Below are 115343 nucleotides of genomic sequence, written 5' to 3'. Positions count from 1 at the left end.
CAGGCCCGCGTAGGCGGTGAGTCCGGTCATGCCCAGCACGCCGAGGTAGGCGGAGAGCGGGGCGAGGGAGGCGTCGACCTTCACCGCGTGCTTGGCGGGGACGTCGGCGTACTCGCGCCAGCCGAGGCCGTGCAGCACGTGGTCGCCGACCGCGAAGCCCTCGGCGCCGGACGCGACGACCTCGCCGACCGCGCCGCCCTCCATGGGGTGGTCCAGCTTGAACGGCGGGGTGTACGACTTCACGTCGTTCATGCGGCCGCGCATGTACGGGTCGACCGAGAAGTGCAGGTTGCGGACGAGGACCCGGCCCTCGGCGGGGGCGCTGACCGGAGCCTCACGCAGCGCGAAGTCCTCGGCCTTCGGCCAGCCGTGCGGACGGGCTACGAGGTGCCATTCACGGCTGGACGTGGGAAGGGCTGCAGACATGGGCTCGGATCTCCTCGATGCCTAGAGGGTGCGGGAAGGGTGGTGCGGAAGCCGTTCCACCGGTTCGTACTGAGCCGGTTCGTGCTGAGCGAAAAGCTTCATGATGTGAAACAACCATGCGCCTGGATATTTCATGTTGTCAAGTAACCGGCTATCCTGAGCCGCATGGCCACCACTCGTACGGACCCGCTGACCCTCGAAGTCGTCGAGCTGATCGGCGCGGTCGTGGCGCGCTATTACGAGGAGTACGAGCAGGCCGCGGCCGCCCACAGCCTCACCGGTGCCCAGGCGCGGGTCCTCGGCCTGCTCTCGCTGGACCCGCTGCCGATGCGCCGGATCGCGCAGAAGCTGAAGTGCGAGCCGTCCAACGTGACCGGCATAGTCGACCGGCTGGAGGCGCGGGGCCTGGTCGAGCGGCGGCCCGACCCGGCCGACCGCCGGGTGAAGCTGGCCGCCCCCACGGAGAAGGGGGCACGCACGGCCCGCGAGCTCCGCGCATCCCTCGACTTCGCCCGCGAGCCCCTGGCCGGGCTCTCCGACTCGGACCGCGCGGTGCTGCGGGACCTGCTGCGCCGGATGCTGGGCATGGACCCGGCCGGCCTGTCCTGAAGGTCCTGGCTCCTCAGCAGAACCAGGGGAACCAGCAGTCGTCGTCCGAAGGGGTCGGCGACGGTGTGGGTGTCGGCGTGGGGGTGGGCCGCGGCGGGCTCGCGGACGGCGACGGGGCGTCGCCCGTACCGCCCGGCTCCGACGGCCCGCCGGTGGTGGGCGACGCGGCCGGCGAAGGCGGTACGGAGGAGACCGGAGCCGGGGCCGCCGGCGCGGAGGTGGCTCCACCCGGACGCGCCTCGTCCGTGGCCCGGGAGGACCGGGTGGCGCCCGGGGAGCGCGTCACGGTGGCCGGGACGGCCGAGGGGGTGCCCGAGGGACTCCTCACCGGCCCGGGCGGCTCCGCCGTGTCGCTCACCGTCGGCTCCGGTGCGGGAGCGGTGGTGACGGACGTCGATTCGCGTACGTAGTCCGAGGCTCCGTCGCCACCGTCCGGTTCTGTCGCGAGCTCGGCCAGACTCAGCGCGCCGGCCGCCAGGACCACCCCGAGCAGCGCCAGCAACACCGTACGGCCCCGGCGGCTGCGGCCGCGGCGGCCCCGGCGCGGCCGCTCGGCGGGTGCCGTACGCCGGCGGCCCGGACCGCGTCCGCCGTGCGTCCCGCCCCGCGTCCGGGCAGCATCGCGCTCCCGGCGGCGATGCCCCCCGTACTGGGGCGGCGCGGCCTGTTCGTCCCCCGCTTCCGGCTCGTGGCCGAGGGGCGGGGACGCGGCGTAGGGGCTCAGCGCCTGAGCGGGGGTTCCGCATCCGGCACAGGCCAGGGCGCCGTTCAGATGCCGCTGACAGGGCTGGCAGTAATCCATGGCGCCCGCAGGTTAGACGCCCACCGGACAACGGAGAAAGCCGCTCAGGTGAGGATCCTGTGTGGAACCGTTGGTTCCATGACCACTGCCGCCCCCTTCGGCCCCCGTGAGTTCCAGCTCGTCCTGCTGCGCCGGATGGCAGACCACCAGCCCGGCCTCGTCGAGGACGCCCGGCACGAGCTGAGTGCCACCCTCGCCGAGATGCGTGAGGCCAACCGCCGCTGGCAGGCCATGTCGCGGGCGCCGCGCGGACGGGGGGCGCTGCGCCGCTACCGGTCCGTGCTCGGGGAGCCCGAGTCGTCCCTGCGCCGCGCGGTCGGCGATCTGGAGTGCGACGCGCTGTTCTGGCCGGTCCCGCTCTGGCCCGACCTGCGGTTCGAGGTGATGGTGGCGCCGGGCGGCGCGGTGTGGAACGAGTGGCTGGTCCGGGCGCCGGGAGCGACCGCCCCCGTGCTCGGGCCGGCCGGGGAACTGCGCCCCTGGTCGTGCACCGTGAACGAGGTGGCCCGGGCCTTCGCGCCGGCCCGCCCGATGGAGGGCAGCGCGCCGACCCGCTGGGCGCTCGCGATCACGGACGCGGCCACCGGCACCCCGTACGTCGCCGAGTTCACCTGGGGCCTGTTCCAGCGGCTGCTCCCCGGCGTGCCGGGCGCCTGAGAGCCGCGCCGACGAGCCGTCAGCTCCGTACCCCCTACGGCGTATCCCAGCGGGCGCCACGCCCCCGAACGGCGCACGATTCGAAGAGAACCGGCTGCCCGTCGGTCCCCGCCATCAGCGCTCTCGGGAGAACCTGCCGTGACCGTCAGCCTTGAGCAGTTGCGCCGTTGCCATGTCGCCGTCGACCTCGGGGCCGCCCGGACCCGGGTGTACATCAAGGGGCTCGGGCTCGTCGTGGACGAGCCGAGCGTCGCCGCCGTCAACACCCGTACGGGCTCGCTCATCGCCGTCGGCGCGCTCGCCGAACAGATGACGGGCCGCACCCCCGACTACATCCGGGTGGTCCGCCCCGTCTCCGGCGGAACCGTCGTCGACATCGAGATGGCCCAGCGCATGCTGCGCCATCTGCTCGGCGAGAAGCTCCGCCGCCAGCTGCGCCGCAAGCCGCGCCTGCGCGCCGCCGCCTGCATCCCGCACGAGAGCGATCCGCTCGCCCAGCGTGCCGCCGTGGAGACCCTGGTCGGACTCGGTGCGCGCCGCGTCGAGCTCGTCGACACCCTGATCGCGGCGGCCGTCGGCTGCGGGCTGCCGGTCGAACAGCCGACCGCCACCATGATCATGGTGTGCGGGGCCGCGACCACCCAGATCGCGGTCCTCTCGCTCGGCTCGATCGTGACCGCCGTACGCATCCCGATCGGCGGCGACGCCATCGACCACGCGGTGATCCAGCATCTGCGCCAGTACCACGAGCTGGTGCTGCCCAGCCAGTCCGTGCGCCCGCTCCAGCTGGCCCTCAGCGGCGCCGGACTGACCCCGCACGGGCCCTCCGTGACCGAGATCCACGGCCGGGACGTGGCGACCGGTCTCGCCCGCTCCGTCCAGGTCGACACCGCAGCCGTCCGGCAGGCGATCCACACCCCGCTGACCGCGGTCCTCGACGGGCTCGGCAAGATCCTGCGGGACTGCCCGCCCGACCTCGTCGCCGACCTCGCCGACTGCGGGATCATGATGGTCGGCGGCAGCGCCCTGCTGCCCGGGCTCGACCAGATGCTCCGCGACGCCACGGGCATGCCGGTGCACATCGCCGAGCGGCCCGACGTCTGCTCCGTCCTCGGGCTCGGCGCCATGCTGGACGGGAAGATCAGCCCCATGGTCCTCGACCCGCTCGCCGGCTGAGTCCCGCGGGCACGGCGGATGACCGACGAGCCGAGCGAACGGGCGCCCAGCCGCGGGGTCCCCCGGTCACCGCGGCTGCCGATGCTGCTGGAGGCGGTGCTGCGCGTCGGCACCGACCTCGAACTCCGGGCCACCCTGCAGCAGATCGTCGACACCGCGACCGCGCTCACCGGAGCCCGCTACGGCGCGCTCGGGGTCCTGGACGCCGGGACCGGCACGATCAGCGAGCTGTTCGTCACCGGGCTGAGCGAGAGCGAGCAGGCGGCCATCGGCGACTTCCCCGACGGGCACACGGGCCTGCTCGGCGCGCTCATCCAACAGGCGGAGCCGCTGCGCTCCGACGACCTGGCCGACGATCCGCGCTCCTGCGGTGTGCCGCCCGGCCACCCCGTGATGCACACGTTCCTCGGCGCCCCGATCCGCGTCCACCGCAAGGTGTTCGGGAACATCTACCTCGCGGAGAAGGAGACCGGGCACTTCACCGACACCGATACGACGCTGCTCCGCGTCCTCGCCGCGCAGGCCGGCATCGCGATCGGCAACGCCCGGCTGTACGAGAGCGCCCGGCAGCGCGAGCGCTGGATCGAGGGCGCGGCCGCGGTCACCAACACGCTGCTGACCGGCGAGAACGCCTCCGACGCCCTGATGACCGTGGCCGAACGGGCCAGGATGCTCAGCGACGCGGCGGCCGGGGTGATCCTCCAGCCCAACGAGGAGGGTGGGATGGAGATCGTCGTCGCCTCCACCCTGGAGGACCCGGCCGGTCTGGTGGGCACGGCGATCGCCCCCGGCTCCCCCGTCCTCGTCCAGCTGCTGGGCGGCGAGGCCGTCTTCATCGACGACTCGGCGACCGATCCGCGGATGACCACCCCGGTGCGCTCCCGCTTCGGCCCGAGCATGATGCTGCCCCTGCAGAGCGGCGGGCGGCTCATCGGCACCCTCGCCCTGCCCCGGCGGCGCGGCGCCCGCCCCTACACCGACGTGGACCGGCTGCTGGCCTCCCAGTTCGCCTCGCAGGCCGCGCTCGCCCTGGTCCTGGCGGACTCCCAGCACGACCGCGAGCAGCTCGCGGTGTACGAGGACCGTGACCGGATCGCCCGTGACCTGCACGATCTCGTCGTCCAGCGGCTGTTCGCCACCGAGATGATGCTGGAGTCGACCCGCCGCCGGGCCGGTGCCGAGGACACGGACGAGCTGCTCGGCCGCGCCGTGGACGAGCTGGACTCCACGATCCAGGAGGTGCGGACCGCCATCTTCGCCCTCCAGCAGCCGCCCGCCGAGGCGCCCACCACCTTCCGCGGCCGGGTGCTGCGGGAGATCAGTGGCGCGGCCGCGGTGCTCGGGTTCCAGCCCTCGGTGCACTTCACCGGTGCGGTGGACGCGCTGGTGCGGGACCCGGTGGACGGGCAACTGCTCGCCGCGCTGCGCGGTGCGCTGGCGGCCGCGCACCGGCGGGCCGGGGTCTCGGCGATCGAGGTGGAGGTGGACGCGACGGCCGTGCTGCCCGACGGCAGGTCCGGGGTCCGGCTGGCGGTCGCCGACGACGGGCGCGAACCGGACGGCTCGCGCGCGCCGACCGTCATCTGGCAGGAGCCGCTCTGAGCGCGATCCTGGTGCTGGAGTGGGCGACGCCCGCCTCGCGCTTGAGCCTGCGCAGCAGGCCGTCCAGCGCCGCGGTGTCGGCGGCCGTGGCCCGTACGAGGTAGTCGTGCGCGCCCGTCACATGCACCACTTCGGTGATTCCGGGCAGGGTCAACACTGCCCGCTCGAACACCTCGTTGGTGGTGTCCGAGCGCAGGGACACGTCGATGAAGACGACGAGCCCGGTCCGGGTGTCGGCGGCGGGGTCGATGATCACGGTGAAGCCGCGGATGACGCCGTCCCTGCGCAGCCGGCGCACCCGGTCGGCGGCCGCGTTGGCGCTGAGGCCGACCCGTGTCCCCAGATCCCGGTACGAGATCCGCGCATCCTCCTGGAGGACGCCGAGGATTTCTCTGTCCAGACGGTCCATGCAGCGATTGTCCCAGCTCCGGGCCGATCGCGACTGCGGAGACGGCGGACCCCCCGTGCGCGCCCGGGCGGACGGGGTCCCGTTCGGAGTAGTCCGACGGGCTCGCAGCCCACTCCCGCCCTTGACTGGCTGTGTGGATACCGCAGCGAAGCAGTCACCGGCCCCGGCCGCCGAGAAGCCCTCCGGCGCCGCCTACCGCAACCTCGTGATGGCCACGATCGGCTTCGCGCTCACCTTCTGGGCCTGGAACCTGATCGCGCCCATGTCCGCGGACTACAAGGACCGGCTCGGCCTGAGTTCGTTCCAGCAGTCCCTGCTGGTGGCCGTGCCGGTGCTCGTCGGCTCGCTGGGCCGCATCCCGGTGGGCGCGCTCACCGACAAGTACGGTGCGCGGCTGATGTTCCCGCTGATCTCGGCGCTCACCATCGTGCCGGTGCTGCTGCTGATCCCGGCGAAGGACTCCTACGGCGCGATGCTGGCCGTGGGCTTTCTGCTGGGGCTCGGCGGAACGACGTTCGCGATCGGTATCCCCCTGGTCAACTCGTGGTTCCCGCCCGCGGACCGCGGCCTCGCACTCGGTGTGTTCGGCATGGGCATGGGCGGCGTCGCCCTGTCCGGATACTTCACCCCGCGGATCGCCAAGCACGGCGACAACCTGCCGTTCCTCGTGGTCGCGGGCGCCCTCGTGGTGTACGCGGCGCTCGCGGCGGTGCTGGTCAACGACCGCCCGGGCCGCCAGGTGCCCACCGACACGCTGGCCCACCGGCTCGGCGCGGCGGGCAGGCTGCGGGTCACCTGGGAGCTGTCCGCGCTGTACGCGATCGGCTTCGGCGGCATCGTCGCGTTCGGCGTCTACCTGCCGACGTACCTGAAGACCTGGTACGAGCTCTCGCCGACCGACGCCGGCACGAAGGCGGCCGGATTCGCCCTGGTCACGGTCATCTTCCGGCCGATCGGCGGCTGGCTCTCGGACCGCATGCATCCGGCGGTCGTGACCTCCTTCGCACTCGGCGTCGCCGCCCTGATGGCCATCGTCCAGGCCTTCGACCCGAAGCTGGTGCCCGGCGGCACGATCGCCCTGCTCGTCATGGCGGCCGGGCTCGGCACCGCGAGCGGCAGCGTCTTCGCCCTGGTCTCACAGGTGACGCCGCAGGCGAAGGTGGGCAGTGTCACCGGCATCGTCGGCGCGATGGGCGGCCTCGGCGGCTTCGTGCCGCCGCTGGTGATGGGGGCGATCTACAGCGCGAAGGACTCGTACTCGATCGGCTTCATGCTGCTGTCCGACCTGGCGCTGGCGGGCTGTGTGTACGCGTACGGGCGGATGCGGACCATCCAGCGCGACACCTGAGAGACCCCTGCGCCACGAGAGGAACGGCAGCGTCCCCGCCGGGACGCTGCCGTTCGCCGTGGGCCGGGTCAGCGTCGGGCCGCAGCCTCCGCGCGCTGCTGCTCGAACCGGTTCACCCAGTACGCCGTCCGGTCGAGGTAGGCCGTCTCGGCGGCCGCCCCGGTCTTCCCGTAGGCCCCTTCGTAGGTCTGGTAACCGTGCCCTGCGGGCGGGGTGCTGGACGCGGGTTCGATCGGGCTGCCCTCGTGCCATTCGTTGAAGGAGGTGACGGAGACCCAGCTGGGTGATCCGCCGATGGCCGGGTCGAGTGCGTTGCTCCACTCCAGGTCGTAGGAGGCGCCGTCGTCCCGGCCCAGGGTGGGCGTGGTGTTGCCGGGTACGGCACGGTCGTCGATGTATCCGGGGGCCACCGAGGGCGCCCAGACCAGGCCGTTGGCCTTCGCGTACGCCCCTGCCTGCTGCCAGCCGGGGGCGGTGGCGCCGGCGATGCCGTCGTAGGTGTAGATGCCGCCGAAGTGCGCGACCTTGGTGGTGTCGGTGGTCTGCGCGAGGACGATGGCGCTGTCCCGCACGGCGTCCAGGGCCGACCAGTCCTGAATCCTCAGGCTCTCGAAGACGTAGAACGCGGGGCGGTTTCCGTGCTCCGCGTCCCGGTAGTAGGCGGGGCTGTCGCCGTACGTGCTGTTCAGGTAGGCGATGTCGTCGACCACGGACGCCGCGGTCCTGCCGCTGTACGGCTCGATGTGCCAGGCGACCTTGATCCCGTGCCGGGCGGCGGCGTCCAGGACCTGGCCGGCGAGGGAGTCCTCGTAACCGCCCTGCCCCCACCAGCTGTAGACGATGACGCCCGCACCCGACCGCTCGATCCACTTCATGTGCTGCTCGACGGCCCCGGCGATGTCACCGGAGTCGTACGGGCCCAGCTTCGGGTAGAGGTCGGCGCCGATGTCGTCCGGCGGGGTGTGGCCGCCCTGTTCCCAGTGGCGCCAGCTGCCGTTCGTCTCCGGCGTTCCGTACCACGGGTAGTAGAAGAGGTGGACGTCGGAGGAACCCTCCGCCACGGCCGGCGACTCCCGGGACAGGGTGAAGCTGTCGATGTCGAAGAGGGAGCCCGCTCCCCCGGTGAACTTCAGGAACAGCGGGCCCGAACCGGCAGTGAGGGCTCCGGTCACCTCCGTGAAGGTCTCCCAGCCGCCGGTGGGTGCGACGTCCACCGATCCGAGCAGCGGTCCGGTGGCCGATCCCGCGTGCACCTCGACGGTGCCGCCCGCCCCGGCCGAGGAGACCCTGGCGGTGAAGGAGGTGGCCCCGGCCGTCTCGGCGGAGGCGTAGCCCGCCCAGTCACCGTTGTCGATGTAGCCGAGCGTGGCCCCGCCGCCCGCTCCCGCGTGTGCGGCGCTCTGCACGCCGGACGAGGAGGTGTACGACTCCGCCTCCACGGCCGTGTCACCGGGGTCCGGGTCTGTGGCGCCGCAGTCGGCCTGTACCGCTCCGGCGGCGTACTGGATGCCGCCGAGCAGGAGTTGGCGGAAGTCCGGATCGCCGTAGGACTCGATGGTGTGGCCGAGGCCGGTGTAGAACGACCGGCCCTGCTGCTGCGGATGGCACCAGGTGATGGGGTGGTCGCCGCCCATCTCCCCGCCCGTGTAGCTGCTTTCGTCGAGGCTCTGCAGCACATGGACGTCGTCGCGGGGATCGGTGCGGTAGTTGTACCACTCGTCGGTCCGGGTCCAGGCGTCGTCGAGGTGTACGGTCGCCGGATGGGCGTGGTCCTCGGTGACGACCTTCGCCTGCTGGATCGCCGGGTGGCTCTTGAACCAGGCGCCGACGAGGTGTTCGTACGCCGGCCAGTCGTACTCGGTGTCGGCGGCCGCGTGGACGCCGACGAATCCGCCGCCCCCGTCGACGTACGCCGACAGCGCGTCCTGCTGCGCGGTGTCCAGGACGTCGCCGGTGGTGCTGAGGAAGACCACGGCCTCGTATCCGGCGAGGTTCTGCGGGGTGAAGGCCCCCGCGTCCTCGGTGGCCGTGACGGTGAAGCCGTCCGACCCGCCGAGCTCCTGGATCGCGGTGATGCCGGCCGGGATGGAGTCGTGCCGGAATCCGGCGGTCCTGGAGAAGACCAGCACGTCGTACGGGTCGGCGGCAGCAGCGGCGGCTCCCGCGGGGGCGGGGGCCAGCAGGGCCGTGCCGAGGGTCAGCGCGGCGGCGCACGCGATATGGCGTGCGCGCCGGGCCAGTTGGCGTCTCATCCGTCGGTCACCCTTCCGTCTCGAAGGTGAAGGCGTCGATGTCGAACAGATTCCCCTGGCCCGTGGGGCCCTTGAAGACGAGGAAGAGTTCGGTGGAGCCCGCGGGTGCGTTGCTCACGTCGGCGGACACGTCCGTGAAGGTCTCCCAGCCGCCGGTGGGTGCGACGGTCAGGGTGGAGAGCAGCGTGCCCGTGGTGGAGCCGGCGCGGAGTTCGATCGTGCCGCCGGGGCCGGCGGAGGAGACCCGGGCCGAGACGTGGGAGGCGTTGCCGAGTGCGTACGGCTCGAAGGAGACCCAGTCACCGTCGTCGGTGAAGCCGACCGTGGCACCGCCCTCGGCGGTGCCGTGCTGGGCGGGTTCGATACCGGACTGGGCGGCGAAGTGCTCGGCCTGCCGGTGGCGGGGCTGCAGGACGCTGTCGCTGTGCGTGGTCAGTCCGCCCGCGTCGGTGTACTCGGCGTCGAAGACCCCGTAGATGTTGGCCGCGCTGTCGTGCTCACCGTCGACGGGGACGTCGAGGGTGCCGGAGCAGCCGTTCTTCGAGGTGATCTGGTGGCGGTGGCTGTCGTGACCGAGGAGATAGGTGACCTTCACCTTCGAGCAGTCGACCGTGCCGTCCTCCGGGTCGGTGACGGTGACGGTGAAGGGCATGGAGTCGCCGAAGGAGAAGAGCGCCCCGTCGACCGGGGTCGTCAGGGTGACGGTGGGGGCGGTGTTGCCCGCCGTCACGACGAGGCTGGCCGTGCCCGTGAGCCCGTCGGGGTCGGTGACCGTCAGGGTCGGGCGGAAGGTCCCGGCGGTGGTGTAGGTGTGGTGCGGGTCGGCCTCGGTGGAGGTGGCTCCGTCACCGAAGTCCCACGAGTAGCTCAGCGCCCCGCCCTCGGGGTCCGCGCTGCCGGCCGACGAGAAGGCCACGGCGAGCGGGGCGGGGCCCGAGACGCGGTCCGCGGCGGCCGCGGCGACCGGTGAGCGGTTGCTGCCCGCCAGGTACTCGACGCGGTAGAGCGCCTGGTTGCCGGAGCCCGTGCCGTAGTCCAGGACGTACAGCGCACCGTCCGGGCCGAACGCGGAGTCCATGACCTGGGTCCCGGTCCAGGGGAAGGTGTCGATCGTTCCGGGTGAGCCGTCGGCCTCCACCTCGACCGGCTTGATCCACTTGCGGCCGTACTCGGTGGCGAAGAAGCGGCCGTCGAGCGAGGCGGGGAACTTCACCGCCGATTCGAGGCCGGCGTCGTAGTGGTAGACGGGACCCGCCATCGGTGATTCGGAGCCGCCGCCGAACTCGGGCGGGGAGCCCGCGTCACCCGCGTACCTGATCCAGGCGGGCTGCACGGCGGGGAGCTTCGGCTGACCGGTGTTGCGGAAGGAGTTGTTGGCCGGGCCGCCCGCGCAGTCGTACTTCGCGCCGGACGGGCCGGCCGGGAAGGTGTACTCGTTGTACGTCTCCGAGGCGGTGTTCGTGCCCGTGCAGTACGGCCAGCCGAAGTTGCCGGGACCGGTCACGCGGTCGAACTCCACCTGGCCGCTGGGGCCGCGGCCGGCGTCGGTGGTGCCGGCGTCGGGGCCGTAGTCGCCGATGTAGACGGTGCCGGTCGGCTTGTCGACGGACATCCGGAACGGGTTGCGGAAGCCCATGGCGTAGATCTCCGGGCGGGTGCCGGAGGTGCCGGGGGCGAAGAGGTTGCCGGACGGGACGGTGTAGCCGCCGTCGGCCGTCGGCCTGATCCGCAGGAGCTTCCCGCGCAGGTCGTTGGTGTTCCCGGAGGAGCGCTGGGCGTCGAACTGCGGGTTGCGGTCGGTCCGTTCGTCGATCGGCGCGTAACCGCCCGACTCGAAGGGGTTGGTGTCGTCGCCGGTGGTCAGATAGAGGTTCCCGGCCGCGTCGAAGTCGATGTCACCGCCGACGTGGCAGCACTGGCCCCGGTCGTTGGCGACTTCGAGCAGCACCTTCTCACTCGCGGCGTCCAGGGTCCCATCGGCCTTCAGCGTGAACCTGGAGAGGTTGAGGTGCCCCTTCCATGCCTCGAAGTCGGCGGCGGAACCGGTGACGGGGGCGTCACCGGCCGGGGTGTTCAGTGCGGGCGAGTAATAGAGGTAAATATGGCGGTTGTTCGCGAAGTCCGGGTCTGCCGCGACCCCTTGGAGCCCTTCCTCGTCGTGCGTGTAGACATTGAGCTTGCCCGCCGTCTTCGTCGCCCCGGAGGCGTCGGTGAGCCGGACCGTGCCGTCGCGGGCGGTGTGGACGACCGAGCGGTCCGGGAGGACGGCGAGGGACATGGCCTCGCCCAGTTCGGCGGCGCCGAGGGCCAGTTGGACCTGCTGGTAGTCGGCTGCGGGAATGTCGGCCGGGGCGTGGACCGCGGTGGGGGCGGCGGGCGCGGCGGCCGCGGTGCCGGAGGCGAGGCCGCCGGTGGCCACCAGGGTGAGGGCGGTGACGGCTCTGGCCCACAGTGGGGGCGATAAGGACATGAACGCTTTCCTTCCTGACGGTGCGTGGGGTTGTCAGGACAAGGCGCTGTCGCGCTTTGCGACGTGCATGTGCGGCCGGACGAGAAGAGCGGCGTGACCAGGTTTTTTCTCTTCGATCACGTCAGAATGCTCGACCGGAGTGAACTTTTTGCATGCTGGCAACGCAAAATTAATTTGTCAAGGTCACAACCAAATCCCCTCGATTGCCCCGTACAGCCACCCGCACCGCGGCTCGGGTAAAGCTCTGAGGCCGGAAGCGCTTCACCGAATTAGGCTTCGGAGAGTGATGCCACTCTTGCCTGCACTCCAGGACACGGCCGGCCCGACAGCTTCCCGCGAAGCCGTCCGTTTCGGCGAACAAACCCTGAACTACGCGCAGTTGGGCGCAGCGGCGGATGCACTCGCTGCCCGCATCGCCGACGCCGGGCGGGTCGCGGTCTGGGCCGCCCCGGCCCCGGAGACCGTGGTCGCGGTGGTCGCCGCACTACGGGCGGGCGTGCCCGCCGTACCGCTGAACCCGAAGACGGGCGAACAGGAACTGGCGCACATCGTCGCCGACAGCGCGCCCTCGACCGTGCTGGCCGCGGCCGGTGACGTGCTGCCGCCCGCGCTGGCCGGGCTGCGACGGCTGGACGTGTCCGTGGCGGCCCCGGCCCGCACGGACGCGGAGTTCCCCGAGCCCTCCCCCGAGTCCCCCGCCCTGGTCGTGTACACCTCCGGCACCACCGGCCCGCCCAAGGGCGCCGTCCTGCCGCGCCGGGCGATCGCCGCCTCGCTGGACGCCCTGGAGGACGCCTGGCAGTGGACCGGGGACGACGTCCTCGTCCACGCCCTGCCCCTGTTCCATGTACACGGTCTGATCCTGGGCATCCTCGGCCCGCTGCGCCGGGGCGGTTCCGTACGCCACCTCGGCCGGTTCTCCACCGAGGGCGCGGCCCGGGAACTGAGCTCCGGCGGGACGATGCTGTTCGGCGTGCCGACGATGTACCACCGGCTCGCGGAAGCGCTTGCGGACCCCTCGGCGTCGGACGGCCTCGCGAAGGCCCTCGCGGGCGCACGGCTGCTGGTCTCCGGGTCGGCCGCGCTGCCGGTCCACGACCACGAGAGGATCGCGGCCGCGACCGGCCGCCGGGTCATCGAGCGGTACGGCATGACGGAGACGCTGATGAACACGGGCGTCCGGGCCGACGGCGAACCGCGTCCCGGCACGGTCGGCCCGCCCCTGCACGGCGTCGAGCTCCGCCTGGTGGAGGAGGACGGCACCCCGCTCGCCGACCCCGCGTCCATCGGCGAGATCCAGGTGCGCGGCCCGAACCTGTTCACCGAGTACCTGAACCGCCCCGATGCCACCGCCGCGGCCCTCACCGCCGACGGCTGGTTCCGCACCGGCGACATGGCCACGCTCGACCCCGACGGATACGTACGGATCGTGGGCCGCAAGGCCACCGACCTGATCAAGAGCGGCGGCTACAAGATCGGCGCCGGTGAGATCGAGAACGCGCTGCTGGACCACCCGGGCGTCCGGGAGGCCGCCGTCACCGGTGAGCCGGACCCGGACCTGGGCGAGCGCGTCGTCGCCTGGGTGGTGCCGGCCGACCCTGCCGCCCCGCCCTCGGCCGCCGAGCTGGCGGACCACGTCGCGGCCCGGCTGTCGCCGCACAAGCGCCCGCGCACGGTCCGCTACCTGGACGCGCTGCCGCGCAACGACCTGGGCAAGATCATGAAGCGGTCCCTCCATGGCTGACCGCCCGACGGCCCGCGAGGCGATCGCCGCCCTCACCGCCGACTTCACCGAGTCCGCCGTACCCGCCGGGGACAGCGCGGGCGACGGGCCGCTCGACTGGTCCGGGTACGCCGAGTCCCGGGCCCGGGCCACCGCCCGGACCGGCGAGCAGGAGTCCGTCGTCCACGGCACCGCCACGGTCGGCGGCCGGCCCTGCGTGCTGATCTCCTTCGAGTTCGGCTTCCTCGGCGGCTCGCTCGGACAGCGCACCGGCGACCGGCTGGAGGCGGCGTACGAGGAGGCCATGACCCGGCGGCTGCCCCTCGTCTCGCTCATCGCGACGGGTGGCAGCCGGATGCAGGAGGGCATGATCGCGCTCACCCAGCTGCACCGGGTGGCCCGCGCCTCGGCCCGGCTGCGCGCGGCCGGACCGGCGCAGCTCGCGGTCCTGCGCGACCCGACGACCGGCGGCGGCTGGGCGACCCTGGGGGCGGGCGCCGACGTGATCCTGGCACTCCCGGGCGCCCAGGTCGGGTTCGCCGGCTCCCGGGTGCGGCCGGCGGACGCGGACCCGGGCGCCTACACCGCCGAGGGCCAGCTGGCGGCCGGCCAGACCGACGCGGTCGTCCCGCCGGGCGAGCTGCCGGACACGGTGGGCCACTGGCTCCGGCTGCTCGCCCACCGCGACACCCCGCCCGCCCCCGCCCCGGTCCCGGCCGCGCTCTCCTCGGCCGGACTCCCCCGGACCGGCTGGGACGCGGTGGTCCGGGCCCGGTCCACGTCCCGGCCGCACGCCGAGGCGTATCTGGACGCGTACTTCACCGTGCGGCTGCCGCTGAGCGGCGACCGCTGCGGGGGCACGGATCCGGGGCTGCTGTGCGGGTTCGGGCTGCACGACGGTCAGCCCGTCGCCTACGTGGCGCAGTGCGGTACCGCGACCCGCCCGGCCGGCTACCGCACCGCGGCCCGGGTGATCCGGCTGGCCGACCGGCTCGGGGTCCCGGTCCTCACCCTGGTCGACACCCCGGGCGCGGCCAACGACGCGGCGGCGGAGCGCGCCGGTGCGGGCGCGGCCATCGCCGACGCCTTCGCGGCGGTAGCGGCCGCACGGGTCCCCGTCACGACGCTGGTGATCGGCGAGGGCGGCTCGGGCGGAGCGCTGGCCCTGACGGCGCCGGACAACACCCACGTCACCGCGGACAGCTACTTCTCCGTCATCGCTCCGGAGCTCGCCGCGGCGATCCTCAAGCGCTCCCCGGACCAGGTGCACGCCACGGCCGGCCAGCTGCGGCTGCGCCCGCAGGACCTGGTGGACCTCGGCGTCGCCCGCTCGGTCGTACGACGGGGCCCGCCGGGACGGTGACCCGTGTCCGGCGCGCAGGAGGGGCGAGGGATGGCTAGCGTGGCAAAGGGGCCCGTTCCCACGTGAGGAGATGACCGGCCATGGCCGCAGAACCACAGGGCACACCGTGCTGGGCCGACGCGACGTTCGGCGACCTGGAAGGCGCGAAGCGCTTCTACGGCGAGGTGCTGGGCTGGACGTACGGCGAGTCGCTGCCCGAGTACGGCAACTACACGCAGGCCTACGTGGACGGCAAGGCGGTCGCCGCCCTGTCCCCGCCCATGCCCGGCCAGGACGTACCCCCCGCCTGGTGTCTGTACCTCGCCTCGCCGGACGCGGCGGCCACCGCCGCCAAGATCCGCGAGAACGGCGGCACGGTCCTGGTGGAGCCGATGCAGGTCGGTGAGTTCGGGACGATGGTGCTGGCGAGCGACCCGGGCGGTGCGGCCTTCGGGGTGTGGCAGGCGGGCACCCACGAGGGCTTCGAGGCGCGGACGGTGCCCGGTGCGTACGCCTGGGCCGAGATCTTCACCCGGGAGCCGGACAAGGCGGACGCCTTCTTCCCGGCGGTCTTCGGGTACGGGGTGAAGCGCATGGTCGACGACGCGGTCGACTTCACGCTGTACGACCTGGGCTCGGACGCCGTCCTCGGCCGGATGAAGATGACCGAGGAGTTCCCGCCCGAGGTGCCGGCGCATCTGAACGTCTACTTCGGCGTCGCCGACTGCGACGCCGCGGTGGAGAAGGCGAAGGCACTCGGGGCGGAACTCCGGTTCGGCCCGATGACCATGCCGTTCGGCCGGTTCGCCGCGCTGACCGATCCGCAGGGCGCCGCGTTCTCGCTGATCGACGGGACGACGACCGGGGGCGACATGCCCGAGATCGAGGACGTCTCCTGACCGGTGGCACGGACCGGCCGCCGGATCAGAGCCTGTCGGGTGCGCGCGCGTCGTAGCGCGCGAACCGGGGACCGCAGCGCCAACAGCACCACCGCGACCACACACGCGATCCCGCCACAAGTCACGGCGACGCATCGGCCGTTTCCGGGAGTTCGGTCAGGGATTCGATCGCGGAGCATGGTAGCGACCGGCCGTGATGCACCGGCCGGAAGAAGCTCTGGACAACTGCGTCCGGACTCTGGAGATGCGTGGGGGTAAACCTCCTCGGGCGCTCGCAACCGGCCCACGGAGGTCGGCAACCCGCCGCCTTGTGCCCCACCCGGTCGTGGACGTTGCCGTCAACCACTGCCGTCAGACGCACCAGAGGCCCCACCGGGATCCGTTCCGGTGGGGCCTCTGTTTTCAGTCCGGACGCTCAGATCATCAGCGATCGCAGCAGCCAGGACCTCAGTGAAACACTAGCGACGACGGAAAGTGACTAGTACTCCCACCAGAAGTCCACTTCCTCATGCATCCGGGATCGGAAGCATTTCGAGTGCGCATAGAGAATCTGACGGACCTCCTCAGAAAGTGGGCCCACTTTGATTCGCATCGCAAATGGATCTTCGCTTTCTCGGATGACGAGATAGCAGAAGCAGCACATTGGATCCGCGCCCGTCTCAGCCATCTTGATCGAACCACCTTCCGCTGGCGATACGCCCTCTCAGGGACGACTCCGTCAGGTTTCTGAAGCTAGTAATCGCTCCCCCGCCGGGGAAGCTGCGGATGGCAACGTCATGTGTTCCACCGGCAGCCTGCCTCAGGTACACCCGAGCCAGATTGTCCCCACTCCCTTGCCAGAGAACCCGGTCTGCATTCGCGACAAGGTCTTGGATGTCAGCTTCACTCATTCCGTCATCCGCGGCCGCCAATGCTCCGTGGAGGCCCCGGTCTGCACCCGAAGGCTGCTCACCGCCGCCGCCCCACATGTCGTCACTCATGGCGTCTGCGCGCGGCTTGGGAGTGTCTCCCATATCGCAATAGCAATCGTCCGCGTGCCCGGGATCGTCACAGTTATGGACGAGAGCCGATGCAGCATCCGCCACCACATAGTACGTATGCAGATCGGACACGGTCAGGTTGTGCACCGTGGCGTCCTGCGCGGTCCATCGGTGGATCGCGGTGATCTGGACGTAGGTACCTGCGCTGGTCCGGAGCCGTTCACCGGACTTGAGGTCGGTGGCGTCGATCCACTCGCCGAGCTCGGGGACCCAGAACGGGTGGCCGTCGGTCGCAGTGATCCGGGCCGTCTTCGAACCGCTCCGGCCGTCGAGGTCGATCGTGACCTCGACCAGGTGCTTGAGCCCTTGGCCCTTGATCTCGGCGGTGACCGTCTCGACGACGCTCTCACCGGTCTTCGGGTCGGTCGCGACGACCTTGTCTCCGACCTTGACCTTCTCGATCGGCTTGGCGGAACCGTCGGCCATCAGCACCTTCGTGCCGGGCACGAAGCTGTTACAGGAACCGCCGCCGTCGGCCTTGCCCGAGCCGCCGCCACCGCTGGTGCCGCCCTTGCTGCGGGAGGAGCCGCCGGACTTGCCGCCGCCACCGCCCCCGGAACTCTTACTACCGCCGCTCTTGCCCGCGCCCGGGTGGGAGGAGGACTTGGGTGCGGCCTTGGCCTGGGACTGCTTCTGGACGGCGTTACCCGTCTTCCGCTTGGCAGCGGCAGCCTCGTCGGCTTTTCTCTTGGCGGCTTCGGCGGCCTTCTTCTTGGCCCTCTGCGCGGCCTCCTTCTTGGCCTTCTCGATGGCCAGCTTCTTGGCCTTCAGCGCCGCGGACTCGGCGGCCTTGGCGGCCTTGAGAACCAGCTCGGCGGCCCGCTTCGCCACCTTGAACGCCTTGATGGCCTCGATGGTGCGGTTGACCGCCTTGATCACCGAGGGGATCTTCCCGAGCTTGGACCACGGGATGGCATCAACCACAATGCTGACGCAGGACCACATGTCGCCGCCGAAGCAGGCCATGGCGTCGTTGATGCCGATGAAGTCCTTCAGCGTCTCCCACGCGACCGCCAGGATGACGGAGGTGAGGGACTTGCCCTGCATCGCCTGCGCCTGCGCGACCTGGGCCGCGGACAGACCCGCGCCGGCGAGGGCCGCAGCCTTCTCCGAGGCGCTCAGGACGATCGACTCACCGGTCGGGTCGGAGTACGTGACCGGGTTGTTCTGCGCGTACGCGTACCCGTTGGACTGCAACGGGTCGTTCACGTCGAGCATCGGGTCGACGGACAGGAAGCGTCCGACCACCGGGTCGTACAGCCGGACACCCAGCGGCTGGAAGCCGGAGGAGTCGTCCCGGGTCTGGCCGAGGAATCCCTTGTGGTTCTTGAGGTCCGTGCCGGCGGTACCGCGCTCGTTGCCGAAGGGGTCCTGCTTGCGGATGCGGACCGGCATGCCGCCGTAGAGACCGACCTCCGCGTACGCACTTCCCTGCTGGTCCGTGGTCTGGGCGACCAGCGTCTCCGCGCCGGTGCCGTAGGCGTAGCGCATCACCGCGCCACCCGGAACCGCGTAGGTGCGCTGGGTGTTGACCAGAGCGCCGCCCTGCTGGACGGTCACCTCGGCCTCGCCCAGGTGGAGGGTCGCCTGCTTGCCCTTGATGGTGAGCAGCCGGGCGCCGTCGGGGCCGTAGATGTGACGGGTGTCGTTCTGCGGCAGCCACTGCTGGGCGGCCTGGGCCGCGGCACAGGTGGCGAGCACGATCGGCGTCGCGTTCACGTTCGCCGAGCCCTGCACCGCGAGGCACAGACCGTCGGAGGCCGGGTGGATCAGCTGCCCGGAGGCGTTGCGCTTCAGCTCCTGCGCGGCCGAGCCGTTGCACTTCTGGATCTGGAGCGCCGACCCGGCCGTGTTGGCGGCGGGCTGGAGGCACCAGGTGCCGTACACCGAGAGCGTGCCCTTGTCGGGATCGGTCTGCGGCGCCGAAGCCGTGCCCGGGGTGGGGGTGAACTTGAAGCTCTGCGCTGCCGAGGCGTTGCAGGCGGAGAGCTGGATCGGCTGGCCGGCTGCGGCCGTGCCCGACTTCAGGTCCAGGCACTTCTGGCCGAGCCCCACATACGGGGTCTTGCCGCCGGAGCCTGCGCCGGTGATCCGGTCGACCTGGCCGTCGTAGGTCCAGGTCAGGTCCTGCTTGTCACCGTTCTCGACCGAGGTGACCGACTTGGTCTCGCCGGTGAGCTCGTACAGCCGCGTGGCCTCGGCCGTGACCTGTGCCCCCGCGGGGGTCTTGTAGGTCTTCGACACCTTGGTCAGCGTGTGCGGCTGGTCCTTGGCGGCGTTCTTGCCGTACGCGTACGTGGAGACCGCGTTCTTGGTGGTGTCGCCGGAGAGGTCGTTCTCGGTCAGCTTCGTACGGTTGCCGAACAGGTCGTACTCGTACTCCTGCCAGTAGCCGGAGCTGTCCGCGCCGGCAGCGGCCCGGAGCGTGCCGTCCGTGTTCTTGTTGAGCGAGCCGTCCGGGTTCCGCGGGTTGACGCAGCCCGTCCGGTCCTTCGCAGTCCAGGCAGACTTCAGCTGGCCCACAGGGTCGTAGACGAAGCACTGCCGCTCCGCGATCCCCTCGGACTTCTCCTCGATCGAGGTGACGTTGCCGGCCGGGTCGTAGGTGTACCCCCGGTTCGAGACGAGGGTGCCGCCGACGACGCTCTTGTCCGCGCCGGCGTCACCCTTCTCACGGTAGACCGACTGCTCGGTGAGCTCGCCGCTTCCCTCGTCGACGGCGTTCTGCGTCCACACGCGGTACGGCTGGGCGCCGAGCGTGGAGCGGAGCACCTGGCCGTAGGCGTCGTAGGTGGTCTCGGAGCCGTACCAGTCCTTGCCGGAGATGGAGAGCGGCTTGCCGTCCTTGTTGTAGCGGATGACCAGCTTCTCGGCGTCGAGACTGCCCACTGCCGGAACGGTGGTCTCGTCCAGCATCCCGCGGTCGTTGTACGTGTAGTCGTACCTGTAGTCCTTCTTCAGACCCCAGGTGTCGGCGATGGACTGCGGCAGCGACAGCGTGGTCGAGGTCGGCTGGTACTCCTTGGTGTAGCCGTTGACCGTCTGGGTGTACGCCTGGAGATCGGTGTAGCGGGTGGCGGTGGCGGGCATGCCCTTGCCGCCCGGGGCCGTGTCGTACGTGAACGAGGACAGCACCTTGCCGGCGGAGCTGTTCTCGCGCACCTCCTTCGGACGCGACAGCTCGTCGTAGCCGTTCCAGACCGTGATGCCGCGGGCGTTCGTGCTCGTCTCGACCCGGCCGAAGGCGTCGTAGGTCGTGCGGGACGTACCCGAGTCGGGGTCGGTCGCCGTCTCCACCTGGCCGTTGTGGTTGTACGTCCAGGACCACGGGTGCGCCGTGTCCGCCGAGGCGGTCGCCGTCCGGAGCCGGCCGTGCGCGTCGGGCTGGTAGCGCGTCGACGTGAACCCGCCGGGGGCGGCCGGGTTGAACGTGTCCGTGCGAGTGGTGCGGCCGGTCGCGTCGGTCCAGACGCGGTAGGACGAGTCGCCCTCCGGCTGGATGACCTTCGACCAGTCCTCACCGTACTCGTAGCGGATCGCCCGGTCCTCGTACGGCTTGGAGAAGGACTCCTTGGTGTCCGGGTCGATCCACTTGAGGTACGGAGTCTCCTTCAGCACGCGGCCCAGGCCGTCGTAGGTGTAGCGCGTGATGTTGGGGACGGTCGTATCGGCGAGCGGGCTGAACAGCTCGCCCGGCTTCGCCTCGTCGGTCAGGTAGGCGTTGTTGGTCTGGTAGACCTCACCGGAGTTGTTGTACAGCGTGTCGGTGATCAGCCAGCCGGCGTCGCCGTCGGCCTCCTCCTGCGTCTGCCGCTCGCGGCCAAGACCGTCGTAGAGGGTGACCGAGGTCTCTATCCGGTCCTCGTAGCCACGCGCGTACGTGGTGACGTAGGGAGGCTTGCGGATCTTGATCTTGGAGTCGGTGGGGTCGGTCTCCTCCTTCGGGACCGTGTAGACCGCCCGGAAGTCCGCCACGCCGCTGCCGGCGGTACGGCCCGGGGCCCAGGCCTCGGCGAGCCGGCCGAGCGGGTCGTACACGGCCTCGCTGACCAGGTCGTTGGCATCCGTCGTCCTGACGGTGACCGAGCGGCCCGGCTCCAGCTCCTGGATCTGGCGCTGCCCGAGGACGTTGGTCGTGGTGACCTTGAAGACCTGGCCCGTGGCCGGCCCGATGGAGTCGTAGGCGATCGTGGAGGACTTCGGAATCAGCTGCTTCAGCTGCTCCGCCGAGGTCTCCTTGACCACGCGTCCGACCTCGTCGAACGCACTGGTACCGGTGGTCTGGAAGCCGGTGCCGGCGCCGTTGAGCGTCCACGACTCGGTGGCCAGGCCACGGGTCGAGGAGCCGAGGGCGGTGCCGTAGGCCGTGCCGTCGTAGGAAGTGCGGGTGGCGCCGCTCAGCGAGCCGAGGTCGGCCCAGTCGGCGTTCGCACAGGTCGTCGGCGAGACCAGGACCTGCTTGGACAGACCGATGAGGTTCTTGTCGGTCCGGTGCAGGTACTCCAGCTTGGTGCAGGACTCGTCACCGGTCTTGGTGGCGTCGGCGTCGCCCAGCGACTCGACCTCGGTCGGCAGACCGTAGGTCGCGTCGTACTTCGAGGTCGTTCTGACCGTGCGCAGGGGGCGCGGGTCGTCCGTGTTGTCGCCGGACGACTTGGTGTACGCGATCTCTTCGGGCTCCGTGACCCGCCAGGCCCGCAGTGGGCTCAGGCCGTCGTCGCGGTCCCGCTTGGCGAGCTCGGTGGCCTCCGGCTTGGTGATCGAGCGGGACAGCCAGTCGGAGTCCGCCTTGGTGGAGTCGGCGTACGTGAGCTCCTCGGCGATCCGGCCGGCGAACGGCTCCCGGTCCTTGGCTATCTCGGCGCCGGTGATGTCCTTGACAGACACGGTGTCGCCGAGGCCCCGGAAGTAGCGGGTGACGGATTTGGAGCGCTGGTCGGCGGTGTCCGCGGTGTCTTCGACGACCGGACCCGTCAGGACCGTGGTCTGCTCGAAGCCCGCGAACTGGGAGTAGGTGCGCTGGGACTTCTTGGAGAACTCGGCCTCGGCGAGCTTCCAGGCCGGGCTCTTGTACCGGTACTCCGTCCTGGTGGTGAAGTTGCCGTCGATGTTGGGCAGTTCTTCGATGGTGTCCACGGCGTACTTGTGGAACCAGTCGATGTCCTCGACCTCGGGGTCGGGGTTCCAGAACGACGGGTAGCAGAGCCGGTCGTTCCCCTTGAGCTCGGCCTGCAGCCGGGCCATGGCCGTGGCACGGTCCTCGCCGGGCCGCTGGTCGAGCAGGGGAAGGTTGCCGGTGAGGCAGTCACCCTCGACCGGCTTGTACGTGACGATGGTCTCGCCGCCGTACTCGTTGACGACGCGGCCGATGCGCAGCCGGGAGAAGCCGGGGCGCGACGCGTGGACCGCCTTGACGCGGTTCGGCATGTCCTCGGTGTTGGGCTCGAACCGCACCGTGTTGAGCTGCACGCTCGCGTCGGTGGAGCCCTTGCGGGCGTAGCCGGTGCGCTGGACCGACTCCAGCCACAGCGCCGTGTTCGGGCCGGTCAGCAGCTTGGCGAAGCTCTGCTTCAGCTGGTACTCGTCGACGACCTGGCGCGCCGCGGTGTCGGTGCGACGCTGGGCCGAGGTCGTGATCGTGTCGAGGCGCTTGCGGGACCAGAAGGACGGGCCGGCGTTCCAGCACTTCTTGCCGGACTCGCAGCGCATGTCGACCGGGGTGTCGAACCAGGGCCGGTAGTTGCGCGGGTCCTTGGAGGCGAAGTTGGCGTCGGAGCAGGTGACGTCGTCGACGGTGTAGCAGCGCTCCTTCACCGCGAAGCCGACCCGGGCCGGGGCGGTCGCGGTGAAGATGGTGTTGCTGCGCTGGCCGTAGTCGATGTGGTCGAGCCAGCCGTCACGGTCGTAGGCGACCGGGTCCTTGAAGTTGAAGTTGCGGGCGTAGTAGTTCGGGACGTCCTTCTTCCACCACATCGACATGGCGTTGCCGTGGATGTCCTCGATGTAGTCGAGGCCCCAGCGCCAGCCCTGTGTGCACCAGGACTTCGTCCAGTCGGTGGTCGTGGGGCCCTTGTAGCAGTCCTCGTCCGCGTGGTTGCCGTAGACCGGGACCGTGAGCACCGAGTCGGTGGTCGGGTCGTCGGCGGCGTCGCCGTGGTTGGACCAGCCCGGGAGCTTGTTCTTGCCGAAGTGGTACTTCGTGCCGTCCTTGGTGGTGACGATCCAGTACTCACCGTCCTTGGCGCCGTTGCCGGTGTCCTCGCCCTTGATCACCTGGATGGTGGAGCCGTCGCCGTTGGCCGTGAACCACTTGCCCTTGGTCGTGTCCCAGACCAGCTCGGTGGTCATGCCGCCGAGGGAGAGGGTGGCGTTCTCCGAGCCCCAGCACAGGTCCGCGGTGCGGTGGGTGGCGTTGTTGGATCCGGCCTTCTTGGAGTCCTGGCGGCAGTTGGCGTACGTACGGGTGATGGAACCCGCGTTGTAGTCCCAGCCGTCACCGATCCAGGAGGCCTGGTTGTTCGACGAGGACGTGCGGCCGTCGACCGACTGCGAGGAGTACGCCAGGTTGACCTTCGGCATCAGGCCGCCGGCGGTCTCCGGGACCTGGATGTCGTACGAGTAGGTGAAGGCGCCCGAGGAGGAGCCCGACGCCCAGGAGCCCGACGACAGCAGCGGCGAGGCCGTGAAGTCACCGGAGACCGACGAGCCGGTGTCGAGGCCGCCCACGGCGGCGCCACCGTTCGCGGAGACCGCGGGCTGGACGCCGTCCCGGTAGGAGGCCTTGGTCGCCCCGGAGGGAACGAAGCCCTCGCCAACCAGGCTGGAGACCGGGATGCTGCCGCTGAGGACCTTGCGGGTGGCGGCGCTCTTGGCCGTCTTCGTCCTGGTCGGCGCGTCCTTGGCGGCCACGGTCTTCACCGTGCTGCGCAGGCGCTGGAAGTTCTTCTTGCCGTTCTTGACGTCCTTGTCCCCGTCGGAGAGGGACATCGTGCTCGTACCACCGCCGTCGGCGCAGTCGCCCTCGGTCGGGGAGGAGTAGACGCACTCGGGCAGCAGCATCAGACCGAAGCGGTCGGCGGCCTGCGGTCCGTAGAGGTCGGCGAAGCCCGTGGTGTCGATGCTGATCGCCACTTCGGCGGCCGGGTCGACCGTGGCCGGCGGGGTCAGCTTCATGACGATGCCGGAGACGCCCGCGTCCTGCGAGGTCGTCTGCGGGGCCACGCCCACGGTCCAGTCGCCGGCCAGAGCGGCGGCGTCGCCACCCTCGGGGACGCCGATGGCGACCGGCAGGTTGTTGCTGACCGGCTCGGTGGTCCCGGGCGCGCTGGTCGCGTCGAGCGTGGCCTGACCGGTACCGGAGGTCCACGCGGCGGTGGCGGTGGGGGTGTACGGCGCGACCGGATTCTCCGGAGCCAGGGTCAGGGTCTTGTCGGCGGCCGCGTCGCCCTCGACCGTGGTGGCCTCCGGCAGGTCCGGGAGGCCGACCTGGGCGATCGACTCCTCGCGGCTCATGCCGGGGCCGGGAACGGCGAGTGCCTGGCTGCCCAGGCTGGTCACGGTCAGTACCGAGGACAACAGCAGGACGATCGCCGTGCGGCTTCGCCGCCGGTGCCGTCGTTGTGACTCCGTCATGGCCAGGCGTCCCCGCCCCAACCATGACAGCGGACCTGAAGCACGCATGCGCGTCGACTCCCACCCTGACAATTCAGACAATGGACGAGGTGCGGAAAACACCGGATGGCACACCTCTGCCTCAGACGCGTGCGTGCGCACTCTCTGGCATGTCCGCCACATATTCAAGATCGGCGAGGGGCACCGAGGGGCCGCGCATGTGATCTGCAGCACGGGGTGAAACGGGTCAGACCACGCCACTGACGAATGATCAGCAAGATGGCGACATTCCCGCGCCCATCATCGATATCGACCCATAAAAGCCGCCAACCGGACCTGATTGACGGTCGGTCAAGTCGACCCCATGGGTGTGTAACGGATTCATAAAACCTTCACACCTGGACGTCAATGCTTCACATGTGTGACTGTGTGCCCGCCTTCTGCCCCCGTGGCCTGCCGACTGGGGCTGTCTGTGCTGTCCTCAATCCGCTTGGTTCCCACCGGAGTAGACCGCCGTGACCGCGCCGCCTCGTTTTCTCAGCCCCTTCGTGCGCACGCGCACGCGGCTGGCCCTGACCCTCGGCCTCGTGCTGGCCGCCCTGACCGCCGCCCTGCTGCCGTGGTGGCAGCCCGGCGGCTCATCCCCGACCACCGCCGACGGTGGAGCCGGAGCCACCGACGCCGCCCCCGCCTCCACCGGCCCGCGCGACGAGGCCACGGCGATGGCCCAGGCCCTGCGCACCCATGCGCAGGTACTCGTCGACACCGCGACCAGCGCCACCACGCTGACCTGGGCACTGCCCAACGGCCGCTACAAGACCCGGATCACGGCCGCACCGACCCGGGCGAAGAACGCCAAGGGCGAGTGGGCCCCGATCGACAACACCCTGAAGCGAACGGCCAAGGCCCCCAAGGGCCTTGGCATCGCTCCCGCGAACCCGGCCGTTCCCGTCCGCTTCGCGAGCGGTACCGCCCGCAAGGCGCGCGCCGACCGCTCGTTCGTCCGCACCGAAGCGCCGGGTGAGACGGTGCTCGCCGAGGTCGAACTCGACGGCCACACCGTGGCGTACACCTGGCCGGGCACCCTGCCCGAGCCGGTCCTCGACGGGCCGCGTGCCCTGTACTCCGAGGTCCTTCCGGGCGTCGACCTGCTGCTCGTCGCCCGGGAGGAAGGCGGCATGGCACAGGTCCTGATCGTCAAGACCGCCGAGGCCGCGCGGCAGGAAGCGCTCAGCACCGTGTCGTACGGGCTGCGCTCCGCCACCGCTGTGTTCCGGCAGGACCGCAAGGCCAGCAGGGTCCAGGTCCTGGACAAGGCCGGCAAGGAGGTCGGCTCGGTCCCGACGCCGTTCGCGTGGGACTCCAGCGGCCGTGACCCCGAACTGCCCGAGGGCGCTTCGAACCGTACGTCGGTCGCCACCGCGGCCGACGTGCTGAAGCTGTCGGGCCTGACCGGCATCGAGCCCGGCGCGCGGTCCGCGCCGCTGCCGATCACCCTGGACGGCGCGAACACCCACGCCGCCCGGCTCGGTCTCGGCTTCGCCGCCACCGGTCTGGCGGCGCGCAAGGACGTCACGTACCCCCTGTTCGTCGACCCGCCGCTGAACCCCGGCTGGGACGCGTGGACGGTGGCCTACAAGCCGTACCCGAGCACCAGCTTCTTCAACGGCACCAACTTCTCCTCCGGCACGTCCGACGCCCGCGTGGGCCACGAGTCCGACACCGGCGGCACCGCCCGCTCCTTCTGGCGGATGGACTGGTCGAAGAGCATCAAGGGCGCGAAGATCACCAGCGCGACCTTCAAGGTGCTCAACAACCACTCCTGGTCCTGTACGAAGCGCGAGTTCCAGCTGTGGCGTACCGGCGCGATCTCGTCCGGCACGACGTGGAACGCGCAGCCGAGCTGGTCCGACGAGATCGAGCGCAAGTCCTTCGCGCACGGCTGGTCGTCGACCTCCTGCAAGGACGAATACGAGGACTTCGACGTCAAGGACGCAGCCCAGTACGCCACCGACAGGGGCGATGCGTCCGTGACCCTGGGCATGCGGGCCACGACCGAGTCGGACACCCAGACCTGGCGCAAGTTCAGGGCGACCTCCGCGACCATCGAGGCCGTCTACAACCGCAACCCGTCCGAGCCCACGAGCGGTTCCTCGAAGCCCGGCGGTTCCTGCACCCCCGCCCCCGGCGCGGGCGTGACGGTCGGCAAGACCAACATCACGCTGTCGGTGAAGGCCACGGACCCCGACAACAACATGAGCAAGGTCCGCTTCCGGTTCTGGAAGACCGGCGGCACGATCCCGGCCGGTGTCGAGGTCCCGATCGGCGGCTCCGGCGGCACCGCCACGTACACCATCCCCTCCAGCGACCCGCTGCTGAAGGACATCACCACCAACACCACCTTCTCCTGGGACGCCATGGGTAAGGACTCGGCGGGTGCGACGTCCAGCACCTATCCGCCGGGCACCGAGCCCTGCCGCATCACGGTGGACCCGAGCGGCCCGTCCCAGCCCGTCGTCACCAGCGACGTGTTCCTCGCAGCCACCGCGGACGGCGCCACCTGGGCGACGGTGGCCTTCGGCCAGACCGGGCCGATCACCTTCGAATCGCCGGGGGCCGTGAGGTTCACCTACGCGTGGGGCGGGGTCAGCCCGGTCCCGGTCAACGCCAACGCCGACGGCCTCGCCACCGTCCCCGCCCTGCGGCCGCCGAACGCCGGCCCCAACACGCTCCAGGTCTACGCCTACGACAGCCTCGGCAACGCGAGCGCGCGGACGGACCACACGACCTACGTTCCCCCCAGGGACAACGCCGACGCCCCGGGTGACACGGGCGGCGACGGTACCCCGGACCTGCTCCTCATCGACAAGTCCGGTGTGCTGCGGACGTATCCGGGCCAGCCCGGCGGCGAGTTGTACGGCCAGCTGACCTCCTCGTACACCATGGGTGCCGACGGCAATCCGGTGCCGGCCCCGGCCGGTCAGTGGTACGACGCGGCAACCGGCAAGGCCGCGCTGATCGCGCACTACCAGGACGCCTACCCGGGCGACGGCACCACGGACCTCTTCGCCGTCGATCCGAAGGGCGGGTTCTGGCTCTACCCGGGCGACGGCTACGGCTCGTTCGACATCGGCACGCGGCTGAAGATCCGCCTCCCCTCGAACGCTCCCGCGCCGTCCACCTGGACCCAGCTCAAGGCCATCGGCGACATCAACGGTGACAAGCTGCCCGACCTGGTCCTGCGCACTGACATGGCCCTCTGGGTGCTCTCCGGCTACAGCGGGGCCACTTTCCAGGCCGCGACCCTGATGAACTCCGACGCATGGGCGCGCCGCGACGTCGTCAACCTCGCCGACATGAACAAGGACGGCACGCCCGACCTGCTCTGGCGCAACCTGGACAACGGCAACATGTACGTCCGGCACGGCAAGCCGGGCTCCGTCGCCGGCAGCGTCGACCTCAACTCCCTGAAGCTGGCGGCCAACTCGCTCAACGGCGACGTCCCGTTCGGCACCAGCTGGACCGAGGCCAACGTCAACACGGCGATCGGCATCCCGGACATCAACAACGACGGCATCCCGGACATCTGGGCCCGGTTCGCGTCGGACGGCCACATGGCCATCTACAACCCGTCCACCACCAACACCAACCCGGCGGTCAAGACGGTCATCGGGTCCGGCTGGAACGACAAGCTGGCCTTCGGGTGACCCGCCCCGTCCGAGCCCCGGAGCCTGCCTGCACGCTGTAAGTCAAGGCGCGGGCCGACCGACGAGAAGGGCTTCGCCCCGCCGAGCACGTGCTCGGCGGGGCGAAGCCCTTCTCCTGGGTCAATCCGGTCAGTAGGTGCATGTTGCCGCATGCCTCGGGAATCGGATCAGGCCTCCGGTTCGCGCGCGTCGTAGCGCGCGAACCCGGGCCACCGCAGCGCCAGCAGTGCCACCGCGGCCACACACGCGATCCCGCCGCCGGTCACGGCGAGCCCCGGTGACGCCAGATCGGCGACGGATCCGGCCAGGAAGTCCCCGAGCCGCGGGCCGCCCGCCACCACGACGATGAAGACGCCCTGGAGCCGGCCCCGCATCTCGTCGGGCACGGCGGCCTGGAGCATGGTGTTGCGGAAGACCATGGACGTGGTGTCGGCAGCGCCCGCGAGGGCCAGGAAGACCAGCCCGAGCCAGAGTTGGCGGGTCAGTCCGAACATGGCGATGGCGGTGCCCCAGCCCGCGACGGCGAACAGCACCGTGAGTCCCTGCCGCCGGATCCGGCCCAGCCAGCCGGAGAACACCCCGCCCAGCAGCGCCCCCATCGCCGGGGCGGCGACCAGCAGTCCGGTGGTCTTGGCGTCACCCCCGTACCAGAGCCCGGCGACGACGGGGAACAGCGCGCGCGGCTGGGCGAGCACCATGGCGCACAGGTCGGTGAAGAAGGTCATCCGCAGGTTGGGCCGGGTCCCGAGGAACCGCAGCCCGTCCATGACGGAGGCACGTTTCGTCTCCCCGGCCTTCTCCTCGCGCCGGTCCGGCAGCATCGAGGGCAGCCGCCACATCGCGTACAGCGAGGCCGTGAAGGTGATCGCGTCGACTCCGTACGCGGCCCGGTACCCCCACCAGCCGACGATGAGCCCACCGAGCATCGGTCCGACGAGCATGCCCGTGGTGCTGGTCATCGAGGTCAGCGCGTTCGCCGCCGGCAACTGCTCGGCCGGCAGCAGCCGGGCGATCATCGAGCTGCGGGCGGGCGAGTTGAGCGCGAAGCAGACGGCCTGGAGGGCGACGATCCCGTACAGCAGCCCGACCTGCTCGATCCCGGCCACGGTGACCGCCACGAGCCCCGCCGAGAGCAGGAACGACCCGAAGGCGCTGGCCAGTCCCAGCTTGCGCCGGTCGACGGTGTCGGCGACGGCTCCGCCGTACAGCCCGAAGACGACCAGCGGCACGAGCGAGCAGAACCCGATGAGTCCGACGGAGAAGGCGGAGCCGGTGAGGTCGTACACCTGGAGCGAGACGGCGAGCGATGTCATGCCCTGCCCGACCCAGGAGACCATGTTCCCGAACCAGAGCCGCCGGTAGTCGGGAGAGGTGCGCAGCGGGGTCAGGTCGGCGAATATTCGGGTGCGGGATACATCGGGTTCGGTCGTTTCGGTCACGGCGCATCGTAACGACCTCGCCAGTCCTGGCCGTCCTGGCCCGTCCTCGCCAGTGCCCGCCAGTCCTTGCTAGTCCTCGCTCAGGAGGGTGCCCCGGAGCAGGTCGATCAGAGCGCCGGGATCGGCGGCGGCCAGCTCGTCGAAGGCTCCGGAGTGCCGGCCCAGCAGGACCCCGGCCATCGCGGCCGCCACCAGTTCGGCACGCAGCAGCGGCCGGTCCGTCCCTTCACGGACGAAGCGCTCGTGGAGAGGCTCGACGAGCCGACTGTGCAGCGCGGCCCGTGTGGCCTCCTGCGCCGCCGGGTCGTCCAGGGGCCGCACCGCGACCTGGAGCAGGGGGACGGGGCCACGCCGGTCGGCCCGGTCGAAGATCTCGCGCAGCCGCTCGTCCTCGTACAGGTCGGCCAAGGCCACCTCGCCCGCTTCCGCCCGGAGCGCGGCGATGTACAGGAGGGTCTTGCTGCCGAAGTAGCGGGCGATCAGCGTCGGGTCCACGCCCGCCCGTCTGCCGATGTCCCGGATGGTGGTGCGGTCGAAGCCCCGCTCCCCGAACAGTTCGCTCGCCGCTGTCAGCAGGCGTTCACGGCTGCGCGCCGCGTCCCGCCGGCGCCCCGGCGCCTCGCCGCTCACCGCGGTGTCCCGGCTCCGGGAACGAGGCCCTCGCTCTCCGCGCTCATGTCGGCCGCCGCGGGGCGCGTGTCCCCTACCCGCGTCCCGCTCCGTAGCCCGGTGCGGATCAGTACGTAGCCGATCACGGCCGTGGCGGCCCAGACCGCGCAGCCCGTCAGCCCGGCCGTGCGGTATCCGCTCTCGGGGGGAAACCCCTGTCCGGGAGAGGTGGCGGCCTGGAGGATCACCGCGCTCAGCGCGCTGCCGGCCGAGTAACCGATGTATTTCACCACCTGATTGAAACTCATGGCGCTCCCCGTCTCATGCGCGGGGACGCTCGCCACGACGAGTCCCGGTGTCACCGAGAAGTTCATACCGACACCGAGCCCGGCCAGGGTCATCGTGACGAAGATCTGCCACAGATGGCCATGGGCGAACACGAAGGTCAGCAGTGCCGCGAGGGACAGCAGGCAGCTCACCGGCAGCAGTCGCACGGGCGTCTGGGCCCGGACCAGGATCCGCACCACACGGCCGGCCGCCAGGCTGCCCACCGAGAACGGCACCAGGATCAGACCGGTGACCACCACGGAAGCCCCCAGTCCGTAGCCGGCGCTCGACGGGGTCTGCACGTACCGGGTCACGAGGGAGATCAGCAGGTACATGCCGATTCCGCCCATCATCGTGGTCAGGTGCGCGGCGAAGACCGTACGGTCCCGGATCAGCCGGAGATCCACCAGCGGATGAGCGGTACGCAGCCCGTGCAGCGCCCAGCCGAGCAGCACCAGGAGGGAAACCGCCCCGAGCACCAGGAGCCGGGGCGATCCCCAGCCCCAGTTCTCTCCCTCGGTGAGGGCGAACAGCAGCCCGCCCATGCCGAGGGCCAGGAGCAGCGCCCCCGGCACGTCCATGGGGTGTGCCGGACGCTGCGGCGTCTTCGGCAGGACGAGCGCGGCGGCGACGAAGGCCAGGACGGTGGCGATGACGGCGAACCAGAAGCCCGCGTACATCCCGAGGGTCTGGGCGAGCAGTCCGGTGACCGGGTAGCCGATTCCGACGCCTGCCGCCGTGGTCAGCGACAGTGTCGACAGCGCCGACCGGGCCCGCTGCGGCGGCACGGAATCGCGTGCGGTGGCGATGGCCAGCGGCACCAGTCCCATGCCCACACCCTGCAGCGCCCGCCCCACGATGAGGCAGGCGAACCCCAGCGGAAGGGCGGCCAGCAGGCTTCCGACGCTCACCACGCCCAGACCCGTCAGGATCACCTTCTTGCGATGGGGGCCGTCCCCCAGGCGCCCCATGGTCGGAGTCGCGACGGCCCCGACGAGCATCGTGACCGTGAGCGACCACTGCGCGTCGGACACCGATACGTGGTCCACGGCGGCGATCGTCGGAATCAGCGGCGCCCCGAGGCTGCTGATGATCGCGACCAGCATGCAGAGGGAGACCAGCACGGGGACGAGTGCCCGCTGTCGCCAGGGAGAGGAAGCGGGGGAACCTGTCGGACGCACGGGGCGGATCTCCTGTCACCAGTTGATGTCATCACCCGATGACTTCCCTCCCGATGATATAGGTGCCCCACTCACGTATCTGCCCCCATGTCGCTACCGCCCGACGAAGTGACCGCCGCCGCACCGGCTGAAGACGTCGAGGATCCCGCAGGCGTCACACCGCGCCCCTTTTGGCCGGTCCTGCAGCCATGGCGATGCCGCACGAACACCCGTGAGGGCTCGGGGAGTCGGAGCCGGGAAACGACACCCGGTGCGCGGCTCGTGGGCGCGGATCCGCGCGGTGCCGGCTCGGCGCACTCGGCGCCGTCAACGGCCTCAGGACCGCGGCGGACTTCCTCGCACGCGGGGCTCCAGGCGTCCACCCATGCGGAACGCCACCGAAGAACGCGTTCCCCCAGGTCAAAACGATTCTGCCCGGGGACGCTCGGTGGGGCGGGTGGGACTCGAACCCACGGCCGACGGATTATGAGTCCGCTGCTCTAACCGGCTGAGCTACCGCCCCTTTTCGGCGTGGCGCGTACATGTGTGCGCGCCGTCTGCCGCAGCATAGCCGGTCATACGATCTCTCGCTCCGGTTGCCCGGCTACTCATGACCATGAAGACCGTGCTGCTCGACGCCCGGTTCCGGTTGACGCGAAGTTGACGCGAAAGAGTCACTCGAGCCCCACCGGCATCACTGCGGCGGGCCCCTCGCGGACCGGACCCGGACACACGAAAAAGGACCCCGCGGGGCCCTCTTCCGTTCCGCTCCCCCGACTGGACTCGAACCAGTAACCCTCCGGTTAACAGCCGAATGCTCTGCCAATTGAGCTACAGGGGATCGCGCTCCCCCGACTGGACTCGAACCAGTAACCTGCCGGTTAACAGCCGGCTGCTCTGCCAATTGAGCTACAGGGGATTGCTGCGTTGCCTCGAACGTACCTGCCTGGCTGCTGCCGGGCGGCGCGCGTTCGCTGCGACACATACATTAGCGCAAGCAGGGGGGTGCTTTGCCAATCGGTATCGCCCGGGGTGATCTCGGGCGCCTGCGGGTAGGCGAGCAGCACACGTCGCACGGAGCGAAGGAAGGGTGGCAGCCATGCGGTACCGGCTCACGTTCATCGCCGGAGTGGCCCTCGGTTACGTGCTCGGCACGCGTGCCGGGCGCGAGCGTTACGAGCAGCTGAAGAAGTCCGCACGTCAGTTCGCCCAGAACCCGGCCGTGCGCAACACCTGCGAGACGGCGGCCCAGAGCGGCCGTCAGTTCGCGGGGAAGGCGTACCACGCGGTCGAGGAGAAGGTCGGCGACAAGATGCCGGCGTCGGTGTCGGACCGGGTGCGGTCGATGCGCGGGCGCGGGGCGAACGGCGAGGACGACTGGGGAACGACGAACACCTGAGTCCCCGGCGTCACGTCTGCCGCACCACCGGTCGGGAAACCGCCGGGGGTGCGGCAGAATCCATGTATGGGCATAGTCGCCGGCTTGGACAGTTCATCCGCCTTCACGCACATCGTGGTCTGCGATACGGACACGGGTGCCGTACTGCGTCAGGGATACGCCGCACATCCCGTCGACGCGAAGGCCACCGAGGTCGACCCTCAGGCATGGCTGCTCTCACTCGGTGAGGCCGCCGCCGGCGGCCTGCTCGAAGGGGTGCAGGCCATCGGGGTGTCGGCGCAGCAGCACGGGCTCGTGCCGCTGGACCACCAGGGCAATCTCGTACGCCCGGCACTGCTCGGCAACGACCGGCGGGCGCAGGTCGCCGCGGCCGATCTGATCGACGGGCTGGGCGGGCGGCAGGCCTGGGCCGAGGCGGTCGGGGCGGTGCCGCAGGCGGCGCAGCCCGTGTCGAAGCTGCGGTGGCTGGCTCGGACCGAGCCGGACCTGGCGCAGCGGGTCGCCGCGGTGCTCCAGCCGCACGACTGGCTGGTGTGGCAGCTGCTGGGCCGGCCGGCCCGGCGGACCACCGACCGGGGCGCCGCGTCGGGTACGGGTTACTGGTCGGCGGGCAGCGAGTCGTACCGGCCGGATCTCGTCGAGCTCGCGCTCGGGCGCCAGGCGGCGCTGCCGGAGGTGCTCGGTCCGTCCGACGCGGCGGGGACGACGCCCGAGGGGCTGCTGATCTCGGCGGGTACGGGCGAGACGATGGCGGCGGCGTTCGGGCTCGGGGTCGCGGTCGGTGACGCGGTGGTGTCGCTGGGGGCGTCGGGTTCGGTGATGGCGGTGCACCACGAGGCGCTCGCGGACCCGACCGGGATGATCACATCCTTCGCCGATGCCACCGGGATGCATCTGCCGGTGGTCCACACCTCGAACGCTGTACGCGCGCTGCGCGGCACCGCCGAGATGCTGGGGCTCGACGGGCTGGAGGAGCTGTCGGCGCTGGCGCTGAAGTCGACGCCGGGCGCCTCGGGGCTCGTACTCCTGCCCTATCTGGAGGGTGAGCGCACCCCGAATCTGCCGCACACCGCCGGGACGCTGAGCGGGCTGCGGCGTGAGTCGATGAAGCCGGAGCATCTGGCGCGGGCGGCGTTCGAGGGGATGCTGTGCTCGCTGGCCGACGCGCTGGACGTGCTGCGCGGCCGCGGGGTGGAGGTGCGGCGGGTGTTCCTGCTGGGCGCCGCCGCCGAGCTGCCGGCCGTACAGGGTCTGGCACCCTCGCTGCTGGGCACCCAGGTGGTCGTGCCGCAGCCCGCTCAGTACGCGGCGCTGGGTGCGGCCCGGCAGGCGGCCTGGGCGCTGGGCGTCTCGCAGGGGACGCTGGACGGGCGCACTCCCCCGGCGTGGCAGGGTGCCGCGGCGCAGGTGCTGGAGCCCGGCGATGAGCTGCCGGTCGGACAGGCGGTACGCCAGCAGTACGTGGCGACGCGGGACCAGATCCACCCGGGGGCGTTCGACGCCGCGCGTTGAGGCGAGCGCTCTCGGTGACGTGTCCGGGCCGTCGGCGTGGTCCGGGCCAAAGAATTATGGACCCGGTCCGTTTTTTGACCTGGACTTGAATAAAAACGTTCGCTGTCCCGGTGGCCGGTACCCGAAAATGGGTCGACTCCCGACCTCGCCGACTCCGAGAGACACGCGTGCTCATAAAACTCCTGCGGGCCTATCTCGGCCCGTACAAGAAACCGATCGCACTGCTGGTCGTCTTCCAGCTGCTGCAGACCTGCGCCACGCTCTATCTGCCCACCCTCAACGCGGACATCATTGACAACGGTGTCGTCCAGGGGGACACGGGCTACATCGTCCAGTACGGCGGCGTCATGATCGTCGTCAGCATCGCCCAGGTGGTCTGCAACATCGGGGCCGTCTACATCGGAGCCCGTACCGCGTCCGCACTCGGCCGCGACGTACGGGCCTCGGTCTTCGACCGGGTGCAGTCGTTCTCCGCGCGCGAGCTCGGCCGGTTCGGCGCGCCCTCGCTGATCACCCGTACGACCAATGACGTGCAGCAGGTCCAGATGCTGGTCCTGATGACGTTCACGCTGATGGTGTCGGCGCCGATCATGTGTGTCGGCGGCATCATCATGGCGCTCGGCCAGGACGTCCCGCTGTCCGCGGTGCTGCTCGCGGTGGTGCCGGTCCTCGGCGTCGCGGTGAGCCTGATCGTGCGGAAGATGCGTCCGCTGTTCCGGACGATGCAGGAGCGGCTCGACACGGTGAACCGGGTGCTGCGCGAGCAGATCACCGGCAACCGGGTCATCCGCGCGTTCGTGCGCGACGGCTACGAGGAGGAGCGCTTCCGGGGCGCCAACACCGAGCTGACGGACGTGGCGCTGTCCACGGGCCGTCTGATGGCACTGATGTTCCCGACCGTGATGACGGTCGTGAACGTGTCGTCGATCGCCGTCGTCTGGTTCGGTGCGCACCGGATCGACAGCGGCGGGATGGAGATCGGCGCGCTGACCGCGTTCCTCTCCTATCTGATGCAGATCGTCATGTCGGTGATGATGGCCACCTTCATGTTCATGATGGTGCCGCGTGCCGAGGTGTGCGCCGAGCGCATCCAGGAGGTCCTGGAGACCGATTCCTCCGTGGTGCCGCCGGTGAACCCGGTGCGGGAGCTCACGGTCCACGGGCATCTGGAGGTACGCGGTGCGGACTTCCGCTACCCCGGCGCCGAGGAGCCGGTGCTGCGCGCGGTGGACCTGGTGGCGCGGGCCGGCGAGACGACCGCGATCATCGGGTCGACGGGCAGCGGGAAGTCGACGCTGCTCGGACTCGTACCGCGGCTGTTCGACGTGACGGACGGCCAGGTGCTGGTCGACGGGACGGACGTGCGGACGCTGGACCCGGTCCTGCTGGCCAAGACCGTGAGCCTGGTCCCGCAGAAGCCTTACCTGTTCTCCGGGACGGTCGCGACGAATCTGCGGTACGGCAACCCGGACGCGACCGACGAGGAGCTGTGGCACGCGCTGGAGATCGCGCAGGCCAAGGAGTTCGTCGAGGCACTGGAGCACGGCCTGGACGCACCGATCGCACAGGGCGGCACCAATGTCTCCGGGGGGCAGCGACAGCGGCTCTCGATCGCCCGGACGCTGGTGCAGCGGCCGGAGATCTACCTCTTCGACGACTCCTTCTCCGCGCTGGACTACGCCACGGACGCGGCACTGCGTGCGGCGCTGCTGCGGGAGACCCGGGGGGCGACGGTGGTGATCGTCGCGCAGCGGGTGTCGACCATCCGTGACGCCGACCGGATCCTGGTGCTGGACGAGGGCCGCGTCGTCGGTTCCGGCAGCCACCACGAACTGATGGACGGCAATGAGACATACCGGGAGATCGTTCTCTCCCAGCTGACGGAAGCGGAGGCCGCGTAATGGCCGGGCCTGGCGGACGCATGATGGCGGGCGGGGCTCCGACCGACCGGTCCATGGACTTCAAGGGCTCGTCGAAGCGGCTGCTGAAGCGCTTCGCGGCGGAGAAGGCCACCCTGTACGTGATGCTGGTGGCCGTCGCGCTGAGCGTGGCGCTGTCGGTGGTCGGCCCGAAGATCCTCGGCAAGGCCACCGACCTGGTGTTCGCCGGTGTCGTCGGCCGGGGAATGGACGCGGGGACGACGAAGGAACAGGCCGTCGAGGGCCTGCGCAGGAGCAACAGCGGTCTGGCCGACATGCTCTCCAAGGTGGACTTCACCCCGGGGCAGGGCATGGACTTCGACGCGATCGGCCGGGTGCTGCTCGTGGCGCTGGCCGTGTACGTCGGTGCGGGGCTGCTGATGCTGGTGTCGACGCGGCTGTCGATCCGGGTGATCAACCGGGTCGTGTTCCAGCTGCGTGAGGACATCCAGACGAAGCTGTCGCGGCTGCCGCTGTCGTACTTCGACCGGGCCAAGCGCGGCGAGGTGCTGAGCCGGGCGACGAACGACATCGACAACATCTCGCAGACGATGCAGCAGACGATGGGGCAGCTGATCAACTCGCTGCTGACCATCATCGGCGTGCTCGTGATGATGTTCTGGATCTCGCCGCTGCTGGCACTGGTCGCACTGGTGACGGTGCCGCTGTCCGTAGTCGTGGCGGCGAAGGTCGGCAAGCGCTCGCAGCCCCAGTTCGTCCAGCAGTGGAAGGTGACGGGCAAGCTCAACGCCCACATCGAGGAGATGTACACCGGGCACACCCTGGTGAAGGTCTTCGGGCGGCAGGACGAGTCGGCGCGAGACTTCGCCGAGCAGAACGAAGCGCTGTACGAGGCCGGGTTCAAGGCACAGTTCAACAGCGGGATCATGCAGCCGCTGATGATGTTCGTGTCGAACCTGAACTATGTGCTCATCGCCGTCGTCGGCGGGCTGCGGGTCGCCTCGGGCGCGCTGTCGATCGGTGATGTGCAGGCCTTCATCCAGTACTCGCGGCAGTTCTCCATGCCGCTGACCCAGGTCGCCTCGATGGCGAACCTGGTCCAGTCCGGGATCGCCTCGGCGGAGCGGATCTTCGAGCTGCTGGACGCCGAGGAGCAGGACGCCGACCCGTCGAAGGGCGAGGGCGAGTTCCCCGGGGAGCTGCGCGGCAGCGTGTCCCTGGAGAACGTGTCGTTCCGCTACGACCCGGAGAAGCCGCTCATCGAGGATCTCTCGCTGAGCGTCGAGCCGGGTCACACGGTCGCGATCGTCGGCCCGACCGGTGCCGGCAAGACGACGCTGGTCAATCTCCTGATGCGGTTCTACGAGGTGACCGGGGGCCGGATCGCCCTCGACGGGGTCGACATCGCGAAGATGTCGCGCGACGACCTGCGCTCGGGCATCGGCATGGTCCTCCAGGACACCTGGCTGTTCGGCGGGACCATCGCGGAGAACATCGCCTACGGCGCGTCCGGCGACGTCACCCGGGAACAGATCGAGGAGGCGGCCCGGGCGGCCCACGCCGACCGTTTCATCCGTACCCTGCCCGACGGGTACGACACGGTGATCGACGACGAGGGCTCCGGTGTCAGCGCCGGCGAGAAGCAGCTGATCACCATCGCGCGGGCGTTCCTGTCCGACCCGGTGATACTGGTGCTCGACGAGGCGACCAGCTCCGTCGACACCCGTACCGAGGTGCTGATCCAGAAGGCGATGGCCGGTCTCGCGCACGGCCGTACGAGCTTCGTGATCGCGCACCGGCTCTCCACCATCCGGGACGCCGACGTCATCCTGGTGATGGAGAACGGGTCGATCGTCGAGCAGGGCACGCACGACGGGCTGCTGGAGGCGCACGGCGCGTACGCCCGGCTGTACGCGGCACAGTTCGCGCAGGCGGTCGCCGAGGTCGACTAGTCGGTCGGCGTTGTCTCCGCGGCTCCCCGGGCCGGCGCGTCTGCGCGTCAGTCCAGGTAGCCGCGGAGCTGGTCGGCGAAGGCGTGGTCCCGCAGTTTGTTGAGGGTCTTGGACTCGATCTGCCGGATGCGTTCGCGGGTCACGCCGAAGATCCGCCCTATCTCCTCCAGGGTGCGCGGGCGTCCGTCGGCCAGCCCGTAGCGCAGTTGGACCACCTTGCGTTCGCGCTCGTTGAGGGTGGAGAGCACCGCCTCCAGGTGTTCGCGCAGCAGCAGGAAGGCCGCGGACTCCACCGGGGACGCGGCGTCCCCGTCCTCGATGAGGTCGCCGAGCGAGACGTCGTCCTCCTCGCCCACGGGGGCGTGCAGGGACACGGGCTCCTGGGCGAGGCGCAGGACCTCGCTGACGCGTTCCGGTGTCAGGTCGAGCTGGGCGGCGACCTCCTCGGGCGTCGGCTCGTAGCCGCGCTCCTGGAGCATCCGGCGCTGGACCCGGACGACGCGGTTGATGAGTTCGACGACGTGGACCGGGACCCTGATGGTCCGCGCCTGGTCGGCGAGGGCGCGGGACATGGCCTGACGGATCCACCAGGTCGCGTACGTCGAGAACTTGTAGCCCCGCGCGTAGTCGAACTTCTCGACCGCCCGGATCAGTCCGAGGTTTCCCTCCTGGACCAGGTCCAGCATCGTCAGCCCGCGGCCGATGTAGCGCTTGGCCACGGAGACGACGAGGCGGAGATTGGCCTCGATGAGACGGCGTTTGGCCATCCGCCCCATCACGACCAGCCGGTCCAGGTCGACGGCGAGGCGGGTGTCGGGGTCCGGGGTGCGGGCCAGGCGTTCCTCGGCGAACAGGCCGGCTTCGACGCGGCGGGCGAGTTCCACCTCGTCGGCGGCGGTGAGGAGCGGGATGCGGCCGATTTCGCGCAGATACTGGCGGAAGAGGTCGGACGACGGTCCGCCCGTCTCCGGGCGGCTGCGCGGCTCGGGTGGTTCGGGGAGCTCCGACTCCTCCATGACGGCCTCGGGCGGGTCCGGTATCGCTTCGGGCGGGTTCTGCGCGGCGGGCAGGGGTGTCGGCGGCTCCGCCGCGGCCTCGGGGTGATGCACGGCCCGGGTTTGCGCGGGGATGGCCGGGACACGCTCGGTTTCGGTCACGGTCCGGGTCTGCACGGGGGCGACCTCCAGGTGATCGCTGCCGGATCGCGGGGATGGAGGACCACCGATCGGTGGGGACCGCGCTCCGATGACTCAGGCACCGCCACCCAGTGTGGGGTACGACACACAGCCGCCACGAGGGGCGTGCGGGGACTTTCTGAGTTCGTTCCGTGACCGGCCGGTTACCGGCGCGAGGTCCGGTGCGGCGGCGTCAGAGCGCGTCGGCGCCGTTGTTGCGGAGGGACTGGGCGTACTGCTGGAGGACCCAGACCTCGTTCTGCGCGGCGGCCAGGTGGTCCGGGGCGACGTTGCTGCCGAGGCGGGTGAGGCTGCCCTGGACGTCGTTGATCCGGCGGTCGACGGCGCGCAGACGGACCTTGACCAGGTGCTCGCCCGCGTACGCCTCGTCGATGGACTTGCCGTGGAAGACCTCGACCGCGAGTTCCGTGACAAGCTTGCGCACCGTGTCGTTGGGCGTCGCGTCGAGCACCTGGACGAGGTACTCGCGGGTCTCGGGGACGCCGAGCTCCGCACCGCCGGCCTCCGCGATGCACTGGCGGACCGCGGCGTACGGCGGGGCGGTGAACTCGTCGACCCCGTAGGCGTCGAACGCCGGGGAGACCAGGGCGGGCTTCTGGAGGGCGAGCTTGAGCAGCTCGCGCTCGGTGCGGTGGGCCGGGCTGCGAAGGTTGAGCGCGGGGCCCGAGGGGGCGACGGGTGCCTGGATCTCCTGGCGCCGTGAGCCGCCGCGCGCGCCGGGTGCGGGTCCCCGCTCGCCGCGGCCCCTGGCCCACTGGGCGAGCTGGTTGACCCGGTGGACGACGTACTCCTGGTCCAGGATGCCGACGAAGCCGGCGAGCTGCACGGCGACCTCGCGCTGCACGCTTCCGGTCTTGATCTTGGCGACGACCTGGGCCGCCTCGTCGAGCGCGGCGGCGCGGCCCGCCGGGGTCTCCAGGTCGTAGCGGGCGACGATCTGGCGGAGTGCGAACTCGAAGAGCGGGGTGCGGGGTTCGACCAGGTCGCGAACGGCCTCGTCGCCCTTGGCGAGACGCAGGTCGCACGGGTCCATGTTGTCCGGGGCGATGGCGATGTAGGTCTCGGCGGCGAACTTCTGGTCGTCCTCGAAGGCGCGCAGGGCTGCCTTCTGGCCGGCCGCGTCCCCGTCGAAGGTGAAGATCACCCGGGCGCTGCCGTTGTCCATCAGGAGGCGGCGAAGGATCTTGATGTGGTCGCCGCCGAACGCCGTGCCGCACGTGGCGATGGCGGTGGTGACCCCGGCGAGATGGCAGGCCATCACGTCCGTGTAGCCCTCGACGACGACGGCCCGGCTGGACTTCGCGATGTCCTTCTTGGCCAGGTCGATGCCGTACAGCACCTGGGACTTCTTGTAGATCGGCGTCTCGGGGGTGTTGAGGTACTTCGGGCCGTTGTCGTCGTCGCGCAGCTTGCGGGCGCCGAAGCCGACGATGTCGCCGGAGGTGTCGCTGATCGGCCACATCAGCCGGCCGCGGAAGCGGTCGATGGGGCCGCGCCTGCCGTCCTGGGAGAGGCCGGAGGTGATCAGTTCCTTGTCGCTGAAGCCCTTGCCGCGCAGGTAGCGGGTGAGGTGGTCCCAGCCGGCGGGGCTGTATCCGACGCCGAAGTGCTCGGCCGCCGCCTGGTCGAAGCCGCGCTCGGCGAGGAACTTGCGGCCGATCTCGGCCTCGGGGCCGTCCAGCTGTTCGACGTAGAACTGGGCGGCCACCTTGTGGGCCTCGACCAGCCTGATCCGCTCGCCCCGCTGGTGGGAGGGGTTGTACCCGCCCTCCTCGTACCGCAGGGTGATGCCGGCCTTGGCGGCGAGCCGCTCGACGACCTCCGCGAACGTCAGATGGTCGATCTTCTGGACGAAGGCGATCGTGTCGCCGCCCTCCTGGCATCCGAAGCAGTGGAAGAGGCCCTTGCTCGGACTGACCTGGAACGAGGGCGACTTCTCGTCGTGGAAGGGGCACAGGCCCTTGAGGTTTCCACCGCCCGCGTTGCGCAGCTGGAGGTACTCGGAAACGACGGCGTCGATCGGGACCGCGTCCCGGACCGCCTTCACGTCGTCGTCATTGATCCTGCCTGCCACGAGTGAAGTCTACGGGTGAGCTACGACAACCCACGCCCGGAGCGGTTGCTCGGGTGCGGGGTGCGGGTCCCCTGCGGGGTGCGGGTTCCCTGCGGGGTGCGGGTCCCCTGCGGGGTGCGGGTCCTGCGGGGTGCGGGTTCCCCGCGGGGTGCGGGTTCCCCGCGGGGTGCGGGTCCCCCGCGGGGTGCGGGTCCCCCGCGGGGTGCGGGTCCCCCGCGGGGTGCGGGTCCCCCGCGGGGTGCGGGTCCCCCGCGGGGTGCGGGTTCCCCGCGGGGTTCCCCGCAGGTGCGGGGTTCCGTCCTCAAGCGCCGGACGGGCTTGAGATGCGCGGGTGCCCCGTGGGGTGCGCCCTGTTCGGTGGGTGGGGGTGGGGCCCCTCCGGGGAGATCTCCTCGGAACTGGCGTGTTCACCCGGGTACGCGATCGACCCGGGTCGTACGCCATTTCCTGCGGGGACTCCCCTGCACGCCCCCACCCGGTCGCCGTGCGTCTGGACGCCGGTGACACCGCTGCCGCAGACGCGAGGCGGCCGGTCCGGGCGGGCCCCCCACCACCGGAGCAGGCGTGCCGCACCCAGCGGGGAGACCCGCTCCACCGCCCGCCCAAGGGCTCCTCAGATCAGGGACTCCAACGGCACCGACGGGTCGGCGAGGGCGTCCGGGTCGACCGGCTGTCCGGCCCTGATCAGTTCCTGCACGGTCTCCGTGACGTCCCACACGTTCACGTTCATCCCGGCGAGGACCTTGTGGTCCTTCAGCCAGAACGCGATGAACTCGCGCTTGCCCGCGTCGCCGCGGATCACGACCTGGTCGTAGCTGCCGGGCGGCGCCCAGCCCGAGTACTCGAGGCCGAGGTCGTACTGGTCGGAGAAGAAGTACGGCACCCGGTCGTAGGCCACGTCCTGGCCGAGCATGGCGCGGGCGGCGGCCGGTCCGCTGTTCAGCGCGTTGGCCCAGTGCTCCACCCGCAGCCGCGTGCCGAGCAGCGGATGGGCCACGTTGGCGACGTCCCCGGCCGCGAAGATGTGCGGGTCGCTGGTGCGCAATGAGGCGTCCACGGCGATGCCGCCGCCCTGCTCGCGCGGGGCGATCTCCAGCCCGGCGGCCTCGGCGAGGGCGGCGCGCGGGGCGGCGCCGATCGCGGCGAGGACGTCGTGGGCGGGGTGCTCCTCGCCGTCGTCGGTGCGGACGGCGAGGACCATGCCGTCCTGGCCGACGATCTCGGTGAGCCGGCCGCCGAAGTGGAAGCGGACGCCGTGGTCGCTGTGCAGGTCGGTGAAGAGCTGGCCGAGCTCGGGGCCGATGACCTTGAGCAGCGGGGTCGCCTCCGGTTCGACGACGGTGACCTCGGCGCCGTATCCACGGGCCGCCGCGGCGACCTCCAGGCCGATCCAGCCGGCCCCGGCGATCACCAGATGGCCGTTGTCGCGGCCGAGTGCGGCCAGCACGTTGCGCAGCCGGTCGGCGTGGGCGAGGCGGCGCAGATGGTGGACGCCCGCCAGGTCGGTGCCCGGGATGTCGAGGCGGCGCGGTTCGGCGCCGGTGGCCAGGAGCAGCTTGTCGTAGTGGATGACGGTGCCGTCGCCGAGCTCGACGGAGCGGGCTTCGCGGTTCAGCGCGGTGACGGGCTGGCCGAGGTGGAGCTCGATGTCGGCCCCCGCGTACCAGGCCGTCTCGTGGACGAAGACGCTGTCGCGGTCCTCCTTCCCGCCCAGGTAGCCCTTGGAGAGTGGCGGGCGTTCGTACGGATGGTCGCGCTCATCGCCGATCATGATGACCCGGCCGCTGAAACCCTCCGCCCGGAGCGTCTCCGCTGCCTTCGCTCCGGCCAGTCCTCCGCCGACAATGACGAACGTCCGATGTGCGTCGACCACTTGATGCCTCCTCGGTGCTTGCTGCGCGGCGCCAACTGCGAGCGTCCCGCACGCAGCGTGATGGCGAAAGAGGGTGTGACCCGATCAGGTCACGCCCAGTGGTCATATGCCAGTGTGCCGACCGGGGCCCGCACACCGGGAGCAGGGGTGCTCTCAGCCGCGGCGTGCGGTGAGCGAGTGGTGCAGGGAGCGGGCCGAGGCGTCGGTCAGGGCGGCGATCTGGTCGACCAGGACCCGCTTGCGGGCGCGGTCGTCGGGGGCCGCCTCGTACAGCGCCCGCAACTGCGGCTCCAGCCCCTCGGGGGCGCGGGCGGTCAGCGCGGCGGCCAGTTCGGCGATGACGATCCGCTGGCCGGCGCGGATCTCCTCCTGCTCGGCTCGCTGCATGACGTAACGGTCGGCGACGGCCTTGAGGACCGCGCACTCGTGGCGCGCCTCATGGGGGACGACGAGTTCGGCACCGTATCTGCCGAGGCGTCCGGTGCCGTACGCCTGCCGGGTGGCGCTCTCGGCGGCGAGGCAGAACCGGCCGATCAGCTGGCTCGTGGCGTCCTTGAGCCGGGCCTGGGCGACGGCCGATCCGTCGTAGCCGTGCGGCCACCAGTCCTGGCCGATGAGCCGGTCGAGTGCGTCGGACAGCTCCTGCGGGTCGGTGCCGGCGGGGACGTAGCGTCCGATGGCGACGGCCCAGATCTCGCGCCGCTCCGGCTCGGCGTCGAGGCAGTTGGGGTCGATGTGCCCGGCGTGCAGCCCGTCCTCGAAGTCGTGGACCGAGTACGCCACGTCGTCGGACCAGTCCATGACCTGGGCCTCGAAGCACTTGCGGCCTTCCGGGGCGCCCCTGCGGAACCAGTGGAAGACCGGCAGGTCGTCCTCGTACACCCCGAATTTCGGGGAGCCGGGGTCGGTGGGGTGGACGCCTCGGGGCCAGGGGTACTTGGTGGCGGCGTCGAGCGCGGCGCGGGTGAGGTTGAGCCCGACGCTGACCAGTTCGCCGGTGCGGGTGTCGGGCACGAACCGTTTGGGTTCGAGGCGGGTCAGCAGCCTCAGCGACTGGGCGTTGCCCTCGAAGCCGCCGCAGTCGGAGGCGAAGTCGTTGAGCGCCTGTTCGCCGTTGTGCCCGAAGGGCGGGTGGCCCATGTCGTGGGAGAGGCAGGCCGTCTCGACCAGGTCGGGGTCGCAGCCGAGCGCGGCGCCGAGTTCCCGGCCGACCTGCGCGCACTCCAGCGAGTGCGTGAGCCGGGTCCGCGGGCTGGCGTCCCAGACGTGACTGCGGGTGCCCGGGGTGACGACCTGGGTCTTCCCGGCGAGCCTGCGCAGGGCCGCGGAGTGCAGCACCCGGGCGCGGTCGCGCTGGAAGGCGGTGCGGCCGGGCCGTTTGTCCGGTTCGGTGTCCCAGCGCTCGGCGTCGGCGGCGCCGTAGGGAGCCGTGCCGGGGTCCTGGGTGCCGTACGCGGTGTCCGTGCCGTGCGCGTTACCCGTGCCGTGCGCGTGGTCCGTGCCGTACGTACCGTCGGTGCCGTCCGTGCCGTTCATGGGAACGACAGTAATCGGCCGCACCGACAGGAGGGCTCAGGCGGAGGCCAGGAAACGTGTGTTCATCAGGGTTTCGCGCGCCGGCGCGCCGGCCGCCCGTGCCTGGTCGTAGCGGTGGAGGAGCAGGCGTGCCATGGCCGGGTGGGCGCCGAGCGGGGCGGCGGCGATCCAGGTGGCCTCCGCCGCCGCGGCCGAGGCGAAGCGTCCGGGGGCGGTGAAGTACGAGGCGACGGCGACCCTCCGGCGGCCGCGGGCGGCCAGCGCGCGCAGGGCGGCCGGGACGGTGGGCGTCGCCGCGGAGGCGTACGCGGGCACGACGGGCACCCCGCCGAGCCGTTCGCTGAGCAGCTGCGCGGTGCGGCGGGTACCGGCGGCCGACTCGGGGTCGCGCGAACCGGCGGCGGCCAGCACCACGGCGCTGTTGCGGTTCCCGTCGTCCGAGGGACGCCAGCCCGCCTCGGTGAGCCGGCCGTGGAGCGCCTCGACCAGCAGCGGGTGCGGGCCGAGGGGGCCGGCGGTGCGGGTGCGCAGGGCCGCGGCGCCGGCGACGGCCTCCGGGATGTCCTGCTTCACGTGGTAGCCACGGCCCAGCAGCAGCGGCACGAGGACCGCCTCACCGCTGCCGAGGTCGTCCAGGGTCCGCGGGAGGAGGGGTTCGTTGAGCTCGATGTGGCCGAGCCGGACGTCGAGCCCCGGCCGCAGCTCCCGCACCCGGTCCAGGAGCTCCGTCACCGTCTGCAGCGCCCGCGGGTCCCGGCTGCCGTGCGCGACGGCGACGAGTGCGGGCGCGGCGGGTATCAGCGGGCTCACGTTGCTGTGCGGGGGCTGCTGCGGGGTGCGGTGCATGGGCCGTCGGGTTCCGTTCAGGGAGACGAGGCTGAGCTGGGTGCCGAGCTGTGCGGTGATACGGGTCAGCAGTTGCGCCGTGCTGTCGAGGGGCGGGGACTCCTGGGGACGTTCCGGTGCCGGCTCCGTCATGGACCGATGGTGCCGGGCGCAGGTTGCCGCCTCGTTGCGCGCCGGTCACAGCCGTTTTCCGCCACCTCACCGAGAGCCCCTGCCCGTTGTCAGACGGCCGCCGCGGCCCGGACCTGCCCGGCGAACAGCCGCTCGATGACGTCGGCGACCCCGTCCTCCTCATTGGTGGCGGTGTGCGTCGCCACGGCGGCCAGTACGGCCGGGTGGGCGTTGGCCATGGCGTAGCCGGTGCCGGCCCAGGTGAGGACGGTGAGGTCGTTGGGCATGTCGCCGAAGGCGATGACCTCGGTGGCGTCGATGCCCCGTGCGGCGCAGAGCACCTCCAGGGTGCCGGCCTTCGTGACGCCGGGCGCGCTGATCTCCAGCAGGCCGCGCCCGCCCGAGTGGGTGAGCTGCACCTCGTCGCCCGCGCCCGGGCGGGCGGCGGCCAGCAGGGTGTCGGCGTCCAGCCGGTCCGACCAGACGAGCAGTTTGGTGACGGGGGCCTCGGTCAGCCAGAGGTCGGCGAGGGTCGGTACGGGGAGTTCGGCGCCGACGTCCTCGGACATGCGCAGCCGGTAGGCCGGTTCGTACAGCACCTGGTTGCCGGTCTCCAGGGCGAAGCCCACCTCGGGCACCGCGGCGGCGAGTGCCGTGGCGACCCGCTGGGCGGTGGTCAGGGGCAGGACGCGGGAGGAGACGACGGTGCGGGTCCCGATGTCGTACACGAGCGCCCCGTTGCTGCAGACCGCCGTGCCCAGGAGGCCGGTTGCCTCGGCGAGCCGGTCGACGAACCTGGGCGGCCGGGCGGTGACGATGACGATCTCCGTTCCGGCGTCCACGGCCGTGCGCAGGGCGCGCAGGGTGCGGGGCGAGAGGGTGCCGTCGTTACGGAGCAGGGTGCCGTCGAGATCTGAGGCGATCAGCCGTGGAAGCAACATCGGCCGATGCTACCGACGGGTGCTCACGGAGAACCGATTCGGCCGTCCGTTCGTCAAGCGGTAGGGGGCGGTTCGGCACGACGACAGGGAAGTGGGGGCTCCGATGCGGCTGAGGCCATGGGGAGGACGGGCGGTCCGGGCGCTGCGGAGGACCGCCCCCCGGTTGCGGCCCCGGCTGCCGCGGACCCGGCGGGGGCGGCGTCTGGCCGTGCAGGGGGTGATGGTGGCCTGTGTGCTGGCGCTGGCCCCGGCCACCTGGATGCACACGGTCGCCGATGCCCGGGTCAGGACGGTGGCGGACGTGCCCGCGCGGCAGGTCGCGGTGGTGTTCGGCGCGGGGTTGTGGGACGGCAGGCCGTCCCCGTATCTCGCGAACCGGCTGCGGACCGCCGCCGAACTGTACCGGGACGAGAAGGTGAAGGTCGTGCTGGTGACCGGTGACAACAGCCGGGTGGAGTACGACGAGCCGGACGCGATGCGCACGTTCCTGGTCGCGCACGGGGTGCCGGACAGCAAAATCGTGAGCGACTTCGCCGGCTTCGACACCTGGGACTCCTGCGTGCGGGCCAGGAAGATCTTCGGGGTCGAGCGGGCCGTGCTGGTGAGCCAGGGGTTCCACATCCGGCGGGCGATCGCGCTGTGCCGGGCGGCGGGAATCGACGCGTACGGCGTCGGGGTCGAGGCCGTACACGATGTGACCTGGTACTACGGCGGCACGCGGGAGCTGTTCGCGGCGGGAAAGGCGGCCCTGGACGCCCTGTTCGAGCCGGATCCGCACTTCCTGGGCCCCAGGGAACCGGGCGTGGCCAAGGCCCTCGCAGCGGACGAAGGGTGACCGCGCCCCGCACCTCACCGCCGGGTGCCGGGCGTGCTGAGGTGGGCGTACCGGCGGTGTAACCGGGAGCGGGCGCCCGTGTAACACCCGGATTCCAGTCTGGGTCCATGACCAGCACCGCGACTGCCGCCACCGCGACCCACTGCCCGTACTGCGCGCTGCAGTGCGGCATGAATCTGCGCCCGGTCGCCGGTGACGCGGTCGTCGAGGTGGAGGAGCGTACCGCCTTCCCCGTGAACCGGGGCGCGCTGTGCGGCAAGGGCCGGTCGGCGCCCGCCGTGCTCTCCTCCGCGGTGCGGCTGACCGGGCCGCTCGTACGCGATCCGGCGAGCGGGCAGCTGGAGCCGGCCGGCTGGGACGAGGCGCTGGCCCGTATCGCCGAGGGGCTGCGGGGAACGCGCGCGAAGCACGGGGCCGACGCGGTGGGGGTGTTCGGCGGCGGTGGGCTCACCAACGAGAAGGCGTACGCGCTCGGGAAGTTCGCCCGGGTGGTGCTCGGCACCTCGCAGATCGACTACAACGGGCGGTTCTGCATGTCGTCGGCGGCCGCCGCGCACCAGCGGGCCTTCGGGCTCGACCGCGGGCTGCCGTTCCCGCTGGAGGACATCCCGCGCACCGGGTGCGTGATCCTCGTGGGGTCGAACCTCGCGGAGACGATGCCGCCCGCCCTGCGCTATCTGACCGAGCTGCGGGAGAACGGCGGCCGGCTGATCGTCATCGATCCGCGCCGCACCAGGACCGCCGAGCAGGCCGACCTTCATCTGGCCCCCCGGCCCGGCACCGATCTGGCGCTGGCGCTCGGCATGTCGCACCTGGTGGTGTCGCAGGGGCGGGTGGACGAGGACTTCGTACGGGAGCGCACGAGCGGCTGGGACGAGGCGCGGGCCGGGGTGATGGCCCACTGGCCCGAGCTGGTGGAGCGGCTGACCGGGGTTCCGGTGCCGCAACTGCGCGCGGCCGTCGAGATGTTCTGCGACGCGGAGAGCGGCATGGTGCTGACCGCGCGCGGCCCGGAGCAGCAGTCGAAGGGCACGGACACGGTCGGCGCCTGGATCAACTTCGCGCTGGCCACCGGCCGTGCGGGCCGCCCACGGTCCGGTTACGGCTGCCTGACCGGCCAGGGCAACGGCCAGGGTGGTCGTGAACACGGCCAGAAGGCCGATCAGTTGCCGGGTTACCGCAAGCTCACCGATCCGTCGGCGCGCCGCCATGTCGCAGGGGTGTGGGGCGTCGATCCCGACTCGCTGCCGGGGCCGGGGCGCAGCGCCTACGAACTGCTGGACGCGCTGGGCACCGAGGTGAGGTCGCTGCTGGTGATGGGGTCGAACCCGGTGGTGTCCGCGCCGCACGCGGGGCATGTGGAGGAGCGGCTGCGGTCGCTGGACTTCCTCGCGGTCGCCGATGTGGTGCTGTCGGAGACGGCCGCGCTGGCCGATGTGGTGCTGCCGGTGACGCAGTGGGCCGAGGAGACCGGGACCACCACGAACCTGGAGGGCCGGGTGCTGCTGCGCCGGCGTGCGGTCTCCGCGCCCGCGGGGGTCCGCAGCGATCTGGACGTGCTGCACGGGCTGGCCGGCCTCCTCGGGCACGGGAAGGGGTTCCCGGCCGACCCGGAGGAGGTGTTCGACGAGCTGCGCCGGGCTTCGGCGGGCGGCCCGGCGGACTACGCGGGCATCACGTACGAACGGATCGCCGCCGAGGACGGGGTCTTCTGGCCGTGCCCGGACACGGAGCACGCCGGAACGCCGCGGCTGTTCCTGGACCGGTTCGCGACGGAGGACGGGCGGGCCCGGTTCGTGCCGGTCACGCACCGGCCGTCCGCCGAGGAGACGGACGCGGAGTATCCGGTGGTGCTGACCACGGGCCGGGTCGTCGCCCAGTACCAGTCGGGGGCGCAGACCCGCCGGGTGGCGGAGCTGAACGCAGCGGCCCCGGGCCCCTTCGTGGAGTTGCATCCGCGGCTCGCCGAGCGGATCGGGGTGGCCGAGGGCGAGCCGGTCGCGGTGACCTCGCGGCGCGGGCGGGCGGTGGCGCCCGCCCGGATCACCGTGGCGATCCGGGCGGACACCGTGTTCATGCCGTTCCACTGGGCCGGCGAGGGCCGGGCCAACACGCTGACCAACCCCGCCCTGGACCCGGTCTCGAAGATGCCGGAGTTCAAGGTGTGCGCGGTACGGGTGGAGGCGCTCCCCCGGCCTCAGGGCGCCTCTCAGAGCGAGGTGACCGGGGCCGTCTCCGCGGAGACCCAGCCCAGGTAGCGGGCGCTGCCCCGGAGCACGGGCAGGGCGATGATCTCCGGGGTGTCGTAGTCGTGCGCCTCCTGGAGGTACGCCTCCAGGTCGTCGTACCGATCGGCGGACGTCTTGAAGAAGAGCTGCCACTCCTCGGTCGACTCGATGGCGTTCTGCCACCGGTAGACGGAGGTGACGGGCGCGGAGATCTGGACGCAGGCGGCGAGCCTGCCTTCCACCGCGCCCTGCGCCAGGAGCTGGGCCTTCTCCTCGCTGTCCGTCGTGGTCAGCACGGTCAGCCATGCGGGCGGTGTCACCTTCGGTCTCCTCGGATCGGCAGCGGGGTCCTGTTCCTGATTGTCGGCCAGGTCAGGGCGGTGCGCAGTCAGCCGCCGTACGGATGGGCGGCCCTGGCACCCCTCAGCGCCCGTCCCCACCAGACCAGTTGGTCCAGGAGGGACTTCGCCGCCGCGTCGGGGCCGACCGGGTCGCGGTGCCTGCCCTCGTCGTCGAAGAGGGCGCCGGCGTTGTGGAACGAGACGGTGTCGCGGATGGAGACGGCGTGCAGCTCGGCGAAGACCTGCCGCAGGTGCTCGACCGCGCGCAGACCGCCGGAGATCCCGCCGTAGGAGACGAAGGCGACGGGCTTGGCCTGCCATTCGGTGAAGTGCCAGTCGATGAGGTTCTTGAGCGGGGCGGGGTAGGAGTGGTTGTACTCCGGCGTGATGACGACGAAGGCGTCGGCGGCGGCCAGCCGGCCGGCGACCTCGGCCAGCACGGCCTGGTCCTCCGGGCCGGGACGGCGGGAGAGGGCGGTCGGAAGGTCGAGTGCGGCGACGTCGAGCAGGTCGGTCTCGATGCCCGGGTGGCCGTCGGTGCGGGAGCGGAACCAGTCGGCGACGACGGGGGCGAACCGGCCCTCGCGGTTGCTGGCGAGGATGACGGCGACCTTCAGGGGTGCGGTGTCGGTCGGAGCGGTGGCCGTGTTTCCGGCTGTGGTGAGGTCCATGCGAAGAGGTTCGTACGTCAACCATGGTTGAGGTCAAGCGCTCACCGCCGGTCCGCCCGCGGCACGTGTCGGCATACGGTGGAGGGCATGACGACTCCAGCGGCCGCACCCCTCCCCTACGCCGAGTTCGACGGACATCCGGCCACCGAGGACGACCTGCGCACGGCCGCCTTCTTCGGCTACGGCCATTTCACGGCCATGCAGGTCAGGGGCGGCCGGGTACGGGGGCTGGAGCTGCATCTGGAGCGGCTGGACTCGGCGAACCGGGAGCTGTTCGAACTCCCCCTGGACGGCGGCCGGGTACGGGAACTGATCCGGCACGCGCTGCGGAGCGCGGGGGCTTCCGACGCCTCGGTGCGGGTGCAGGGGCTGCGGCCGCCGGGCGCCGCCGCGACGACCGTCATGGTCACGGTGCGCGGGCCCGCCCGGATGGACCCGCGTCCGGTCGGCCTGAAGTCCGCTCCGTACGCGCGCACCGCGCCGCACCTCAAGCGCCCCGGCGAGTTCGGCCAGACGTACTACGGGGAGCTCGCCCGCAGGAGCGGCTTCGACGACGCGCTGCTGACCCTGCCGGACGGCGCGGTGACCGAGGGCGCGATCACCAACATCGGTTTCTGGGACGGCACTTCGGTCATCTGGCCGCAGGCGCCGGCCCTGCTGGGCATCACCATGGCACTGCTGGAACAGGAGTTGCCCGGCGCGGGGGTGCCGTCGCTGCGCCGGCCGGTGAACCTGAACGGGCTGGGGGCCTACCGGTCGGCGTTCGTCACCAACTCGCAGGGCATGGCACCGGTGGCCCGGATCGACGGCACGGAGTTCACGGTCGACGAGGAGCTGATGAAGCGGCTGGCGGCGGCGTACGAGGCCGCGCCCCGGGACACCCTCTGACGCTGCGGGCCCCTGGCGGCCCGGCCGCGAGAATGAACCATGGAACCCGCACAGCACCCCCCGACCGAAGGGCCTCCGTCGCGCATGCAGATCCACATCGAGGGCTCCCGCCTGCCCGGCCGCGACTGCGGGCCCGGCGGTGACTTCGCCGGGCGCGAGAACATCCACGTGGGCGTCCAGGGCAGGGACCGGCCCGGCGAACTCCTCGGGCTGCACCCCGGCGACGCCCCCGCCGCCCACTGGACCCTGGACTGCACCACCGCCACCGGCCCGGACGGCATCGAGGTGCGCGGGCCGTACGTGCAGAACCGGCTCGGCGGACGGTTCGTCTACCTGTCGTGGGGCACGGTCGACGGGGACGGGCTGTTCTCCATGTTCCGGCGGGCCAAGCTGATGTTCGCCGACATCGACGCGGACATCCTCGAAGCGGCCGTGCGCTCCGGGCACCTCACCGCACGGCTGCCACTGTCCGACGCCAAGGGGCAGCCGCTCTGCGCGAGGGTCCGGCCGCCCGTCATCACCTGGTCCGCCGCCGCGCCCGGCTGAGGGGCGCCCGGCCGCACAGGAGACGCCGGGCCACACAGGAAACCGCCTCCACCGGGCCCAGGGGGGGTGGGCCCGGTGAAGGCGGTGGCCGGGGCGGTCGTGCACAACCGTCCCGTGGGGGGGTGTGCATCATGTGCCCGCGGACACCCGGGTCATGCATGTGACGTACGCCACTTTCGTCTCGGCGGGCATCACCCGATCGGCACCGGTCACCGAAGGGCGGACTTCCCGCCCCACCATCACCGCTGTGACCTGCACGCTTGGGCAGTGACAAGGAGGCGGCGCCGGTCCGAACGGGTGAATGCTGACTCGGTGTCAGCAGGCATGGGTGGCGGGACGGCCGTTAGCTCGGACCCAGGACACACCAGCCCGCGCCGTCCCCGCTCGGAGGAACCCCCCATGCGCAGTCCTGCTCGCCTCGTGACCGGCACCGCCGCCGCGGCTCTCGCCGCTGCCGCGCTCGGCCTCAGCGCCGCCGCCCCGTCCGCGTACGGGGATGAGCTCGGGCCATTGGAGATCACTCCGGCGAGTGCCGCCCCGGGGTCCACGGTCACCGTGAACACCACCGCCTGCGGCGGCGACACCGGCGCCACCGGTGACGCGAGCGCCCTGGACGTCTCCGAGTTCGCGCTGGCACCGGCCACCCTCAAGGAGGTCCTGGCCGGTTCGTTCCAGGTGCCGGGCACGATCGAGCCGGGGCCGTACAGCATCGACGTGGCCTGCGAGAACGGCAAGCGGGCCACCGGGGAGATCGAGGTGAAGGCCGCGGGCACCACGGGCACCACGGGCAAGGAAAGTGCCGCGGTGTCCTCCGACGAGGACTCCCCCGCCGGTGCCGGTCTGCCCTCGGACCTGTACGACTCCGAGGAGTACGACACCACCGGGCTCGACGAGGCCGAGGCCTCCGGGTCGGCCCTCGTGCCGGACGCCCCCGCACTCCCCGGACGCGGCACGCCCACCCCGCGCCCGACCCCCTCGGGACACGAGAGTTCCGGCGGACACGAGCCCCCCTCCGGCCACCGCACCTCGGCCGCGCCCACCGCCCCCACGGGGCATGTGAAGACCGGTGTCGGCGGCAGCGTCGGACCGGACACCACCCAGATCGCGGCGGGAGCCGGCGTACTCGCCGCGACCGCCGTAGGCGGAGCCTGGCTCCTGCGTCGCCGGGCGAGCGGCACGCAGGACGGCAGCTGACGGAGACTTCCACCTCTCCGTACCGCCCGGTTTCCGTCCCGGTGGCCCCGCGCCACCGGGACGGGACCCTTCTCTCTCCCCGGAGGACGACCGTGTCCCAGAAGGCCAAGGGCTGGCTGCTCGTCGTCGCGGCGCTGGCCGGCCTCTGGCTGATCCGGAACGGCGCCGACACCCGGCTGACCCCGCCGGCCCCGGCCTCCGCGGACGCCTTCGCCGCCGGTCCCGGGCTGCTGCCCGGATCACCGGTCGCCGACCCGCTGCGGCCCTCCGCGCCCGTCCGCATCACGATTCCGGGCATCCGGGTGGACGCCCCGATGATGCGGCTCGGACTCGGTCCGGACGGCAGCCTCGACGTACCTCCGGCCGGGAACACCGACATCGTCGGCTGGTACGAGGACGGCCCGCCGCCCGGCGCCAAGGGCACCGCGATCGTCGCCGGGCACGTCGACAACGACCGGGGACCGTCCGTCTTCTACGACCTGGGGTCGATGAAGAAGGGCAGTACCGTCGAGGTACTCCGCCAGGACGGCCGCACCGCCGTCTTCTCGGTCGACGCGATCGAGGTCTACGACAACGAGGACTTCCCCGACCGGCGGGTGTACGGAGCCTCGGAGCACGCCTCGCTGCGCCTGATCACCTGCGGCGGCGGGTTCTCCCCGTCGACCGGCTACGAGGGCAACGTGGTGGCGTACGCGCATCTCACCGGCGTGCGCTGAGGCCCGGCCCGGACCCGGCGCCGCCCCGTACCGTCACGCCTGCCACTGGTCGAAGGCGAGCTTCGCGACCAGCGAGAAGACCACCACCAGCAGCACCCCGCGGACGAACTCGCTGCCCTTGCGCAGCGCCATCCGCGCCCCGAACAGGCCGCCCGCCAGGTTGAACACCGCCATCAGCGCTGCCAGCTGCCACATCACGTTGCCCTGGTACGCGAACATCGCCAGGGCCCCGCCGTTGGTGCAGACGTTGACGATCTTGGCGGTGGCGGAGGCCGTCACCAGGTCGAGGTGGAGCACCGCGGTGAGCGCCAGCACGAGGAAGGTGCCGGTACCCGGTCCGAACAGCCCGTCGTACAGGCCGATGCCGCCGCCCACCAGGACGATCGCGGTGACGGTGCGGGCCCGGGTGACCCCGGGCGCCGTGCCGTCCTCGGCGGACCGGCCGAACTGCGGGCGCAGCATCACGAACGCGGCGACGGCCACCAGCACCACCATGATCACCGGGCGCAGCACCTCGCTGCTGATCCCGGCGGCGAAGAAGGCACCGGTCATCGATCCGGCGAGCGCCGCCAGCCCGATCCGCAGCGCCGTGCCGACCTTCACGGGCGCCTTGCGCGCATAGGTGACGGCGGCTCCCGAGGTGCCGACGATCGCGACGGCCTTGTTCGTGCCGAGGATTTGGGCGGCCGGGACATGGGGCAGTCCGAGCAGCAGGGCGGGCAGGAGGAGGAGTCCGCCGCCCCCGACCACGGCGTCGATCCAGCCGGCCGCGGCTGCGGCGAGGCAGAGCACGACGAGGGTGGTCAGGGTGATGTCAGGCATGATCGCGACTTTAAGGAGAAGGTACGTGCCCCGTCCAACCGTCCCGGAATTCTTGAGCCACTTCTGAGCTCGGGGCCCTCAGCGGCCCTCACAGGCACGTTCCGCGGACGCTGAGCGCAAGGTTCCTCCCGGGAAACAGAGGGGATCCGGACGGGTAACACCCTCCGGTCACGCTTCCTGTCATGAGGACACGGACGGAGAACACGGCGCGGGTGGTGGTGATCGGCGCCGGGATGGCGGGCGCACGCCTGGCCGCCCGGGTGCCCGATGTCACCGTCATCGGCGAGGAGCCGCACGCCCCCTACAACCGGGTGCTGCTGGCCGAGGTGCTGGCCGGGCGCTATCCGGCGGACGTGATCGCCCTTCCCCCGGCCGAGGTCAGGCGCGGGGTGCGGGTGGTGCGGATCGACCGGGACGACCGGCTGGTGCACTGCGACGACGGAAGCGTCGTGCACTACGGGCGGCTGGTGCTGGCGACCGGCTCCAACCCGGTACTCCCGCCGCTGCGCGGGCTCGGGAACACGATGCCGGACGGGGTGCACGCCTTCCGCACGCTCGACGACTGCATGGCGCTGCGCGCCTCGGTGCGGCCGGGGGTGGGCGCGGTCGTCATCGGCGGCGGCCTCCTGGGCGTGTCGGCGGCCCGGGCGCTGGCCGAGTGCGGCGCCCAGGTGGTGCTGGCCCACCAGGGCGAGCACCTCATGGAGCGGCAGCTGGACGCGGAGTCGGCCGGGCTGCTCCGGAGCCATCTGGAGTCCCTCGGCGTCGAGGTGCACACCGAGTGCCGGGTCCGCGGGCTGCGCTGCGCCGACGGTGCGGTCCGGGCGGTGGAGCTCGCCGACGGTTACGAGCTGGCGGCCGAGATCACCGTGCTGGCCTGCGGGGTGCGTCCCCGGACGGGCCTCGCGCAGGCGGCCGGTCTCCAGGTCCGCAAGGGCGTCGTCGTCGACGACGAGCTGCGCACCTCCGATCCGTACATCCACGCCGTCGGGGACTGCGCCGAGCACCGCTCCACCGTGTACGGGCTCGCGGGCCCGGCGCTGGAGCAGGCCGATGTGCTCGCCGAGGTCCTGGCGGGCCGGCCGGCTCGTTACGAAGGCACCCGGGCCCTGACCCGGCTGACGCTCAACGGCCCGGCCGATCCCGGTACGGCATCGCTCGATCTCGCCGCCTTCGGCGACTCCCGGCCGCTGCCCGGCGACGACGTGATCCGGCTGGCGGACGCCACCCGGGGCGCGTACCGCACGGTCGTCGTCCGCGGCGACCGGCTGGCGGGCGGTGTGCTGCTCGGCGATCTCGCCGCGGTCGGCACCCTGGCCCGCACCTGGCAGGACGACGCACCGCTCCCCGCCGAAACGTCCCTGCTCCACCTGCTCACCAACGACGGAGGCTTCTGAGATGCCGGTGTCCACTTTCCCGACCGCCCACACCTCCACCGCAGCAGCCGTGCCGACCATCGTGGTCGTCGGGCACGGAATGGTCGGCCAGCGGTTCCTGGAGGCCCTCGCCGACCGCGGACTGACGGCCACCGCCGGCACCGCCCGCGTCGTCGTCCTGTGCGAGGAGCCCCGCCCCGCCTACGACCGGGTGCAGCTGACCTCGTACTTCTCGGGGAAGACCCCCGAGGACCTGTCACTGGTCGAGCAGGGCTTCATGGAGCAGCACGGCATCGAACTGCGGATCGGTGACCCCGCCGAGTCCCTGGACCGCGAGGCGCGCACGGTCACCGCCCGCTCCGGCGAGACCTTCCGTTACGACACGCTGGTGCTGGCCACCGGCTCCTACCCGTTCGTCCCGCCCGTCCCGGGCAAGGACACCGAGGGCTGTTTCGTCTACCGCACGATCGAGGACCTGCTCGCGATCGAGGAGTACGCGAAGACGGCGACGACCGGCGCGGTCGTCGGCGGCGGGCTCCTCGGGCTGGAGGCGGCGGGCGCGCTGAAGGGGCTCGGACTCGACACCCACGTGGTGGAGTTCGCGCCCCGGCTGATGCCCGTCCAGGTCGACGAGGGCGGCGGCGCGGCGCTGCTGCGCACCATCGAGAACATGGGCCTGACCGTCCACACGGGCGTCGGCACCCAGGAGGTCACCGCGGGCGAGGACGGCTCGGTGAACGGGATGTCGCTCTCCGACGGCTCGTCGCTCGCCACGGATCTGGTGGTCTTCTCGGCCGGCGTCAGGCCCCGCGACCAGCTGGCCCGGGACTGCGGTCTCGCGGTCGGCCAGCGCGGCGGCATCATCGTCGACGAGGAGTGCCGCACCTCCGACCCGGCGGTCTTCGCGATCGGCGAGTGCGCGCTCGCCTCCGACGGCCGGGTGTACGGCCTGGTGGCACCCGGCTACGAGATGGCGCAGACGGCAGCCGAGGTGATCGCGGGCAAGGAGGCGTCGTTCACCGGCGCCGACCTGTCGACGAAGCTGAAGCTGCTCGGTGTGGACGTGGCGTCCTTCGGCGACGCCCACGGCACCTCCGAGGGATGCCTGGACGTCGTGTACGCGGACTCCCGCTCCGGCGTCTACAAGAAGCTGGTGATCGGCCAGGACGGCACGCTGCTCGGCGGGGTGCTCGTCGGGGACGCCGACCAGTACGGCACGCTGCGCCCGATGACGGGCACGGTCCTGCCGGTCGCCCCCGAGCAGCTGGTCCTGCCGGCCGGCGCGGGCGGCCCGGTCACCCTCGGCCCCTCCTCGCTGCCCGACGAGGCCGTGATCTGCTCCTGTCACAACGTCACCAAGGGCGCGATCTGCGAGCACACCACGCTGCCCGAGGTGAAGAAGTGCACCAAGGCCGGTACCGGATGCGGCAGTTGCGTCAAGGTCATCGGCCAGCTGCTCCCGCAGAGCCAGGACGAGGGCCTGTGCGGCTGCTTCTCGTACACCCGCAGCGAGCTGTACGAGATCGTCCGCACCCTGGAGATCACGTCGTACGCCGAGCTGCTCGACTCGCACGGCCGTGAGACGGCGCGCGGGGGCGAGGGCTGCGAGGTCTGCAAGCCCACGGTCGGTTCGATCATCGCCTCGCTGGCGCCCACGGTCGGCGCGAGCGGCTATGTCCTGGACGGCGAACAGGCGGCCCTCCAGGACACCAACGACCACTTCCTGGCCAACCTCCAGCGCAACGGTTCGTACTCGATCGTGCCGCGCATCCCCGGCGGCGAGATCACCCCGGAGAAACTGATCGTGATCGGTGAGGTGGCCCGGGACTTCGGCCTCTACACCAAGATCACCGGTGGTCAGCGGATCGACCTGTTCGGCGCCCGCGTCGACCAGCTGCCGCTGATCTGGACCCGGCTGGTCGACGCGGGCTTCGAGTCGGGGCACGCGTACGGGAAGTCGCTGCGGACGGTCAAGTCCTGTGTGGGGCAGACCTGGTGCCGCTACGGCGTGCAGGACTCCGTGAAGATGGCGATCGACCTGGAGCTGCGCTACCGGGGCCTGCGCTCCCCGCACAAGCTGAAGTCGGCGGTCTCCGGATGCGCCCGCGAATGCGCCGAGGCGCGCGGCAAGGACTTCGGGATCATCGCCACGGCCGGCGGCTGGAACCTCTACGTGGGCGGCAACGGCGGCGCCACCCCGCGCCACGCGGACCTGCTCGCCCAGGACATGTCCGACGCCGAACTGGTCCGCCTCATCGACCGGTTCCTGATGTTCTACATCCGCACGGCGGACCGGCTGGAGCGCACCTCGACCTGGCTGGACCGGATCGAGGGCGGCCTGGAGCACGTAAGGGACGTCGTCGTCCACGACTCGCTGGGGCTCTGCGACGAGCTGGAGCGGCTGATGGCCGACCACGTCCGCGGCTACCGCGACGAGTGGGCCGAGACCATCAACGACCCGGAGCGGCTGCGCCGCTTCGTCACCTTCGTCAACGCACCCGACGCACCCGACCCGTCGGTGAAGTTCGTCCCGGAACGCGACCAGGTCAAGCCCGACCTGGACATCCTCGCGGGCCCGGTTCTCGCCATCCGCACTCTTGAAGGGACCGCCTCCTGATGACGACCCAGACGATGAACGGGACGATGGAGACCGCGCGCGACACCGGGGTCATCCGGCTCGCCGACGGGGACGACTGGTTCACGGTCTGCGACCGCTCGCTGCTGACGCCGGGCCGCGGAGTCGCCGCGCTCCTCCCGGACGGCCGGCAGGTCGCCCTGTTCGTGGACCGGGCGGGACGCACGTACGCGATCGACAACCGCGACCCGTTCACCGGCGCGTACGTCCTGTCGCGCGGGCTGATCGGTTCGGAGGGCGGGCAGCCGTTCGTCGCCTCCCCGCTCCTGAAGCAGCGTTTCGACCTGGCGACGGGTGCCTGCCTGGACGACGACGAGGTCTCGGTGCCGGTCTTCGAGGTCCGCGCGGACTGACGGGCCCGGGACGAGACCGGGACCGGCCCGTACGGACTGATCCCGGTCCGTTCACCGACTGTTGACGCTCCGTCAACTGCGTCCCTCTACTGTCCTGACGTTCGACCCGCCGGGCCGACCGGACCGGCGGGCCCTCACGTCACCCGTGGAGTGATCGTGGAACGTCGGACCTTCTTGCGCACAGCGGTGATCGGCGGCTCGGCGGCGGCCTTCGGCGGCACCCTGTGGCGGGGTGCCGCCTTCGCCGGACCCGCCCAGCCGGCCACCGGCCCGTACGGCGCGCTGCAGGCCGCCAACGGCAACGGCATCCTGCTGCCGAGCGGCTTCAGCAGCAGAATCATCGCCCGCTCGGGGCAGACCGTCCCCGGTACCTCGTACGCCTGGCACAGCGCGCCCGACGGGGGCGCCACGTTCGCCGACGGCAGCGGCTGGATCTACGTCTCCAACGCCGAGGTCTCCTCCGGCAGCGGCGGCGGGGCGAGCGCGGTGCGCTTCAACTCCTCCGGAACCGTCACCTCCGCCTCCCGGATCCTGTCCGGCACCAACAACAACTGCGCGGGCGGGCGCACCCCGTGGAACACCTGGCTGTCCTGCGAGGAGGTCACCCGCGGGTTCGTCTACGAGACGGACCCCTGGGGCGTGAACGCCGCCGTGCAGCGCCCGGCGCTGGGCCGCTTCAAGCACGAGGCCGCGGCGGCCGACCCGGACCACGGGTACATCTACCTCACCGAGGACGAGACGGACGGCCGCTTCTACCGCTTCCGCCCCACCACCTGGGGCAACCTGTCCTCCGGCACCCTCCAGGTCCTGGTGGCGGGCACCGGCACCTCCGGCCCGGTGACCTGGGCGACGGTCCCCGACCCGGACGGCTCGCCCACCCAGACCCGCTACCAGGTCTCCGGCGCGAAGGTGTTCAACGGCGGCGAGGGCTGCTTCTACGCGGCGGGCACGTGCTGGTTCACCACGAAGGGCGACAACCGGGTCTGGGCGTACGACGCGAACACGGCCGCCATCTCGCTCGCCTACGACGACTCCCTGGTCACCGGCGGCGGCGCCCCGCTGACGGGCGTCGACAACGTCACCCGGTCCGCGTCGGGTGACCTGTACGTCGCCGAGGACGGCGGGAACATGGAGATCTGCCTGATCACCCCGGACGACACCGTCGCCCCGTTCCTGCGGATCAGCGGCCAGTCCGGCTCGGAGATCACCGGCCCGGCGTTCTCCCCGGACGGCACCCGGCTCTACTTCTCCTCGCAGCGCGGGACGAGCGGAAGCTCCTCCGGCGGCATCACGTACGAGGTCACGGGGCCGTTCCGCGGCTGAGCCACAGGACTCCGGCCGCGCGGTGCCCGTACCGGCGCCGCGCGGCTGTCTCCCCGGCCATCAGGCGGGCTGGCCACCGGCCTCGACGGCCGCCGGGTCCATCCAGATGACCTCCCAGATGTGGTGGTCCGGGTCCTGGAAGGAGCGGCCGTACATGAAGCCGAGGTCCTGGGTCTCGTTGGCGGGCGATCCGCCGGAGGCGAGCGCGGTGTCCGCCAGCTCGTCCACCTTCTCGCGGCTCTCGGCGCTCAGCGCCAGGATCACCTCGGTGTGCGTCGAGGCGTCCGTGATCTCCTTCTTGGTGAAGTCCTTGAAGCGCGGCTCCTCCAGGAGCATGGCGAAGATCGTGTCGCTGATGACGAGACAGGCGGTGTGCTCGTCGCTGAACTGGGGGTTGAAGGAGTAACCCAGCTTGCCGAAGAACCCCTTGGTCGTCTCCAGGTCCTTGACCGGCAGGTTCACGAAGATCATCTGAGGCATGGCCGTCTCGCTCTCTCGGGCTGTTTCCCGTGCGCTGTTTCCGAACCGCTCTACGACAGGTAGACGCCGGGTCCGCCGGGAACTCATCGGCGCCGGACGAAAAATCCTTCCCGCGCGGCGCCGGACGGAAAACCTCCCCCGCCGCACGGGAGGCCGGAGGCGGGGCAGGCTCAGGAGACGGCGACCGGCGCGCCGCCCCGCAGCAGCGAGCCGCCCAGCGGGGTGAGCGTGTGCAGGACCGAGCTGCCGTGGCGCAGGGTGTGGACCAGGCCCGCCTCGCGCAGCACACAGGCGTGCTGGCTGGCCGAGGCGAGGGACACTCCGGCCCGGCGGGCGAGTTCACTGGTCGTGCAGCCGTCGCCTATGACCCGCAGGACCGTCGAGCGGGTGTTCCCGAGCAGCCGGCCGAGCCAGGGGCCCGGTTCGGCGAAGACCGGGGCTGCGGCATGGGTGACGGGGTAGACGAGCACCGGCGGCAGCAGCGGGTCACGGTAGACGACCGGGGTGCCGCGACAGAAGAACGACGGCTGGAGGAGCAGGCCGCGGCCGTCCAGGTGGAGTTCCCGGTCGACCGGGTAGTCCGCCTCCAGTACGGGTGCCCGCCAGCGGATCACCGGCGGGAGCGAGGCGAGCAGCTCTTCGGCGCCGCCGTCCAGGAGTGCGCGGCCGCGGAGAGCACGGTCGGCCTCGACGCTGGCCTGGATGTGCGGCCAGTACGGCTCGACGGCGGCCCGGTGGTAGGCGCGCAGCACGCCGATGAGCCGGCCCAGGGGCTCCGCCCGGCCCTCGCCCAGCGCGTCCAGTGCCACGGGCCGGACCGCCTGCCGGGCCGCACCGCGGCCGCCGGCCGCCGCCTGGGCGCCCAGGACCGCCAGTTCGGCCCGCAGCCGCTCGGGCGGGGTGTCGCGCAGGGCCTCCATTCCGGTGGTGAAGTCCATCGGTTCGGCGCCTTCCCGAGAAGGCGTCAGGAAGTCCGGGAAATAGCCGCGCGGTGGAACCACGGCGGACAGCAAACGTACTTCACCATTCAACCGCGGTCGCGCTTCCGAGCGCCATTTCCCGAACACCGTGGAAGCCCGCCGGTCCCTCAGCCGGTGAAAGCTGAGAATGGTCTCCCATAACGCGTCCGGCCCGGTGGCCATCCGCACCTTGGAAAGGTCCCACCCGGAGACATGGATACGCAGCACCGAACCCCCACCCCTTGCACCTGCAATTGCCCCCGCGCCAGAGTATGCGAAGAGTTACTACCCGTCACCACGGGGTTTCGGCCAGAGGTGAAACGTCTCGCCCCGACCCACCGTCACCCGAAAGGCTGTACGACGTCGGGTGCGATTCCGAAGCCACCGGAAGAGCGAGTGAAGGCCGTGGGGGGTTTTGCTCGTTCGGCGGCGGTTGGCGACGGTGCGGCTCCGCACTCGACGGGGGTAAGCCGGGTGCGGTCCATGGGTGGGGATCCATGGACCGCACCCCGGTCCCGTTCCGACCCATCTCTTTGCGCATTAAACGAAGCAATGAAGTGACGCGGGCATTGCAGAAAGCGCTCACATTCACGGGAGCGCGCGCATGACAAGGCGGCGGCACCCCCGCACAGGGTGCCGCCGCCTCAGGGAATTCCGCGGCCGCCGCCCGACCGATGAGGGTCGTCCGGTCCTGCGGCGGGCCGCGGAATCAGTGGCTCCGCCGCCTCAGCGGCTGTCGCTGCCGCGCGACTCCGCAGCCGCCCGGCCCGCCTCCAGACGGGCCACCGGAATACGGAAGGGGGAGCAGGAGACGTAGTCCAGGCCCACCTCGTGGAAGAAGTGCACCGATTCGGGGTCACCGCCGTGCTCGCCGCAGACGCCGAGCTTCAGGTCGGGGCGGGTGGCCTTGCCGGCCGCGACCGCGCTGCGTACCAGCGATCCCACGCCGTCCTTGTCGATCGTCTCGAACGGCGACACCCCGAAGATGCCCTTCTCCAGGTACGCGGTGAAGAACGAGGCCTCCACGTCGTCGCGGGAGAAGCCCCACACCGTCTGCGTCAGGTCGTTGGTGCCGAAGGAGAAGAACTCCGCGGCCTCGGCGATCTGACCCGCGGTGAGCGCGGCACGCGGCAGCTCGATCATCGTGCCGATCTTCAGCTTGAGGTTCGTGCCCGTGGCGGCCTGGACCTCGGCGATGACCCGGTCGGCCTCCTCGCGGACGATCTCCAGCTCCTGGACCGTACCGACGAGCGGGATCATGATCTCCGGGCGCGGGTCACCCTTGGCGTTCTTGCGCTCGGCGGCGGCCTCGGCGATCGCCCGCACCTGCATGGCGAACAGACCGGGGATGACCAGACCGAGCCGGACCCCGCGCAGACCGAGCATCGGGTTCTGCTCGTGCAGCTTGTGCACGGCCTGCAGCAGGCGCAGATCGTTCTCGTTGGCGTCCTTGCGGGACTCCGCGAGCGCCACCCGGACCGAGAGCTCCGTGATGTCGGGCAGGAACTCGTGCAGCGGCGGGTCCAGCAGCCGTACGGTGACGGGCAGTCCGTCCATCGCCTCGAAGAGCTCGATGAAGTCGGCCTTCTGGAGCGGCAGCAGCTGCTCCAGGGCCGTCTCCCGCTCCTGGTCGGTGTCGGCCAGGATCAGCTTCTCGACCATCTCGCGGCGCTCACCGAGGAACATGTGCTCGGTGCGGCACAGCCCGATGCCCTGGGCGCCGAAGCGACGGGCCCGCAGGGCGTCCTCCGCGTTGTCCGCGTTGGCCCGCACCCGCAGCCGGCGCACCCGGTCCGCGTACGCCATGATCCGGTGCACGGCGGCGACCAGCTCGTCGGCGTCGTCGGCGCCCGCGTGCATCCGGCCCTCGAAGTACTCGACGACCGGAGACGGTACGACGGGTACCTCACCGAGGTACACCTTGCCGGTCGAGCCGTCGATGGAGACGACGTCGCCCTCCTCGATGATCCGCCCGCCCACCGTCATGCGGCGGCGCTTGGTGTCGACCTCCAGGTCCTCGGCGCCGCAGACGCAGGTCTTGCCCATGCCGCGGGCGACGACGGCCGCGTGCGAGGTCTTGCCGCCGCGCGAGGTCAGGATGCCCTCGGCGGCGATCATGCCGTCGAGGTCGTCCGGGTTGGTCTCACGGCGGATGAGGATGACCTTCTCGCCGGAGCGGGACCACTTGACCGCGGTGTACGAGTCGAAGACGGCCTTGCCGACCGCCGCGCCCGGCGACGCGGCGATGCCGCGCCCCAGTCGCTCGGTTTTCGCCTCGTCGTCGAAGCGCGGGAACATCAGCTGAGCCAACTGCGCGCCGTTGACGCGCTGGAGCGCCTCGGCCTCGTCGATGAGCCCCTGGTCGACGAGCTGGGTGGCGATCCGGAACGCGGCACCGGCGGTGCGCTTGCCGACCCGGGTCTGGAGCATCCACAGCTGGCCGCGCTCGATGGTGAACTCGATGTCGCAGAGGTCCTTGTAGTGGGTCTCCAGCGTCTCCATGATCTGCATCAGCTGGTCGTACGACTTCTTGTCGATGGACTCCAGCTCGGCGAGCGGCACGGTGTTGCGGATGCCCGCGACGACGTCCTCGCCCTGCGCGTTCTGCAGGTAGTCGCCGTACACGCCCTGGTGGCCGCTGGCCGGGTCACGGGTGAACGCGACACCGGTGCCGGAGTCCGGGCCGAGGTTGCCGAAGACCATGGAGCAGACGTTGACCGCGGTGCCGAGGTCGCCCGGGATGCGCTCCTGGCGGCGGTAGAGCTTCGCCCGGTCGGTGTTCCACGAGTCGAAGACCGCCTTTATGGCCAGGTCCATCTGCTCCCGCGGGTCCTGCGGGAAGTCGCGCCCGGCGTCCCGCGTGACGATCTTCTTGAACTGCTTGACCAGCTTCTTCAGGTCGGCCGCGTCGAGGTCCACGTCGACGGTGACGCCCTTGGCCTCCTTGGCGGCCTCCAGCGCCTCCTCGAAGAGGTCGCCGTCGACCCCGAGGACGGTCTTGCCGAACATCTGGATCAGGCGGCGGTAGGAGTCCCACGCGAACCGCTCGTCGCCGGACTGGGCGACGAGGCCGACGACGGAGGCGTCGGAGAGGCCGATGTTGAGGACCGTGTCCATCATGCCGGGCATCGAGAACTTGGCACCGGAGCGGACGGACACCAGCAGCGGGTCGTCGGCCTGGCCGAGCTTCTTGCCCATCCGCGCCTCAAGCGCGTCGAGGTGCGCACTCACCTCGTCGCGGAGCGCGGCCGGCTCGTCGCCGCTGTCGAGGTAGACCTTGCAGGCCTCGGTGGTGATGGTGAAACCCGGAGGGACGGGAAGCCCGAGGTTGGTCATCTCGGCGAGGTTGGCACCCTTCCCGCCGAGAAGGTCCTTCAGTTCCTTGTTGCCCTCGGTGAAGTCGTAGACGAACTTCTGAAGGTCTTCGTTTTCCGACACGGGTCTCGACTCCTCGACGACGCGGTGGCTGCCCTGACGGCGAGGAACATACCCAGATCGAAGGTGTCTGGGTACGTGCGCTTGCGCGTCGTGCGGCCTCAACCACCCGTCCGCCAGCAGATCGAAAGTGGAGCACCCTCTAGCCCGATCGAGCGAAGTCATTCACTTCTTGAATGAATGAGCACGCACGGAGACTGTTTTCACCCCCTTCCGCCACGCTGCGTGAAAGAAGGGTCGATCGATCAAAGTAGAGCCCCCTGGCACCCAGTGCCATCATTTGAGAAGTGCAACCCTCGCAAAGTCGCTCATCTGAGCGATGCACCCATCAGGCGTGGCGAGGATCACGCCGGGGATGCCGCTCAGATGTCACCATGCGGACGCCCCCATGGAAGCCCTGGGTGATCTCTCGGTCACTCGACGCCACGCAAGCGCGACGAAAGTGACCCATGAGACACCCCCGGCCGACGGATCCGGCCTGATCTCTTCGATTCCCGCCCGATCCAACGCTCAAATGAGCAGTGGGGGTGGTGGGGCACCCGGTGCCCCACCACCCCCACGAGGTGTCACTCCGCCCGCGGGGCGGATCTCAGCCGCCCGACGTGTCCAGTTCCGCGTCCGCGCTGACGCCCGAGCAGTCGTACGGGTCCTTCAGCCAGCCGTCCGGGAGCACGACCCGGTTGTTGCCCGAGGTACGCCCCCGCGGGCCGTCGGCGCCGTCCGGCCAGGGCTGGTCCAGCTCCAGTTCCTGCAGCTGCGAGCCGAGCTCCTCCAGCGACGAGGTGATCGCCAGCTTCTTGCGCATCTCGGAGCCGACCGCGAAGCCCTTCAGGTACCAGGCCACGTGCTTGCGGAAGTCGATCACACCGCGTGCCTCGTCGCCGATCCACTCCCCCAGCAGCGTCGCGTGCCGCAGCATCACGTCCGCGACGGTGCGCAGGGAGGGCGCCTGCCGGGTCTCCGTGCCCTCGAACGCGCTCACCAGGTCGCCGAAGAGCCAGGGGCGGCCCAGGCAGCCGCGGCCCACGACCACGCCGTCGCAGCCGGTCTCGCGCATCATCCGCAGCGCGTCGTCCGCGCACCAGATGTCGCCGTTGCCGAGGACGGGGATCTCGGGGACGTGCTCCTTGAGCCGGGCGATGGCGTCCCAGTCGGCGGTGCCGCCGTAGTGCTGGGCGGCCGTCCTGCCGTGCAGGGCGACGGCCGTGACGCCTTCCTCGACGGCGATCCGGCCGGCGTCGAGGAAGGTGATGTGGTCGTCGTCGATACCCTTGCGCATCTTGATGGTGACCGGCAGGTCGCCCGCGTGGGAGACGGCCTGGTTGAGGATCGCGCGCAGCAGCGGCCGCTTGTACGGGAGCGCCGAGCCGCCGCCCTTGCGGGTCACCTTGGGGACCGGGCAGCCGAAGTTCAGGTCGATGTGGTCGGCGAGGTCCTCGTCGACGATCATGCGGACGGCCTTGCCGACCGTGACCGGGTCCACTCCGTACAGCTGGATCGAGCGCGGGGTCTCGGTCGCGTCGAAGCGGATGAGCTGCATGGTCTTCTCGTTGCGCTCGACCAGCGCCCGCGTCGTGATCATCTCGCTGACGAACAGCCCCTTGCCGCCCGAGAACTCCCGGCACAGGGTGCGGAAGGGGGCGTTGGTGATGCCGGCCATGGGGGCCAGGACCACCGGCGGCTGCACGGTGTGCGGGCCGATGCGGAGCAGCTGGGGCGAGGGGGCGAGCGTGGTCATTCCCCCATTGTCGCGTACGCCGGGAACTGCTCCGGCGGCCCGGGCGGCCGGGTGGCGCGGACCCGCTGTCAGTGCGGACACGTAGCGTGAGGGTGTTGTTACGGAACCAGTGAACGAGGGACACGATGACCATGAATCCCACCCGCCGCTTAGGCCCGCCCGCGTCCACGGCCGGGTCGGCCGGAGCGGTCCCCACCCGCCGCGCCCTGCTCTCCCTGGGCACCGCGGGCGCGGCCGGAGCGCTGCTCGCCGCCGCCGGCCCCTCCCGGGCCGCCACGCGGACCCGGGCGCCCGGCTCCGCCACCGCCCGGCTGCGCGAGCTGGAGCGCGTCCACGGCGCCCGGGTCGGCGCGTTCGCGTACAACCTGGCCACCGGGGCCGCCGTCCGCCACCGGGCCGATGAGCGGTTTCCCGTGCTCTCCACGTTCAAGACGCTCGCCGCGGCGGCCGTGCTGCGGGATCTGGACCGGGACGGCGAGGTGCTCGGCCGGCTCGTCCGCTACACGAAGGAGGACTGCGTCTCCGATTCCGCGGTCACGGACACCCCGGAATGCCTCGCGAGCGGGCTGACCATCGAGCGGCTCTGCGAAGCGGCGGTCTGCGACAGCGACAACACCGCGGCCAACCTGCTGCTGCGCGAGCTCGGCGGCCCGCGTGCGGTGACCCGTTTCAGCCGCTCGATCGGTGATGCGGTGACGCGCCTCGACCGCTGGGAGCCCGACCTCAATTCGGCCGAACCCGGGCGGCGCAGGGACACCACCACCCCGGCCGCCATCGCGCGCGACTACGCCCGGCTCGTGCTCGGGGACGCATTGGAATTCCGCGACCGCGAGCGGCTGACCGGCTGGCTGCTGAACTGCCGGACGAGCGGGACGCGTTTCCGGGCCGGGCTGCCGCCGGAATGGACGGTGGCGGACAAGACCGGCGGCGGCTCGTACGGCAGCTGCAACGACGTGGGCATCGCCTGGACACCGGACGGGACCCCGGTCGTGCTGGCCGTGCTGACGACCAAGCCGGACGGGGACGCGGGAGCGGCCGGGGACCATCCGCTGGTGGCCCTGGCGGCCGAGGCCCTGGCAGCGGAGGTCGTTAGTTAGCCGTACTATCCATGCATGCCTGAGCTCAGCCACCGGCGGCGGATGCTCGTACTGGCGATCTGCTGCATGAGCCTCCTGATCGTCAGCCTCGACAACACCGTCCTGAACGTCGCCCTGCCCGCCATGCGCCATGACCTGGACGCGAGCGTCGCAGGGATGCAGTGGACGATCGACGCGTACACGCTCGTCCTTGCCTCCCTGCTGATGCTCGCGGGTTCCACCGCCGACCGGATCGGCAGACGCAAGGTCTTCATGGCCGGGCTCGTCCTGTTCACCGTGGGCTCGGCGCTCTGCTCGCTGGCGCCCAGCCTGGAGACGCTGATCGCGTTCCGGATGGTGCAGGCCGTCGGTGGCTCCATGCTCAACCCGGTGGCGATGTCGATCATCACCAACACCTTCACCGACCCCCGCGAACGCGCCCGGGCGATCGGTGTCTGGGGCGCTGTCGTCGGCATCTCCATGGCGGCGGGACCGGTGGTCGGCGGCCTCCTGGTCGATTCGGTCGGCTGGCGGTCGATCTTCTGGGTCAACCTGCCGATCGGCATCGCCGCACTGCTGCTGACCTCGCGGTACGTCCCGGAGTCCCGCGCCCCGAAGGCGCGCCGCCCGGATCCGGTGGGCCAGCTGCTGGTGATCACGCTGCTGGGCTCGCTGACGTACGCGATCATTGAGGCGCCGCAGAAGGGCTGGACCTCGGTGGAGATCCTGTTCTTCGCCGCCCTCGCGGCGGCCTCCCTGGCCGGCCTGCTGCTGTACGAGCCCCGGCGCACCGACCCGCTGATCGATCTGCGCTTCTTCCGCAGCGTCCCCTTCAGCGGGGCCACCGTCATCGCGGTCAGCGCCTTCGCCGCCCTCGGTGGCTTCCTCTTCCTCAACACCCTCTATCTGCAGGACGTACGGGGGCTCAGCGCACTCGACGCCGGCCTCTACATGCTGCCGATGGCGGCCGTGGTCTGTGTCCTGTCACCGCTCTCGGGCCGGCTCGTCGCCAGCCGCGGACCGCGCATCCCGCTGCTGGTCGCGGGCGTCGCGATCGCGGCGAGCGGGCTGATGTTCGCGGCGTTCGACGCGGAGACCGGCACAGCCTCGATGTTCACCGCCTATGTGCTGTTCGGCCTGGGCTTCGGCGCCGTGAACGCGCCCATCACCAACACCGCCGTCTCCGGCATGCCCCGCTCCCAGGCGGGCGTCGCCGCGGCGGTCGCCTCGACCAGCCGCCAGATCGGCCAGACGCTGGGCGTCGCCGTGATCGGCGCGGTCCTCGCGGCAGGGGTGGCCGACGCCGGATCCTCGTACGGCACCGGGGCGGCGGGCGACTTCGTCGCGGCGAGCAGGACCGCCTGGTGGATCATCACCGGCTGCGGGGTGTGCGTCCTGCTGGTCGGCACGGTGAGCAGCGGGCGCTGGGCCCGGGGCACCGCCCGCCGGACCGCGGAACGGCTGGAGGAACCTGCGGTCGCGGCCTCGTCCGGTGCGCCCGCGGGTCGGTCCTCGGGGTCGAGCACCAGGACCTGAGGCCGCTCCCCCCACTCACGCGCCCGCGGGCCGGCCCTCGGCCTCGACCACGAGGGCCTGAAGCCGCTCCAGCCGCTCGCGGGTCTCCTCGTCGCGTGGTGCGTAGGTGACGAGCCTCGGTCCGGACGACGGGCCGAGCCAGAGGTCGGTGGTCTCCAGGCGCAGCAGCCCCACGTGGGCGTTGCGGAAGATCTTGGACCGGGGTCCGGGGCCGAGGACCTCGTGTCGCGCCCAGGCCTCCCGGAATTCCGGTGATGCCGTCTCCAGCCGCTTGAGCAACGCCTTCCAGGCGGGCTCGGCGAGGTGTCCGGCCATCGACGCACGGAATTTCGCGGTCATGAGACGGGTCACCGCGGCCACGTCCATGACGGAGGTCCGCCACTCCTCGTTCGTGAAGGCCAGCAGCATGACGTTGCGGTCCGCGACGGCGACGGCGTCCATGTCGCACAGCATCCGGCCGTAGGTGCGGTTGTGGGCGAGGACGTCGTACCGGCTGTTCTGCACGCAGGCGGGGATCGGCTCCAGCTGCCGCAGCAGGGTGCGCAGCGCCGGGGTGATGCTCGGGCACTCGGTGTCGGGCGCCGGGTCCACCGCTCCCGCGAGGGAGAACAGATGGGTGCGCTCGCTGCGATCCAGCAGCAGGGCGCGGGCGAGCGCGTCGAGGACCTGGGGCGAGACCTGGATGTCGCGCGCCTGTTCGAGCCAGGTGTACCAGGTGACGCCGACGGCGGAGAGCTGGGCGACCTCCTCTCGGCGCAGCCCCGGGGTGCGCCTGCGGCCGCCCCGGACCAGCCCTACCTGCTCGGGGGTGATCCGCTCCCGACGGCTGCGCAGGAAGTCCGCGAGCTCGTGCCGCCGGATCTCGGTCTCGGTCCCCGTCGCGTCCGGGACATCGGCCGCCGGATTCCGCGGCGCTTCCGGGCCCCTGCGGGCTGCCGTCACCATCGTCGTCATTCCTCCAGCATGCGGGACCGGCCGAAGCCATGGCAGGTGCTTCTGGTACCAGGATAAAGACACTCTGGTACCAGGCTCAGGGAAGAGCGATCGTCGGTGTCGTGAGTGAATCCTCTGTACGGCCGAAGACATACGCCACCGCCGCCCCCGTGGTGCGGCACGACCACCCCGCCCCGGTGCTCGGCGCGTTGGGGCTGTTCACCGTGCTGCTGGGTGCGGCCCTTCCTCTGATCGACTTCTTCATCGTCAACGTCGCCCTGCCCACCATCGACCACGACCTCGCCGCGGGTCCCGCGCTGCTGGAACTGGTCGTCGCCGGGTACGGGCTCTCGTACGCCGTCCTGCTCGTCCTCGGCGGCCGGCTCGGCGACATGGCCGGCCGGCGCCGGCTCTTCCTGCTGGGCATGGCCGCGTTCGGGCTCACCTCACTGGCCTGCGGACTGGCGCCGAACGCCTGGACGCTGGTCGGGGCGCGGGTGGCCCAGGGCGCCGCGGCGGCGCTGATGCTGCCGCAGGTGCTCGCCACCATCCAGGCGGCCACCTCGGGCCACCGGCGGGCCCGGGCGATGAGCCTGTACGGGGCCACGGCCGGGCTCTCCATGGTCGCGGGCCAGATCCTGGGCGGGGTGCTCGTCGCCGCCGCGCCGCTGTCGTCGGTGTTCGGCGGGAGCGCGGGCTGGCGCTCGGTGTTCCTGGTCAACGTTCCGGTGGCGGCCGTCGGGCTGATCCTGGCGGCCCGCGCGGTCCCGGAGACGCGATCGGAGCGCCCGGCGCCCGTCGACGTACCGGGCACGCTGCTGCTCGCCGTGTCACTGGTGACGCTGCTGGCCCCGCTCACCGAGGGGCGGGCGGCGGGCTGGCCGCTGTGGACCTGGGTCTCGCTGGCGCTGTTCCCGTTCGCCGCCGTCGCCTTCTACCGGGTGGAGCGGCGGGCGGACCGGCGCGGACTGGTCCCGCTGATCCCGCCGAGCCTGTTGCGGCTCGATTCGCTGCGGCGCGGGCTGGCGCTGGTGGTGCCGTTCTCGATCGGCTTCGGCGGGTTCATGTTCGTCATCGCCGTCGCACTCCAGCAGGGGCTGAGGCTGGGCCCGGCGGAGTCGGGACTGTCGATGGCCCCGATGGCGGTGGCCTTCTTCGCGGCCTCGCTGGCCGGTCCGCGGCTGGTACGGCGCTACGGCAGCCGCGTGGTGACGGCCGGCGGGCTGATCCAGGCGGTGGGCGTCGTCGTGCTCGCCCTCACGGTGTGGCGCGAGTGGTCGGGCCTGGGGCTGCTCGGCCTGATGCCGGGGCTGGCGGTCGCCGGCTTCGGCCAGGGCCTCCAACTGCCCGTCCTGTTCCGCATCGTCCTGTCGGACGTGCCGCCGGAGCGGGCCGGGGTGGGCGGCGGCGTCATGACGACGACCCAGCAGGCGGCGCTGGCGCTGGGCGTGGCGACGCTCGGTTCGCTGTTCCTGGCACTGGCGCCGGGCTCGGGCATGCGGGACGCGCTGATCGTGACCCTGCTGGTCCAGCTGGCGGCGGTCGCCCTGACGGCGCTGCTGAGCCTGCGGCTGCCGCGCACGGTGGCATGAGAGCGGGACGCCGGTACGGGCGTGGGCCCGGAACACCTCAGGTGTTCCGGGCCCACGGTCGTACGGGTGAGGCGAACCGCCCTCCGCGAAGGAGGCGTCAGCTCTGGGCGGGCGCGTCCTGTTCCGGGGCGTCCTGCCCGGCGGGTGCGGCGGCGTCCGACGGCTCCGCCTCGGTACCGGCGGTGCGCTCGCGCATCTTGCGCAGCAGCTCCGCCTTCTGCTCGGCGGCCGACTTCCGGTCGGCGTTGCGCTCGGGGCCGGCGCCCTGCTGCTCGGCGCGGGACACCTTCTTGCGCTGTCCGCCGACGCCGAGAAGGTTGTTACGGCTCTTGGCCACGGGGTTCTCCCATTCGTGGTGAAAGTGAGGTCTGAGAAGACCCTGGATCGGTCCGGTGGGCGGCGGGTGGTCGGACCCGCCGCACTCTCACTCGTAGATCTGGAAGAACGAAGACATGCGGCAAAGGTACCCGGCCCCATCGGCCGCGGCACCGCCTTTTCTCCGCACCGGACGCGGTCCCCTACGTCGCCGTCGGGTCGACCGTCGCCTGGTGGGCCTCGGCGAGGTGTTCCTCGGCCTTGAGCCAGGGCAGGAACTGCACCCGCCGGCGCCAGTCGCAGGTGTCACAGCTCAGCTGCCGCTGCACTCCCGACTTCCGCACGTGAACGACGTGTTCACGGCCGTGCTGGTCCCATCTGCTGACCTTGCTCGTGGTCATGGACGGCATCCGAGCCTCCTGAGGGCGAGTGTGCCCAGTCTGCACGAAGCCCCCGGTTCCGTACGGGGAACCGGGGGCTTCGTCCAGCGGGTGAAGCGGGTGCGAGGTGTCAGCAGCCGAGCAGACGGGCGCCGAGGTACGCCTGGATCTGGTCCAGCGAGACGCGCTCCTGCTTCATGGTGTCGCGCTCGCGCACGGTCACCGCGTTGTCGTCGAGGGTGTCGAAGTCGACGGTGACGCAGAACGGCGTGCCGATCTCGTCCTGGCGACGGTAGCGGCGGCCGATGGCGCCGGCGTCGTCGAACTCGATGTTCCAGTTCTGCCGCAGGTCGGCCGCGAGGCCCTTGGCCTTCGGCGAGAGCTGCGGGTTGCGGGACAGCGGCAGGACCGCGACCTTGACCGGCGCCAGGCGCGGGTCGAGGCGCATCACGGTGCGCTTCTCCATGACGCCCTTGGCGTTGGGCGCCTCGTCCTCGACGTAGGCGTCCAGGAGGAAGGCCAGCATCGCGCGGCCGACACCGGCCGCGGGCTCGATGACGTAGGGGGTCCAGCGCTCGCCGGCCTCCTGGTCGTAGAACTGCAGGTCGGTGCCGGACGCCTTGGAGTGCGCCTTGAGGTCGTAGTCCGTGCGGTTGGCGACGCCCTCCAGCTCGCCCCACTCGCTGCCGCCGAAGCGGAAGCGGTACTCGATGTCAGCGGTGCGCTTGGAGTAGTGCGAGAGCTTCTCCGCGGGGTGCTCGAACCACCGCATGTTCTCCTCGCGCATGCCGAGGCCGGTGTACCAGTTCCAGCGCTGCTGCATCCAGTACTCCTGCCACTGCTCGTCCTCGCCCGGCTTGACGAAGAACTCCATCTCCATCTGCTCGAACTCGCGGGTGCGGAAGATGAAGTTGCCCGGAGTGATCTCGTTCCGGAAGGACTTGCCCATCTGCGCGATGCCGAACGGCGGCTTCTTACGGGAAGTCTGCTGCACCTGGCCGAAGTTGGTGAAGATGCCCTGGGCGGTCTCGGGGCGCAGGTAGGCCACCGAGCCGGAGTCCTGGGTCGGGCCGAGGTGCGTGGAGAGCAGGCCGGAGAACTGCTTGGGCTCCGTGAAGGTGCCCTTGTTGCCGCAGTTGGGGCAGTTGAGGTCGGCGAGGCCGTTGACGGGCGGCTTGCCGTGCTTCTCCTCGTACGCCTCCTCCAGGTGGTCCGCGCGGTAGCGCTTGTGGCAGGAGGTGCACTCGGTCAGCGGGTCGGAGAACGTGGCGACGTGACCGGAGGCCACCCACACCTCGGGCGCCAGGATGACCGACGAGTCGAGTCCGACCACGTCCTCGCGCGAGGTGACCATGTAGCGCCACCACTGGCGCTTGAGGTTCTCCTTGAGCTCGACACCCAGCGGCCCGTAGTCCCAGGCGGCCTTCTGGCCACCGTAGATCTCACTGCAGGGGTAGACGAAGCCACGGCGCTTGCTCAGGCTGACGATGGTGTCGATCTTGTCGGCGGCCACGGTGCTCTCTTCATTACGACGACGGAACTGGACAGGGCTGACGCGAAGCGCCTCGGTGGGGGGTGGTGGTCGGGAGACGGGTGCGCGGATGCCTCAGATTACCGGCGGGCACGCCCCTTCGATCAAATCGGTATCGGACCGGTCCGCCGAGCGGCCCGTCCCGGGGCATCTCATCGGCCTTGTTGACAATCGTTTCCACTTTTGTTGAAAATGACTGTCATGAACGTACGCCGCCTCATACCCACGACCGCCGTCGCCGGAGCAGTCGTCCTCGGCCTCACCGCCCTCTCCGCCTGCTCCACCTCCGACGCCGCCGACCGCAGGAGCGGCGACAAGCTGAACGTGGTGGCGTCCTTCTACCCGATGCAGTTCCTGGCCGAGCAGATCGGCGGGAACCACGTCTCCGTCTCCACCCTGACCAAGCCGGGCGTGGAGCCGCACGACCTGGAGCTCAGCCCGCGGGAGGTCGGCGGCCTGAGCGACGCGGACTACATCCTCTACCTCAAGGGCCTCCAGCCCGCCGTCGACGACGCGATCAAGCTCTCCGAGTCCGAGCACACCGTCGACGCCGCGACGCTCACCACGCTGGAGGACCACGGCGCCGAGGTCGGCGGCGAGGAGCACGCCCACGAGCACGAGGGCGAGGAGGCCGGCGCCGACCCGCACATCTGGCTGGACCCGGTGAAGTACGCCCAGGTCGCCAAGGGGGTGGGGGCCTCCCTGGAGAAGACCGACCCGGACCACGCCGCGGACTACCGCAAGAACACCACCGCCCTGGTCACCGAGCTCGGCGCGCTCGATGCCGCGTACGAGAAGGGGCTGAAGAACACCGCGACGAAGACGTTCATCACCACCCACTCCGCCTTCGGGTACCTGGCCGAGCGCTACGGCCTCACCCAGGAGGGCATCGCCGGCATCGACCCCGAGGCCGAGCCCAGCCCCGCCCGGATCAGCGCCCTGCACGCGATCGCCCAGGAGAAGAAGGTCACCACCGTCTTCTTCGAGACGCTCGCCAGTGACAAGACGGCGAAGACCGTCGCCCGGGACACCGGCCTGAAGACCGACGTCCTGGACCCGCTGGAGGGAATCACCGGCAAGTCCAAGGGCGATGACTACATCGAGGTCATGGAGTCCAACCTCGCCGCCCTGCAGAAGGCGCTCGGCGCGAAGTGAGCGACCCCGCAGACCCCTCAGACCGCGCAGACCCCGCAGACCCGGTCGGCCCGAACCGCACAGCAGCACCGGAGGCGCTCATGCCCGAGCCCCAGAGCACCACAGTGAGCACCACGCCCGCCCCCGTGATCGTCGTGCGCGACGCCACGGCCACCCTCGGCGCACGCCCCGTGCTGCGCGGCATCGACCTGACCGTGCGCCGCGGCGAGGTCGTCGCCCTGCTCGGTGCCAACGGTTCCGGAAAGTCGACCGCCGTACGCTCCGTCATCGGCCAGGTCCCGCTCACCGGCGGCACCGTCGAGCTCTTCGGCACGCCGCTGCGCCGTTTCCGTGACTGGGCCCGGGTCGGTTACGTACCGCAGCGGACCACGGCGGCCGGCGGGGTGCCCGCCACGATCCGCGAGGTCGTCTCCTCCGGGCGGCTCTCGCGCACCCGGCTGGGGCTGCCGCGCAGGGCCGACCGGGCCGCCGTCGACCGCGCCATCGCGCTCGTCGGCCTCGCCGACCGCGCCAGGGACTCCGTGGACGCCCTCTCCGGCGGTCAGCACCAGCGCGTACTGATCGCCCGCGCGCTCGCCTCCGAACCCGAGCTGCTGATCATGGACGAGCCGATGGCCGGCGTCGACCTGGCCAGCCAGGAGATCCTCGCCGAGACCCTGCGCGAGCAGGTCGCGCTCGGCACCACCGTGCTGCTCGTCCTGCACGAGCTCGGCCCGCTGGAGCCCCTGATCGACCGGGCGGTCGTCCTGCGCGACGGCTGCGTGATGCACGACGGCCCACCCCCGAAGGCCCTCGGGCAGCACGCCCTGCCCGGCCACGACCACGTACACCCCCACGCGGCCTCCGAGCCCGTCCGGACGGGACTGCTGAGCTGATCATGGAATTCCTCACCCCTCCCTTCATGCAGCGGGCACTGATCGCCGCCGTGCTGGTCGGCGTCATCGCCCCCGCCGTCGGCATCTACCTGGTGCAGCGCCGGCAGGCCCTGATGGGCGACGGCATCGGCCACATCGCGATGACCGGCGTCGGCCTCGGCTTCCTGCTCTCCACCAGCCCCGTCTGGATGGCCACGGCCGTCGCCGTCGTCGGCGCGGTCACGATGGAACTGATCCGCTGGTACGGACGCACCCGCGGCGACATCGCCCTGGCGATGCTCTTCTACGGCGGCATGGCGGGCGGTGTCCTGCTGATCAACCTCTCCGACACCGGCTCCAACGCCAACCTCACCTCGTACCTGTTCGGCTCGCTGTCCACGGTCTCCTCCGAGGACATCACCGCGATCGCCCTGCTGGCCGCGTTCGTGCTGCTGGTGACGGTGGGGCTGCGGCGGCAGCTGTTCGCCGTCAGCCAGGACGAGGAGTTCGCCCGGGTCACCGGCCTCCCGGTGCGCGTGCTGAACCTGCTGATCGCGGTCACCGCCGCCGTCACCGTCACCGTCGCGATGCGGGTCGTCGGGCTGCTGCTGGTCAGCGCCCTGATGGTGGTCCCGGTCGCCGCCGCGCAGCAGATCACCCGCTCGTTCAAGGTGACGTTCGTGCTCTCGGTCGTCACCGGGGTCGCGGTGACGCTGGCCGGCACCATCACGTCGTACTACCAGGACGTCCCGCCCGGCGCGACGATCGTGCTGCTGGCCATCGGGGTGTTCATCGCCCTGACCCTGCTCGCCGCCCCGCTGGCCCGGATCCGCGCCCGACGGCGCGAAACGGCGGACGAGCGGTGCACCCTGGAAGTACCGGCCACCCGCCCGGCCGCGGACGACGCACCTGTGCGGTCGGCCTGACCCCGCCGCCGGTGCGGACTGGCACAATGGCCCGACACACGTACGGGCGACACGAGGAGGCTCCTGTGGCGACGGCGCCGATCAGTGGAACGAACGCTGCACCGGTACGCGGCCGGTCGACCCGGCAGCGGGCAGCGGTGGCCGCTGCGCTCGACGAGGTGGACGAGTTCCGCAGCGCCCAGGACCTGCACGACGTGCTCAAGCACCGCGGTGACTCGGTGGGGCTGACCACGGTCTACCGCACCCTGCAGTCCCTCGCGGACGCGGGCGAGGTCGATGTGCTGCGCACCACCGAGGGCGAGTCCGTCTACCGCCGGTGCTCGACCGGCGACCACCACCACCATCTGGTGTGCCGGATGTGCGGCAAGGCCGTCGAGGTCGAGGGCCCGGCGGTGGAGACGTGGGCCGAGACCATCGCGGCGCAGCACGGCTTCGTGAACGTGGCGCACACGGTCGAGGTCTTCGGTACGTGCGTGGAGTGCGCGAACGCCGAGAAGTGACGCCCCGGCTCCGTCCCTCGCCGCAGCGGCCGGGACGTGCCGGTCTCCGGGGCGTCAGACCTTTGTCAGGTGCCGGTCGAAGATCTCGCGCAGGCGGTCCACGTCGGACGCGGCCCGGGCGCCGCGCTTGGCTATCACGGTCAGCGCGGTGGCGTTCTTGTCGTCGCTGAGCATCACGAAGAGATCCGCCGTCTCCACGTACCGCGGCTGCGCCTGCCACCGGATGACCGTGCTGGAGTTGCGCGTGTCGACGCCGACGCCGGACTCGTCGACCCGCACCCGGAACTCCCCCTGCCGCCGCACGAACCGGAACAGCTGGCGCGCCATCAGCCACGGGCTCAGGAACAGCACCGAGCCGCAGAGCAGCAACGCCACCGGCAGCGGCGCCGGCACGTCGGCGCCTCTCGCCAGGGACAGCGCGGTGGCCACGACGAGACACCCCGTCGCGGCCCCCACCAGCTTCCGCTGCCGCCGGCCCGCCACGCCGACCCGGTCGCGCACGCGGAGCGCCGCCGTGTAGTCCCGCAGCTCCGGGTCGTAGCTCAGCTCGACCGCACCGTGCGCGGCCTCCTGCTGCTCACTCATGGCCCCCCCTGAAGTGTGAAGAGCCGTGATGGTACCGACAACGGCTCAGGCCGTGGGTTCCGCTTTCTGTGCCGCTTCCACCGCACCGCCGAAGCGCCGGTCGCGCTGGGCGAACTCCAGACAGGCGCGCCACAGGTCGCGGCGGTCGAAGTCCGGCCACAGCACGTCCTGGAAGACCATCTCGGCGTACGCGCTCTGCCAGATCAGGTAGTTGGACGTGCGCTGTTCGCCGCTGGGGCGGACGAAGAGGTCGACGTCCGGCATGTCCGGGTAGTAGATGTACTTCGCGAAGGTCTTCTCGTTGACCTTCGACGGGTCGAGCCTCCCGGCCGCCACGTCCTGGGCGATCCGCTGCGCGGCGTCCGCGATCTCGGCCCGGCCTCCGTAGTTGACACAGAAGTACAGCGTCATCCTGTCGTTGTCCTTGGTCTGCTCCTGGGCGACCTGGAGCTCCTGGACGACGGACTTCCACAGCTTCGGCATGCGGCCGACCCAGCGGATCCGGATGCCGAGTTCGTCCATCTCGTCACGGCGGCGGCGGATGACGTCCCGGTTGAAGTTCATGAGGAACTTCACCTCCTCCGGGGACCGCTTCCAGTTCTCGGTGGAGAAGGCGTACAGCGAGAGGTTCTTGACGCCCATCTCGATGCAGCCCTTGAGCACGTCCATGACGACGCCCTCGCCGACCTTGTGGCCCTCGGTGCGCGGCAGGCCCCGCTCCTTGGCCCAGCGGCCGTTGCCGTCCATGACGACGGCGACGTGCTTGGGCACCAGCTCGCCGGGGATCTTCGGGGGCACGGCACCGGACGGGTGCGGCTCCGGGGTCTTGTAGTCCCGCCGGTTGCGGCCGCCGAGGATTCCGCGTACTGCCATGAGCTTTTCCGTCTCCCTGTGTCTACTTTTCCACGTACCGCAGCGAACGCAGGCCGCGCTCCAGATGCCAGTGCAGATAGGCGGACACCAGCCCGCTCCCCTCCCTGACATGACGCGCCTCGCACGCGTCCGCCGTCTCCCAGTCGCCGGAGAGCAGTGCGCTCAGCAGGGTGACGGCCTCCGCCGAGGGTACGACGCTGCCGGGTACCCGGCAGTCGCCGCAGATGACGCCGCCCGCCGCGACGGAGAAGAACCGGTTCGGACCGGGCATTCCGCACCGGGCGCAGTCGACGAAGCTGGGGGCGTAGCCGTTGACCGCGAGGGAGCGCAGCAGGAAGGCGTCGAGGATGAGGTTCGGCTCGTGCTCCGCGCGGGACAGGGTGCGCAGGCCGCCCACCAGCAGCAGGTACTGCTGGACCGCGGGCTCGCCCTCGTGGTCCGTGAAGCGTTCGGCGGTCTCCAGCATCGCGGTGCCGGCGGTGTAGCGCCCGTAGTCGGTGACGATCCCGCCGCCGTACGGGGCGATGGTCTCGCTCTGGGTACAGAGCGGCAGTCCGCGCCCGACCAGCTCGCTGCCACGGGCGAAGAACTGCACGTCCACGTGGGAGAACGGCTCCAGCCTGGCCCCGAACTTCGACTTCGTGCGCCGTACGCCGCGCGCGACGGCCCGTACCCGGCCGTGGCCGCGGGTCAGGATCGTGATGATCCGGTCGGCCTCGCCCAGCTTCTGCGTGCGGAGCACCACGCCGTCGTCCCGGAACAAGCTCATGGCTCCATTGTCCGGTACGCGGGTGGCCCGGCGGGCCCGGCCCCGCAACCCGGTCCGGTCAGTTCACCTCCGCGCTGCCGCCGGCGGGCACGACGAGCCCGGATTCGTAGGCGACGATCACCAGCTGGGCCCGGTCCCGGGCGGCCAGCTTGCCCATGATCCGGCTGACGTGGGTCTTGGCGGTGAGCGGGCTGAGGCCGAGGGCCTCGGCGATCTCGGTGTTGTTGAGGCCGCGTGCGACGAGGGCGAGGACCTGGCGTTCCCGGTCGGAGAGCATCGCGGGGCCGCCCGGCCCTGCTCCGGTCGGGGGCTGCGGTGCGCTGAGGACCCGGGCGATCAGCCGGGCGGTCGGGCCGGGCGAGAGCAGGGCCTCGCCCGCGGCCACCGTCCTGATCGCGGCGAGCAGGTCGGCGGGCCGGGTGTCCTTGACCAGGAAGCCGGAGGCACCGGCGCGCAGCGCGTCGAGGATGTGGTCGTCGGTGTCGTACGTGGTCAGGACCAGGACCTTCACTCCGGCCAGGTCCTCGTCGGCGGCGATGCGGCGGGTCGCCTCGATGCCGTCGAGTTCGGGCATCCTGATGTCCATCACGACGAGGTCGGCGCGGGCGGAGCGGGCGAGCGCGACGGCTTCGAGACCGGTGGCGGCCTCTCCCACGACCTCCATGCCGGGGTCGGAGCCGACGAGCATCGCGAACGCCGCCCGGACGAGGGTCTGGTCGTCGGCGAGCAGTACGCGGATCATGAGGCGGTCTCCGTTGCCTGGGTCAGGTGCGGCGATGCGCCGGGCCGGTCCTCGCCCTGTTTCCGGAACGGCGCGGACGCGTTGGGCCGGTCCTCGCCCGGTTTCCGGAACGGCAGCAGCGCGGAGACCTCGAAGCCGCCGCCGGGGCGGGGTCCGGCGTCCAGGGTGCCGCCCGTGCTGCGGGCCCTCTCCCGCATCCCGAGGATGCCGAAGCCGGGCGCGGAGCCGTCGTCCACCGGGCCGGTGCCGTCGTCGGTGACCGTGACCCGCAGGCCGCCCGTGCCGGCGGGCGCGACGGCGACGACGATGCGGACGCCGGGGCCCGCGTGCCGTACCGCGTTCGTCAGGGACTCCTGCACGATGCGGTACGCGGCCGCTCCGGTCGCCGGGGCGAGGCGGCCGTCGGGTACCCGCACCTGGAGGTCGACCCGGGCCCCGGCCGCCTCGGCGGCCCGTACGAGGCCGGGCAGGGCGGCCAGATCGGGCAGCGGGCCGTCTGCGTCGCGCCGGCAGCCCTGCCGGTCGTCCCGCCCGTCGCCCTGCCCGGTGTCGCGCAGCACCTGGAGGGTGGTCCGGAGTTCCGCCCTGGCTTCGCGGCAGGTGTCCGCGATGTCGTCCAGCGAGGCCGCGATCGCTTGGCGGTCCAGCCGTTCCGGGTCGACGGTCAGGATGTGCGAGGCGACCGAGGTCTGCACGCCGATGAGGGTGATGCTGTGGGCCAGCAGGTCGTGCAGGTCGCGGGCGATCCGCAGCCGTTCCTCGGCGACCCGGCGCCGGGCCTCCTCCTCGCGGGTCTGTTCGGCGCGTTCAGCGCGCTCCAGCACCGAGGCGACGTACTGGCGGTAGACGCGTACGTCGACCCCGCAGAACAGGATGGCGATGATCCACCCGGAGATGCGCAGCAGTTCGAGCCCCTGATGGGCGTCGATGCTCAGCACCACCGTCACCATCACGGAGGTCACGCCGATGCCGGTGAGCAGCGTGCGCAGCGGGCGTCCGGTCACGGCCACGGTGTAGAGCACGATCCAGGTCTGCGGCATCGGAGCCGTATGGGCGTTGTCGAGGCCGTGGTAGAGCATCAGCAGCGGGACCATGGCGAGCAGCACGAGGACGGGGTTCCGTCGCCGCCACACGAGCGGTGCGGCGCTGGCCATCAGCAGGAGCCAGCCGAGCGCGTCGGGCGCGACGGCGTCGTCGGCGAACAGGGCGAGGGCGGCGGAGAGCGCACCGGCGCCCACGGCTACGAGGGCGTCGGTGCGCGTCTTGTGCGGCGCCTGCATCGGGTCGCGGTTGACGACGGCCAGGATGCGGTCGCGGCGGCGTGCGGTGGTGGACACGCCGCCATCCTCCGGTACGGGGCGGGGCACTGTCAGGGCGTCCCGACGAGTTCCGGTTCCCGGGAGGCCGGTGCGGCGGGGGTCCGGCTGAGCGCGCCGGGCCACCACATCCTCCTCTGCAGGGCCACGCTCGCCGAGGTCACCAGGTAGGTGCGGACCAGGAAGGTGTCGAGCAGGACGCCCACGGCGATGACGAAGCCCATCTCGACCAGGGAGGTCAGCGGCATGTTCGTCAGGACCGCGAAGGTGGCGGCGAGGACCAGTCCCGCCGAGGCGATCACGCCGCCGGTGGTGCGCAGGGCGGTGAGCGCTGCCTCGGTGGGTTCGGCGCCGCGCCGGGCCTCCTCGCGGACCCGGTGCATCAGGAAGATGCCGTAGTCGACGCCGAGGGCCACCAGGAAGACGAAGGTGAGCAGCGGCAGCCCGGGGTCGGTGCCCTTGAGCCCGAGGACCGGTTCGAAGAGCAGTCCGCCGATGCCGAGCGCGGCGCCCCAGACCGCGACGACCGCGGCGACGAGCAGCAGCGGGGCGACGAGGCTGCGGAGCAGGACGATCAGGATCAGCAGGACGGAGAGCAGGACGAGCGGGACGACGATCCCCAGGTCCCGGGAGCTGGCCGTCTCCAGGTCCATCTGCTGGGCGCCGGGCCCGCCGACATGGCTGCCGTCCAGGCCCTCGCGCAGGGCGTGGATGGTGTCCCGCTCCCCCGCGGACTCGGGCCGGTCCTCGGCGACGACGGACAGTTCGGTCCAGCCGCCGCCGCTGCGTCCGCGTTCGGCGGAGGCGACGCCCTCGGTCGTACGGGCCTTCGCCAGCGCGGCGCCGGCCCGGTCGGTGGGGGCGAGCACGGTGATCGGCTGGCTGGAGCGGCCGGGGTAGGCGTCGGCGAGGGTCGCCATGGCGGCGACCGAGTCCGGCTTGCTGGTGAAGGAGTCCTCCTGCTTGAGGTCGCCGGGCAGGTTGAACGCCCCGAGCGACAGCGCGCCGAGCAGTACCCCGCCGGTCACGAGGACCGCGACGGGCCGGCGTCCGGCCGAGCCGCCCATGGCGGCGAAGAGCGAGCGACGCTTCTTCGGCTCGGAGCCGTACACGGGAACGAGCGGCCAGAACACCCGGCGGCCCAGGAGCACCAGGACGGCGGGAAGCAGCGTCAGCATCGCCAGGAGCGCGCACAGCACCCCGACGGCGGCGATGGGTCCCATACCGCGGCTGCTGGTGAGATCGGCCGCCAGGAGGCACAGGAGGCCCGCCGCGACGGTGGCGGAGGAGGCGACGACGGCGGGACCGCAGCCGCGCAGCGCCGCCGCCATCGCCTCGTGCGGCCGGGCGACGCGGGTGAGTTCCTCGCGGTAGCGGGAGACGAGCAGGAGCGCGTAGTCGGTGCCCGCGCCGAAGACGAGGATGGTCATCACGGCGGAGCTCTGGCCGGTGACGGTGACGTCGAAGCCGCGGTTGAGGCCGTAAACGACCGCCATCGACAGGGCGTCGGCGACGCCCGCGACGACGAGCGGCACCAGCCACAGCAGCGGGCTGCGGTAGATGAGGATCAGCAGGATCGCGACGACGGCGACGGTCGTGTAGAGCAGCGGTCCGCCGAGCGAGCCGTACACCTTCTGCGCGTCGACGTTCAGCGCCCCGGGCCCGCCGACCTCGACGCCCAGTCCGCCGTCGCCCTTCACGGTCTCGCGCACGTCGTCGACGAACGCGGTCCGCGCCTCGTCGTCCTGGCCGGGCTCGGTCGTGGAGACCGGGTACATCAGGGTGGTGCCGTCCGAGGAGGGCACGGCTCGCGGCGGTGCGGTGAGGGTGTGGGCGCCCGCGACCTCGGCGGTCTGCCGGGCGGCCGTGGCCCGGTCGGCGGCGGTCAGTCCGCCGTCGCGGTGGTAGACGAGGACGAGGTCGGTCGACTCGCCGCCGGGCAGCGTGTCCTGGATCTCCGCCACCTGGGTGGAGTCGGCGCTCGCCGGCAGATAGTCGACGGCACGGTTGACCTGTACGTCCCCGAGCTTGCCGGCCAGCGGGCCGGCAACGGCGATCACGGCGACCCAGAGTGCGACGACCGCCCAGGGCAGCATCCGCCACCTGCTGCGTGGCCGTGTCCGCTCGTCCTCGTCCTGTGCTGCGGCCCTCATGGGAGGCCCCCCTTCCGTACGGGTGTCCGGTCATGTCCAGACTCCCGTCGGGCCGGGGGCGATACGTCGCACCGGGGGCCGACTTCCCGGCTACTGCCGGGGAGGGTGCTGCGGCCCGGGTACTCCCGCGGGAGTACCGGGCCGGTGCGGAAAGGGGCTCAGGAGGGCGTACGGGCCGCGGCCGCGAGAAGGCGTGCGGTGTCCTCGCCGCGCAGCCGCAGCGCGCCGCCGACCGTGGTCAGCACCTCGCGCTCGGCGGGGCTGTACGGGCCGTCGGCGAGGGCGATCCGGGCGCCCTGGAGCAGAATCGATTCGCGTCCTGCGGGGGCGAGATGCGGGGCGAGGGGCTCCAGCGCCTCGTGGAGTTCGATGGCGAGGGCCGCCCCGCAGGCCTCGGCGGCGGGGTCGAACGCGGAGCCGTGGCCGATGTCGGCGGCGAGGATCTCGACGACGGTGGCCAGCTGTTCCTGGGTGCAGTCGTCGAAGCCGGCGCCCCGCACGGTCTCGACGGCCGTGTCCAGGACCGTACGGGAGGTGCTGCCGCCGGCCGCGAGGACCCCGAGGGTCACGGTGTGGACGGCGTCCCTGAGCATCGCGGAGAACCGTGTGGTGGTGGGGTGGTCGAGCGCCTCGGGGTCGAAGTGGGCGTGGCAGGCGGCGCATTCGACGACCGGTCCCACGGTGCCGCGCCGCAGCAGCGGTACGCCGAGGACCGCGAAGCGGCGGCGGCCGGTGAGGCGGCGGTAGTTGCGGTCGCCCCCGCAGCCGGGGCAGAAGAACTCGCCGTCACCGACGGTGTCCCACAGGGTGCGGGTGCCGCAGATACGCAGCTTTGTGGCGCTTCGTCCCAGGGCTGACCGCACGTCGCACACCTCCGTAACGCTCCGGCAACATTGCCGTGTTGGACGTGATGTTAACCACATCCGTGAAGCGGCGTCAGCATCTCGCCCGTCACAACCGTCCGGAGATGGCCGAACCCCGCCCCCCGGGTGCGGGTGGGCGGGGTTCACGGACCGTACGACTTCATGCCCTTTCGGGCGCCGGGTCAGCGGGTGGCGCGGTTGACCGCCGAGACGACCGCCTTCAGGGAGGCCCGCGTGGTGTTGGCGTCGATGCCGATGCCCCACAGGACCTTTCCGTCGATGGCGCACTCGATGTACGAGGCGGCCTGCGCGCTCGCGCCCTCGCTCATCGTGTGCTCGGTGTAGTCCAGCAGCCGCGCGTCGATACCGATGGCCTGCAGCGCTTCGAAGAACGCGGAGATCGGGCCGTTGCCGGTGCCGGTGAGCACGGTGTCCGAGCCGTCGACGTTCGCCTCGACGGTGATCGTGTCCCGGCCGTCCGAGCCGGTCGTGGTCTGGCCGGAGCGGATCTGTACGCGACCCCATTGAGCCGCAGCGTTCTCGGGGTTGGGCAGGTACTCGTCCTGGAACGTGGTCCAGATCTGCGTCGGCGTGACCTCGCCGCCCTCGGCGTCGGTCTTGGCCTGAATGATCCGGGAGAACTCGATCTGCATCCGGCGCGGCAGGTCCAGCTTGTGGTCGTTCTTCAGGACGTACGCGATGCCACCCTTGCCGGACTGCGAGTTGACCCGGATGACGGCCTCGTAGGAACGGCCGACGTCCTTCGGGTCGATCGGCAGGTACGGGACCGCCCACTCGATGTCATCGACGGTCTTGCCCTGGGCGGCCGCGTCGGCCTCCATGGCGTCGAAGCCCTTCTTGATGGCGTCCTGGTGGGAGCCGGAGAAGGCGGTGTAGACCAGGTCGCCCGCGTAGGGGTGGCGCGGGTGGACCTCCATCTGGTTGCAGTACTCGCTGGTGCGCCGGATCTCGTCGATCTGCGAGAAGTCGATCTGCGGGTCCACGCCCTGCGAGAACAGGTTCATGCCCAGCGTCACCAGGTCGACGTTGCCGGTGCGCTCGCCCTGGCCGAACAGGCAGCCCTCGATCCGGTCCGCACCGGCCATCAGGGCCAGTTCGGCGGCGGCGACGGCGGTGCCGCGGTCGTTGTGCGGGTGGACGGACAGACAGACGTACTCACGGCGCGACAGGTTGCGCGACATCCACTCGAACCGGTCCGCGTGCGTGGACGGCGTCGAACGCTCCACGGTGGCGGGCAGGTTGAGGATGATCTCGCGGCCCTCCTCGGGCTGCCATACGTCACAGACCGCCTCGCAGACCTCCAGGGCGAAGTCCAGCTCGGTGTCGGTGAAGATCTCGGGGCTGTACTGGTAGCCGAAGATCGTCTCGTCGCCCAGGATCTTCTCGGCGTACTCCATGACCAGCCGGGTGCCGTCCACGGCGATCTGCTTGACCTGCTCCTTGGAGCCGCGGAAGACCACGCGGCGGAAGGTGGGGGCGGTCGCGTTGTACAGGTGCACGGTGGCGCGGTGGGCGCCGCGCAGGGATTCGACGGTCCGCTCGATCAGTTCCTCGCGGGCCTGCGTCAGGACGGAGATCGTCACGTCCTCGGGGATCGCGCCCTCTTCGATGATGGAGCGGACGAAGGCGAAGTCGGTCTCGCCCGAGGACGGGAAGCCGACCTCGATCTCCTTGTAGCCCATGCGGACCAGCAGGTCGAACATCTCGCGCTTGCGGGCCGGCGACATCGGGTCGATCAGAGCCTGGTTGCCGTCGCGCAGGTCGGTGGAGAGCCAGCGGGGCGCCTTGGTGACCCGCTTCTCGGGCCAGGTGCGGTCGGGGATCTCGACGGCCTCGTAGCGGCCGTACTTGTGGACCGGCATCCCGGACGGCTTCTGCAGACCCGTGGCGTTGGTGATCGGCGTGGGGCGGCCCACGGCGTTCTCGGCGGGGGTCTGCGCGGGGTTCACTGCGGTCATGGCGTAGGGCTCCTCGGGTGTCCTGCAAGGGGACGGCCGACTGTGTTCCTGCAACACCAGACTCCGCGGGGAGGGGGTCGGCCTACGACTACAGGCCCTCGCCGCGGCAGCTAAGAAGAAGCAGCCCGAAACGCATGATGCGAAGAGACTAGCCGAGGGGCGCCCGGGACGTCGGTGCCGTATCAGTATGCGGGATCGGGCCCGCTAACCGGCAAACAGTGAGGGATCACTCTATTTCGTCAATCCTGGTGGCAACCAGTGACATGACGATCACGCACTGCCACAGTCGTGTGTATGCAGCCTCGATCTCAGCACGAACACCGTCCTGTCTTCTGCACCATCGTGCCGCCCCACGTCCTCGACAAGCTGTCGCAGTCCGACGACCCCGTCCTCGCGGGCCCCGCCCGCCGCACCCTGGAGGCCGACGCCGCCCGGCGCACCCGGCGCCAGGTCACCACCGTCGTCCGGCCCACGATCAACCCGGCGCCGGAGGACGACCGCTCCGGCAAACCCGACCGCACGCTCTACGACTGCCGCCACGGCACGGATCTGCCCGGTACGAAGGTCCGCGCCGAGGGCGAGGACCCCACGTCCGACGCCAGTGTCAACCGCGCCTACGCGGGCCTCGGCGCCACCTTCGACCTGCTGCTCAGCGCCTACGGCCGCCGTTCGATCGACGGCAACGGGCTGCCGCTGATCGGTTCCGTGCACTACGACGAGAAGTACAACAACGCCTTCTTCGACGGCGAGCAGATGGTCTTCGGTGACGGGGACGGCGAGATCTTCCTCGACTTCACCGTCGCCATCGACGTCATCGCGCACGAACTGGCGCACGGGCTGACCCAGTACACGGCCAACCTGAACTACTACGGCCAGTCCGGCGCGCTCAACGAGTCCGTGTCCGACGTGTTCGGCTCCCTGGTCAAGCAGTACTCGCTCGGCCAGACCGCCGGGCAGGCCGACTGGCTGATCGGCGCGGGGCTGCTGGCGCCCCGCGTCCAGGGTGTGGCACTGCGCTCGATGAAGGCGCCCGGCACCGCGTACGACGACGACGTGCTCGGCAAGGACCCGCAGCCCGCCTCGATGGACGACTACATCCACACGGGCGAGGACAACGGCGGGGTCCACCTCAACTCCGGCATCCCGAACCGCGCGTTCTACCTGCTGGCCACCGCGCTCGGCGGCAGTTCCTGGGAGCGGGCGGGCCAGCTCTGGTTCGATGTGCTCACCGGTGGTGAACTGGCGGTGGACGCGGACTTCGCGTCCTTCGCCCGGCTGACCGTGGCGGCGGCCCGCAGCCGCTTCGGCGAGGGCGACGAGGCCGAGGCGGTCCTCAAGGCCTGGTCGGAGGTGGGTGTGCCGACCGCGTAGCCGGCCGGGCCCGTCGAGGAAGGGACACCGCATGCGGATCCAGGTGAGCAGGACCGGCGGCTTCGCCGGCATCGCGCGCCATCGCGAGATCGACACCTCGGGACGGGCCGACGCCCACGAGTGGGAGGCCCTGGCCGCATCGGCGCTCACCGGCGGCCGGGAGGCTTCCGCGACGGGCGTCCCTGACGGCTTCAGCTACCGGATCACGGTCGACGGCCGGACCGTGCACTGCGCGGACCCGCGGCTGACCGACGCCCAGCGCGCCCTGGTCTCACGCGTCCTGAAGGAGGGCGCGTGAGGCCACGGGCGTACGTCTGACGGGGCCCGGGACGTGGTCCCGCTCAGAACCCCAGCTTGCGCAGCTGCTTGGGATCGCGCTGCCAGTCCTTGGCGACCTTCACATGCAGGTCGAGGAAGACCGGGGTGCCCAGCAGTGCCTCGATGTGCTTGCGCGACTTCGTCCCGACTTCCTTCAGCCGCTTGCCCTTCGGGCCGATGATGATGCCCTTCTGACTGGGCCGCTCGATGTAGACGTTGGCGTGGATGTCGAGCAGCGGCTTGTCCGCCGGACGGTCCTCGCGCGGCAGCATCTCCTCGACGACGACCGCGATGGAGTGCGGCAGTTCGTCCCGTACGCCTTCGAGCGCGGCCTCCCGGATCAGCTCCGCGACCATGACCATCTCGGGCTCGTCGGTGAGGTCGCCCTCCGGGTAGAGCGGCGGGCTCTCCGGGAGCAGCGGGGCGATCAGGTCGGCCAGCAGGCCGACCTGGTCGTCCGTGACCGCGGAGACCGGGATGATCTCCGCCCACTCGAAGCCGAGCTCCTCGCCTAGGCGGGAGACGGCCAGCAGCTGTTCGGCGAGCTGCTTGGACTCGACCAGGTCGGACTTGGTGATGATCGCGATCTTGGGCGTCTTCTTGATGCCCGCGAGTTCCTTGACGATGTACTTGTCGCCGGGGCCCAGCTTCTGGTCGGCGGGCAGGCAGAAGCCGATGACGTCGACCTCGGCCCAGGTGGTGCGTACGACGTCGTTGAGACGCTCGCCCAGCAGGGTGCGCGGCTTGTGGAGGCCGGGGGTGTCGACCAGGATCAGCTGTGCGTCCGGCCGGTGCACGATGCCGCGCACGGTGTGCCGGGTCGTCTGGGGCCGGTTGGACGTGATCGCCACCTTCTGGCCGACCAGAGCGTTCGTAAGGGTGGACTTGCCCGCGTTGGGACGGCCCACGAAGCAGGCGAAACCGGCCCGGTGGGGGGCGGTGTTCTCAGCCTGCTGCGCAGCAGCTTCTGGGTTAGGTCGAGCGCTCATGGCGCCCATTGTCCCCGATCCCGGCGGCCGCGGGGCACCAAGGCGCCCGCCGCGGCCGCCGGACCCGCTTCTCAGGCCGGGCGGCGGCGGCTGCGGCGTGACCGGATCCACAGCGCCGCACCCCCGGCGAGCGCTGCCAGCAGCACTCCGGCGACCAGCCAGGGCAGGGCGAAGTACGACACGGACGCGGACTCACGCGTGTCGCGGGCGCTCGCGGTCAGCTCGATCTCGCCCCACTCCACCTGCGGCGCGCCCGCCCACTCCTCGGTGAGCCGGACCTCCTGGCGGGGCAGCAGCTCGGAGGGGATGCGCTTGAGGTCGCGGGCCAGCAGGGTGCGGCCGAAGAGGCCCTCGGCCTTCAGGGCGACCTTGGGACTGAGGGTGACGTTGCCCCGGTTGTGGAGCGTGTACGAGATGACGGCCCGGGACTTGCCCGTGCCCGGGACCAGGGGCGCGGTGTGCTCGACCTCGACGTCCTCGACGGAGAGCGCGGGCATCGTCGGTCCGTTGACCCGGAGATAGATCCGGGCGCCGACCGCCTTCTGGATGCCGACGGCGACGGCGCCCTCGTCGGCGGGGTCGATGCGCTCGTCGAGGGCGACGAGCGCGCCGGGGTGGTCACCCGGTTCGGCGTCCTCGGGAACCTTGATGGCGACGGGCACGGTGACCGAGCCGTGCGGATTCACGGTGACCCGGTCGCGCCCGGCCTTGGCCCAGGCTCCGACGGAGCGCTGTTTCTCGCTCTGCGTACGGACCGCGAATCCGCCGTCGCGTGCGGTGTTGTAGGCGTCGGCGGCGTACAGCCGGAACGTCAGCGGTTCACCGGTCTTGTTGGTGACGGTGACCTTGTCGGTGAGGGTGGCGCCGGGGTCGGCGGAGAGGTAGAAGTACGGCCGCGTGCCCGCGTCGGCGGTGGCGGGGAAGACCGACCAGCTGCCGTTGTCTGCGGCGCCGGCCGTGGGCGCGCCGAGCGGGATGAGGACTCCGGCCAGGAGGGCCGGCAGGAGTACGGAGAGTTTGCGCACGGTGCGGGCTCCCAGGTGCACGCTCGGGCGGGGTGGTCCGGGCGGGTGCGCGCCCGGTCCACCGGTTGATCAGTGGTGCTCGCTCACGGGATGGGTGGTGCTCAGGTGAGGGTGAGCGTGAGGACCCCGGTGTAGGCGCCTGCGGCGGTGAACGCCGGTACGTCCAGCGACAGCTGGGCGTCGACGGTGAACTCGCCTCCGGTGAACGCGCCGTCCGGCGTGGACGCCAGGGTGGCCCCCGCGCTGCCGACCGTTCCCTCGGACCCGGCCGCGCAGGTGCTCGGGCTGCCGGGCTTCGTCGCGCAGGCCGGGCTCCAGCCGAGCGCGGACGCGCCGATCGTCGCCCCTCCCGGCCCCGTGAAGTCGGTGACCTTGCCGGTCAGGGACCAGCCCGCGGGTCCGCCGCGGAAGTCCTGGACCGTCACGGTCTGCAGGGCGCCGGTGGAGGCGCCGCCCTGCCCGAAGTCGACCGCCGACAGTGCGACGGAGTCCCCGGCCTGGGCCATGGTGAGCGTTCCCGGCTTGACGGTGGACGTCAGCTTCTGGCTGCCGTCCGGGATCTCGCCGCCGCCTGTGGTGACGGTGTAGGCCTGGGGGCCCGCGCCCTTGGCCGGATCCCAGCTCGCGCCTTCGAACGCGACGATGCCGGTGGTGGCCGGATCGGTGATCTCGGGCCGGAAGGTGAAGGAACCCGAGTCGGCCGCCTTGGAGGTGATGCTGTCGGCGGTGATCGCGGTGCCGTTCCAGCCGGCCACGGTGACGTCGGCGCCCGGGGTGAACCCGGCGCCGGTGACGGTCACCCGCTCGCCCGGTGCCCCGGAGGACGTGCCGAGCGTGATCGTGCGCTCGTTCACCTCGCCGCCGCCGTCCGTGGCGATGATCGTCTGGGAGACGGGAGCGGGCGGATCGGTGACCGTGCAGGGTGTGTCCAGCTCCATGATGTAGCTGGTGTGGATGTTGTAGTCGCCGGGCGAGAGGGTGATCTCACCGGGCGCGGTGACGGTGAAGGTGCCGGTCATGGAGAACGACGGGAAATCGCCCTTTCCGGGCACCGGCTCGTTCTTCTTCGGGCCCGCCACCGTGACGGCGGCGGACTGCGCTCCGCCGACGGTGACCTTGCCGGTCGGCGTCATGATGTCGGCGGGCAGCGCCAGGTCGACCGGGTTGCTCGCGGCCGGTTTGACGACGGTGTACGTCACCGTGACCGTGTCGCCGACCTTCGGCGCGGCGTTGTCGACGGTGATCTGGGCCGACGTCGTTCCGTCGATCGGCGGGATGCCCGCGATGGCGGGCGGGATGCAGTGGGTCGGGAAGTCCACGGCGACCGAGGCCGTCGCACTGGCCTGCGCGGGTCCGGCGAGCAGCCCTCCCCCGGTGACGACGAGCGCGCCGACACCCAGCGCGGCGGCCCATCGGCGGCCGCGGACCGGTCGGCCCGGGCGACGGGATCTTCGGCTGTCGGATCTTCGAATGGCTTGGCGCATGGAGCCCCCTCCTGCGGGATCCGGCGCGGCGGCTCTTCCGCGTCGGCAGGGAGCCATTGATGACTTCGGCCGGAAAGAAGTCAATGGGATCGAAATGCGCTGACTGATGGGCCATCAGATGGTGTCAAGATCCATGGTTCCCGCACATCCCGTACGAACGCCCCGCGCCGGTGGGCGCGGGGCGTTCGTACACACGATGGTGGTCCGGCGGAGGTTCAGCCAGCCGTCACCGTGAGGCGCAGCACCCCGTCGGGCCCGGCGAGCAGCACGGGCGTGTCGGCCCCGCCCAGGTCCCGTACCGCGGCCCGGTCCTCGTCGGACGGGGTCTGCGACTCGGAGACGACCGCGGCCGCCTCCAGGGACGTGGCCCCGCTGGCCACGGCCATCGCGACGGCCGTCCGGAGCGCGCTGAGGCGCAGCGACTCCAGCTCCACCGTGCCCGCCACATACGTACGTCCGGTCTCGTCCCGCACGGCCGCGCCCTCCGGCACACCGTTGCGGGCGCGGGCGCTGCGCGCCAGCGTGACGATCTTGCGGTCCTCGGCGCCGAGGTCGGTGCTATCGGTCATGTGCCGAGCATACGAAGTGCGGAGACGGGCGCGGCACGCGGGCGCCCGGACCGCTCACGCCCGTACCTGGTGCATCGAGCCCCGCCGGCCCTCCGGCGAGGCCAGCCACAACAGCTTCTCCTCCGTGCCGGTGCCCGGCCACGGGTGGTGCACCACGACCGCGAGATCCGGGCGGGCCGGGATACGCAGCTGGGTCGCCTCCATGACCAGCGCGCCCACCTCCGGATGCGACAGCTCCTTGCGCATCTGCCCGCCCGGCGCGACATCCCGCCGCGCCCACAGTTCGGCGAACTCGGGGCTCCGCTCGGCCGCTTCGGCGACGATCGCCCGGAAACCCTCGTCGTCCGGGCACTCCGCGCACGCGGCCCGGAACTGGGCGACGACCCGGGCAGCGGTCTCCCACCACTCCTGGTCCCGGCCCCGGTGGACGGGATCGGTGAAGAAGGCGATCACACAGTTCTGCGGCCGGTCCGGCCGCAGTCCCATCACCATCGAGGCCGCGTCGTTGTACAGGATGACGTTCCAGTACGCGTCCATGATGTGCGCCGGGAACGGCATCCAGCCGTCGAGCAGCCGCTGCAGCCCCGCGCACATGTCCGTGTGCGCCGGATCGACCTCGGGTGCGGGCGGGTTGAGCCCCGCCAGTACGTAGAGGTGTCGGCGTTCGGCGCTGCTGAGCCGCAGTACCCGGGCCACGGAGTCCAGCACCTGGGGCGACACGGTGATGTCGCGGCCCTGCTCCAGCCACTGGTACCAGGAGACGCCCACTCCCGCGAGGACGGCGACCTCCTCGCGCCGCAGTCCCGGGGTGCGCCGCCGGGCCCCGCCGTCCGGGAGGCCCGCCTCGGCCGGGCTGACCCGCGCCCGCCTGCTCCTCAGGAACTCCCGCAGCTCGCCGAGGCGATGCGACTTGCCCGCCTCCGCGGCGGTCCGGGCCGGTGTGCCCACGTAACTCCCCCTGGTGTCCGGGCCCGCGCCTGCCTGGTGGTGCGGCCAACAGGATAAGTTCCGTCTCCCCACGGATATTCCGGCGGCCACAGGCTCGGACCCATGGCGATCGAATCCCCCTCCCCAGCGGCTGTCACCGCTCCCGTCCCCGCACCTCCCGCCCCTGACCGGCTCTCCGGCCGGGCCCGGCTGGTGCTCCTCGTCCTGTGCGCCGCGCAGTTCATGGTGTCGCTCGACTTCTCCGTACTGAACGTGGCGCTGCCCGTCCTCGGTGACGACCTCGGGCTGAGCCGGTCAGGCCTTCAGTGGGCGATCACCGCGTTCGCCCTGCCGTCCGGCGGCTTCCTGCTGCTCTTCGGCCGGATCGCTGATCTCTACGGCCGCCGCCGGCTGTTCCTCACCGGACTCGTGGTCTTCGGCGCGGCCTCGCTGCTCGCCACGTTCGCCTGGAACCCGGCCGCCTTCCTCGCCGGACGGGCGCTCCAGGGACTCGGTGCCGCGGCCATCGTGCCGACCGGCATGTCCCTGCTCACCACCACGTTCCCGGAGGGGCCGCAGCGGGACCGTGCCCTCGGCATCAGCGGCACCCTGCTCTCCCTCGGGTTCACCGTCGGCATGGTGGCCGGCGGCACCCTCACCGACACCCTCGGCTGGCGCTCCACGATGGGGCTGCTGACGCTGGCCGCGGTGGCCGTCCTCGCGGCGGCGCCCGCGCTGCTCACCGAGTCCCGTACGCCCGACCGGCCGCGGCTGGACGTACCCGGAGCCGTGACTGTCACCGGTGGGCTCCTGGCCCTGATCTACGCCCTGTCCACCGCGGCCGAGCACGGCTTCGGCCGCGTGGACGTCCAGGTCTCGCTGGCCGCCGGGGCCGTCCTGCTCGGCGCCTTCGTGGCCGTCGAGTCCCGGGCGTCCGCCCCGCTGGTCTCGCTGCCGATGCTCCGCCGGCGCACGGTCGCGTTCGGCAATCTGGGCGGACTGCTCACCTTCTCGATGATGAGCACCATCGTCTTCGTCCTGACCCTGTACCTCCAGGAGGTCCTGGACCTGTCGGCCTTCGGTACCGGGCTGGTCTTCGGCGTACAGGGCGTCGCCTCGGTGGTGGCGGGCGTGTACGCCCCGAGGGTCATCGGCCGGTTCGGGGCCCGGCGCATCCTGGCCCTGTCCCTGCTGGGCCAGGGGCTGTTCATCGCGGCCCTGCTGGGACTCGGTACGGATTCGGGCGTCTGGCTGGCCACGGTCGCGGTCTCGCTCGCCAGCATGTGCCACCTCGGCGCGATCATCGCGTACGGCCTCACCGTCACGTCGGGGGTGCCGAACGCGGAACAGGGGCTGGCGACGGGGCTGGTCACCACGACCCAGCAGGTCGGGCTGACGATCGGGATCCCGCTGCTCGGCGTGCTGGCGACGACCCAGGGCTCGCTGTTCGACGGCGTACGGACCGTGGTCGCGGTGGCCGCGGGGCTGCTCGTCGTCGCCGCGGGCGTGGTGGGCGCGGGCCTCCGGCGGGCCTAGGGAGTGCGGATCTCCCGGGCGGCACAGGGAGTGCGGGTCTCCCGGGCGGCTCAGGGAGTGCGGGTCTCCCGGGCGGCCGCTGCCTCGTAGGCGGCCGTCAGTTCCGCCAGCACGCCGTCCGTGCGGGCCGGCGCCCCGGTCAGATGGGTCGCCCGGAGCTCGGCCATGAACCGCTCCCACATCGGGGGGCCTCCGGCGGCCAGCAGTTCGGCCCGCACCGTGAGCTCCGGCGCCGTGTCCAGCCAGCGGGCACCCCAGGCGCCGAGCTGGGCCATCACCGGGACGAGCTGAACGGACGCCTCGGTGAGGTGGTACGCGACCTTCTGGCGGTGGCTCGGGTCGTCGTCGCGGGTGAGCAGCCCCGCCTCGACGAGTTTCGCCAGCCGGTTGGCCAGGATGTTCGACGCGATGCCTTCCATGGAGGCGTTGAGCAGCTCCCTGAAGTGGGTGAGGCCGCCGAACATGATGTCGCGCAGCACGATCAGGCTCCAGCGGTCCCCGAGGAGCTCGACCGTCATGTTGATCGGGCAGCCGGACCGGCCCGGTGACACGGGCAGCTTTCCGGAGGGAACTGGTTGCAACATGGGATCAGTCTAGATAGCTTCGAACCGGTTGCAGATCGCAACCGGAAGGGGATCCGATGAAACAGCTGGTCCGCGTCCAGAACTTCTGTGTCTCCCGGGACGGCTACGGCGCCGGGGAGAACCAAACGCTCGACCGCCCGTTCGGCAACGTCGACCCCGGCGAGCTCGTCTCCTGGGCCGGTGCCACCGCCCACTGGCCCAACCGGACGGACCCCGGGGGCAGCCTCGGCCTGGACGACTACTTCACCCGCGACTTCTCCAACAACATCGGCGCCGAGATCATGGGCCGCAACAAGTTCGGCCCGCAGCGCGGTCCGTGGGAGAACCACGACTGGGAGGGCTGGTGGGGCGAAGAGCCCCCGTTCCACACCCCGGTGTTCGTCCTCACCCACCACGAGCGCCCGTCGATCACCCTCGGGGAGACCACGTTCCACTTCCTCGACGCGTCCCCGAAGGACGCGCTCACCCGGGCCTTCGAGGCCTCCGAGGGCAAGGACGTGCGCATCGGCGGCGGTGTCGCCACGGTCCGGGAGTTCCTGGACGCCGACCTCATCGACTCGCTGCACGTCGCTGTCTCGCCGCTCGACATCGGTGCGGGCGAACGGCTGTGGGAGAGCCCCGAGGCGCTGACCGACCGTTTCCACCTGGAGAAGGTCCCGAGCCCGAGCAGCAAAGTGGTGCACCACCTGCTCTGGCGGAAGTGAGAGGCCCGGTCCCGGCCTACGCCCGGTCGAGCCGCAGCCGCTCCGCCCGCGGCAGCTTCGCCACCACGAGGTCGTAGCTGTCCTCGATCAGCTCGCGCAGCTTCGCGTCCGGCAGACCGGACACCGTCACGGTGTTCCAGTGCCGCTTGTTCATGTGCCACCCCGGCGCCACGGCCTCGTACCCCTCCCGGAGCCGCACCGCGTCGTCGGGGTCGCACTTGAGGTTCACCGTCAGCGGCCGTGCGTCCAGGGCGCTCAGCGCGAACATCTTGCCGAGCACCTTGAAGACGGATGTCTCCGGCCCGAACGGGAACTCCTCCGCGCTCGCGTTGAACCCCAGGCAGAACGACCTGAGCTGCTGCGGTGTCATACCGTCGCCTCCTCCTCGGGAGCCACCGGCTCCACCAGCACCGTGACGATCTTGTTCCGTCGGCCCGCGGGCGACTCCGCGGTCAGCCGCAGCCGGCGCCCGTCGGGGAGCTCGACCTCGGACGAGGCACCCGCGATCGGCACCCGTCCCAGCGCCTTCGCGAGCAGCCCGCCGACGGTCTCCACGTCCTCGTCGTCGTACTCGTCGAGGCCGAACAGCTCACCGAGGTCGCCGATGTCCAGCCGGGCGGTCACCCGGAAGCAGCCGTCGACCAGCGGCTCGACCGGCGGGAGCTCCCGGTCGTACTCGTCGGTGATCTCGCCGACGATCTCCTCCAGGATGTCCTCGATGGTGACGATGCCCGCCGTGCCGCCGTACTCGTCGATGACGACGGCGACGTGGCTGCGGTCCTGCTGCATCTCCCGCAGCAGGTCACCGGCGTTCTTCGTGTCGGGCACGAACGCCGCCGGGCGCATCGCCGTGGAGACCAGGTCGGCCTCCGAGTCCCGGTTGATGTGCGTCTTGCGGACCAGGTCCTTGAGGTAGACGATCCCGACGATGTCGTCCTCGTTCTCCCCGGTGACGGGGATCCGCGAGAAACCGGAACGCAGCGCCAGGGTCAGCGCCTGCCGGATCGTCTTGTAGCGCTCGATGCAGACCAGGTCGGTGCGCGGCACCATCACCTCGCGCACGAGCGTGTCACCGAGCTCGAAGACGGAGTGCACCATGCGGCGCTCCTCGTCCTCGATCAGCGACTCCTGCTCGGCGAGGTCGACCATCGCCCGCAGTTCGGCCTCACTGGCGAACGGCCCCTTGCGGAACCCCTTGCCCGGCGTCAGCGCGTTGCCGATGAGGATCAGCAGCTGCGGGATCGGCCCCATGATCCTGGCCAGCGGCAGCAGCACGTACGCCGCCGCCGTGGCCGTGTTCAGCGGGTGCTGGCGGCCGATGGTGCGCGGCGAGACACCGATGGCGACGTAGGAGACGAGGACCATCACGCCCATGGCGACGGCCAGTGCCTCCCAGGTCTCCGGGAACTCCCTGAGGCAGGCGTACGTGACGAGCACCCCGGCCGCCATCTCACAGGCGACCCGCACCAGCAGGGCGACGTTGAGATAGCGCGTCGGATCGGCCGCGACCTGTTCCAGCTTGTCGCTGCCGCGCCGCCCCGAGCGGACCGCCTCGGCGGCCCGGAAGCTCGACGTACGCGCGATCCCGGCCTCGGCGCAGGCCGCCAGCCAGCCGACGACGACCAGCAGGACGACCCCGAAGACGAGAGGCAGGCTCACGAGACGGTGGGTGCGGGCGACGGACCGGTCATGCCGTGCTCGCCGCGCCAGCCGTCCACGATCGCCGCCTGGAGACCGAACATCTCGGCCTTCTCGTCGGGCTCCTCGTGGTCGTAGCCGAGCAGGTGCAGCACCCCGTGGACGGTGAGGAGCTGGAGCTCCTCGTCCATGGAGTGCTGCGTCTCGGCGTCCTCGCCCTGCTTCTTGGCGACCTCCGGACAGAGCACGATGTCACCGAGGAGCCCCTGCGGGGGCTCCTCGTCGTCCTTGGCCGGCGGACGCAGCTCATCCATCGGGAAGGACATGACGTCCGTCGGGCCCGGCAGGTCCATCCACTGGATGTGGAGCTGTTCCATGGCGGCGGAGTCCACCACGATCACCGAGAGTTCGGAGAGCGGGTGGATCCTCATCCGCGCGAGCGCGTAGCGGGCGATGTCGAGGATCGCCTGCTCGTCGACCTCGGTTCCGGACTCGTTGTTGACGTCGATCGACATGGTGCGCTGCTACTGCTTCCCGTTGCGTCGGCCCTGGCCCTTGCCGGCCTGGCCGTCCTGGTCGCTGTCGTACTTCTCGTACGCGTCGACGATACGGCCGACCAGCTTGTGCCGGACGACATCCTGGGACGTCAGCCGGGAGAAGTGCACGTCGTCGATGCCTTCGAGGATGTCCTGCACCTGACGCAGACCGCTCTTGGTGCCGTTCGGCAGGTCGACCTGGGTGACGTCACCCGTGACGACGATCTTCGAGTCGAAGCCGAGCCGGGTCAGGAACATCTTCATCTGCTCGGCGCTGGTGTTCTGCGCCTCGTCCAGGATGATAAAAGCATCATTAAGGGTGCGGCCCCTCATGTATGCCAGCGGCGCGACCTCGATCGTGCCCGCCGCCATCAGCCGCGGGATCGAGTCGGGGTCGAGCATGTCGTGCAGGGCGTCGTAGAGCGGGCGCAGATACGGGTCGATCTTGTCGAAGAGCGTGCCGGGCAGGAAGCCGAGCCGCTCTCCGGCCTCGACCGCCGGGCGGGTGAGGATGATCCGGCTGACCTGCTTGGACTGCAGGGCCTGGACGGCCTTGGCCATGGCGAGGTACGTCTTGCCGGTACCGGCGGGGCCGATGCCGAAGACGATCGTGTGCTTGTCGATCGCGTCGACGTACCGCTTCTGGTTGAGCGTCTTGGGGCGGATCGTGCGGCCGCGGCTGGAGAGGATGTTCTGCGTGAGCACCTCGGCCGGGGTCTCGGTGCCGTCCGCCTTGCCGTTCTCGGTGGCCTTGAGCATCGCGATCGACCGTTCCACAGCGTCCTCCGTCATCGGCTGCCCGGTGCGGAGCACCAGCACCATCTCGTCGAACAGGCGCTGGATCAGGGCGATGTCCGCCGTGGTGCCCGTCGCACTTATGTCATTGCCCCGGACGTGGATGTCGGCCGCCGGGAACGCCGCTTCGATCACGCGCAGCAGCGAGTCGCCCGCTCCCAGGAGCATCACCATGGGGTGAGCGGCCGGGATGCTGATGTGGGCACGCGCCTGCGGCTGTGTGGGTGTCTGAGTCATGGGCCGGCCCTCGGGCCTGCACATACCTCCCGTTGCGGGGTTCTCGCTGCTCGAAAACCTCAGGTGTACCCAGCCTACGACTTGGTACTGACAACACCAGGGGTTTTACCTGCCGGGAGCAGCCGTCCGGTCACGGACGGAAGCCGATCGTCGGGACGGCCCGGCGCAGCGGCCAGGGGCGGGCCGCTGCGGGGAGCAGGTCCTGGAGGAAGGCGTACCGCTGGAGCGCGGCCGGGTCCTGACCGCTGACGGTGCGGATCCGCTGCCACCAGGCGGCGATCTCCGCCCAGCCGGGGGCCGAGAGCGAGCCGCCGAACTCCTGGACGGAGAGGGCCGCGGTGAGTCCGGCGAAGGCGAGGCGGTCGGCGAGGGGCCAGTTGGCGAGGGTTCCGGTGACGAAGCCGGCGACGAAGACATCGCCCGCACCGGTCGGGTCCAGCGCCTCGACGGCGATCGCGGGGACCTCGGCGGTGGTCCCGGTGGCCGCGTCGACCGCGTACGCGCCCTCGGCGCCGAGGGTGACGACGGCGAGCGGGACCCGTTCGGCGAGGGCGTGTGCGGCGGCGCGGGGGCAGTCGGTGCGGGTGTAGCGCATGGCCTCCTCGGCGTTGGGGAGGAAGGCCTGGCAGTGCTCCAGGTCGGTCAGGCCGTCGAGGTCCCAGCGGCCGGTCTCGTCCCAGCCGACGTCGGCGAAGACGAGGGCGCCCCGGCGGGCCGCCGTGGCGACCCAGGGTTCGCTGCGGCCGGGCGCGAGCGAGGCGATGGCGGCGCGGGACCGGGGCGGGCACCGAGGTGAGGCGGCGGGGGCCCCGGGGGGCGCGAACGCGGGCGGGGGCGGGGCCTCGTGGCCGTGCGAGACCATCGTCCGCTCGCCTTCGTACGCCATCGAGACGGTCACCGGCGAGTGCCAGCCGCGCACGGTGTGCGAGAGGGACAGGTCGATGCCCTCGCCCTGCTCGAGGGCGTCCCAGCAGTACTCGCCGTAGTGGTCGTCGCCGAACGCCGCGGCGAGTGAGGTGTGGAGGCCGAGACGGGCGAGCGCGGTGGCCATGTTGGCGACCCCGCCGGGGCTGGACCCCATGCCGCGGGCCCAGGACTCGGTGCCGCGCACCGGGGCGCTGTCGAGGCCGGTGAAGATGATGTCGAGGAAGACCGTGCCGGTGAGGAAGACGTCGCAGTCGGGGTCCTGCGGGGCACGCAGCCCGTCCAGCGGGTCGATGTCCGGCATGTCAGCGCTCACCTTGCACTCCCCGGTCGTGGCGGTTGCGGCCAGTGTGCCCGATTCCCGTCCGTGGGTGCGGGGCCCGCGCCGGGGCCTGCGTGGGCTCTGCGCACACAGAGGCTGACCTGCATAAACATGCGCTGTTACCCGCATAGAATCACGACAAACGCATAAGTGACTCAGATCACAGCGAGGCGACTTTCGGTCGACCCGGAGCACTTGATACAAATTGGCCCGCGACCACCGTTGGCGACATGACCGACGAGTGTGCCGATTCCCCGCATTTCTCGCATTCCCGCATTGCTCCCTCTGTCTTTCTCTCCGCCTCCTCTGGCATGTCTTCAGGAACGCCCATGTCCTCGCGCCCTCGCGCCGCGTGGCCTCTGGTTGCCGTGTTCACCGCCGGTTACCTCGCCGCCTATCTGCTCCCCACCATCGTGGGACGGCTCTCCGTCTATCTGGGTCTCAGCACGGCCGAGGCCGGTCTGGTCGGCAGCGCCCTGCTGCTGAGTTCGGCCTCGGCCGGCTTCAGCCTGGCGGGCCGCGTCGAGACGTACGGGCCGCGCAGACCGGCGCGGACCGGGCTGGTGCTGGCCGTGCTGGGGTACGGCTGCGCCGCGCTCGCGGGCTCCGTGCCGCTGGTGGTCCTGGGTGCCGTGGTCGGCGGCTTCGGTTCCGGTACGGCGACCGCGGTGGCCGCGGCGGGCATCGCCGCCCAGCGCGATCCGCACCGGACGTCGTCCCTGGGGCTGCTGAGCGTCTCGGCGACCGCGGGCGCCCTGTATCTGACGATCCCTCACCTGGGCGGTGGCCACCGGCTGCCGTTCGCGTCGATCGCCCTGGTCGCGCTGCTCGTCTGGCCGGCCACCTCCCGGCTGGGCAGCCCGGCCCCGGCTGGTCCGGTCGTCCCCGCGTCGGGACGGCTGCCGCACCGCCGCTCGGGCCTGGTGCTGGCGGGCGGCATGCTCGTCTGGTCGATGGCGCAGAACGCGCTGTGGGGGGTCAGCAGCCGCATCGGCGTGGACCAGGTCGGGCTCTCCGAGGTCACCATCGGCGCGGTGTTCGCGGCCGCGCTCGGCGCCGGTCTGCTCGGCGTCATGGGCGCCGGGGTGCTGGGGGCCCGGCTCGGGCGGGCGGTGCCGATCGGTCTGGGCACCGTGATCATCGCGGCGAGCATCGTGCTCAGCTCGTCGGCCGGGGACCTCGGTTCGTTCGCGACCGGCGAGATCCTGTGGAACACCGTCTACCCGGTGGTCCTGTCGTATCTGATCGGGCTGGCCGCGTCCCTGGATGTGCGCGGCCGCTGGGCGGTCCTGGCGGGCTCGGCCTCGTCGGTCGGCGTGGCCTGCGGTCCGGTGCTCGGCAGTGTGCTGTCCGAGGGGGCCGGCTTCCCGGTCATGGGGATGGTCCTGGGCGCCGTGACCCTGCTCGTCGCGGTTCCGGTGACGGCGGTGGCCCTGCACACCGGTGGCCGTCCGCTGGTGCCGGGCTCGGTGCGCCGCAGGGGCGGCGCTCCGGCGGCCCTGCTCGCGGTCACCACCGGTGCGGTGCCCGGGGCGGTGCCGAAGCTGGGCGCGCCCGAGCAGGCCGTCACGGAGATCAGCCTGCCCGCGCTGCGCCGCCGACGCCTGGTCAGGAGTGCGTTCCGGACGGCCGGCCCGTCGGGCGGCGGTCAGTCGAACGCGTACGCCTCGACCTCCGACAGGTAGCGCGCCCTGCGCTCCTCGTCATGGTCGAGGAAGGCCGCCTCGAAGGAGTTGCGGGCCAGGGTGCGCAGTTGTTCGCGCTCCAGGCCGAGTGCCTCGTGGACGGCGTGGAAGGTGTCCCCGACGTACCCGCCGAAGTAGGCGGGGTCGTCGGAGTTCACCGTGCAGAGCAGCCCGGCGTCCATCATGGCCCGCAGCGGGTGCTCCTCCAGGGTGTCGATGGCGCGCAGCCGTACGTTGGACAGCGGGCAGAGGGTGAGCGGCACCCGGTCGGCGACCAGCCGCTTCACCAGCTCCGGGTCCTCCATGCAGCGCAGTCCGTGGTCGATGCGCTCCACGCCGAGCACGTCGAGCGCCTCCGTGATGTACGCGGGCGGGCCCTCCTCGCCCGCGTGGGCGACCTTGCGCAGTCCGAGAGCCTCGGCCGCCGCGTACACCTCGCGGAACTTGGCGGGCGGGTGGCCGACCTCGGCGGAGTCCAGGCCGACGGCACTGATCCGGTGCAGGTACGGCTTGGCCGCCTCCAGGGTCTCCAGCGCCGATTCGGCGGACTGGTCGCGCAGGAAGCACATGATCAGCTGGGTGGAGACGCCGTGCTTCTCCTCGCTGCGCTCCAGCGCCCGGCCGAGTCCCTCGACGACGGTGCCGATGGCCACACCGCGGGCGGTGTGCGCCTGCGGGTCGAAGAAGATCTCCGCATGGCGGACGCCCTGGGCGGCGGCGCGCGTGAGGTAGGCGTCGGCGAGTTCGGTGAAGTCGTCCTCGGTCCGCAGCACCGCCATCAGCGCGTAGTAGAGGTCGAGGAAGCTCTGCAGATCGTCGAAGAGGTAGGCGGTGCGCAGCTCCTCGGTGTCCGCGTAGGGCAGCGGCACGCCGTTGCGTGCGGCGAGCGCGAAGGCCAGCTCGGGTTCGAGGGTTCCTTCGATGTGGAGGTGGAGTTCGGCTTTGGGGAGGTGCACGGGTTTCTCACTTACGCAGGGTGGTGCTGTTGTCTCTTACGGGTGCCGGCTCGGTACCGGGACCCGCATCAGGTCCTGGGCGACGGTCAGTTCGCCCTCGAATCCGGCCGCCCGGGCCTGGGACCCGAAGGCCTCCGGGTCCGGGTAGCGCTGGGAGAAGTGCGTGAGCACGAGGTGCCGTACGCCTGCTTCCCGCGCGGCCCGGGCCGCCTGGCCGGCGGTCAGGTGGCCGTGGTCGGTGGCCAGTTTCTCGTCCTCGTCGAGGAAGGTCGACTCGATGACCAGCATGTCGCACCCCTCGGCGAGCGCGTACACACCGTCGCAGAGCCTGGTGTCCATGATGAACGCGAACCGCTGTCCGCGCCTGCGCTCGGAGACGTCGTCGAGGGTGACGCCGTCGAGGGTGCCCTCGCGCTGGAGCCGGCCGACGTCCGGTCCGGCGATGCCGTGCTCGGCGAGCTTCGCGGGCAGCATGCGCCGCCCGTCCGGCTCGACCAGCCGGTAGCCGAACGACTCGACGGGGTGCGAGAGCTTGTGGCTGCTGAGCGTGTACGTGTCCGTGGTGGCCAGCGGCCCGTCGGCGGCGACCGGCGCCTCGGTCAGCTCGACGGACTCGCGGTAGGCGGTGGCGTACCGCAGCCGGTCGAAGAAGTGCTGCCCGCTCGCCGGGTAGTGGGCGGTGACGGGGTGCGGGACCTGGTCGAGGTTGATCCGCTGGATCACCCCGGCCAGGCCGAGCGAGTGGTCGCCGTGGAAGTGCGTGACGCAGATCCGGTCGATGTCGTGCGCGGCGACGCCGGCCCGCAGCATCTGGCGCTGGGTGCCCTCACCGGGGTCGAAGAGGATGCCCTCGCCGTCCCAGCGCAGCAGGTAGCCGTTGTGGTTGCGGTGCCGGGTCGGGACCTGGCTGGCGGTGCCGAGGACCACGAGCTCGCGTACGGACACGACCTGGGACTCCTAGCCGGGGGGCCACTGGAGGCCGCGGCCGGCCAGGACGTGGGCGTGGGCGTGGAAGACGGTCTGCCCGGCTCCGGCGCCGGTGTTGAACACGACCCGGTACCCGGTCCCGTCGACCTTCTCGTCGGCGGCGACCTGTCCCGCCTCGCGCAGCACGTCGGCGAGGATCTGCGGCTCGGCGGCGGCGAGGGACGCGGCGTCCGGGTGGTGGACGCGGGGGATGACCAGGACGTGGGTGGGGGCCTGGGGGTTGATGTCGCGGAAGGCGACGGTGGTGTCGGTCTCCCGGACGATGGTGGCCGGGATCTCACCCGAGACGATCTTGCAGAACAGGCAGTCGGGCTGCGGTTCTCCTGCCATGGGAGCTCCTTGGGTCTCGGGTGATCCGTTACGGGGGCAGCCTAGCGGGCGGGCCCGGGTGTTTCGGGGGCGCTGCCCCCGTACCCCCGCTCCTCAATCGCCGGCGGGGCTTGATTCTGCCCGGCTGGGCCCGAAGCCCTGCGGCTGCATATCCAGCCCCGCCGGCGTTTGAGGCGCGGGGTCCGGGGCGGAGCCCCGGATACGGGAAGGGGCGGGCAGGGGAACAGGCCCGCCGCCCCCGACCGCCCCGCACCCCGCCCCTCGGCTCACTCCGGCAGCGGCGGCGCCGCCTTCGCCGGCGTCCGCGTCAGCGACTCCAGCGCGATCCGGATCGCCTCGTCCAGCTGCGGGTCCCGGCCCGCCGCATGGTCCTGCGGGGCCATGACGACCTCGACGTCGGGGTCGACGCCGTGGTTCTCGACGCCCCATCCGTACCCCTCCAGCCAGAAGGCGTACTTGGGCTGGGTGACCAGCGTGCCGTCGACGAGCCGGTACCGGCTGTCGATGCCCACCACACCGCCCCAGGTGCGTACGCCGACCACGGGGCCGATGTCCAGCGCCTTGATCGCCGCGCTCACGATGTCGCCGTCCGAGCCGGAGAACTCGTTCGCTACGGCCACGACGGGGCCGCGCGGCGCGTCGCCCGGGTAGCTGGAGGGCTGCATCCCGCGGGGCAGGTCCCAGCCGACGATGCGGCGGGCCAGCTTCTCCACCACCAGCTGCGAGGTGTGGCCGCCGCGGTTCTCCCGTACGTCCACGACCAGGCCCTCGCGGGCGACCTCGGTACGCAGGTCGCGGTGGATCTGCGCCCAGCCCGAGCCGACCATGTCGGGGACATGGAGGTAGCCGAGGCGGCCGCCGGACCGCTCGTGGACATGGGCGCGACGGCCGGCGACCCACGCGTGGTAGCGCAGCGCCTCCTCGTCGGCGATCGGGACGACGACGACGTGGCGCGGGTCGCCGCCGTCGACCGGCGAGACGGTCAGCTCGACGGGTTTGCCGGCCGAGCCGGTGAGCAGCGGCGCGGGGCCGGTGAGCGGGTCGACGGGGTGACCGTCGACGGCCGTGATCGCGTCACCCGCACGGACGGCGACGCCGGGTGCGGCGAGCGGGGCCCGGGCGGCGGGATCGGAGGTCTCGGACGGCAGGATGCGGTCGATGCGCCATTTCCCGTCGCCGGCGCGGGAGAGGTCGGCGCCGAGCAGTCCCTGCCGGGCGGAGTCGTCGCGCCAGCCGCCGGGCGGGGTCACATAGGCGTGCGAGGTGCCGAGTTCGCCCTGGACCTCCCACAGGAGGTCGATGAGGTCGTCGTGGGTGGCGACGCGCTCCAGGACGGGCCGGTAGCGGTCCAGGACGCCGTCCCAGTCGATGCCGGCCATGTCGGGGCGCCAGAAGTTGTCCCGCATGATGCGGCCGGCCTCGTCGTACATCTGGCGCCATTCGGCGGCCGGGTCGAGGGTACGGCGGACGCGGGAGAGGTCGACGGTGACGTTGCCGTCGTCGCTGTCGTCGTCGGAGGCGCCGGACACGCGGCTGTCGGACGGGACGACGCGCAGTTTGCCGTGGCTGTGCAGGACCAGGCGCTTGCCGTCGCCGCTGACGGCGAACCGGCTGACGTCGGAGGCCAGTTCCTCGCAGCGCAGCTTCTCCAGGTCGTACCGCTCCAGGGCGGTCTCGGGGCCGTGGGCGTCGGGGGTGGCGGCGCTCGTGCCGAGCACTCCGGTCACCGGGTGGCGCAGCCACAGCAGTCCGTCCTTCGCGGCCCGCAGCGAGGAGTAGCTGGCGGCCTCGACGGGCAGCGGCACGATCCGGTCGGCGAGGCCGTCCAGGTCGATGCGGGTGACGGGGAGCGCCGTGGGGTTGTCCTCGCCGTCGCCGCCCCTCTCCTTCTCGGTCGGGCGGCCGTGGAGCTGTGGTCCGAACGGGGAGGGGGTGGTCGCGGCGAGCGTCAGCAGGTGCGGCCGGCAGGCTCCGACGAACGCCATGTCGAAGACGTGGGTGTCGTAGATCGGGTCGAAGGCCCGCTCCGAGAGGAAGGCCAGGTGCTTTCCGTCGGTCGTGAAGGCGGGTGCGAAGTCCCGGAAGCGCAGCGGAGTGGCCTCGGACACCGACAGGTCGGCGAGGTGCGCGAGCCTGAGCTGGCTGAGCGGTTGGGGGCCGGGGTGCGACCAGGCGAGCCAGGCGGAGTCGGGCGAGAAGACGAGGCCGGAGGCGTCGCCGTGCTCGCTGCGGTCGACCTCGTGGACCTCGCCGCTCTCCCGCTCGACGACGAGGACGCGCCCGTCGTGCGCGGCGACGGCGAAGCGGCTGCCGTCGGGCGCGGGGACCAGGTCGAGGACCCGGCCGAGCCGGCCAGCGGCGAGGCGGCGCGGTACGGCGCCGGGGCTGGTCCCGGTGGCCGGTGCGCACTCCAGCGCGTCGTCGCCCTCGGCGTCGGTTACCCAGACGACGTGCTGGTCGCCGTCGGCCTGGAAGGCGTGCGGCAGCCTGGCCCGTACGCCGGGTTCGACGGCCAGCGCGCGGGCCGGGCCCTCGCGGTGGGTGACCCAGTGGACGGCGCCCCGGGACCCGACGGCGCTGCCGCGGCCGGTGCGGTCGGGGGACGCGGTGTGCAGATGACTGCCGGCGTGCACGGGGTGCGGCTGGAGGTCGGCGCGCTGGCCGCCGAGCCGGATGTCGAGGCGGCGGGGTGCGTCGCTCTCCAGGCTGTCCAGGAGCCACAGTTCACCGGCGGACGCGTAGGCGACGCGGGTGCCGTCGGTGGCGGCGTGCCGGGCGTAGAAGCCTTCGACGCCGGTGTGCCGGCGCAGGCCGGTGCCGTCGGGGAGTGAGGAGTACAGCGCGCCGACGCCTTCGTGGTCGGAGAGGAAGGCGATGCGGTCACCGACCCACATCGGGCACTCGATGTTGCCGTCGAGCTCCTCGTGGACACGTACGAACTCCGCCGCGTCGTCCTCCGCCGCGATCCAGAGCTTGCCGGCCGTACCGCCCCGGTAGCGCTTCCAGGTGGCGGCCTCGCGCCCCATCGTGGCCGAGAGCAGCAGGACCCGGCCGCCGGGACCGTACGCGAGGGAGCCGACCGGTCCGTACGGCAGGGTCCGTGCGGGACCGCCGTCGACCGGGACGGCGCGGGCCCATGAACGCCGTAGCGAGACCTGGCCCTGGGTGCTGGTGACCAGCACGTCACCGTCGGGCGTCCAGCCCCGTACGGCGGTCCGCGCGTCGCCCCAGTGGGTCAGCCGCCGGGAGGGGCCGCCGTCGGCGGGGGCGAGATGCACCTCGGGTGCCCCGTCCCGGGTGGACGTCCAGGCGACGAGGGTGCCGTCGGGAGATATCCGGGGCTGGGTGACGGGACGGTTGTCCGCGCTGACACGCCAGGCTCGACCGCCGTCGAGCGGCGCGAGCCAGACATCGTCCTCGGCGGTGAAGGCGATCGAATCGCCCTGGACATGGGGGTACCGGAGGTAGGAAGGCTGTGTCACACCGATCAGCCTAGGGCGCGGCTGTGGCCTGCGGAACGAAGTTGGCCGGAGTCCGCCGTACGGTCGGTGCCCGGCACACGCGAAGGGTCCGTCAAGAGGCGGACGGGGCCGCCCGGTTGCCGGCGGGCGCGCTCATTTTCCGCGGGGCTGTTCGGTGACCGTCACGGTCACCGTGACCGTGGGCCGGGCCCCTCCCCCGCCGCTGTCCGGTGCCGGGGTCGAGGGCGGCGCGTCGCAGTTGCCGAGCAGGCTGGCCCGGAACACCGTCCGGCCGTCGGCCTTCGCGGTCAGGTCGCCCCGCACGCACCGGCCGTCGACCGCCTGCCGGACCTCGCCGGCGACCGTGATGTCCCGGCCGTCCTTCGTCCGGCCGTTGCAGTCGACGTCGGCGACGCGGCGCGTGGAGGCGGTCGCCGAAACAGCTCGTGCGGACGACGACTTCGCACCGTCCCCGCCGACTTTCGCCGTGCAGGTCAGCCACTGCACGTCGACGCCCTCGTGTTCCAGGGCGCGGGTGGCGGTGCGGTCCGTGGTCACGGCGATGGACGCGGTGTTCAGCCCGTCCGCGGGTTCGCAGGCGGTGAGGCCCGCGACAGCGGCGACCGCGAGGCAGACCGCGGCCGGAAAGCGACGGGTCGCCCGGCGACCCCATGCCCTTGATGTCCCCATAAGGGCAGCTTCCCACCGCTCCTCGCGGAGCGGTAGACCGCTTGTGGCCACAACTGCCCCGGAGCGAAGGTCCTAGGACCAGCGGCCCGTGCGCCCCAGCAGCAACGCTGTCGCCGCGGTGCCCGCCGTCGAGGTGCGCAGTACGGTCGGTCCGAGCCGGCAGGTGCGGGCACCGGCGGCGGCGAAGACGGCCAACTCGTCCGGCGACACGCCTCCTTCGGGACCTACGACCAGCACGATCTCGCCCTTCTCGGGCAGGGCGACGGTGGCCAGCGGCTCACTGTCGTAGTCCTGGTCCTCGTGCAGCACGGCCGCGAAGTCGGCGGTGGCCAGAAGCGCGGCCACCTGTTTGGTCGTCATCGCGCCCGCCACGTCCGGGAAGCGGACCCGGCGCGACTGCTTTCCGGCCTCGCGGACCGTACTGCGCCACTTCGCCAGGGACTTGAGGCCGCGGTCGCCCTTCCACTGCGTGATGCAGCGCGCGGCCTGCCACGGCACGATCGCGTCGACGCCGGTCTCCGTCATCGTCTCGACGGCGAGTTCGCCGCGGTCTCCCTTGGGCAGCGCCTGGACGACGGTGATGCGGACGTCGGGACGGGGTTCCTCGTGGACGGACTCCAGGTCGGTGATCACCAACCGGTCCTTGCCCTCGGCGGCCATCACGACGCCCTCCGCCCAGAACCCCTGGCCGTCCGTCAGGACGACGTCCTCCCCGGCGTGCAGGCGTTTCACCGAGACGGCGTGCCGGCCTTCGGGGCCTTCCAGGACGAACCCGGGCCCCTGCGGCATCCGGTCGACGACGAAGACGGGTGCCGTCACTGTGTGCTCCTCGTGCTCAGTGCCGTCCGTGCGGCGTCCAGTTCCTCGGCGAGCAGCCCGACCAGCCGGCCCGCGGGCAGTTCGCGTGCCATCCGGTGTCCCTGCCCCGCCCACAGTGCCATGCCCTGCGCGTCCCCGGCCTTGGCCGCCGCCTTGCGCAGCACGGACGTCAGATGGTGCACCTGCGGGTAGGCGGCGGGGGCGTACGGTCCGTGCTCGCGCACGAAGCGGTTGACCAGGCCGCGGGCCGGACGGCCGGAGAAGGCCCGGGTCAGGGTGGTGCGGACGAAGAGCGGGTTGGTCAGTGCCTGCTTGTGCAGCAGATGGGCGCCCGATTCGGGGCAGACCAGGAAGGCGGTGCCGAGCTGGGCGGCATCGGCGCCCGCCGCCAGTACCGCGGCGATCTGGGAGCCGCGCATCAGGCCGCCCGCGGCGATGACCGGTATCTGCACGGTCTCGCGGACCTGGGCCACCAGGCAGAGCAGCCCGGTTCCGGAGCCGTCGGCCTGCGGGTCGTCGCGGAACGTGGACTGGTGGCCGCCCGCCTCGACGCCCTGGGCGCAGACGGCGTCGGCGCCCGCCCACTGGGCGGCCTGGGCCTCCTCGGGCGAGGTGACCGTGACGACGGTGTACGTGCCCGCCGCGGCGAACGCGTCGAGGGTGTCGCGGGAGGGGCAGCCGAAGGTGAAGGAGACGACCGGGACCGGGTCCTCCAGCAGGATGGCGAGCTTGGCCTCGTAGCCGTCGTCGCCGCAGCCGTCGGTGTCACCGAGCGGGGTCTCGTACCAGGAGGTCTCGCCCGCGAGCTGGTGCCGGTACACCTCGATGGCGGCCGGGTCGGCGAGGTTCGGCTGCGGCATGAAGAGGTTGACGCCGAAGGGCTGACCGGTGAGCCCGCGGACCTGTTTGATCTCGTTGTACATGCCGTCCGCGGTCTTGTACCCGGCGGCCAGGAAGCCGAGCCCGCCGGCCTCGGCGACGGCCGCGACGAGCTGCGGACAGGAGGGTCCGCCCGCCATCGGGGCCTGCACGATCGGAAACCGGCAGAGATCGGTCAACGCGGATGACATGACCGCATCGTGTCATGTCGCCCCTGCCCCGTGATGCGCACCCCGCTGCAACGTTTTGTCCGCAATGCGGTACGGGCCCGGAAACCGGGCCCGTACCGCATCGTCGCATGGATCTAGCGGCCGTTGAACGCGTCCTTCAGCCGCGAGAACAGACCCTGCTGCCCGGGCTGGAACTGCCCGGTGGGCCGCTCCTCGCCGCGCAGCTTCGACAGCTCGCGCAGCAGGCGCTCCTGCTCCGGGTCCATCTTGGTCGGGGTCATCACCTCGACGTGCACGATGAGGTCGCCGCGACCGCCGCCGCGCAGGTGCGTGATGCCGCGCCCGTGCAGCGGGACGGACTGGCCGGACTGGGTGCCCGGCCGGATGTCGACCTCCTCCAGTCCGTCGAGCGTCTCCAGCGGCACCTTGGTGCCGAGGGCCGCCGCCGTCATGGGGATGGTGACCGTGCAGTGCAGATCGTCGCCGCGCCGCTGGAACACGGCGTGCGGCAGCTCGTGGATCTCGACGTAGAGATCGCCGGCGGGGCCGCCACCGGGGCCGACCTCGCCCTCGCCCGCGAGCTGGATGCGGGTGCCGTTGTCGACACCGGCGGGGATCTTCACGGTGAGCGTGCGCCTTGAGCGGATCCGGCCGTCACCGGCGCACTCCGGGCACGGCGTCGGCACGACCGTACCGAAGCCCTGGCACTGGGGGCAGGGCCGCGAGGTCATGACCTGGCCGAGGAACGACCGGGTGACCTGGGAGACCTCGCCGCGGCCGCGGCACATGTCACAGGTCTGGGCGGAGGTGCCGGGTGCGGCACCCTCGCCACTACAGGTCGTACAGACGACGGCCGTGTCGACCTGGATGTCCTTGGTCGTACCGAAGGCCGACTCGGAGAGGTCGATCTCCAGCCGGATCATGGCGTCCTGCCCGCGGCGGGTGCGCGAACGGGGTCCGCGCTGCGACGCCGTGCCGAAGAACGCGTCCATGATGTCGGAGAAGTTGCCGAAGCCGCCTTGTCCGAATCCGCCCGCGCCACCGCCTCCGGAGGCGGACAGCGGGTCGCCGCCGAGGTCGTAGACCTGCTTCTTCTGAGCGTCCGACAACACCTCGTAAGCGGCGTTGATCTCCTTGAACCGCTCCTGGGTCTTCGGATCGGGGTTCACATCCGGGTGCAGCTCGCGGGCGAGCCTCCGGAAAGCCTTCTTGATCTCGTCCTGCGAAGCGTCGCGGCGCACGCCGAGTACGGCGTAGTAGTCCGTGGCCACTTACGACTCCGCCAGGATCTGTCCGACGTAACGTGCCACTGCGCGTACCGCTCCCATCGTTCCGGGGTAGTCCATGCGGGTCGGTCCGACCACGCCGAGTTTGGCGACTGCCTCGTCGCCCGAACCGTAGCCGACCGCGACGACGGACGTGGAGTTGAGCCCCTCGTGGGCGTTCTCGTGCCCGATACGTACGGTCATGCCCGAGTCCTTGGCCTCACCGAGCAGCTTCAGCAGCACGACCTGCTCCTCCAATGCCTCCAGCACCGGCCGGATCATCACAGGGAAGTCGTGCCCGAAACGGGTGAGGTTGGAGGTGCCGCCGATCATCAGCCGCTCCTCCGTCTCCTCGACGAGGCATTCGAGGAGGATCGAGAGCACGGTGGACACGGTTCCCCGGTCCTCGCTCTCGAAGGATTCCGGCAGGTCCTGCACCAGTTGCGGAACGTCCGCGAAACGGCGTCCCACGACCCGGCTGTTGAGCCGGGCCCGCAGATCGGCGAGAGAGGTCTCACCGAACGGCGCGGGGCAGTCGACCAGCCGCTGTTCGACCCGGCCGGTGTCCGTGATCAGCACGAGCATCAGCCGGGCGGGGGCCAGGGACAGCAGTTCCACGTGCCGCACCGTCGAGCGGGTCAGCGAGGGGTACTGCACGACGGCGACCTGCCGGGTCAGCTGCGCGAGCAGCCGTACGGTACGTCCCACGACATCGTCGAGGTCGACCGCGCCGTCGAGGAAATTCTGAATGGCACGGCGCTCCGGCGACGACAGGGGCTTGACGCCCGCGAGCTTGTCGACGAAGAGCCGGTAACCCTTGTCCGTCGGGATGCGTCCCGCGCTGGTGTGCGGCTGGGCGATGAAGCCCTCGTCCTCCAGCACCGCCATGTCGTTACGGACGGTGGCCGGGGAGACCCCCAGCTTGTGCCGCTCCGTGAGCGCCTTGGAGCCGACGGGCTCCTCGGTGCCGACATAGTCCTGGACGATGGCGCGCAGCACTTCGAGTCTGCGTTCGCTGAGCATCGCGCACACCTCCAGCTGTGTACCTCGGTGGTTCTCGGGCCGTTCCCGGGTCTGTCCCTGGCACTCTGTGCGTACGAGTGCCAGCAATCCCCCGGCCAGTGTACGGCGACGGGGTAGCCCCCTAGCAAGGGCGACCGGCCACGCTACCGCGAGACTGCGCAGGTCGTTGCCGATAGCGTCGCTGTATGGACGCCTCTTGGGAAGAGTTCGGCTGGGAGCGACTCGGACACGGAATGGGCCGGCGACGCCTTCCGGTGTGGGATGCAACGGTCGCCCTGGTGGCGGGGACGGACGGCGTGCTGCTCTGCGACACCGGGTCGTCACTCCGTGAAGCGGCCGAAGTCCGCGGCCAGGCGCAGGCCCTGCTGGGCCGGAGGGTGACGCATATCGCACTCAGCCACCCCCATTTCGATCATGTGCTGGGCACGGCGGCCTTCGCCGGGGCGCAGGTGTACGGCGCCGGGGGCATGGCAGGACTGCTGGGGCGCGGGGCGGACGAGCTGCATGCCGACGCGGTGCGGCACGGTCTGCCCGAGCACGACGCGGCCGAGTCCGCCGACGTGCTGGTGGCGCCGCATCACGAGGTGCGCGCCGAATGGACGCTCGACCTGGGCGGCGGGCGTGAGGTGCTGCTCGTGAACGCGGGCCCGGGGCACAGCGGCCACGATCTCGCGGTGCTGGTCCCCGGTCTCTCCGGCTCGCACGCGGTGGTGTTCTGCGGCGACCTGGTCGAGGAGTCCGGTGAACCGCAGGCGGGCCCGGACGCGTTCCCGGCGCGCTGGCCGGCGGCGCTGGACCGGCTGCTGGAGCTGGGCGGCGAGGACGCGCTGTACGTGCCGGGGCACGGGGCCGTGGTGGACGCCGCGTTCGTACGGGAACAGCGCGATCAGCTGGCTGCCCGGTTCGGCGTGTCGTGAGCCGCTCCCGCCTTATCGTCGTCCGATGCGCAGCTACCAGCCGGACCTGACCCCGCCGTGGAAGAAGTCCGCCCCCGCTCCCGAGGTGCCCGCCGATCCGGATCTGGTCGTCGAGGAGGCCGTCACGGGCTTCTGCGGTGCGGTGATCCGGTGCGAGAAGACGGCCGAGGGCCCGACGGTGACCCTGGAGGACCGCTTCGGCAAGCACCGGGTCTTCCCGATGACACCACGCGGCTTCCTGCTGGAGGGCCGGGTCGTCACGCTGGTGCGCCCTTCGGCGGGCGGCCCGGCCCGGCCCGCCCGTACGGCCTCCGGCTCGGTGGCCGTACCCGGCGCGCGGGCCCGGGTGGCGCGGGCCGGACGCATCTACGTGGAGGGCCGGCACGACGCCGAGCTGGTGGAGCGGGTCTGGGGCGACGACCTGCGCATCGAGGGCGTGGTCGTGGAGTACCTGGAGGGCATCGACGACCTGCCCGCGATCGTGCGCGAGTTCTCACCGGGCCCGGACGCGCGGCTCGGGGTGCTGGTCGACCATCTCGTACCGGGTTCCAAGGAGTCCCGGATCGCGGCACAGATCTCGGACGGGAACGTACTGGTGGTCGGCCACCCGTACATCGACGTGTGGGAGGCCGTGAAGCCGTCGTCCGTCGGGATCC

General features: G+C 71.4%; 91 protein-coding genes, 3 tRNA genes and 1 pseudogene (2 of these 95 only partly in view). 38 read left to right on the top strand and 57 right to left on the bottom strand.

Translation table 11 applies throughout. From position 1 onward, the window contains the following. On the bottom strand, nt 1-426 hold the 5' end (the start) of the coding sequence (locus OG959_RS26885) for an NADP-dependent oxidoreductase (RefSeq protein WP_326662492.1). Its footprint begins 594 nt before the window's first position; 426 of the gene's 1020 nt are visible here — the first part of the coding sequence; its start codon is at nt 424-426; its stop codon lies beyond the left edge, outside the window. A 165-nt stretch (nt 427-591) separates the two neighbouring features. On the opposite strand from OG959_RS26885, the gene OG959_RS26880 reads away from it, so the two are divergent. Together OG959_RS26880 and OG959_RS26875 are read left to right on the top strand one after the other, a co-directional pair. Further along, on the top strand, nt 592-1035 hold the full coding sequence (locus OG959_RS26880) for a MarR family winged helix-turn-helix transcriptional regulator (RefSeq protein ID WP_326662490.1): 444 nt from the start codon (nt 592-594) through the stop codon (nt 1033-1035). A 65-nt stretch (nt 1036-1100) separates the two neighbouring features. Continuing rightward, nucleotides 1101-1445 carry a hypothetical protein gene (locus OG959_RS26875; protein ID WP_326662488.1) on the top strand — a complete coding sequence of 115 codons (345 nt, stop codon included), beginning with the start codon at nt 1101-1103 and terminating at the stop codon, nt 1443-1445. Nucleotides 1446-1492: 47 nt separating this feature from the next. On the opposite strand, the pseudogene OG959_RS38750 reads toward OG959_RS26875, so the two are convergent. Then, nucleotides 1493-1837 (bottom strand): annotated as a pseudogene (locus tag OG959_RS38750) (SCO2400 family protein); the annotation flags it as partial. A gap of 78 nt (nt 1838-1915) precedes the next feature. Between OG959_RS38750 and OG959_RS26870 the strand changes: the two are divergent. The 3 genes from OG959_RS26870 to OG959_RS26860 all read left to right on the top strand — a co-directional run bounded on the left by OG959_RS26870 (nt 1916) and on the right by OG959_RS26860 (nt 5272). After that, entirely contained in the window at nt 1916-2494 is a 579-nt protein-coding gene (locus OG959_RS26870) for a hypothetical protein (protein WP_326662486.1), read from the top strand. Nucleotides 2495-2632: 138 nt separating this feature from the next. After that, on the top strand, nt 2633-3670 hold the full coding sequence (locus OG959_RS26865) for a rod shape-determining protein (RefSeq protein ID WP_148017416.1): 1038 nt from the start codon (nt 2633-2635) through the stop codon (nt 3668-3670). 18 nt (nt 3671-3688) lie between these two features. After that, the gene (locus tag OG959_RS26860; protein WP_326662483.1) at nt 3689-5272 is read left to right on the top strand and encodes a GAF domain-containing sensor histidine kinase; all 1584 of its coding nucleotides are present in this window, start codon (nt 3689-3691) and stop codon (nt 5270-5272) included. Here the strand turns inward: OG959_RS26860 and OG959_RS26855 are convergent. Further along, nucleotides 5250-5681 carry an Lrp/AsnC family transcriptional regulator gene (locus tag OG959_RS26855; protein WP_326662481.1) on the bottom strand — a complete coding sequence of 144 codons (432 nt, stop codon included), beginning with the start codon at nt 5679-5681 and terminating at the stop codon, nt 5250-5252. The genes OG959_RS26860 and OG959_RS26855 overlap by 23 nt on opposite strands. A 133-nt stretch (nt 5682-5814) precedes the next feature. Between OG959_RS26855 and OG959_RS26850 the strand changes: the two genes are divergently transcribed. Next, nucleotides 5815-7029 (top strand): MFS transporter, encoded by a 1215-nt coding sequence (locus tag OG959_RS26850; RefSeq protein ID WP_326662479.1) that lies wholly within the window; start codon nt 5815-5817, stop codon nt 7027-7029. Nucleotides 7030-7097: 68 nt separating this feature from the next. Here the strand turns inward: OG959_RS26850 and OG959_RS26845 are convergent, their stop codons facing one another. Next, the gene (locus OG959_RS26845; RefSeq protein WP_326662477.1) at nt 7098-9281 is read right to left on the bottom strand and encodes a ThuA domain-containing protein; all 2184 of its coding nucleotides are present in this window, start codon (nt 9279-9281) and stop codon (nt 7098-7100) included. A gap of 7 nt (nt 9282-9288) precedes the next feature. Next, entirely contained in the window at nt 9289-11751 is a 2463-nt protein-coding gene (locus OG959_RS26840) for a PQQ-dependent sugar dehydrogenase (RefSeq protein WP_326662475.1), read from the bottom strand. 286 nt (nt 11752-12037) lie between these two features. On the opposite strand from OG959_RS26840, the gene OG959_RS26835 reads away from it, so the two are divergent. The 3 genes from OG959_RS26835 (at nt 12038) to OG959_RS26825 (ending at nt 15715) form a co-directional block, all read left to right on the top strand. Next, a complete protein-coding gene (locus OG959_RS26835) occupies nt 12038-13495 on the top strand; it encodes an acyl-CoA synthetase (protein WP_326662473.1) in 1458 nt (485 codons plus the stop codon). Continuing rightward, nucleotides 13488-14837, top strand: a complete 1350-nt coding sequence (locus tag OG959_RS26830) for a carboxyl transferase domain-containing protein (protein ID WP_326662471.1) — start codon at nt 13488-13490, stop codon at nt 14835-14837. The genes OG959_RS26835 and OG959_RS26830 overlap by 8 nt, the downstream gene beginning before the upstream one ends. An 80-nt stretch (nt 14838-14917) precedes the next feature. Next, complete coding sequence (locus OG959_RS26825; RefSeq protein ID WP_326662469.1) at nt 14918-15715, top strand: VOC family protein; 798 nt, start codon at nt 14918-14920, stop codon at nt 15713-15715. A gap of 659 nt (nt 15716-16374) precedes the next feature. On the opposite strand, the gene OG959_RS26820 is transcribed toward OG959_RS26825, so the two are convergent. After that, a complete protein-coding gene (locus OG959_RS26820) occupies nt 16375-24387 on the bottom strand; it encodes a ricin-type beta-trefoil lectin domain protein (RefSeq protein WP_326662467.1) in 8013 nt (2670 codons plus the stop codon). 494 nt (nt 24388-24881) lie between these two features. On the opposite strand from OG959_RS26820, the gene OG959_RS26815 reads away from it, so the two are divergent. Then, a complete protein-coding gene (locus OG959_RS26815) occupies nt 24882-28073 on the top strand; it encodes an FG-GAP-like repeat-containing protein (protein WP_326662465.1) in 3192 nt (1063 codons plus the stop codon). A gap of 167 nt (nt 28074-28240) precedes the next feature. Here OG959_RS26815 and OG959_RS26810 read toward each other — a convergent pair whose 3' ends face one another. The 6 genes from OG959_RS26810 to OG959_RS26785 all read right to left on the bottom strand — a co-directional run bounded on the left by OG959_RS26810 (nt 28241) and on the right by OG959_RS26785 (nt 32527). Next, nucleotides 28241-29512, bottom strand: coding sequence for an MFS transporter (locus OG959_RS26810; RefSeq protein WP_326662464.1), 1272 nt, complete (start codon nt 29510-29512; stop codon nt 28241-28243). Nucleotides 29513-29581: 69 nt separating this feature from the next. Next, nucleotides 29582-30142, bottom strand: a complete 561-nt coding sequence (locus tag OG959_RS26805; protein WP_326662463.1) for a TetR family transcriptional regulator — start codon at nt 30140-30142, stop codon at nt 29582-29584. Further along, complete coding sequence (locus OG959_RS26800; RefSeq protein WP_326662462.1) at nt 30139-31629, bottom strand: MFS transporter; 1491 nt, start codon at nt 31627-31629, stop codon at nt 30139-30141. The genes OG959_RS26805 and OG959_RS26800 overlap by 4 nt, the downstream gene beginning before the upstream one ends. 428 nt (nt 31630-32057) lie before the next feature. Beyond that, nucleotides 32058-32131, bottom strand: a tRNA-Ile gene (locus tag OG959_RS26795). A 245-nt stretch (nt 32132-32376) separates the two neighbouring features. Beyond that, a tRNA-Asn gene (locus OG959_RS26790) sits at nt 32377-32449 on the bottom strand. Between the two features lie 5 nt (nt 32450-32454). Then, nucleotides 32455-32527 (bottom strand) — tRNA-Asn (locus OG959_RS26785). 180 nt (nt 32528-32707) lie between these two features. Between OG959_RS26785 and OG959_RS26780 the strand changes: the two genes are divergently transcribed. From OG959_RS26780 to OG959_RS26765, 4 genes are all read left to right on the top strand, one after another. Beyond that, nucleotides 32708-33007, top strand: coding sequence for a YtxH domain-containing protein (locus OG959_RS26780; RefSeq protein ID WP_219572595.1), 300 nt, complete (start codon nt 32708-32710; stop codon nt 33005-33007). 66 nt (nt 33008-33073) lie between these two features. Next, nucleotides 33074-34519 (top strand): FGGY family carbohydrate kinase, encoded by a 1446-nt coding sequence (locus tag OG959_RS26775; RefSeq protein ID WP_326662460.1) that lies wholly within the window; start codon nt 33074-33076, stop codon nt 34517-34519. Nucleotides 34520-34686: 167 nt separating this feature from the next. After that, a complete protein-coding gene (locus OG959_RS26770; protein WP_326662458.1) occupies nt 34687-36420 on the top strand; it encodes an ABC transporter ATP-binding protein in 1734 nt (577 codons plus the stop codon). Next, on the top strand, nt 36420-38351 hold the full coding sequence (locus OG959_RS26765) for an ABC transporter ATP-binding protein (RefSeq protein WP_326662456.1): 1932 nt from the start codon (nt 36420-36422) through the stop codon (nt 38349-38351). Before OG959_RS26770 ends, OG959_RS26765 begins: the two co-directional genes overlap by 1 nt. Nucleotides 38352-38398: 47 nt before the next feature. Here the strand turns inward: OG959_RS26765 and OG959_RS26760 are convergent, their stop codons facing one another. The 6 genes from OG959_RS26760 to OG959_RS26735 form a co-directional block, all read right to left on the bottom strand. Next, nucleotides 38399-39523 (bottom strand): RNA polymerase sigma factor, encoded by a 1125-nt coding sequence (locus OG959_RS26760; protein WP_326662454.1) that lies wholly within the window; start codon nt 39521-39523, stop codon nt 38399-38401. Nucleotides 39524-39719: 196 nt separating this feature from the next. Further along, nucleotides 39720-41621 (bottom strand): DNA primase, encoded by a 1902-nt coding sequence (gene dnaG, locus OG959_RS26755; protein ID WP_326662452.1) that lies wholly within the window; start codon nt 41619-41621, stop codon nt 39720-39722. A 613-nt stretch (nt 41622-42234) separates the two neighbouring features. Then, nucleotides 42235-43494 (bottom strand): NAD(P)/FAD-dependent oxidoreductase, encoded by a 1260-nt coding sequence (locus tag OG959_RS26750; protein ID WP_326662450.1) that lies wholly within the window; start codon nt 43492-43494, stop codon nt 42235-42237. A gap of 153 nt (nt 43495-43647) precedes the next feature. After that, nucleotides 43648-45030, bottom strand: a complete 1383-nt coding sequence (locus OG959_RS26745; RefSeq protein WP_326662449.1) for a deoxyguanosinetriphosphate triphosphohydrolase — start codon at nt 45028-45030, stop codon at nt 43648-43650. 36 nt (nt 45031-45066) lie between these two features. After that, entirely contained in the window at nt 45067-46008 is a 942-nt protein-coding gene (locus OG959_RS26740; RefSeq protein WP_326662448.1) for a sirohydrochlorin chelatase, read from the bottom strand. Between the two features lie 89 nt (nt 46009-46097). Continuing rightward, the gene (locus tag OG959_RS26735) at nt 46098-46913 is read right to left on the bottom strand and encodes a Cof-type HAD-IIB family hydrolase (RefSeq protein ID WP_326666628.1); all 816 of its coding nucleotides are present in this window, start codon (nt 46911-46913) and stop codon (nt 46098-46100) included. A 118-nt stretch (nt 46914-47031) separates the two neighbouring features. Between OG959_RS26735 and OG959_RS26730 the strand changes: the two genes are divergently transcribed. Further along, nucleotides 47032-47763, top strand: coding sequence for a SanA/YdcF family protein (locus tag OG959_RS26730; protein ID WP_326662447.1), 732 nt, complete (start codon nt 47032-47034; stop codon nt 47761-47763). Nucleotides 47764-47870: 107 nt separating this feature from the next. Further along, on the top strand, nt 47871-50021 hold the full coding sequence (locus OG959_RS26725; RefSeq protein ID WP_326662445.1) for a molybdopterin oxidoreductase family protein: 2151 nt from the start codon (nt 47871-47873) through the stop codon (nt 50019-50021). Here the strand turns inward: OG959_RS26725 and cutA are convergent. Both cutA and OG959_RS26715 read right to left on the bottom strand, forming a co-directional pair. Continuing rightward, nucleotides 49973-50311: a divalent-cation tolerance protein CutA gene (cutA, locus tag OG959_RS26720; RefSeq protein WP_326662443.1), complete on the bottom strand. Its 339-nt coding sequence runs from the start codon at nt 50309-50311 to the stop codon at nt 49973-49975. The genes OG959_RS26725 and cutA overlap by 49 nt on opposite strands. 68 nt (nt 50312-50379) lie before the next feature. Beyond that, nucleotides 50380-51003 carry an NADPH-dependent FMN reductase gene (locus tag OG959_RS26715; RefSeq protein WP_326662440.1) on the bottom strand — a complete coding sequence of 208 codons (624 nt, stop codon included), beginning with the start codon at nt 51001-51003 and terminating at the stop codon, nt 50380-50382. Between the two features lie 87 nt (nt 51004-51090). Between OG959_RS26715 and OG959_RS26710 the strand changes: the two genes are divergently transcribed. The 4 genes from OG959_RS26710 (at nt 51091) to OG959_RS26695 (ending at nt 54347) form a co-directional block, all read left to right on the top strand. Continuing rightward, entirely contained in the window at nt 51091-51891 is an 801-nt protein-coding gene (locus OG959_RS26710) for an aminotransferase class IV family protein (RefSeq protein WP_326662438.1), read from the top strand. A gap of 84 nt (nt 51892-51975) precedes the next feature. Next, entirely contained in the window at nt 51976-52437 is a 462-nt protein-coding gene (locus OG959_RS26705) for a DUF5990 family protein (protein ID WP_326662435.1), read from the top strand. Between the two features lie 399 nt (nt 52438-52836). Next, a complete protein-coding gene (locus tag OG959_RS26700; RefSeq protein WP_326666862.1) occupies nt 52837-53631 on the top strand; it encodes a hypothetical protein in 795 nt (264 codons plus the stop codon). Nucleotides 53632-53723: 92 nt separating this feature from the next. Continuing rightward, entirely contained in the window at nt 53724-54347 is a 624-nt protein-coding gene (locus tag OG959_RS26695; RefSeq protein ID WP_326662434.1) for a class F sortase, read from the top strand. Between the two features lie 33 nt (nt 54348-54380). Here the strand turns inward: OG959_RS26695 and OG959_RS26690 are convergent, their stop codons facing one another. Further along, the gene (locus OG959_RS26690) at nt 54381-55169 is read right to left on the bottom strand and encodes a sulfite exporter TauE/SafE family protein (RefSeq protein ID WP_326662431.1); all 789 of its coding nucleotides are present in this window, start codon (nt 55167-55169) and stop codon (nt 54381-54383) included. A 182-nt stretch (nt 55170-55351) separates the two neighbouring features. On the opposite strand from OG959_RS26690, the gene OG959_RS26685 reads away from it, so the two are divergent. The 4 genes from OG959_RS26685 (at nt 55352) to OG959_RS26670 (ending at nt 60856) form a co-directional block, all read left to right on the top strand. Next, the gene (locus tag OG959_RS26685) at nt 55352-56566 is read left to right on the top strand and encodes an NAD(P)/FAD-dependent oxidoreductase (RefSeq protein WP_326662429.1); all 1215 of its coding nucleotides are present in this window, start codon (nt 55352-55354) and stop codon (nt 56564-56566) included. Nucleotide 56567: 1 nt separating this feature from the next. Further along, nucleotides 56568-59162 (top strand): nitrite reductase large subunit NirB, encoded by a 2595-nt coding sequence (gene nirB, locus OG959_RS26680; RefSeq protein WP_326662428.1) that lies wholly within the window; start codon nt 56568-56570, stop codon nt 59160-59162. Next, nucleotides 59162-59533, top strand: coding sequence for a nitrite reductase small subunit NirD (gene nirD / locus OG959_RS26675; protein ID WP_326662426.1), 372 nt, complete (start codon nt 59162-59164; stop codon nt 59531-59533). The genes nirB and nirD overlap by 1 nt, the downstream gene beginning before the upstream one ends. 156 nt (nt 59534-59689) lie before the next feature. Next, on the top strand, nt 59690-60856 hold the full coding sequence (locus OG959_RS26670; protein WP_326662424.1) for an alkaline phosphatase PhoX: 1167 nt from the start codon (nt 59690-59692) through the stop codon (nt 60854-60856). Between the two features lie 60 nt (nt 60857-60916). Here OG959_RS26670 and OG959_RS26665 read toward each other — a convergent pair whose 3' ends face one another. The 4 genes from OG959_RS26665 to dusB form a co-directional block, all read right to left on the bottom strand. After that, entirely contained in the window at nt 60917-61336 is a 420-nt protein-coding gene (locus tag OG959_RS26665) for a VOC family protein (RefSeq protein WP_219571188.1), read from the bottom strand. Nucleotides 61337-61506: 170 nt separating this feature from the next. After that, complete coding sequence (locus OG959_RS26660; RefSeq protein ID WP_326662420.1) at nt 61507-62523, bottom strand: ArsR/SmtB family transcription factor; 1017 nt, start codon at nt 62521-62523, stop codon at nt 61507-61509. A gap of 498 nt (nt 62524-63021) precedes the next feature. Beyond that, complete coding sequence (gene ppdK, locus OG959_RS26655; protein WP_326662418.1) at nt 63022-65733, bottom strand: pyruvate, phosphate dikinase; 2712 nt, start codon at nt 65731-65733, stop codon at nt 63022-63024. A 586-nt stretch (nt 65734-66319) separates the two neighbouring features. Continuing rightward, entirely contained in the window at nt 66320-67468 is a 1149-nt protein-coding gene (gene dusB / locus OG959_RS26650; protein ID WP_326662416.1) for a tRNA dihydrouridine synthase DusB, read from the bottom strand. A gap of 131 nt (nt 67469-67599) precedes the next feature. Here dusB and bla point away from each other — a divergent pair, with 131 nt between their 5' ends. Together bla and OG959_RS26640 are read left to right on the top strand one after the other, a co-directional pair. Continuing rightward, on the top strand, nt 67600-68565 hold the full coding sequence (bla, locus tag OG959_RS26645) for a class A beta-lactamase (protein WP_326666626.1): 966 nt from the start codon (nt 67600-67602) through the stop codon (nt 68563-68565). 15 nt (nt 68566-68580) lie between these two features. Beyond that, nucleotides 68581-70080 (top strand): MFS transporter, encoded by a 1500-nt coding sequence (locus OG959_RS26640; RefSeq protein WP_326662415.1) that lies wholly within the window; start codon nt 68581-68583, stop codon nt 70078-70080. 15 nt (nt 70081-70095) lie between these two features. Here the strand turns inward: OG959_RS26640 and OG959_RS26635 are convergent, their stop codons facing one another. Next, nucleotides 70096-71034 (bottom strand): helix-turn-helix transcriptional regulator, encoded by a 939-nt coding sequence (locus OG959_RS26635; protein ID WP_326662413.1) that lies wholly within the window; start codon nt 71032-71034, stop codon nt 70096-70098. A gap of 101 nt (nt 71035-71135) precedes the next feature. On the opposite strand from OG959_RS26635, the gene OG959_RS26630 reads away from it, so the two are divergent. Continuing rightward, the gene (locus tag OG959_RS26630; RefSeq protein ID WP_442805632.1) at nt 71136-72605 is read left to right on the top strand and encodes an MFS transporter; all 1470 of its coding nucleotides are present in this window, start codon (nt 71136-71138) and stop codon (nt 72603-72605) included. A 97-nt stretch (nt 72606-72702) separates the two neighbouring features. Here the strand turns inward: OG959_RS26630 and OG959_RS26625 are convergent, their stop codons facing one another. The 3 genes from OG959_RS26625 to OG959_RS26615 all read right to left on the bottom strand — a co-directional run bounded on the left by OG959_RS26625 (nt 72703) and on the right by OG959_RS26615 (nt 74813). Beyond that, nucleotides 72703-72942 carry a DUF6243 family protein gene (locus OG959_RS26625; RefSeq protein ID WP_326662411.1) on the bottom strand — a complete coding sequence of 80 codons (240 nt, stop codon included), beginning with the start codon at nt 72940-72942 and terminating at the stop codon, nt 72703-72705. Between the two features lie 181 nt (nt 72943-73123). Further along, on the bottom strand, nt 73124-73330 hold the full coding sequence (locus OG959_RS26620) for a hypothetical protein (protein WP_148018601.1): 207 nt from the start codon (nt 73328-73330) through the stop codon (nt 73124-73126). A gap of 100 nt (nt 73331-73430) precedes the next feature. Then, entirely contained in the window at nt 73431-74813 is a 1383-nt protein-coding gene (locus tag OG959_RS26615) for a glycine--tRNA ligase (protein WP_148018602.1), read from the bottom strand. A gap of 219 nt (nt 74814-75032) precedes the next feature. Between OG959_RS26615 and OG959_RS26610 the strand changes: the two genes are divergently transcribed. The 4 genes from OG959_RS26610 to OG959_RS26595 all read left to right on the top strand — a co-directional run bounded on the left by OG959_RS26610 (nt 75033) and on the right by OG959_RS26595 (nt 78266). Further along, a complete protein-coding gene (locus tag OG959_RS26610) occupies nt 75033-75986 on the top strand; it encodes a metal ABC transporter substrate-binding protein (protein WP_326662408.1) in 954 nt (317 codons plus the stop codon). Nucleotides 75987-76066: 80 nt separating this feature from the next. Continuing rightward, a complete protein-coding gene (locus OG959_RS26605; protein WP_326662406.1) occupies nt 76067-76861 on the top strand; it encodes a metal ABC transporter ATP-binding protein in 795 nt (264 codons plus the stop codon). Between the two features lie 2 nt (nt 76862-76863). Then, the gene (locus OG959_RS26600) at nt 76864-77766 is read left to right on the top strand and encodes a metal ABC transporter permease (protein WP_326662404.1); all 903 of its coding nucleotides are present in this window, start codon (nt 76864-76866) and stop codon (nt 77764-77766) included. 65 nt (nt 77767-77831) lie between these two features. Next, the gene (locus tag OG959_RS26595) at nt 77832-78266 is read left to right on the top strand and encodes a Fur family transcriptional regulator (protein WP_326662403.1); all 435 of its coding nucleotides are present in this window, start codon (nt 77832-77834) and stop codon (nt 78264-78266) included. Nucleotides 78267-78320: 54 nt separating this feature from the next. Here the strand turns inward: OG959_RS26595 and OG959_RS26590 are convergent, their stop codons facing one another. From OG959_RS26590 to leuA, 8 genes are all read right to left on the bottom strand, one after another. Beyond that, nucleotides 78321-78851: a hypothetical protein gene (locus tag OG959_RS26590; RefSeq protein ID WP_326662401.1), complete on the bottom strand. Its 531-nt coding sequence runs from the start codon at nt 78849-78851 to the stop codon at nt 78321-78323. Nucleotides 78852-78896: 45 nt separating this feature from the next. After that, a complete protein-coding gene (locus OG959_RS26585) occupies nt 78897-79724 on the bottom strand; it encodes an isoprenyl transferase (protein WP_326662399.1) in 828 nt (275 codons plus the stop codon). Nucleotides 79725-79746: 22 nt separating this feature from the next. Beyond that, complete coding sequence (recO, locus tag OG959_RS26580) at nt 79747-80493, bottom strand: DNA repair protein RecO (protein ID WP_326662397.1); 747 nt, start codon at nt 80491-80493, stop codon at nt 79747-79749. Between the two features lie 58 nt (nt 80494-80551). Beyond that, nucleotides 80552-81235: a response regulator transcription factor gene (locus tag OG959_RS26575; RefSeq protein ID WP_326662395.1), complete on the bottom strand. Its 684-nt coding sequence runs from the start codon at nt 81233-81235 to the stop codon at nt 80552-80554. Further along, on the bottom strand, nt 81232-82515 hold the full coding sequence (locus OG959_RS26570; RefSeq protein ID WP_326666622.1) for a sensor histidine kinase: 1284 nt from the start codon (nt 82513-82515) through the stop codon (nt 81232-81234). The genes OG959_RS26575 and OG959_RS26570 overlap by 4 nt, the downstream gene beginning before the upstream one ends. A gap of 89 nt (nt 82516-82604) precedes the next feature. After that, on the bottom strand, nt 82605-84704 hold the full coding sequence (locus tag OG959_RS26565; protein ID WP_326662393.1) for an MMPL family transporter: 2100 nt from the start codon (nt 84702-84704) through the stop codon (nt 82605-82607). Nucleotides 84705-84862: 158 nt separating this feature from the next. Further along, nucleotides 84863-85567, bottom strand: coding sequence for a TerB family tellurite resistance protein (locus tag OG959_RS26560; protein ID WP_326662391.1), 705 nt, complete (start codon nt 85565-85567; stop codon nt 84863-84865). 182 nt (nt 85568-85749) lie between these two features. After that, nucleotides 85750-87546, bottom strand: a complete 1797-nt coding sequence (leuA, locus tag OG959_RS26555; RefSeq protein ID WP_326662389.1) for a 2-isopropylmalate synthase — start codon at nt 87544-87546, stop codon at nt 85750-85752. A 294-nt stretch (nt 87547-87840) separates the two neighbouring features. Here leuA and OG959_RS26550 point away from each other — a divergent pair, with 294 nt between their 5' ends. Both OG959_RS26550 and OG959_RS26545 read left to right on the top strand, forming a co-directional pair. Next, nucleotides 87841-88917: a M4 family metallopeptidase gene (locus OG959_RS26550; RefSeq protein ID WP_326662385.1), complete on the top strand. Its 1077-nt coding sequence runs from the start codon at nt 87841-87843 to the stop codon at nt 88915-88917. A 31-nt stretch (nt 88918-88948) separates the two neighbouring features. Then, on the top strand, nt 88949-89215 hold the full coding sequence (locus OG959_RS26545; protein ID WP_219571173.1) for a protealysin inhibitor emfourin: 267 nt from the start codon (nt 88949-88951) through the stop codon (nt 89213-89215). Nucleotides 89216-89258: 43 nt separating this feature from the next. On the opposite strand, the gene era is transcribed toward OG959_RS26545, so the two are convergent. From era to OG959_RS26520, 5 genes are all read right to left on the bottom strand, one after another. After that, complete coding sequence (gene era, locus OG959_RS26540; protein WP_326662380.1) at nt 89259-90233, bottom strand: GTPase Era; 975 nt, start codon at nt 90231-90233, stop codon at nt 89259-89261. A gap of 62 nt (nt 90234-90295) precedes the next feature. Then, a complete protein-coding gene (locus tag OG959_RS26535; protein WP_326662378.1) occupies nt 90296-91249 on the bottom strand; it encodes a WxL protein peptidoglycan domain-containing protein in 954 nt (317 codons plus the stop codon). A gap of 101 nt (nt 91250-91350) precedes the next feature. Next, nucleotides 91351-92733: a beta-xylosidase gene (locus tag OG959_RS26530; RefSeq protein ID WP_326662376.1), complete on the bottom strand. Its 1383-nt coding sequence runs from the start codon at nt 92731-92733 to the stop codon at nt 91351-91353. 215 nt (nt 92734-92948) lie between these two features. Then, complete coding sequence (locus OG959_RS26525) at nt 92949-93302, bottom strand: cytidine deaminase (protein WP_326662374.1); 354 nt, start codon at nt 93300-93302, stop codon at nt 92949-92951. A 54-nt stretch (nt 93303-93356) separates the two neighbouring features. Next, the gene (locus OG959_RS26520) at nt 93357-94250 is read right to left on the bottom strand and encodes a helix-turn-helix transcriptional regulator (protein ID WP_326662372.1); all 894 of its coding nucleotides are present in this window, start codon (nt 94248-94250) and stop codon (nt 93357-93359) included. A 102-nt stretch (nt 94251-94352) separates the two neighbouring features. On the opposite strand from OG959_RS26520, the gene OG959_RS26515 reads away from it, so the two are divergent. Further along, nucleotides 94353-95765, top strand: a complete 1413-nt coding sequence (locus OG959_RS26515; RefSeq protein WP_326662370.1) for an MFS transporter — start codon at nt 94353-94355, stop codon at nt 95763-95765. Between the two features lie 50 nt (nt 95766-95815). Here OG959_RS26515 and OG959_RS26510 read toward each other — a convergent pair whose 3' ends face one another. Then, complete coding sequence (locus OG959_RS26510; protein ID WP_326662368.1) at nt 95816-96349, bottom strand: winged helix-turn-helix transcriptional regulator; 534 nt, start codon at nt 96347-96349, stop codon at nt 95816-95818. 56 nt (nt 96350-96405) lie between these two features. Here OG959_RS26510 and OG959_RS26505 point away from each other — a divergent pair, with 56 nt between their 5' ends. Beyond that, nucleotides 96406-97053: a dihydrofolate reductase family protein gene (locus tag OG959_RS26505; RefSeq protein ID WP_326662366.1), complete on the top strand. Its 648-nt coding sequence runs from the start codon at nt 96406-96408 to the stop codon at nt 97051-97053. Nucleotides 97054-97069: 16 nt separating this feature from the next. Here the strand turns inward: OG959_RS26505 and OG959_RS26500 are convergent, their stop codons facing one another. The 5 genes from OG959_RS26500 to OG959_RS26480 all read right to left on the bottom strand — a co-directional run bounded on the left by OG959_RS26500 (nt 97070) and on the right by OG959_RS26480 (nt 101499). Next, entirely contained in the window at nt 97070-97423 is a 354-nt protein-coding gene (locus OG959_RS26500; protein ID WP_326662364.1) for an MmcQ/YjbR family DNA-binding protein, read from the bottom strand. After that, on the bottom strand, nt 97420-98712 hold the full coding sequence (locus OG959_RS26495; RefSeq protein ID WP_326662363.1) for a hemolysin family protein: 1293 nt from the start codon (nt 98710-98712) through the stop codon (nt 97420-97422). The genes OG959_RS26500 and OG959_RS26495 overlap by 4 nt, the downstream gene beginning before the upstream one ends. After that, complete coding sequence (gene ybeY, locus OG959_RS26490; protein ID WP_326662361.1) at nt 98709-99206, bottom strand: rRNA maturation RNase YbeY; 498 nt, start codon at nt 99204-99206, stop codon at nt 98709-98711. The genes OG959_RS26495 and ybeY overlap by 4 nt, the downstream gene beginning before the upstream one ends. A gap of 9 nt (nt 99207-99215) precedes the next feature. Then, nucleotides 99216-100259: a PhoH family protein gene (locus tag OG959_RS26485; RefSeq protein ID WP_326662359.1), complete on the bottom strand. Its 1044-nt coding sequence runs from the start codon at nt 100257-100259 to the stop codon at nt 99216-99218. A 130-nt stretch (nt 100260-100389) separates the two neighbouring features. Then, complete coding sequence (locus tag OG959_RS26480; protein ID WP_326662357.1) at nt 100390-101499, bottom strand: carbohydrate kinase family protein; 1110 nt, start codon at nt 101497-101499, stop codon at nt 100390-100392. A gap of 335 nt (nt 101500-101834) precedes the next feature. Between OG959_RS26480 and OG959_RS26475 the strand changes: the two genes are divergently transcribed. Next, the gene (locus OG959_RS26475) at nt 101835-103190 is read left to right on the top strand and encodes an MFS transporter (protein WP_326662355.1); all 1356 of its coding nucleotides are present in this window, start codon (nt 101835-101837) and stop codon (nt 103188-103190) included. On the opposite strand, the gene OG959_RS26470 is transcribed toward OG959_RS26475, so the two are convergent. The 9 genes from OG959_RS26470 to hrcA all read right to left on the bottom strand — a co-directional run bounded on the left by OG959_RS26470 (nt 103154) and on the right by hrcA (nt 113770). Beyond that, on the bottom strand, nt 103154-104146 hold the full coding sequence (locus tag OG959_RS26470; protein WP_326662353.1) for an adenosine deaminase: 993 nt from the start codon (nt 104144-104146) through the stop codon (nt 103154-103156). The two genes, OG959_RS26475 and OG959_RS26470, sit on opposite strands and share 37 nt — an antisense overlap. A 36-nt stretch (nt 104147-104182) precedes the next feature. Further along, complete coding sequence (locus OG959_RS26465; protein WP_326662352.1) at nt 104183-105091, bottom strand: ribonuclease Z; 909 nt, start codon at nt 105089-105091, stop codon at nt 104183-104185. 12 nt (nt 105092-105103) lie between these two features. Beyond that, entirely contained in the window at nt 105104-105463 is a 360-nt protein-coding gene (locus OG959_RS26460; RefSeq protein WP_326662349.1) for a histidine triad nucleotide-binding protein, read from the bottom strand. A gap of 266 nt (nt 105464-105729) precedes the next feature. Then, nucleotides 105730-108945, bottom strand: a complete 3216-nt coding sequence (locus tag OG959_RS26455; RefSeq protein ID WP_326662348.1) for a S41 family peptidase — start codon at nt 108943-108945, stop codon at nt 105730-105732. A 132-nt stretch (nt 108946-109077) separates the two neighbouring features. Next, a complete protein-coding gene (locus tag OG959_RS26450; RefSeq protein WP_326662347.1) occupies nt 109078-109614 on the bottom strand; it encodes a hypothetical protein in 537 nt (178 codons plus the stop codon). 72 nt (nt 109615-109686) lie between these two features. After that, on the bottom strand, nt 109687-110433 hold the full coding sequence (locus OG959_RS26445) for a 16S rRNA (uracil(1498)-N(3))-methyltransferase (protein ID WP_326662346.1): 747 nt from the start codon (nt 110431-110433) through the stop codon (nt 109687-109689). After that, nucleotides 110430-111503, bottom strand: coding sequence for a nitronate monooxygenase (locus OG959_RS26440; RefSeq protein WP_326662344.1), 1074 nt, complete (start codon nt 111501-111503; stop codon nt 110430-110432). Before OG959_RS26440 ends, OG959_RS26445 begins: the two co-directional genes overlap by 4 nt. Before the next feature lie 113 nt (nt 111504-111616). Then, on the bottom strand, nt 111617-112753 hold the full coding sequence (gene dnaJ / locus OG959_RS26435) for a molecular chaperone DnaJ (protein WP_219573124.1): 1137 nt from the start codon (nt 112751-112753) through the stop codon (nt 111617-111619). Continuing rightward, nucleotides 112754-113770, bottom strand: coding sequence for a heat-inducible transcriptional repressor HrcA (gene hrcA, locus OG959_RS26430; protein ID WP_219573125.1), 1017 nt, complete (start codon nt 113768-113770; stop codon nt 112754-112756). 185 nt (nt 113771-113955) lie between these two features. Here hrcA and OG959_RS26425 point away from each other — a divergent pair, with 185 nt between their 5' ends. After that, nucleotides 113956-114687: an MBL fold metallo-hydrolase gene (locus tag OG959_RS26425; protein ID WP_326662342.1), complete on the top strand. Its 732-nt coding sequence runs from the start codon at nt 113956-113958 to the stop codon at nt 114685-114687. Between the two features lie 25 nt (nt 114688-114712). Next, a protein-coding gene (locus OG959_RS26420; RefSeq protein WP_326662340.1) for a DUF3097 domain-containing protein crosses the window boundary here: on the top strand, nt 114713-115343 show its 5' portion. 194 nt of this gene lie beyond the right edge of the window; the window shows 631 of its 825 coding nt (coding positions 1-631); its start codon is at nt 114713-114715; the stop codon falls past the right edge of the window.

The sequence above is a fragment of the Streptomyces sp. NBC_00385 genome, assembly GCF_035917155.1.
GTDB classification, from domain to species: domain Bacteria; phylum Actinomycetota; class Actinomycetes; order Streptomycetales; family Streptomycetaceae; genus Streptomyces; species Streptomyces poriferorum.
The sequence above is the reverse complement of the archived record's forward strand: the minus strand, read 5'-3'. Positions and strand labels throughout refer to the sequence as shown.

Bases quoted from the DNA above. Each gene is read 5' to 3' on its own strand.
- OG959_RS26700 (WP_326666862.1), top strand. From the start codon at position 52,837: ATGCGCAGTCCTGCTCGCCTCGTGACCGGCACCGCCGCCGCGGCTCTC.
- OG959_RS26740 (WP_326662448.1), bottom strand. From the start codon at position 46,008: ATGACGGAGCCGGCACCGGAACGTCCCCAGGAGTCCCCGCCCCTCGAC.
- OG959_RS26640 (WP_326662415.1), top strand. From the start codon at position 68,581: ATGCCTGAGCTCAGCCACCGGCGGCGGATGCTCGTACTGGCGATCTGC.
- OG959_RS26575 (WP_326662395.1), bottom strand. From the start codon at position 81,235: ATGATCCGCGTACTGCTCGCCGACGACCAGACCCTCGTCCGGGCGGCG.
- OG959_RS26715 (WP_326662440.1), bottom strand. From the start codon at position 51,003: ATGGACCTCACCACAGCCGGAAACACGGCCACCGCTCCGACCGACACC.
- OG959_RS26525 (WP_326662374.1), bottom strand. From the start codon at position 93,302: ATGACCGATAGCACCGACCTCGGCGCCGAGGACCGCAAGATCGTCACG.
- OG959_RS26685 (WP_326662429.1), top strand. From the start codon at position 55,352: ATGAGGACACGGACGGAGAACACGGCGCGGGTGGTGGTGATCGGCGCC.
- leuA (WP_326662389.1), bottom strand. From the start codon at position 87,546: ATGACCGCAGTGAACCCCGCGCAGACCCCCGCCGAGAACGCCGTGGGC.
- OG959_RS26765 (WP_326662456.1), top strand. From the start codon at position 36,420: ATGGCCGGGCCTGGCGGACGCATGATGGCGGGCGGGGCTCCGACCGAC.
- OG959_RS26460 (WP_326662349.1), bottom strand. From the start codon at position 105,463: ATGGCAGGAGAACCGCAGCCCGACTGCCTGTTCTGCAAGATCGTCTCG.
- OG959_RS26635 (WP_326662413.1), bottom strand. From the start codon at position 71,034: ATGACGACGATGGTGACGGCAGCCCGCAGGGGCCCGGAAGCGCCGCGG.
- OG959_RS26690 (WP_326662431.1), bottom strand. From the start codon at position 55,169: ATGCCTGACATCACCCTGACCACCCTCGTCGTGCTCTGCCTCGCCGCA.
- OG959_RS26510 (WP_326662368.1), bottom strand. From the start codon at position 96,349: ATGTTGCAACCAGTTCCCTCCGGAAAGCTGCCCGTGTCACCGGGCCGG.
- OG959_RS26570 (WP_326666622.1), bottom strand. From the start codon at position 82,515: ATGCAGGCGCCGCACAAGACGCGCACCGACGCCCTCGTAGCCGTGGGC.
- OG959_RS26565 (WP_326662393.1), bottom strand. From the start codon at position 84,704: ATGAGGGCCGCAGCACAGGACGAGGACGAGCGGACACGGCCACGCAGC.
- OG959_RS26610 (WP_326662408.1), top strand. From the start codon at position 75,033: ATGAACGTACGCCGCCTCATACCCACGACCGCCGTCGCCGGAGCAGTC.
- dusB (WP_326662416.1), bottom strand. From the start codon at position 67,468: ATGACCACGCTCGCCCCCTCGCCCCAGCTGCTCCGCATCGGCCCGCAC.
- nirD (WP_326662426.1), top strand. From the start codon at position 59,162: ATGACGACCCAGACGATGAACGGGACGATGGAGACCGCGCGCGACACC.
- OG959_RS26745 (WP_326662449.1), bottom strand. From the start codon at position 45,030: ATGAACGGCACGGACGGCACCGACGGTACGTACGGCACGGACCACGCG.
- OG959_RS26860 (WP_326662483.1), top strand. From the start codon at position 3,689: ATGACCGACGAGCCGAGCGAACGGGCGCCCAGCCGCGGGGTCCCCCGG.
- OG959_RS26820 (WP_326662467.1), bottom strand. From the start codon at position 24,387: ATGACGGAGTCACAACGACGGCACCGGCGGCGAAGCCGCACGGCGATC.
- OG959_RS26665 (WP_219571188.1), bottom strand. From the start codon at position 61,336: ATGCCTCAGATGATCTTCGTGAACCTGCCGGTCAAGGACCTGGAGACG.
- OG959_RS26545 (WP_219571173.1), top strand. From the start codon at position 88,949: ATGCGGATCCAGGTGAGCAGGACCGGCGGCTTCGCCGGCATCGCGCGC.
- OG959_RS26880 (WP_326662490.1), top strand. From the start codon at position 592: ATGGCCACCACTCGTACGGACCCGCTGACCCTCGAAGTCGTCGAGCTG.
- nirB (WP_326662428.1), top strand. From the start codon at position 56,568: ATGCCGGTGTCCACTTTCCCGACCGCCCACACCTCCACCGCAGCAGCC.
- era (WP_326662380.1), bottom strand. From the start codon at position 90,233: ATGGGCGCCATGAGCGCTCGACCTAACCCAGAAGCTGCTGCGCAGCAG.
- OG959_RS26825 (WP_326662469.1), top strand. From the start codon at position 14,918: ATGGCCGCAGAACCACAGGGCACACCGTGCTGGGCCGACGCGACGTTC.
- OG959_RS26475 (WP_326662355.1), top strand. From the start codon at position 101,835: ATGTCCTCGCGCCCTCGCGCCGCGTGGCCTCTGGTTGCCGTGTTCACC.
- OG959_RS26440 (WP_326662344.1), bottom strand. From the start codon at position 111,503: ATGTCATCCGCGTTGACCGATCTCTGCCGGTTTCCGATCGTGCAGGCC.
- recO (WP_326662397.1), bottom strand. From the start codon at position 80,493: ATGAGCTTGTTCCGGGACGACGGCGTGGTGCTCCGCACGCAGAAGCTG.
- OG959_RS26780 (WP_219572595.1), top strand. From the start codon at position 32,708: ATGCGGTACCGGCTCACGTTCATCGCCGGAGTGGCCCTCGGTTACGTG.
- OG959_RS26710 (WP_326662438.1), top strand. From the start codon at position 51,091: ATGACGACTCCAGCGGCCGCACCCCTCCCCTACGCCGAGTTCGACGGA.
- OG959_RS26730 (WP_326662447.1), top strand. From the start codon at position 47,032: ATGCGGCTGAGGCCATGGGGAGGACGGGCGGTCCGGGCGCTGCGGAGG.
- ybeY (WP_326662361.1), bottom strand. From the start codon at position 99,206: ATGTCGATCGACGTCAACAACGAGTCCGGAACCGAGGTCGACGAGCAG.
- OG959_RS26725 (WP_326662445.1), top strand. From the start codon at position 47,871: ATGACCAGCACCGCGACTGCCGCCACCGCGACCCACTGCCCGTACTGC.
- OG959_RS26855 (WP_326662481.1), bottom strand. From the start codon at position 5,681: ATGGACCGTCTGGACAGAGAAATCCTCGGCGTCCTCCAGGAGGATGCG.
- bla (WP_326666626.1), top strand. From the start codon at position 67,600: ATGAATCCCACCCGCCGCTTAGGCCCGCCCGCGTCCACGGCCGGGTCG.
- OG959_RS26830 (WP_326662471.1), top strand. From the start codon at position 13,488: ATGGCTGACCGCCCGACGGCCCGCGAGGCGATCGCCGCCCTCACCGCC.
- OG959_RS26550 (WP_326662385.1), top strand. From the start codon at position 87,841: ATGCAGCCTCGATCTCAGCACGAACACCGTCCTGTCTTCTGCACCATC.
- OG959_RS26620 (WP_148018601.1), bottom strand. From the start codon at position 73,330: ATGCCGTCCATGACCACGAGCAAGGTCAGCAGATGGGACCAGCACGGC.
- OG959_RS26775 (WP_326662460.1), top strand. From the start codon at position 33,074: ATGGGCATAGTCGCCGGCTTGGACAGTTCATCCGCCTTCACGCACATC.
- hrcA (WP_219573125.1), bottom strand. From the start codon at position 113,770: ATGCTCAGCGAACGCAGACTCGAAGTGCTGCGCGCCATCGTCCAGGAC.
- OG959_RS26845 (WP_326662477.1), bottom strand. From the start codon at position 9,281: ATGAGACGCCAACTGGCCCGGCGCGCACGCCATATCGCGTGCGCCGCC.
- OG959_RS26840 (WP_326662475.1), bottom strand. From the start codon at position 11,751: ATGTCCTTATCGCCCCCACTGTGGGCCAGAGCCGTCACCGCCCTCACC.
- OG959_RS26515 (WP_326662370.1), top strand. From the start codon at position 94,353: ATGGCGATCGAATCCCCCTCCCCAGCGGCTGTCACCGCTCCCGTCCCC.
- OG959_RS26590 (WP_326662401.1), bottom strand. From the start codon at position 78,851: ATGAGTGAGCAGCAGGAGGCCGCGCACGGTGCGGTCGAGCTGAGCTAC.
- OG959_RS26505 (WP_326662366.1), top strand. From the start codon at position 96,406: ATGAAACAGCTGGTCCGCGTCCAGAACTTCTGTGTCTCCCGGGACGGC.
- OG959_RS26500 (WP_326662364.1), bottom strand. From the start codon at position 97,423: ATGACACCGCAGCAGCTCAGGTCGTTCTGCCTGGGGTTCAACGCGAGC.
- OG959_RS26485 (WP_326662359.1), bottom strand. From the start codon at position 100,259: ATGACTCAGACACCCACACAGCCGCAGGCGCGTGCCCACATCAGCATC.
- OG959_RS26600 (WP_326662404.1), top strand. From the start codon at position 76,864: ATGGAATTCCTCACCCCTCCCTTCATGCAGCGGGCACTGATCGCCGCC.
- OG959_RS26425 (WP_326662342.1), top strand. From the start codon at position 113,956: ATGGACGCCTCTTGGGAAGAGTTCGGCTGGGAGCGACTCGGACACGGA.
- OG959_RS26705 (WP_326662435.1), top strand. From the start codon at position 51,976: ATGCAGATCCACATCGAGGGCTCCCGCCTGCCCGGCCGCGACTGCGGG.
- OG959_RS26835 (WP_326662473.1), top strand. From the start codon at position 12,038: ATGCCACTCTTGCCTGCACTCCAGGACACGGCCGGCCCGACAGCTTCC.
- OG959_RS26605 (WP_326662406.1), top strand. From the start codon at position 76,067: ATGCCCGAGCCCCAGAGCACCACAGTGAGCACCACGCCCGCCCCCGTG.
- OG959_RS26870 (WP_326662486.1), top strand. From the start codon at position 1,916: ATGACCACTGCCGCCCCCTTCGGCCCCCGTGAGTTCCAGCTCGTCCTG.
- OG959_RS26585 (WP_326662399.1), bottom strand. From the start codon at position 79,724: ATGGCAGTACGCGGAATCCTCGGCGGCCGCAACCGGCGGGACTACAAG.
- OG959_RS26530 (WP_326662376.1), bottom strand. From the start codon at position 92,733: ATGCGCCAAGCCATTCGAAGATCCGACAGCCGAAGATCCCGTCGCCCG.
- OG959_RS26450 (WP_326662347.1), bottom strand. From the start codon at position 109,614: ATGGGGACATCAAGGGCATGGGGTCGCCGGGCGACCCGTCGCTTTCCG.